The 96,734-nt window shown below is 34.2% G+C and carries 57 protein-coding genes and 2 pseudogenes (1 of these 59 only partly in view); 8 read left to right on the plus strand and 51 right to left on the minus strand.

Annotated elements, in window-relative coordinates; genetic code table 11:
* The 6 genes from Q0998_RS08230 to Q0998_RS08255 all read right to left on the minus strand — a co-directional run.
* Positions 1-1,088: the 5' portion of a sulfatase-like hydrolase/transferase gene (locus Q0998_RS08230; RefSeq protein WP_299668718.1), read on the minus strand. 301 nt of this gene lie to the left of the window's left edge; the window shows 1,088 of its 1,389 coding nt (coding positions 1-1,088); its start codon is at positions 1,086-1,088; the stop codon falls past the left edge of the window.
* A gap of 51 nt (positions 1,089-1,139) precedes the next feature.
* A complete protein-coding gene (locus tag Q0998_RS08235) occupies positions 1,140-2,537 on the minus strand; it encodes a sulfatase-like hydrolase/transferase (RefSeq protein WP_299668721.1) in 1,398 nt (465 codons plus the stop codon).
* A gap of 14 nt (positions 2,538-2,551) precedes the next feature.
* Positions 2,552-3,082, minus strand: a complete 531-nt coding sequence (locus Q0998_RS08240; RefSeq protein ID WP_299668723.1) for a hypothetical protein — start codon at positions 3,080-3,082, stop codon at positions 2,552-2,554.
* Between the two features lie 6 nt (positions 3,083-3,088).
* Positions 3,089-3,430: a hypothetical protein gene (locus Q0998_RS08245; protein WP_299668725.1), complete on the minus strand. Its 342-nt coding sequence runs from the start codon at positions 3,428-3,430 to the stop codon at positions 3,089-3,091.
* Between the two features lie 181 nt (positions 3,431-3,611).
* Entirely contained in the window at positions 3,612-4,805 is a 1,194-nt protein-coding gene (locus Q0998_RS08250) for a redoxin family protein (RefSeq protein ID WP_299668728.1), read from the minus strand.
* A gap of 40 nt (positions 4,806-4,845) precedes the next feature.
* Positions 4,846-5,787 carry a family 43 glycosylhydrolase gene (locus Q0998_RS08255; protein WP_299668731.1) on the minus strand — a complete coding sequence of 314 codons (942 nt, stop codon included), beginning with the start codon at positions 5,785-5,787 and terminating at the stop codon, positions 4,846-4,848.
* A gap of 843 nt (positions 5,788-6,630) precedes the next feature.
* Here Q0998_RS08255 and Q0998_RS08260 point away from each other — a divergent pair.
* Positions 6,631-10,803, plus strand: a complete 4,173-nt coding sequence (locus Q0998_RS08260) for a hybrid sensor histidine kinase/response regulator transcription factor (protein ID WP_299668734.1) — start codon at positions 6,631-6,633, stop codon at positions 10,801-10,803.
* Between the two features lie 90 nt (positions 10,804-10,893).
* Here Q0998_RS08260 and Q0998_RS08265 read toward each other — a convergent pair whose 3' ends face one another.
* Positions 10,894-13,290 (minus strand): glycoside hydrolase family 95-like protein, encoded by a 2,397-nt coding sequence (locus tag Q0998_RS08265; RefSeq protein ID WP_299668737.1) that lies wholly within the window; start codon positions 13,288-13,290, stop codon positions 10,894-10,896.
* Positions 13,291-13,945: 655 nt separating this feature from the next.
* Here Q0998_RS08265 and Q0998_RS08270 point away from each other — a divergent pair.
* Complete coding sequence (locus Q0998_RS08270; RefSeq protein ID WP_299668740.1) at positions 13,946-14,212, plus strand: hypothetical protein; 267 nt, start codon at positions 13,946-13,948, stop codon at positions 14,210-14,212.
* Positions 14,213-14,533: 321 nt separating this feature from the next.
* On the opposite strand, the gene Q0998_RS08275 is transcribed toward Q0998_RS08270, so the two are convergent.
* The 15 genes and pseudogenes from Q0998_RS08275 to Q0998_RS08345 form a co-directional block, all read right to left on the minus strand.
* Entirely contained in the window at positions 14,534-15,607 is a 1,074-nt protein-coding gene (locus Q0998_RS08275) for a glycoside hydrolase family protein (RefSeq protein WP_299668743.1), read from the minus strand.
* Positions 15,608-15,731: 124 nt separating this feature from the next.
* Positions 15,732-16,928: a hypothetical protein gene (locus Q0998_RS08280; protein WP_299668745.1), complete on the minus strand. Its 1,197-nt coding sequence runs from the start codon at positions 16,926-16,928 to the stop codon at positions 15,732-15,734.
* Between the two features lie 280 nt (positions 16,929-17,208).
* Positions 17,209-18,627, minus strand: coding sequence for an arylsulfatase (locus Q0998_RS08285; protein WP_299668773.1), 1,419 nt, complete (start codon positions 18,625-18,627; stop codon positions 17,209-17,211).
* 104 nt (positions 18,628-18,731) lie between these two features.
* Entirely contained in the window at positions 18,732-21,302 is a 2,571-nt protein-coding gene (locus Q0998_RS08290) for a PDZ domain-containing protein (protein WP_299668775.1), read from the minus strand.
* A gap of 11 nt (positions 21,303-21,313) precedes the next feature.
* The gene (locus tag Q0998_RS08295; protein WP_299668777.1) at positions 21,314-22,843 is read right to left on the minus strand and encodes an arylsulfatase; all 1,530 of its coding nucleotides are present in this window, start codon (positions 22,841-22,843) and stop codon (positions 21,314-21,316) included.
* A gap of 175 nt (positions 22,844-23,018) precedes the next feature.
* Positions 23,019-23,621: pseudogene (locus tag Q0998_RS08300) on the minus strand (prolyl oligopeptidase family serine peptidase); the annotation flags it as partial.
* 16 nt (positions 23,622-23,637) lie between these two features.
* Positions 23,638-24,111: a carboxylesterase family protein gene (locus Q0998_RS08305; RefSeq protein WP_299668781.1), complete on the minus strand. Its 474-nt coding sequence runs from the start codon at positions 24,109-24,111 to the stop codon at positions 23,638-23,640.
* Between the two features lie 62 nt (positions 24,112-24,173).
* Positions 24,174-25,619 carry a sulfatase-like hydrolase/transferase gene (locus Q0998_RS08310; protein WP_299668783.1) on the minus strand — a complete coding sequence of 482 codons (1,446 nt, stop codon included), beginning with the start codon at positions 25,617-25,619 and terminating at the stop codon, positions 24,174-24,176.
* A 7-nt stretch (positions 25,620-25,626) separates the two neighbouring features.
* On the minus strand, positions 25,627-27,984 hold the full coding sequence (locus Q0998_RS08315) for a right-handed parallel beta-helix repeat-containing protein (protein ID WP_299668786.1): 2,358 nt from the start codon (positions 27,982-27,984) through the stop codon (positions 25,627-25,629).
* A 491-nt stretch (positions 27,985-28,475) separates the two neighbouring features.
* Complete coding sequence (locus tag Q0998_RS08320) at positions 28,476-30,338, minus strand: alpha-L-fucosidase (RefSeq protein ID WP_299668789.1); 1,863 nt, start codon at positions 30,336-30,338, stop codon at positions 28,476-28,478.
* Between the two features lie 2 nt (positions 30,339-30,340).
* On the minus strand, positions 30,341-31,933 hold the full coding sequence (locus Q0998_RS08325; protein ID WP_299668792.1) for an arylsulfatase: 1,593 nt from the start codon (positions 31,931-31,933) through the stop codon (positions 30,341-30,343).
* 114 nt (positions 31,934-32,047) lie between these two features.
* Entirely contained in the window at positions 32,048-33,934 is a 1,887-nt protein-coding gene (locus Q0998_RS08330) for a sulfatase (protein ID WP_299668795.1), read from the minus strand.
* A gap of 109 nt (positions 33,935-34,043) precedes the next feature.
* On the minus strand, positions 34,044-35,924 hold the full coding sequence (locus Q0998_RS08335; RefSeq protein ID WP_299668797.1) for a sulfatase: 1,881 nt from the start codon (positions 35,922-35,924) through the stop codon (positions 34,044-34,046).
* A 20-nt stretch (positions 35,925-35,944) separates the two neighbouring features.
* Positions 35,945-36,178, minus strand: a complete 234-nt coding sequence (locus Q0998_RS08340; protein ID WP_299668800.1) for a putative glycoside hydrolase — start codon at positions 36,176-36,178, stop codon at positions 35,945-35,947.
* Positions 36,172-37,128 carry a putative glycoside hydrolase gene (locus Q0998_RS08345; protein WP_299668803.1) on the minus strand — a complete coding sequence of 319 codons (957 nt, stop codon included), beginning with the start codon at positions 37,126-37,128 and terminating at the stop codon, positions 36,172-36,174. The genes Q0998_RS08340 and Q0998_RS08345 overlap by 7 nt, the downstream gene beginning before the upstream one ends.
* Before the next feature lie 745 nt (positions 37,129-37,873).
* Here Q0998_RS08345 and Q0998_RS08350 point away from each other — a divergent pair.
* The 5 genes from Q0998_RS08350 (at position 37,874) to Q0998_RS08370 (ending at position 47,541) form a co-directional block, all read left to right on the plus strand.
* Positions 37,874-38,728, plus strand: coding sequence for a T9SS type A sorting domain-containing protein (locus Q0998_RS08350; protein WP_299668806.1), 855 nt, complete (start codon positions 37,874-37,876; stop codon positions 38,726-38,728).
* Positions 38,729-39,475: 747 nt separating this feature from the next.
* Positions 39,476-42,628: a TonB-dependent receptor gene (locus Q0998_RS08355; RefSeq protein ID WP_299668809.1), complete on the plus strand. Its 3,153-nt coding sequence runs from the start codon at positions 39,476-39,478 to the stop codon at positions 42,626-42,628.
* 30 nt (positions 42,629-42,658) lie between these two features.
* On the plus strand, positions 42,659-44,356 hold the full coding sequence (locus tag Q0998_RS08360) for a RagB/SusD family nutrient uptake outer membrane protein (protein ID WP_299668812.1): 1,698 nt from the start codon (positions 42,659-42,661) through the stop codon (positions 44,354-44,356).
* A gap of 198 nt (positions 44,357-44,554) precedes the next feature.
* On the plus strand, positions 44,555-46,348 hold the full coding sequence (locus tag Q0998_RS08365) for an alpha-L-fucosidase (RefSeq protein WP_299668815.1): 1,794 nt from the start codon (positions 44,555-44,557) through the stop codon (positions 46,346-46,348).
* A gap of 50 nt (positions 46,349-46,398) precedes the next feature.
* A complete protein-coding gene (locus Q0998_RS08370) occupies positions 46,399-47,541 on the plus strand; it encodes a putative glycoside hydrolase (RefSeq protein WP_299668817.1) in 1,143 nt (380 codons plus the stop codon).
* 145 nt (positions 47,542-47,686) lie between these two features.
* Here the strand turns inward: Q0998_RS08370 and Q0998_RS08375 are convergent, their stop codons facing one another.
* The 6 genes from Q0998_RS08375 to Q0998_RS08400 form a co-directional block, all read right to left on the minus strand.
* Complete coding sequence (locus Q0998_RS08375; RefSeq protein ID WP_299668820.1) at positions 47,687-48,649, minus strand: ThuA domain-containing protein; 963 nt, start codon at positions 48,647-48,649, stop codon at positions 47,687-47,689.
* A gap of 5 nt (positions 48,650-48,654) precedes the next feature.
* Positions 48,655-49,401, minus strand: coding sequence for a ThuA domain-containing protein (locus tag Q0998_RS08380; protein WP_299668823.1), 747 nt, complete (start codon positions 49,399-49,401; stop codon positions 48,655-48,657).
* A complete protein-coding gene (locus Q0998_RS08385) occupies positions 49,402-50,574 on the minus strand; it encodes a family 16 glycoside hydrolase (RefSeq protein WP_299668826.1) in 1,173 nt (390 codons plus the stop codon).
* A gap of 37 nt (positions 50,575-50,611) precedes the next feature.
* On the minus strand, positions 50,612-52,084 hold the full coding sequence (locus Q0998_RS08390; protein ID WP_299668829.1) for a sulfatase-like hydrolase/transferase: 1,473 nt from the start codon (positions 52,082-52,084) through the stop codon (positions 50,612-50,614).
* Between the two features lie 102 nt (positions 52,085-52,186).
* On the minus strand, positions 52,187-54,067 hold the full coding sequence (locus tag Q0998_RS08395) for an arylsulfatase (RefSeq protein ID WP_299668831.1): 1,881 nt from the start codon (positions 54,065-54,067) through the stop codon (positions 52,187-52,189).
* 61 nt (positions 54,068-54,128) lie between these two features.
* Complete coding sequence (locus Q0998_RS08400) at positions 54,129-55,676, minus strand: arylsulfatase (protein ID WP_299668833.1); 1,548 nt, start codon at positions 55,674-55,676, stop codon at positions 54,129-54,131.
* A 634-nt stretch (positions 55,677-56,310) separates the two neighbouring features.
* Here Q0998_RS08400 and Q0998_RS08405 point away from each other — a divergent pair.
* The gene (locus tag Q0998_RS08405; RefSeq protein ID WP_299668836.1) at positions 56,311-57,483 is read left to right on the plus strand and encodes an alpha-L-fucosidase; all 1,173 of its coding nucleotides are present in this window, start codon (positions 56,311-56,313) and stop codon (positions 57,481-57,483) included.
* A 355-nt stretch (positions 57,484-57,838) separates the two neighbouring features.
* On the opposite strand, the gene Q0998_RS08410 is transcribed toward Q0998_RS08405, so the two are convergent.
* The 23 genes and pseudogenes from Q0998_RS08410 to Q0998_RS08510 form a co-directional block, all read right to left on the minus strand.
* The gene (locus Q0998_RS08410) at positions 57,839-60,280 is read right to left on the minus strand and encodes a T9SS type A sorting domain-containing protein (RefSeq protein ID WP_299668839.1); all 2,442 of its coding nucleotides are present in this window, start codon (positions 60,278-60,280) and stop codon (positions 57,839-57,841) included.
* Positions 60,281-60,773: 493 nt separating this feature from the next.
* Positions 60,774-63,749 carry a carbohydrate-binding protein gene (locus Q0998_RS08415; protein WP_299668842.1) on the minus strand — a complete coding sequence of 992 codons (2,976 nt, stop codon included), beginning with the start codon at positions 63,747-63,749 and terminating at the stop codon, positions 60,774-60,776.
* Between the two features lie 525 nt (positions 63,750-64,274).
* Complete coding sequence (locus Q0998_RS08420; RefSeq protein WP_299668845.1) at positions 64,275-66,254, minus strand: Ig-like domain-containing protein; 1,980 nt, start codon at positions 66,252-66,254, stop codon at positions 64,275-64,277.
* A 39-nt stretch (positions 66,255-66,293) separates the two neighbouring features.
* A complete protein-coding gene (locus Q0998_RS08425) occupies positions 66,294-68,240 on the minus strand; it encodes a T9SS type A sorting domain-containing protein (RefSeq protein WP_299668848.1) in 1,947 nt (648 codons plus the stop codon).
* A gap of 216 nt (positions 68,241-68,456) precedes the next feature.
* The gene (locus Q0998_RS08430; protein WP_299668850.1) at positions 68,457-70,337 is read right to left on the minus strand and encodes a T9SS type A sorting domain-containing protein; all 1,881 of its coding nucleotides are present in this window, start codon (positions 70,335-70,337) and stop codon (positions 68,457-68,459) included.
* Positions 70,338-70,681: 344 nt separating this feature from the next.
* Positions 70,682-70,840 (minus strand): annotated as a pseudogene (locus tag Q0998_RS19385) (hypothetical protein); the annotation flags it as partial.
* Between the two features lie 394 nt (positions 70,841-71,234).
* Positions 71,235-72,422, minus strand: coding sequence for a putative glycoside hydrolase (locus Q0998_RS08435; RefSeq protein ID WP_299668853.1), 1,188 nt, complete (start codon positions 72,420-72,422; stop codon positions 71,235-71,237).
* Between the two features lie 67 nt (positions 72,423-72,489).
* On the minus strand, positions 72,490-72,975 hold the full coding sequence (locus Q0998_RS08440) for a hypothetical protein (protein ID WP_299668855.1): 486 nt from the start codon (positions 72,973-72,975) through the stop codon (positions 72,490-72,492).
* A 78-nt stretch (positions 72,976-73,053) separates the two neighbouring features.
* Positions 73,054-74,280: an arylsulfatase gene (locus tag Q0998_RS08445; protein WP_299668857.1), complete on the minus strand. Its 1,227-nt coding sequence runs from the start codon at positions 74,278-74,280 to the stop codon at positions 73,054-73,056.
* A 12-nt stretch (positions 74,281-74,292) separates the two neighbouring features.
* Entirely contained in the window at positions 74,293-75,348 is a 1,056-nt protein-coding gene (locus tag Q0998_RS08450; protein ID WP_299668859.1) for a glycoside hydrolase family protein, read from the minus strand.
* A gap of 394 nt (positions 75,349-75,742) precedes the next feature.
* Entirely contained in the window at positions 75,743-76,819 is a 1,077-nt protein-coding gene (locus tag Q0998_RS08455) for a sulfatase-like hydrolase/transferase (RefSeq protein ID WP_366943613.1), read from the minus strand.
* A gap of 75 nt (positions 76,820-76,894) precedes the next feature.
* Positions 76,895-77,371, minus strand: a complete 477-nt coding sequence (locus tag Q0998_RS19390) for a sulfatase-like hydrolase/transferase (protein ID WP_366943614.1) — start codon at positions 77,369-77,371, stop codon at positions 76,895-76,897.
* Between the two features lie 305 nt (positions 77,372-77,676).
* Entirely contained in the window at positions 77,677-78,633 is a 957-nt protein-coding gene (locus Q0998_RS08460) for a DUF4998 domain-containing protein (RefSeq protein WP_299668862.1), read from the minus strand.
* An 18-nt stretch (positions 78,634-78,651) separates the two neighbouring features.
* Positions 78,652-79,863, minus strand: coding sequence for a DUF5000 domain-containing lipoprotein (locus Q0998_RS08465; RefSeq protein WP_299668865.1), 1,212 nt, complete (start codon positions 79,861-79,863; stop codon positions 78,652-78,654).
* 24 nt (positions 79,864-79,887) lie between these two features.
* Positions 79,888-81,807 carry a RagB/SusD family nutrient uptake outer membrane protein gene (locus tag Q0998_RS08470; RefSeq protein ID WP_299668868.1) on the minus strand — a complete coding sequence of 640 codons (1,920 nt, stop codon included), beginning with the start codon at positions 81,805-81,807 and terminating at the stop codon, positions 79,888-79,890.
* A gap of 19 nt (positions 81,808-81,826) precedes the next feature.
* Positions 81,827-85,210: a TonB-dependent receptor gene (locus Q0998_RS08475; RefSeq protein ID WP_299668871.1), complete on the minus strand. Its 3,384-nt coding sequence runs from the start codon at positions 85,208-85,210 to the stop codon at positions 81,827-81,829.
* A 466-nt stretch (positions 85,211-85,676) separates the two neighbouring features.
* Positions 85,677-87,329 (minus strand): hypothetical protein, encoded by a 1,653-nt coding sequence (locus Q0998_RS08480; RefSeq protein WP_299668873.1) that lies wholly within the window; start codon positions 87,327-87,329, stop codon positions 85,677-85,679.
* A gap of 57 nt (positions 87,330-87,386) precedes the next feature.
* Entirely contained in the window at positions 87,387-88,916 is a 1,530-nt protein-coding gene (locus Q0998_RS08485; protein ID WP_366943615.1) for an arylsulfatase, read from the minus strand.
* A 42-nt stretch (positions 88,917-88,958) separates the two neighbouring features.
* On the minus strand, positions 88,959-90,590 hold the full coding sequence (locus Q0998_RS08490) for an alkaline phosphatase D family protein (protein WP_299668876.1): 1,632 nt from the start codon (positions 90,588-90,590) through the stop codon (positions 88,959-88,961).
* Between the two features lie 32 nt (positions 90,591-90,622).
* The gene (locus Q0998_RS08495) at positions 90,623-92,062 is read right to left on the minus strand and encodes a sialate O-acetylesterase (RefSeq protein ID WP_299668879.1); all 1,440 of its coding nucleotides are present in this window, start codon (positions 92,060-92,062) and stop codon (positions 90,623-90,625) included.
* A gap of 247 nt (positions 92,063-92,309) precedes the next feature.
* Positions 92,310-93,509 (minus strand): hypothetical protein, encoded by a 1,200-nt coding sequence (locus tag Q0998_RS08500; protein ID WP_299668882.1) that lies wholly within the window; start codon positions 93,507-93,509, stop codon positions 92,310-92,312.
* 53 nt (positions 93,510-93,562) lie between these two features.
* Positions 93,563-94,798: a S9 family peptidase gene (locus Q0998_RS08505; RefSeq protein WP_299668885.1), complete on the minus strand. Its 1,236-nt coding sequence runs from the start codon at positions 94,796-94,798 to the stop codon at positions 93,563-93,565.
* A 29-nt stretch (positions 94,799-94,827) separates the two neighbouring features.
* Positions 94,828-96,636 (minus strand): alpha-L-fucosidase, encoded by a 1,809-nt coding sequence (locus Q0998_RS08510; protein ID WP_299668888.1) that lies wholly within the window; start codon positions 96,634-96,636, stop codon positions 94,828-94,830.
* Between the last annotated feature and the right edge of the window lie 98 nt (positions 96,637-96,734).

Raw genomic sequence — 96,734 nt, forward strand, 5'->3', positions numbered from 1 at the left:
GCAACAAGTGCACTTTCTCCATCCGGTTTATAATCATTGGGTAATTCCAATCCTGCAATCTCCAAAAAAGTAGGTAATAAATCTACAGCGGTTACTACCGAAGTTGAATCACGTTTACCCTGGGGAGCTACCCCTGGCCACCGTACTATAAAAGGGACACGTACACCACCTGCATAAAGTGATCTTTTTTCTCCTTTTAAGCCTCCGGTCTCTCCTACCGAATAATACTCCCCATAGCCTCCTTTTAAAAACTGATCCTCATCTTCTCTCATATATTCAGGCCCATTATCAGAAGAAAATATAACGAGCGTATTATCATCAATATTTAACTCTTTTAGCAAATTTAAAATAGAACCAACACCTGCATCACCTTCAGCAACAATAGAGGCATAAACCTGTTTTCGCTCCTCTAAATCCTTAAATTTTTGCAAATATTCTTCACGAGGATAAAATGGTGTATGGGTTTCATGTATCCACACATTCATAAAAAAAGTAGTGTCCCGGTTTTTCTTGATAAAATCAAGTGCCCGTGGAATACTTTCTTCATAATTAATTTTTTCTTTTCCCGGCACGTTGAAGGATGCATACTCATCTATACCATATTTTGTAGGCAAAGGCGCATCACTGGCTCTATTATCTGCAAGATGCCATTTCCCAAAATGGCCTGTTTTATATCCCGCTTGTTTTAATAATTTAGGCAGCATGGGTGCATTTGGGTCTAGCCAATCGGGCATACCATTTTCAATTTGATGCTCTAGTCTTCCAAAATGTCTGTGAATAGCATATCTGGCCGGGTAATGCCCAGTCATAACTGCCACCCTACTAGGGGAACATACAGGGTTGTTTACGGTAAAGTTTTGAAAGTCGATACCTTCGCTTGCCATTTTATCAAGATTTGGGGTTTCTACAAAAGTACTTCCATGTATTCCTAAGTCGCCATATCCCCAATCATCGGCAAAAATGAAGATAATATTAGGTTGTTTTTCAATATTGGCGTTTTTCGTGTTATCTGTACTGCTCTTACATGACAGTAATGTGAGCATCAATACTAAATTAATATATAAATTCTTCATTAAGATGTATTTCATTTTTTATGACTTTTAACTATGGAAACACAATTTTTATAATCACACATAAATCTATTTTTCTTGTTTAATTGATTCTCTTTCCTTAGAAAAACAAACAGGTGGTGATGTTGGTAATGTCGCTTGAAAAATGTGTATTTTTTCCATCATGGCAACAACTCGCTCTGAATTTTCAGCAGATACATCGTGTTGTTCTGCCCAATCCGTGCTTATATTGTATAACTCGGTTCTGTTCAATTTCTCATTGGTTAAAAGTTTCCAATTTTCCTCTTGCATACCAGCACTTGGCCAAAAATCGGTTCGTTTAGAAGAAAATCTCCAATCCCAATATATTGGCTTTTTACGATTAAATTCCTTTCCTTTTATCAATGACGCTATACTTTCGCCATCTGGTTCATAGTCTTTTGGTAAAGTTGCTTCTGCTAATTCTAAAAAAGTGGGCAGCAAATCTACTGTTGCCAATGCTGTAGTTTTATCTACACTACCAGCTTTAACAACACCAGGCCATCTTACTATAAAGGGAATTCTTATACCTCCTGCAAACAAAGAGCGCTTTTGCCCTTTTAAGCCAGCTGTTTCTCCCACAGAATAATAGGTTCCGAGACCTGGACCAGTAGAGGCGTCATCTATAGTTTTACCTTTACCTGTAATTTCAGGACCATTATCTGAAGAGAAAATGACTAGGGTATTTTTGTCAATACCCAATTCTTTGAGCACTGCAAACAATTCACCAATACGGTCATCGTATTCCGCTATTACAGCCGCATAAACTTGTTGTTGTTCGTTTAAATGTGAAAACCGTTCCATGTATTTATCCTTAGGATAATGAGGTGTGTGTGTTGCATGAATCCAGACATTTACAAAAAAAGGGTTATCCTTATTTCGTTTTACAAAATCGATTGTTTTATACAAGGTAGAGTCCGCGTCCATCTGATGGCGTTCACCGGGTAAATTAAATGCCCCATAGTCATCATAACCGTAAGCTAAAGGTGAAGGGCCATCTTTTACATGGTCATTAGACAAATGCCATTTACCATAATGAGCCGTGGTATAGCCAGCATTTTTTAACATCCTGGGTAACATTGGGGCTTTTGGGTCTAACCAATCGGGCATATTCCGTTTGATGTGGGATGCTACGGAAGCAAAATGCCCGTGAACTGAATGTCTTGCTGGAAATTGACCAGTCATTACACCTACTCTACTAGGCGAACAGACAGGATTAACAACAGAAACATTTTGAAAATCTATACCTTCTGATGCCATTTTATCAAGATTTGGTGTCTTGCAAAAAGTGCTGCCATGAATTCCCAAATCTCCAAAACCCCAATCATCGGCAAAAATGAAGATGATATTGGGGCGCTCGGAACTTTCAACATTCTGTTCCTTTTCCTGACTGTTTTTACAAGTTACCGTAAAGGCCAAGATTAATAAACCGATGAACAAATTCTTCATTATACGTTATTTTATTATTTATTTACACTTTTTTTATATTGATTGAAGCGTTCCCGAATCGTCTCAACTGTAGGGCATGTAATTGGTTTGACTCCTATTACATCACTTATTACACTAGCAACCTCTATCCCTTGCAAACGCGAGCCTTCAGCTTTAAAATGCACGTTTCCAGGACGTACAGCAAATTTTTCCAAAACTGGAATCGAAAACTTATATAAGTCGTTTATTATAATGTCTTTGTGGTCATTTATCACTTTTAAAGCTATGGTATTATATTGTTTTGCGTCACCAGCGTTCCTCCCTGGTTCACCTTCTGGCACTGGTGTTGTAGTGGCAAATATTAACTTTGCCTTTGGATAATTTGTTTTTAAATAGTTAATTATAGAGCGAAGGTTGTTTTCATAAGTTTCCAAAGAAGATACCTGTTTACCATTTTGTTTATCAAGCTTTCCATCAACTACATATTTAAGGTCATGAAGTCCAACATTAAAATGGATAACATCCCACTCAAAATCCCAGCCTTGGGATAGATAAGGTTGAAACATAGCATGTCACATGGTTTCCATTTTTTGGATAAACTCATTGCTTGAAGTACCATTTTCGTGTAAGCGAAATACGCAAGCTTTATCTTCTAAAAAAGCCCTTACATATTCAGTATATGCAATAGATATAGAGTCTCCATAAATAAATACCTTTGGTAAGGAGTCTGTAGGTTCAATATATCTAAACTGGTATCTTTCTGTTGCAAATTTGCATAAATTATACCAAGCTTTCTTGCATTTATCGCATCCTTCATTTATGATTTGACCAATTGACTCCCAAGGAAAAAACAACAAACAAGCGATGCCTGCTAGGGTTTTTATTGTATCTCTTCTTGATAAACTACTGCTCATATCGAAAATTTTAATAGCGGCTTAAAAAAGTGATGGATTTTTCAACTAACAACATATAATTTGCGCTGATATGCTGAAGCTCCAGACAACTACTCTTTTTTGAAAGTGCTACTTTCTGGTAATATGGATATCATCTTTTATAAATTCAGATGGTACTTTTTGATATTGTCCTAAAAAATGATTATCTATATCTTCGAATCAAATCATGGTCTACAATGGCCCTTCTCAACTCAAGCATCTCAACTTCTCCCTGATGCGCATAGACTTTTTTGCCACCTGGCTCCACCAACAAGGTGTATGGAAGTGCTCCGCTCCATTTAGGGTCTACCAATTCTATAAGTTCGTATAAATCATCTTGTGAATATATATAGTTCTCAACTGCTGCTTGTTCTTCTTTTAAGAACTTAAAAACCTTATCTTTTATATCCATTTTATCAACAGAAAGTGAGACAAATTGAAAATCCTTCTTACCGTACATTCTTTGTAATGTCACCAAATCTGGAAATTCTCTAACACAAGGCCCACACCATGTAGCCCAAACATTAATTAACTTTAATTTTTCAGTGTTATTTGCCAATAGTTCTTTGACGCCTTCATTATCAATGTCATTTAAAATGACTTCACGACTGGCCCATTCCTCATCTATGGCCTTGGAATTTTCTGCTTTCCAGGACCATTTGGTAGAACAACCGATCGACTTGGTAACGGGGTTGCTGACCTCTTTTCCCGCCAGCAGTTCCTCAACAGCTCGTATCAAATCTTCAGATTTGCCCACACCCTGCCTTTGATCGGCATCGATCCGCCCTTGGTAGCGAAGCTTTCTTTCCTTGTCCAAAATAAAGATGTGAGGGGTGGCCATGGCACCGTATGCCAGGGATGCCTCCTGCAGGTCACCGTCGTACAGATAGGGAAAATTGAACCCTCTGTGCCCGGCCCTTATTTTCATGTCCTCATAGGAATCACCGACATCGGACCATGAATGTTCTGCATACATTAGGCCCAACGGGCTTGCAGAATTAATGGCAACTACGGCCACGCCTTTGTCCTTATATTCTTTTGTAAACTCTATCATTCTTGTCTCATAGGCCTGGGACGTAGGACAGTGGTTGCACGTGAAAATAAGCACGACGACTTCTGCATCTTCAAAATCTTTCAAGCTTACAAATTCCCCTTTCAGATTTGGTAAGCTGAAATCTGGAGCATCTGAACCTATGGCGAGGGTCTCAACGTCCCGTTTTTCGATCCTTACCGGATTGGCCACAAATCCTTCTTCACTTGTGTCCTGGGCAATTGTTTGTTTTTTATCGGCATCCTTACATGATGAAAACATGATCAGCAATGCTGAAAAAAGAAGCACAATTTTTTTAGTGGTCATTTTATTATTGTTTTTATTAGTTAGAATATCAGTTAAAATTTTATTTATCAGTTATGCTTAAAGGTTTTGCCTTGTAGTCAGGATCCAGCGTATAAACAATGGGCTGAATGGTGCCATCAGGGTTAAAGGTCATTTTTTCAAAACAGGTGGATTGACGAAAAAAAGAACCGTTGTTTACATCACCACGATGATAGAAAAAATACCATTGCCCTTTAAATTCTATCACAGAGGCATGGTTAGGTGAATCTGGGGAATTTTCCGCTAGCACCCCTTTAAATGTTGCATATTGTGGCAAGGGATTATCTGCCATCCAATATTCGGTATTTGGACCTACACTCGCATGAAAATAATAGATGCCATTTCGTTTAAAAACATGGGTGCCTTCTTTTACTACTTTTTCGCTCAATCTAACCCAATCTCCATCAAGTTCAGTCATATTGTCCTTAAGCTTTGCTCCCATGATATACGTTCCTGGCTCTCCTATATCTACTTTATGGTCATTACCATAAATATAGGCCTGTCCATCGTCATCAACAATCACGGTCGGATCGAATATGCTAGTTATCTTGTTAGTAACCGCTGCTTCCCAAGGGCCTTCGGGATTGCGGCTTTTGGCAACGCCAATGTGGGTCTTGTCATAAGGAAAATAGAAATAATACCAACCATCTTTATATGCCACATCGGCAGCATTCATTTGTCCGTCTGCCCAAGCGTATTCTCGTGGTTTTAATACTACTCCATGATTCACCCAATTGATCATATCTTCCGTTTCCAACACCACATAATCTTTCATAGTTCCATAATTGGTGGCGTCTGGCTGGTTACGGGAACAGTACACATAAACCTTATCGTTGTATACCTCAGCTGCGGGGAATGCGGTATAAGCAAAGTCAGAGTTAGTATCCCAAAGGATGGGATTTTGAGCACACAATAATTTGCTTAAAGTCAGCAAAAAAATAGGTAAAAAAATCCGTTTTTTCATCTTTTTATAATTTTATGTTATACCATAGATCTGAAAAGTTTAAAAATAATTGTTTTTTTAATTGACGAATACACATCCATAACAAAAACTACGTAGTTCGTTCTTATGATAAACACAAATTTAAATTAAGAAGCTTACATCACTGCTCTCTTATCAATCTTTTTATTGCTCTAATCGTGGAAAAAGAGGGTAGCTGATACTTTTAAAATCCCTAAACCATCCAAAAAATAAATTCTTTTTCAACACATAGTCACTTACAACAAATATTCAAATTTAAAATCTAATTTTTTATTTTCACAAGAACAAGAGTTGATTTGTAGCATTGACAAATCATTAGAGGTAATATGTATCTATGTCAATCTACTATATATAATTTAAAAATCTACATAAATGAACAAGATTAGAGTTTATTAAACCAAGTGTTATAATCTCATAAATTACAAATCATAATTAAGATATTTTGTTTAGTTTTCTAAACAAAATAGGTATTACAATGTTTAAATTAGATATAAACATACAAATTTTAAACATTTATAACTTTCCTTTAAAATTGTAAATTTACACTCGATGAAAATTAGATAACTTAACCAAATGAACGGCACAAAGGTTTTTCAAATAAAAACAAATAAGTACCAATAAAGTTATAGAACCACTCCTTTTACAAAAGAAAATAAACCAAAAATTACCCTTAGCATATTTAAAATATAAAACCTATATTGAATAACTAAATGTTTTTATCCTGTTTTTGGTTCAGAATACAATCGTTTCAACGTTTTTGTTACACTGATTTATTTACCTTCGTTGGCAACTATTGCCAATAAAGCTATTCTATAAAGAAAAAATATGATGAATAAACCAATACATTTTATTTTATTGACATTTTTGATATGTCTTATTTTACCCTGTACTTTTGTATTAGAAGCACAAAACTTTGAACGCTTTTCAAATAAAGAAGGCTTTAACCAAAATACAATAAATGCTATTTCTCAAGATCGCTATGGATTTTTATGGTTTGGCACACCCAATGGTTTGATAAAATATGACGGTTATGAGTTTGAAACCTACACTACACAAACGAAAACAAATGGAACCATTTCCAGCAATCATATCACAAGTCTATTCAATGATGTGGATGGTGTATTGTGGATTGGCACCAATGCTGGAATGAACATTTATGTACCTTGGCTTGAAAAATTTTATACCATACCACTTGCTTCAAAATTAGATGTTAGCCATATCTGTTCCGGACCAAATGGCGCTATTTGGTTTTCAGGCGAAAATAAGTTATATGTTTGTACTATTACAGATGTTGTTAAAGGTATTTTTCAAGTTTCAGATAATTTATTAGATTCTTACAGAGATATATCAAGTATCAATCAATTTAGTTTTTCCAATATTAACTCGTTAATTTTAGCCACTTCAAAAAGTCTAAATGAAGTCTATTTTAATAAAGACTCTATTGGTATCCATTCAAAAATTGAAAGGATTGTGAGTTTTGAAAATTTTGAAGGAAGCAATGTTACTTCTGTAAAAACTATAAAAAACAATCTCTGGATAGGAACCTACGATGGCTTATTTAAAACTAGTTTTGAGAACAGCCAGATACATGTTCATCGTAAGTACAATATCATTAAAAATGATTCACAATTATCTTTAAAAATAAATACGATTTTCGAAGACAATAATGGTGCTATTTGGATTGGCACTAGAGAGTCTGGTCTTTTAAAATATATAGAAAGTGAAGACAAATTTAAAAATTACACCTACAACCCTAAAGATGACCTAGGTTTAAGCAGCAATCATATTAATGCTATATTTCAAGATAATTATGATGTTTTATGGATTGGCACAGCCCAAGGAGGTCTTAATAAATTAGATATTACCCAAAAGCAATTTATTAATTATTCAAAAAACCCTTACGACAAACAGTCAATAACCGATAATTTAATTACTTCCATTTTAGAGGATAGTACTGGTAAACTATGGGTTGCTACCTACAATAAGGATTTATTTAGAAGCACTCATAAAATAAATAACAAAACGGCTCTTGATATTAAGTTTGAAAACCTATCCAAACAACTTGACTTATTAGGTTCCAAAAACATTATAAAATATCTTTACGAAGACAAAAAAGGATACATCTGGATTGGCACGGAATTAAACATGATGGTGTACAATCCAACAACACAAGGTTTTAAAAATGTTATTTTACAAGAGAACGGAAAAACTATTTCAACAGAAGTAAACCGCTGTATTCTACAAATAGATGACAATACATTGATTTTTGTGGGTGATGCAATAACAGTTATAGAGAATCCGTGGTCTATTATACGAAATACTGCTAATCCTAAAATAGAGGTAAAAACAAATTTTGATATTGATTCTAGACTTGTTTATCAAACGATACTAAAAGATTCAAAACAAAAATTATGGTTTGGCACCAGTAATGGTTTGTATTATGGAAATTTTGATGGTAAAAAAATCAATATAGAAAATTATATTTCAGACGAAGGAAATAACAAATTAAAACTAAGCTATTCAAATGTTTTTTCTTTGCACGAAGACCACCAAGGACATATTTGGGTAGGAACCTTTGGGGGCGGCTTAAACAAAATAATCTTAGACAATAATGGATTGCCCAAAAAAATAGAATATTTTAGAAAAAACGATCTTCTTCCAGATGATGCGATATACGGTATTCTACAGAAAAACGACCCCAACTTATGGATCAGTACCGATATGGGGTTATTAAAATTTAATACCAACACTAATAATGTAGACGTTTTTGATGTTAGAGATGGTTTGGCGCAAAACAATTTTAGACAAGCCGCTTATTTCAAAGGTAAATCAGGGTATTTTTATTTTGGAGGATTGAATGGACTCACCCTTTTTAAACCTGAAAATATTCAATTGAATACAACACCTCCAAAAATTATAATTACATCACTACTTATAAATAATAAAGTGATAAAAATTGGAGAAAAGTTAAATAGGAAGGTCATTCTTGAAAAATCCATTTCAGAAACACAAAGCATTGCTGTTAGCCAAAACGAGCAAACGCTAGCCTTTCAATTGGTAGTTGAGCATACTTCTACCCCCTCTAAAAACAAGCTGGCCTATAAATTAGAAGGCTTTAATGACACTTGGATTGAAGAACAAACAGGCAAAAAAACCGTAACTTATACCAACCTTTCTGCTGCAGACTACGTTTTTAAAATAAAGGCTGCCAACGCTGATGGTGTATGGAGCCCTGAAATAAAAAGTTTAAACGTTACTATTTTGCCTCCTTGGTACCAAACCTGGTGGAGCTATTTACTCTTTTTTATATTGGCCGTTTTAATTTGTTTAGGAATTATTATATATTTTGTTCAGCATGAAAAACTCAAACAGCGATTAAAGTATGAACAACTTGATAAAGAGCGCCTAGACACCATAAACCAAGGGAAATTTAGATACTTTACCAATATATCACATGAATTCCGTACACCTTTAACACTAATTTCAGGGCCTTTAGAGCATATTATATCTGTTAATAAAGACCCTGGCAACACAAAATATTTAGCCATAATTGAAAAAAATACAAAACGCCTTTTGAGCTTAATAGACCAATTAATAACCTTTAGAAAAGCAGAACAAGGTCATATTGATTTAAATTTTAACCAAAACACCTTGGGTGGCTTTATTTATCCAACCACAGAGGCTTTTGAAAATTATGCTACAGAAAAAAACATAAATTTCTTTTACAAGGTGAACTCACCTAATGAACCCATTGTTATTGATACTGAAAAAGTAGAGCGTATTCTTTTCAATTTGCTGTCCAACGCCTTTAAAAATACACCAGCAAATGGCAGTATAAGCATAGAATCAGATATTGTATATGTTTCTGGAACTAAAATGATACAAATAGATGTTATTGACAACGGTAAAGGTATTCCTGCCAAAGATTTAGATCATATTTTCGAACGTTTTTATCAATTAGGAAATAAAGAGGAACATATAAGTGGTGGTGGTGTAGGGCTGGCATTTTGTAAATCACTTATCAATTTACTAGAAGGCGACATTTCAGTAAAAAGTGAGCCTTTTGTCGAAACGAGATTTTCTGTTTTAATTCCTACAGGCAATATTGAAGATTATAATGATATAGAAGTCAATACCAATACAAAATCGTTCATTAAAAACTGGGTACCACTTTCTACTGAATATAAAAATGAAACTTTAAATAATGTTGCTATTGACCAACTAAAAGAACATCATTTATTAATAGTAGAAGACGAAGAAGATGTTCAAAATTTTTTAGTAAGCACATTGTCTGAAATTTACAACATTACCATAGCCAATAATGGGTTTGATGGCTTAGAAAAAATAAAAACCAAAGAGCCTACTTTGATAATTAGTGATGTTATGATGCCTGAAATGGATGGATTTGCTTTTTGTAAAGAAATTAAATCGAACCCCGAAACTTGTCACCTTCCTGTGCTCCTGTTAACAGCACTAGGTACCAATGAAGATACTATAAAAGGCTTAGAATTTGGTGCAGATGAGTATGTAAGCAAACCATTCTCTATAGAAGTATTAAAACTACGTATAAAAAAACTTATTGATAACAATATTAAGATAAAGCAACACTTCATAAAAAACAGTTCACTGCCTAAAATGGGCATTGAATTGTCTACAAGAGATCAAGATTTTCTCAACAAGACCATTGAAATTATGGAAGCGAATATCTCTAATTCTAATTTTGGGGTAGAAGAGTTTTCTTCAGAAATGAATTTAAGTACTTCACATTTTTATAGGCGGTTAAAACAACTTACAGGGCAAATTCCCAATGCTTATTTACGCAATTTTAGACTGCAGCGTGCTGCTAAATTATTGAATAAAAATGATGGTTTGAATATTTCTGAAGTCATGTATCAAATTGGTATTGAATCTAACTCCTATTTTTCTACATCCTTTAAAAAGTTACATGGAGTTTCTCCTTCGGAGTTTTTAAAAAGAGATTTTACTAATCAATCTTAATTTACGCACCTTTCCAATTCTTGCAAAAAATAAGTAAATATTTGATTGAATATAGAATTACTGCTATAAAAAAAATATGTTTATACATAACTAATTATTTTGAAAAGACGAATAATATTGATGCCCTGGTAATCTTTCGGTTCTAGAGCCATAACCAAATAAATTTATTTCTTCTTCGCTTTTGGGTAACTCTTCAATAGTAAGATTTACTTTGCTTATTTCTTTTGAAGTGATGATTACAGATTCATTTGCTTTCAAATCAATAGTATAAAAATCGCTTTTATCCTTTTTCATTGAAATAGGCTTTCCGTTGATATAAAACTTAGGATTTTCAATATCTGTCTGTACTTTACACGTATTTCCTTTTAAACTCTTTACAGATACAAATTCTGTTACCCCATTTACTTTTTTAGCACTGACTAAAAATGCACCTTGAGTTCTTAAATCATGAAATGCAACATCTTTCCATTTTTTTGGACTTGCAGGAAATACTCTGATTTTATCTCCCCAACTTTGAAGTAGCATATCATGTAAGCTTGTTGCAAACGATAAAGGGCTTTCAATAACCGGTTGACTTTTTACTTCTGCATACATTGTTGTTGAAGAAATATTTTTATGCTTAATTAAAAAATCAAGATAATAATATGCTTTTTCAGAATCTCCTAAACAGGCGTACATAGAAGAAGCTCCCGTTGCTGTATAACCTGTAACTTTCATTGCTTTTGTGCCTATATCACTGTTAAAAGTGACATCCAGCCAATGATCAAGTGAGGTGCGTAATAATTTTTTATCTGCTGCTTCCTCTGGAGTAATTACCATTAAAGGATAAAAAGCCAATAAGTGCGAATAATGACGGTGTGGTATCGAAAAAGGAATATCCTTACCTATTCTAAGTCCGTTTTTATCTATTTGAAATTCTACTAAATTATCTAATACATATTGCCACTCCTTTAGTAATGGATCATTTAAATCGTGTTGGTTATTTATATCAATTAACGTTTGGCAACTCCAACGAATTAAGGCTAAAGTGAAATTAATATCTTGTCCACGACCTGGTTTATATTCTGGAGACCAACTGTATTTTATATGAATTTTTCCGTCTTTAGAATCAACAGGATTATCCTTTATGTAATTCAAATAACTATTTACTGTCTTTTTTAATATAGGAAATAATTTGTCGCGCATACGATCATCATCGCCAGCAAATTTACAATGCAACCAATAATCATTTAACATCCACGCTAGCATATCAGGTACTTTTGCACCATTATGAGCTATCATATCTTGTGGTAATAATGCTGCAACGGCGGCACTATTTTTCCAGTGTGCTGGAACGTTTCCCTCTAAATTTTGTGTGTACTTATCAATATTATTTGGTAAAGATTCGCCAATAGACATCCTGTTTGCTGTTAGGTGTGTCCAATAGATTAACTGCACATTCAAATCGCCCCAAACCATAGGCCAAAAGGTTCTATTATACCATGGTCCCATTAAGTCTAAAATGGGTCCATTGCCTCTAGATGCAGATGCTAATTTGTACATTTGTATCCAATAGAACGATTCTTTTTCAGCATCGTTAATAGTCAAAAAACTCAATGGATAATAATTATGCCACCATTTTTGATGGGAAGAAACAAAACTATTTTCTTCTATTAGCTTTTCTGCAGTTTCCAAATTTTTAGTTACAATTTCTAAAGAATTATGTTCAGGATAACTATGATGAACGCTAGTAATTAACTGCTGTTTCCCTAAAGGATTACCTGTAACTTTCCATCCTGTTGTAGTTTCTCCTCTATTATCAAACAAGGGTTGATAACAAAAATCATAACCGTTTTTTGAACTAAATATGGGTTTGGGAGGCATTACTAAATGTGTTGCACGCATTTTATCCCAAGTTTCTCCTTTTGGTCCTCCTCCTTTTTTAAGCACCTCGTATACTGGAGGTATTGGTGCTTCAGGATGCCATGTGATTTCTATTTTTTCGTTATTACTTGCGTCAGTTTCAAAATAGATAACATCTTTTTCACTGTGTGTAAAACCTTTAATTTTATAAGTCCCTTTTGATGTGGTAACTGTTCCTGTTAATTCAGCATTCCATAAACTTAGATGCATATCAACTCCAGTTACTTTTCCTTCAGAAATCAAATTAAAATGACCCAATGGTAATCTACTGCGTTTTATCCATAGCATTTCTTCAGCTTTTGTTTTGGCTTCCCTGTGGTCATAATAATCGTGTCTCCCAACGTAAACGGACATCACATTATCACCTTCTTTTTTTGTTTGATAAAAGAGAAAACCAACATTTCCATTGCCAGTATATGGAGCCGTTTGCCACTTATCTGGAACTATATCCCAGAACATATCGTGCTTAGATAGAAAAGATTCGTAATCAACTTTAAAATCGATTTCTTTATTTTGTGAAAAAGATTGAATCGAAAAAAGCATAGCACTAAAACAAACTAATAATTTAAATTTTAAACCAAACATTGAAAATATTTTTTTTTAAAATAAAGTTACAAAATCGAACTACTTTTTTAAATTTTTAAAGCACAGTATAAAAATAGCTCTAGCAATTTAATTCTAATTGCTCTAATTCATCAAAACGTTGTTGTAAACTGTCTATTTAAAATTTTAACTTCTGGTAACTGTATAATACAAAATTCTATGCAATCTTTTATCATCAAAATAGGTTAATATATTTAATCATTTCCTCTCTTATAACCTGAGTTCGATTAATAAATTATTGATTATCAATTGTTCACCCCCCTCCTGCAAGGTTTTGAAAATCTTGTAGGTCTATTTTGTTCAAACTCATACCTACAAGGTTAAACTAAAACCTTGCAGGATATAAAAAACAAATACCCTTCATTAAAAATCAACACATTACATTTTAAATATTAATCGAACTGAGGTTTATAAACAAAAAGAGGCATAATGAGCAAGTAATAGATTGATAACAGAAAAAGGCAAATCCAAAATTTTAATATTTTGGTATAAAGAAGTAAGCTTTTTTTAAAAAATTCCTTTTTACTAAATATTTAAAATAAAAGTACAGTTAGGGTTGATCGAAAACAAAAAAATAAAGATGAAAAAATTATTACTTATCAGATCTCTTGCGTTGACTTTGTTTAGCAACAAATCTATGGCGCAAGAATTTCTACAGCGTTCTTGGGGAGTTCGTCTAATTGTTAGTGGTGGTTCTAAATTAAATAGTGGTGCTGCGAATAACGACTGGGTCACAGGTGCACAGGAAATTGTAGATGATCTTCCTACAGTTGGTCATGTAATAACTAATTTTACACATCCAGCCCATGGTTACCATTTTACGTTACGAACTACTGCTAATGTGGATATTACTAACGAGATTCATCCTGATTTTGTTCCATCTCTTGAATTTCAGTCGAAATGACATTAGTTTTAAACATTAAAAATAGTAACTAATTAATCAATAGTTTTTAAGTGAACTCACGTTAATGAAAAACCTCGACCCAAGGGTACGAGGTATCAAGTAGAAATTTCTTTTTTATTTCGACGCAGAGCATCGGGGAATAAAACCCATAGATCCCGCTAAAAAAAAGCGGGATTAGTTCAGCTAGCAATTTTTAATTCATTGCTTCGCAACTTTTAAAAATTGAGTTTCACTAATTTAAAACTTTTACACATTTATTTATTAAATGAAGGCTTTTAAAGTGATTCAAAAACAAAACTAACTTGTTTTTTAGTTAGTGGTTTATTTTTTGATTGTCCTAACCGTATTGAAAATTTCAGACTTAGAATTTATACATGCAAAAAATACATGTGTTGGCTTTCCATTTTCTATGAGTATTTGTGGGCGTTCTAATTTTTTCATTTTTTCTTTGGTTCCATCTGACAAATTAAGGGTTTTCCCATAAGCTGCCGGATTATCAGGAGTTTCCCATTCTATTCCATCTTTCGAAGTTGCCATAAATCCTGCTCCTTTTTCACCAGTTATTAATTTGTTCATGCATTTAGCAAGCATAAAATATTTTGTACCATCATGCCAAATATAAGGGTCTTCAACATCTGTTTCAATTGGTTTTATTCTAATCTTATTGTCGGCTCCCATGCGCGTATATTCTCCCAGATAATGATTGGCCGTTAAAACTCCAAATCTCATTTTTCGGTTTTTATTGCGTTCAGGGTACGTCACCGGGGCACTTTTATAAACCATTAAAACACTGCCATCTTCATGGATAACCGGTGCTGGATTACTGATTATTGCACCATCCCACATACCTTTTCTAGGCTGTATAATAGGTTTATCCATTCGTTTCCATGGACCAGTAGGTGCATCAGCAACAGCTATACCCACTCGCTTGTTGTTCCATGCTTTTTCGTAAAAATCTCGAGATGGTATCGTATCAATGGGTTGATTAAAGGTATAAGTTGACCCTGTATAATAAAGGATATACTTTCCATCATGAAACTGGATATTTGGATTGTGTGTAATCATACCATCCCAATATTCCTTTCCTCTAGAAGGCAAAACAACTTGTTTAAATTTATAAGGGCCTTGTGGAGTATCGGAAACAGCCAATACAATTTCGGAATTGGTTATCCATGCACGCATGGTAAGTTTTTTTGGCCACCTGCTTGCAAACATATAATACTTCCCATCTTCAGCTTTTACAACAGAACCTCCCCATATGATCCAATCATCCATTTTAAAAGCACCTTGTACAGGAGAATCTTCCCAATTTTGATGAAAAACATTGTCATTACTGGCTTTATCAGCACAACTGAATAACATAAGCAATACAAATAGCAATGCAAATTGCTTCATAGTTGTCTTCTTTTTAAAATTCTGATTAACGTAAAATTAATCACTATTTTTCAATAATTTATAGTTTATTCGGATTGATCTCTTTTTACTTAATTTCCACAACCCATTTTATATTTGCAAAAGGTTAATGTTTCGTTTTTACTTTTTCAGCTAATTTTGCCCCTTCAGGTCTTTTATAGGGAATATAATCAGGCATTGGTTTTATTTGTAATCTCTTATCAATTTCTTTCATAATAGCCATTTCATCTTCTGTAATAAAACCATTTGTATTTGTATTACCCCATGTAATAGCGCAATTTGCATCGGTTAGAGTACGCACAAAACGATAGGCTTGTTCTGTATCAAACATCAAATCAGCCCTTGGGCTCGTCCATTTCATACGCATTGGCATCCATGCATGTTTTATATTATGTTTCTCTTTATCATAATTAGCCATAGCGTTTATTATTTCAGGAAATGTATATTCTTCGTATGCCCATGAACTAGGTGGTGCTCCCCAAGCTAAAGGTGTAGGGTGACCAGAAGTAAAGTCGGTATAAGAATCATTGGTGTTAAAAGATCTTATTTTATATTTCTTCTTATTTTTATCATTTATTCCATCTGATGCTACAAATAACTCATCTCCATTTGCATCTTTAAAATAATTATTCCAACGCGCAGTTTCACTATTCACTACGCCGTTTGCAGCTATCATAACAGTTGGATCTACAGATCTAATCATGTCAACAAAATCTGTTACATCTCCAGCAATTCCACCTATATGATCCAACCAATATCCATCTACCAATCCTTTAAATCTTTCTATATAACCTTTGCACAGTGTTCTATATGCCAAACCTTCATCCCCGTCAAATTTTGCTTTGTAATATTTATCCCAAGCGGCTTTATATTCTGCATTATTTTTTGTGCCTGATCTTGCAGATGGACCATCTGTAGCAATATAAAGAACAACTTTTTTCCCTCCTTTTTTTAGAACATCTATGACATCTAAAATAATTTTTTCATTCTCAAGAGAAGGTACAAACTCAGGGTGAATTTCCTTCGCAACATCTACATAAGGATTGTCTCTTAAAGTAAACCAATACCCATGAGCACGATGGTTAAAATTTGTAAATACATGCCCTACAGTTGGGAGATTATCTACAATTTCTTGTGCTCCTTTTACCCATTCTCTACTGCTAGTTTTATCTAACTCTACGCCGCCTTCAACAATGAGTCTTACACCCCATGAACCCATTAGCCAATTTGAATCAGAAGTAGTTTGAGCAGTTATATTTATAATTGCCAAAGCAAAAATCATTGTAATTAATTGTTTTTTCATTTTCATGTTTTTTAAAATTATCTCCTTCATCGGAAAATAGTTTGTTAATAGATTATAAGAAATATTTTTTATTGACTTTATTTAAATAAATTCGGTTTTTAAATACATATCAAAATTAACTTTTGTAAGAATTAACGACTTCCTCTAATCCCTCAAATTGTTGCTCTAAATATTCAAACTACCAAGCCATTGATAAAAAATAAGAATTTATTCTATTTATAAATGTGATTAAAAATGTTGATTTAAGAAAAAAATATGATGTGATTGATAAAGTGGAATTTTAATTAGTTCCACTTTTCCATAAAATAATTTTATCTACATCATTTTTAGAAAACTTTCCTTTTGTGCTTCTACCTGTTCTAATATCTAATTCTAATTGTTCTAGAAGTTCTTTTACAATTTCAGGATGCTTTTTATATAAATTTGTAGTCTCTGCAAAATCGTTTTCAATATCATATAATTGAACGGCAGGCATATCTTTTGCTTCTAACTCTTTTGGTGACGTCCATCCTCCTGAACCTCTTGCTAACAATAGTTTCCATTTTCCTTTTCTGTATGCAAAATGTCCACTAATGGAATGATGTATCACTCCTGCCCTACTAGAAATTATTGATTCACCAAATAGTGCGGGTAAAAAACTAACACTATCTTCTCCACTCATATTTGGTATGTCTTGTCCAGTAATATCTGAAAATGTCGCAAAAATATCTGTTAAGCATATCAATTGATTGCTTGTTGAACCAAAAGCTACTTTATTTGGCCACTTAACAATGAACGGCACACGATGTCCACCGTCCCATAAATCTGCTTTTGAACCACGCATTCCAGCACTTACAATATGACCTTGTTCTGCTAACTTAGGAATATTTGCAGCTTTAGAACATCCATTATCACTACTAAAAATAATCAACGTATTTTCGGACAATCCATTCGCTTCTAATGCGGATTTTATAGCGCCAACGGTGGCATCTGTTTGCATTACAAAATCTGCATAATCACCTAAACCACTCTTTCCTTGCCATTCTTTTGTTGGAAGAATTGGAGTGTGTGGTGAACCTAAAGGAACATATAGAAAAAATGGTTTTCCATCCTTTCTCTTTGATTGGTTATTGATATAAGCAACAGATTGCTCTGTTAACCTTGGCAGCATATTAATTTCATCTTCGTGTAAAATTACCTCATCATTTTCAATAACAGCTTTCATATCTCTGGCATGATGAAAGCCGTGAAAATAATCAAACCCACGATGAATAGGCCCATCTGGAATTTTAGCACCAACAGGAGGTAACTGTTTTGTTGATTTCTTCGATAATGTTTTTTTTGTAATAGGGTCTAAATATTGAAAATTAAGATGCCATTTTCCAATAATGGCTGTATTGTAACCTTGATCTTTTAGAAAATTTGCAATAGTTAGACGGTCTTCTGCAACTAAATTGGGTGCAAAACCTTGTACAACGCCTCGTTGCAATTTTGTACGCCAACTGTAACGCCCTGTCATGATACCATAGCGTGTTGGTGTACAAACTGATGAACCTGAGTGTGCATCTGTAAATACCATACCATCGCGAACTAACATATCAATACTTGGCGTTTTAATCTTACTTGTTTTTGGTGACAAACTTTGTACATCACCATAACCTAAATCATCACAAAGTATAAATACAATGTTTGGTTTCTGAGGTTTCACTTGAGCTGTCATAAGATAGCTCGTTAACCCAAATACTATTATTAATAATGTTACTGTTTTAACTGAAGTTTTAATTACCATTTAAATAGATGTATTTTAAACCATTAACTATAAACTTATTGTTTATTAAAGGAAAATTCTAAAGCTTTCTGGTTTCTCCAGACTTTTACTGTATTATTTTCATTTTTTAACCTTTTCATACTACTGATTAAAAATTGAACATTCTTAATCTTTTTAGAGTTTAATTCGATTACAACATCATCAGCCTTAAAACCTAAAGCTGCCATTTGACTATCTTTAGGAACTGAAACCAATAGCGCACCAGTTTTTTCAAACATACCAGTAGCTGAAACATCAGCATCTGTTTCTAAGTTTCTAATTTGACTTCCTAATATTTTCTTAAATCTACTCTCAACAAATTTGTTTGGAGCAATTATTTCAGGAAGATTTATAACAGGCTTCTTTGACAACTTCTTTAATTTATTAGAAGTAACACCAAAACCTGTAACTGGAAAATTTTCAAATCCAATTTTCAATGCATCAGAGGTTTGCTTTACATTAAAATTACCCTTTTCAGGTGCTACAAATAAAGCATTGCCATAAAGACTTTCAGCATCATCTCGTGTTTGCTTTTGTGCACCATAAGCAGGTACTGTTTTTTCATACTCAGGATTATGTATAAAATTAAAATTTCGGCTACCACCCCATAACATTGGGTTTGTAGAACGATAAACAGTTTTACCCCATAAAATATTTCGTTCAAAAATATCATGAGTCGGTTTTGGGTAAGGTACATTACAAGTATATCCTTTTCCAAGAACAACATTATTTGTCACTTCACGATGATACCCTTCTCTTGTTTTTAAACCACCCGAAAGGCAAATATTATTATATATTTTATAGTTAGTTGATCCGTCATCTAAATCAATATCCCAACCGTGATCACACTGCATCCTATTATTTCTAAGGATATTTGTTTGATGAGCATCCCAAAGGGGTAAATTAGGATATTTTTCAATGTAATAACTAATTAAAGGTTTTCCATTCTCATCTTCTAAATCTGGCCCTGATGGACCAGATGAATGCCAATAACGATCACGTCCCCATGAATTAAATGCTCCATGATCGTGTGTTTCCAATACCGTTTCAAAACAGTCATTCCACTCAATAATATGACCTCCCCATGTACCATCACATATATTAATTGCCGCTCGTGGAGTATGACTAATGGTATTGTGTCTCAGTGTAATTCGCGATGACATAGAAATATTAATACCAGAAGCTTGTTTTTCAAAACGTCCACAACGCATCATAAGATTGTCTTCTACAAGACAGTCTTCTGGATAATCATTTGTTTTTGGTCCAATTGTAGTATCAATTTCATCCAAAGGACTAGCAGGTTGTCTATAGGAGAATGCAGGGTTGCGAACTGCTGCAAAAGAACCAACAAAATTTACATCTGTGGCACCATTATCTAAAAATAAATTTCCTTTAATATTTATATTGCGGTTATAACTATCAACAAATATTGCATTACCTCCTAACTGTTCAAATTGGCAATTATTAATTACAATGTTTTCTGCTCCACGTATATGAATAGCTCCTCCACGATATACACACCAATCACTTCGAAGCAATGGCTCAATAGTCTCAATAAAGGTACGATCTGTTCCAGTAAATCGTATACCACTAATCTGAATGTTCTTAACAGGTGTTGTGGTTTCATAATTTTTAACTTTTGTTTCTTTAAGTCGATTTCCACTATTAAGAATACTCATTTCTGCAATTGGTTGCTTGTAACCTCCATAGATTTCAATAAGATGCTTAATTTTTAGCACGGCTTCAATCTTAACTTTTTTTAGATTGATTTCAGAATTAGGCATGTAATACAACCAGCCTTCTTTTGTGTCATGAAACCACTCGCCGGGAGTATCCAGTTCTTCAAATACATTTTCTATCATTCGATATCCTTTATGGGGCAAGGTTGATCGATTATTCTGCCATCCTCCTTCATAAATCAACGCCCCATTCGCATCTTTTCCAGATACAACATAATGTTGACTACCCCATAGGCTACTATGCATACCATGCATAATAGATCCAGCTGGGTTTTGCCATTTAGTGGCTTTTTCTGCGTCCCAAGCATTTGGTGTACAACTATTAAATGGAGGTGTTCCAGCGCTCTTTCCACGAACAGAACCATCAGCATCAACAGGTATAAACCCAGATCCAAAATTCGGAAAACGAGCCATGTACTTCCGTTTATCACCAACAAACAACTGATCGATTGCGCCTAGATTCCCAACATTTGTACGATAAATTCCGTTGTTCCACAATTCCCATTCAGAAGTTATAAGTTGTGCCCCGGTTATGGTCACTTCTTCATTATTGCCTGCACAATAGATAACGGGGAATTGGTCGCTTCCATCATCATCAGTAGTAATTCTTATAGGAGTATTTAACCTGTAAGTTCCAGTATGCATAATTATTCTACAAGATTCTTTACCTAATAAACCACTAGACCTTAATGCTTTTTGTGCCGCTTCAATAGTAGCCAAAGGTTCATAAATTGTTCCTGTATTTGAATCATTACCATTTATAGCAACATGGATTTCAAGTGCATTAACAGGAATAATCGATATGATAAATAATGAAATAATAAAATTCCTAATAAGACCTTTTTTCATTTGATTCCTAATTATTTTTCGCTTTTCCATAATACAATTTCATTTACATCATTTTTAGACTCTTGTCCTTTTGAAGTACGACCAGCATATACCTCAGACTCTAATTCTGTCAAAAGTTCTTTTACAATTTCAGGATGTTCTTGATATAAGTTAATTTTTTCTGCTGGATCGTTTTTGATATCATACAACTGTACTTTAGGCATATTAACTGATTCTTTTTCTGTTGGCGATGTCCAACCTCCTGAACCTTTGGCTAATAAAAGTTTCCATTTTCCTTGACGATATGCAAAATGCCCAGAAATTGAATGATGGATGATACCTTTGCGACTAGAAACTAAAGGTTTTCCTTTTAAGGCAGGAAGAAAACTAAAACTGTCTTCAGCAAACCCGCTAGGAATTTTTTCACCAGTGATATCTGACATCGTTGAGAATAAATCTGTTAGGCAAATTACCTCATTACTTACAGAGCCTGAACTGACTTCTTTAGGCCAACGCACTATAAAAGGTACTCGATGACCACCATCCCATAAATCTGCTTTTGAACCTCGATATTGTTTACTCACCTGATGTCCCTTTTTTGCTAATTCAGTAATTCCAGCAGCTTTTGAGCAACCATTATCGCTAGTAACTATAATAATAGTATTTTCTCCAAAACCCATTTCGTCAATGGCAGAAACAATTTGTCCAATCACATCGTCTGTTTGCATTACAAAATCGCCATATTTTCCTAATTCGCTTTTACCTTGCCATTCTTTTGAAGGTAATATAGGCGTATGAGGAGAAGTGAAAGCTACATAAGCGAAGAAAGGCTTTTTGTCATCTTGTTTCTTAATATACTCAATTGTTTTGCGTCCTATTTCAGGTAATACATCTATAGCATTAAAATCAGGATTTTTAGGAGACATAACGACTCTACCTCTAATTTTTCTGTATGGTACTATTTCACATTCGCCAACAAATTTATTGTCCTCTATATAGATATAAGGTGGCATATCAAGAGAAGCAGAAATCCCATAAAAAGTATCAAAACCTCTATCTATAGGGCCATTTCTAATAATGCCATTCCAATCTACGTTGGGTTCTTTTGGGTTTCTCCCTTTAGGAATTGTGCCATTAAAAAGTAAATCCATTCCAAGATGCCACTTCCCAATACAAGCTGTATTGTAACCTCTGTCTTGTAAAAAACTAGCAACGGTTAAACGGTTTTCTTCAATTAAAGGAGGGCTATATCCAAATAAAACTCCTTTTTGTAAATTTGTTCGCCAATTATATCGCCCTGTAATAATGCTATATCTACTTGGTGTACATACCGAAGAACTCGTATGAGCATCTGTAAAAATCATACCTTGTGATGCTAATCTATCCATTTGAGGCGTTTCAATTTTACCATCAGGGTTTAAATATTTAACGTCGCCGTAACCAAGATCGTCAGTAAGAATATAGACAACATTGGGTTTCGTATTATCCTTTTGAGAATATGAATAAAAATTAGCCAATGCTAAAAAAATAATAAATAGAGATACTTTTAATGTTGTTTTCATAAAAATTAAGGTTGAAATAGGAATATGTAAATTTATTTTATTGTTTATATTTAATTGTGGGTCTCGTTTTAAAATACGCCCCGTGTTTTTTTATAGTTTCTGTATTAAAAAAATGAAGAATTTGTAAAAATACAGTTGATATCTACAATTAAATAACTGACTCATTTTTAAGTATTTATTTTAAGTTAGACACAAAATAGTCTACTGTTTTTTGAATAATCCATTCGCGAGTTGGTTCAATATCTTTTCCTACTTTTCTCCAGTTGTGCCCTGCATTTTTGATGATTACTGTAGTTACAGGAGCACCAATTTTTTTAGCTTTTTCTTCCATATAATACGCATGCTTAACTGGTATTGTGGTATCACTATCGCCTTGTATCATTAATAAAGGCGGACTGTCTTTTTTTAAATAATTAACAGGACTCATTTCTCTATACAATGTCAGTTTATCTTTAGGTTTTGTATTAGATTTTAATATTCTTGGTCCGAATCTATCTCTAAAATCTGCTCTATCATTATGGTTGAATAGACTTGTTTTTTCAAAATCGCAAGGTCCATACCAAGATACTCCTCCAGCCATTTTATAGGTATATTTTACTAGTGATGTGTCTCCTTTTAAACTTTCAGGAGCACTTAATACCAACATTTGAGAAATTTGACCACCAGCAGAATCTCCAAAAGAGAAAAATTGATTTGTGTCTAAACCTAAATCTTTATTATGCTTAGACAAATAACGCATAGCATCTTTACTATCTATAACACAATCTCGCATTGATGTAGTTCCATTTTTTTTTTCAAAGTCTGTAACTTACCGAAACCACACAAAACCCTTTTTCTAAAAGATCCATATGTACCGTTTTAAAAGAAGCATTTGAAGCACCGTGTCTACTCCCTGCTGCCCAACCACCTCCATGCGTATAAATAACAACTGGTAATTTTTGTCCTTCTTTTCTGTTTTTCGGATAATAAATATCTAAATAAAGATTTTCTTCTTTAGTTTCTTTATATAATACATTTAGTTTTCGTACTCCTCCATTGTCCAAATAAGGGATTTTAATTTTACTAAACTCTTCTGGAAAAACTTCATTATTATTGTTAGTATCTAAATATTTGTAACGATTCCAAGTTCTCTCATTTTCATTTTTAGAAAATTTGTTATCCTTATTTTTATCTAATTTTCCCCAAGTATTAGTAATGTATATTGCATTATAAACCCCTTTTGATTGGTCGTTTGTTTGAGATATCCCTTTAAAAAAAGGAAATGTCATAAATAATATGCTAATAGAACATTCTGCTGTAATTCTTTATAGCTCATCTTAATTCTTTTTTATTAATGTGCTTTTTGTTTTTTAACCTCATAGTCTGCCTCTGCAATTGAGGACATTGGGTCGTTTTGTTTATCCATCATCTTTTCTAAAGCAAGGCGTAATTCCTCTAATTTTTCAGAGTACATAGGATGGGATGCTAAATTGTCCATTTCCAAAGGGTCTTTAGCAAGGTTGAACAGTTTGTTCTTTTTAAGCTTTGGATAAGCGATCAATTTCCAATCTCCCACTATAATCATTCTTTGAATCCCCATATAAGCGCCATAAATAGCATCATAGCTCTTTTTATTTGAATCTTTCATTAAAGGTAAAACACTTTTAAATACAACATGATCTGGCCTCTTTTGTTTTGCTAATTCTAAGGAAGTTACCATAGCGTCTTGCAAGTAAATGGGCGAATGTATTTTAGCTCCTGGTTTTACTCCAGGCCCATTAACTATAAAAGGCACACGTAAAGAATGCTCATACATATTTTGCTTACCAACCAATCCGTGATGCCCAACAGCTAAACCATGGTCTGAGGTAAAAATAATATAGGTATTATCTGCTTTTCCAGATTTCTCCAAAGCGTCTAAAATACGACCTATCTGTTCATCCATATAAGTAATACTGGCATAGTATTCTTGTCTATGTACTTTTATGGCATACTCGGTACGTGGATATGGCGCAAGATTTTCATCACGGATTTTAGGGACACCATCTTCACCCATATCTGGATATAAATCTTGATAATTTTCGGGTAATGCTATTTTATCTAAAGGATATTTATCAATATATGCTTTTGGTGCTTGCCTCGGGTCATGTGGGGCGTTAAAGGCTAAGTACATAAAAAAGGGGTTGTCATCATTTTTTGCTTTTTCAATAAACGCAACTCCATCATCTGCTAAAACAGCACTCCAGTGTTTTCCACCTTGCCAAAAACCACCATTTGTTTTATCCCAAGCGTACCAAGCGGTATCTGGGTTCTCTCCTAGTACAGGTCTATGATATGCTTCCTTAACTGTTTTAGGCATACCTGGTCTTACATGATTGGTAACGTCAAAAACTGAATTTGCGGGAACAGGCACATGCCATTTACCACTCATATACGTTGTATAACCCGCTTGAGACATCATTTCTGGCCATGACAATTGTTCTTTATTACGAACATTTTTTACGGCATTTTGTGCTTGCCATAAGCTTGTTCCTGTAATAAGCATGGCCCTACTAGCAGCACAAACTGCGCCATTCCATGCACCCATATTATAGGCATGCGTAAAGGTTGTTCCTGATTTGGTCAATTTATCCAAATTAGGGGTTTCAACTATGGTTTGCCCATTAGCGCCAATAGTTTCAAAACATTGGTCATCTGAAAATATAAATAGGATATTGGGTTTTTTAGATTGGCATGTTATACTGAAACTATATAACAAAAAACAAATGCTTAAAATATTTTTCACTTTTAAAATCATAATTTTATTATTCTTTAAATTCAATTTCTATTTCTTTTTGATTTCTTACTACAACAAACGTTTTATTTTCTCTGAAATTATATTTTTTATACGTATCCAAAAAATCAGATATGTTTTTAACTTTTTCTTGCTCGACACTAATAATTACATCATTTTCTTTTATTGAAGATTTTGACAACTTACTGTTTTTATCAATTTTTGAAATGATGACACCATCCATACTGTGCGTTCCAAAAGAAGACTGTTCTTCAATAGTCTCCATATTTTTAAGCGTTGCTCCCAACCATTTTTTAGTTTTTGATTCCTCTATTTCTGAAGATTCAATTTGCAAACTTGGAATATCAGGTTGTTTCGCAATAGCTTTCAACTCTGGTTTTTGAACACCAAAACTATCCATCGGGAAATTTTTAAAACCAATTTTTAAGGCTGGTGAATTTTCTTTAACTGTAAAATCGCCACTTGTTGGGTTGACAAACAAAGGATTGCCATATACACTATTTGCATCTGTACCATTATTTTGTGCTTTTTTTAGGGCTGTTTCTGTTGGAAATCCATTATAATCTACTTCTTTTCCCCAAGCTTTAAGACGTATATCGGCATACTTTTTCATGACAATATTATTGGTAAAAACATCTTCACTATTTGAAAACCAAACGTGCGGATGGAACGTATTGTTTACCATAATGTTATTTTTAACAGTACGATAATAGCCCTCTCGTAATTTTATCCCTCTGTTTAAACAGAGATTATTATAAATTTCATAATTGGTAGAGCCATCATCTAAATCGATATCCCATCCGTGGTCACAACGGAATCGATTGTTTCTAATAATAGTGGTATGTATAGCATCCCACAATGGCATTTTAGGATTTTGCTTTACCAAACTATCCATCACATTGTATTTTGGATGCCAAAAACGGTCTCGTCCCCAAGAATTAAAAGACCCGTGGTCGCTAGTTTCTAAAACGGTATTAAACACATCGTTATATTCAATAATATGACCACCCCAAGTACCTTCGCTAACATTAATACCTGCACGGGGCACATCATAAATACTATTGCTTTTTACATGAATTTTCATTGCCATAGAAATCTGTACTCCAGCAACTTGTTTTTCAATACGCCCAATTTTATATATTAAATTGTTTTCCACTTTACAATTAGCAGGATATAATTCGTTTTTGGGGTCTGGAATGGTATCCATATCTTTCATAGGAACAAACTCCTTATATTGAAATGATGGCGAACGTACTGCTGATGAATCACCAACAAAAGAGATGGCAGATGCGCCACAATTGTATATATGATTACCCACAATTTCTATGTTTCTATTATATCCATTTACAAAAATAACGTTACCACCAAGATTTGTGAACTCGCAATCATTAATGGAAACATTTTCTGTGCCATCAAGCAATAAAGCACCTCCTCTATAAATGGTCCAGTCGCTACGTAAAAGTTGATGATATGGTTCCATAAAAGTACGTGAGGCATGTTGGAAATTAATACCCGAGATACTCACATTTTTTACAGGGTTTTCTAAACTTCCTTTAATTTCTATAAGATGTTTTAAAACACTTACTTCAATTTTGGCATCTGTTAAATCTCTATCTCCTTTCCAAACGTATAATTTATGGTTTACTTTATCTAAATACCATTCTTTTTCAGTATCCAATTCTTCAAATATATTTTCTACCATTCTATATTCTTCATGCATGGGTGATGGCCGGTTATTTTGATGCCCGCCTTTTAATGCTAATGTTCCATCTTCTTTTACAGCAGTAATTTCATAATGAAAACCTCCCCAACGTCCTCGATGCATGGCATGTACAAAACCACCTTTTGGATTTTTCCAATTAGAGATGCGTTCTTTATCTATAGCATCTGCGGCGTAACCTTGCCAATAGCCTCCGTTCTCATCATAATTTGGGTATCTTGCTAAAATTTGCTTTTCGCCATTTATGAAGAGTTGATTGAAATATAATGAAGTATCAATATCTGTAACCCAAATATCTTCGTTAAAAGACTCCCATTCCGTATCAATAATTTTGGAACCTTTAGTAGTTACTTTATCGACACCTTCACCAACAATAGCCATGTTATTTAATTCTGGCGTAATGACCAAAGTTGAGGATAAGTGATAATCACCTTCTAGAAGATGCACTGTTATGAGGTCACTTTCATTTCTATGAATTGATTTTGCCTTTTCTAAAGCTTTTTTTAATGTTTTAAAAGGCTTCTCCTTTGTCCCATTATACGTATTATCGCCTGATGGACTTACATAAATATCTATTGCTTTGTTTTGACAACTATGAAAAATGACAATGGATATTAACAAAAAACTTATATATAACGCTTTTTTCATTTAAAATAATTTATTTCGTTAACCCGTTATGCATTTTAGTTTTTTTTTAAAACTAAATTGTCAGTCGAGTGATTTTCAACAGAAAATCGTATCGAGAACAAGTTTTAAAATGGAAAACTGGATTTTCGATACTAATTTTATTCATAAAAAGGAGCAAAATTCACTACCATTGACGCGTTTATTTAATTTACTGATTATTAAACACTTAACAGTTCTTGACTCCGCTCGAACAGACATATTTTATAGACTAATTCATGACATTCCAATCGCTTGATAAATTTTTTTTCTCGGGTCTCGAACAGACATTCTTATATGCATTTGTCTCTAGTCATTATAAGCGTTTGATAAATTTTTATCTCAAGCCTCGAATTGACAAATTTCCCTTAAAATGCACAACTCGTTTCGTTACTTTAAAACTATCTGTAAAAATGCCATTTATTCTAAAAAATAATGATGTCTATTTCAAACATTAAATGTATAAATCAAATAGTTTATAAACTTGCTTCAACCACAAAGCCATATTTACTACTTTCGATTCCTGTTAGGCTAACTTCAAGACCGGATTCTGTTTGTTTCCATTCAACATCTTTTTCACTTCCAAGAATTCTAACGTTTTTAATCACCCCAACATTTTTATTTAAAGAATGAATTAAAATTTTACCTGAAGCAGGAACGAGCGAAATCGCATAAACTTTATTACCCTTAGTGGTGAACCAAAAATCTTTGGATGTAAACGTTTTTTTAAAACCTTTAGCCGCTCTGTGCCCTGTGCCATCTAAAAGTGTTTCTTCTTGTCCTTCATTTGGAATTTTCCAACGTGACACACCATATATAGCCTCTTGATTTACTTTTATCCATGCTCCCATTTCACGCAGCCCTTTTGCACTTGCTTCTGGAACATTTCCTAATCCATCTGGACCAATATTTAACAAATAATTACCTCCTTTAGACATAATATCTACAAAATAATATAAAAGTTCTTGGGTGCTTTTCCAATCATCATCATAAGATTTATAACCCCATGAATTATTGGTAGTTCCACAAGTCTCCCAATACTTATCTAAAGTTTCATCTGCAGAAGGAATCTTATTGTCTCCTGCATCTAAATAATCACCAAAATCCCAACCCACTCTTTTATTGACCAAAACATTTGGATTGGTATCATAGACCAATTTATAAAACCGAAATGATTGTTCTTCAGTAATAAACCCCTCCCCATCAAACCAAATCAATCGAAGCTTAGGTAATAAATTGATAAGCTCTTTAATCTGTGGATATGCCTTCATTTCTAAATACTCTGCATGTGTGTTTGGGCTAGGATCCCATAAATTTTTACCTGATGGATGCGTGAAAATCCCTAAAGAATCATTTATTTTCTTGACGTTTGCGTAATTGCCATCAGTTCCATCATTCCAATCATTACCATGAGAATAATAAACACCAAAATCCAATCCTTCACTTAAACAAGCTTCGTATAATTCTTTAATAGCATCGGCCTTGTATGGCGTTGCATCCACCATATCGTAATCTGAACTTTTAGAATCGAACAAAGCAAAGCCATCGTGGTGTTTAGAGGTAATCACTACGTATTTCATACCTGCATCTTTGGCAAGTTTCGCTATGTTTTGTGCAAATGATTTATCAGGATTAAAGGTTTTTGCTAACTCCTTGTACTCTTCTCTTGGAATTCGAAATGCATGCATCAACCATTCTGCTACTTTAGGTCCAGGATAAGCTGAATCGTTAATTTTAGTGCCTTTCCAAATACCTCCAGCTTGTGAATACAAGCCCCAATGGATAAACATCCCAAACTTAGCTTCTTTAAACCATGCTAAAGCGGCTTGTTTTTCTGGAGATTGATGCATCGCCAACCATTCCTCATGGTGTTTCCCAGAACCAATAGGATTTCTAAAATTGGGAATAATTCTTATTTGTTTGAAATCAGCATCAGTTATAATAGTAAGCTTCTCTTTTCCTATTTCATTAAAGTCAATTGTTTGCTTAAACTCCGAAACAATTTCGTTTTTATACGTTTTATAGCTTTTGTTGAAAGGTTCTTTTATACTGTGTTCACCTATATTTACGTTTACTTCTTCTGAATTTTCAGAAAATTCATTTTCAAAAAGCACTTGTACATTATAAACAATTGGATGCTCTATATCAACACTCCAAGAATACGAATTACCATCCTTTATAGCATCTGTTTTATCTAGTAAGATCCAATTACTGGTTTGGTCGAATGCTTCATCGTTTGACTTAGCATCAGCTTTATTATTACTTTTACAGGATAGTATACTCGTAAAAATTACTAATGCTATAGCGTATGCTATTCCTTTTCGTTTACTTAAATACATAATTAATTCGTTTTGATTCTAGTTTGATATTCTTGCTTTGAAATCCATGTTAAATCGTCCCAATATCCAGTATCATTAGGTTGATTTTTACCTGGAGTTGTTCGACCATTAATAATGATATTGTTTATTTGATTGGTTAATCTATCTATTTTATCTGGATGGTTGTTTGCAATATTATTTGTTTCTTTTGGGTCTTGGGACAAATCATACAATTCTGCAGCTTTTGTAGCTGATGGAAGTATCAATTTCCAATCATTTTCTGTTATAGAATACCGTTGCTCTTTGCCTCCATCTCCACGATTAATTAATGGCAAACGCTGATAATCATGATTTGGATTTAACAATACTGACGCAAAACTTTGACTATCTTCTCCAGAGGAATCAGATAACTCAACATCAACTAATTCAGAAATTGTAGCTAACAAATCAATTTGTCCAACAGGTTTATTCCACTGGCGACCTGATTTTTTAATACCTGATGGCCAACGCAGTAAAAAAGGTACGCGATGACCACCTTCATACACAGAGCGCTTTCCTTCTTTAAAACCACCTCTGCTATCGTGATTAAATTCTTTTATACGTCCAGACCATGATTTTTCAGGACCATTATCACTTGTAAATACAATTAACGTGTTTTCATCTAAACCCGATTTTTCAAGATAATTGAGTATTCGTCCAATATGATAATCGGTTTCAATGACAAATTCTCCGTAAGCACCAGCCTCACCTTGTCCGTGAAATTCAGGAAGTGGTGCAACAGGATAATGTGGCGATGTATAAGGTAAATACAAGAAAAAAGGTTTGTTTTCTTGTGCATCAGACTCTTTTGTTTTCATCCAAGCGATAGCTTTATCTGTAAATCGTGTTAAACATTGATTGTCGATAAAGTCTGGAGCTATTTCAAAACCTACTCTACCTAGCTTACTTTTTGTCTCTTCTGCTGTATTATCATAAGGTGGCATAATACGATAATCAACGTGCCGTTCGTTTTTCTTTTTATTGGAATAGAGTGTTGGCGGTACTTTAGCATAACGACCTTCAAACCAAGCCAAAATACCAAAATTAAGTGATGCTGGTATGCCATAAAAATAATCAAATCCTTTATCTAAAGGCATGTCTTTTATTGGTTGCGACCAATCACGATTCGCTTTAGTGTTGGGAAAATCCATTCCCAAATGCCATTTACCAACCATGGCTGTATTGTAGCCTTGGTTTTTTAAAAATGAGGCTATCGTTACTCTATCATCTTCAATTAAACAAGTTGCTTCAGCGCGAAACACGCCTTTCTTAAGTTTGGTTCGCCAAGGATATCTACCTGTTAATAATGAGTAACGTGATGGTGTACAAACAGAAGAAGCGCTATGTCCGTTTGTAAAAGTTATCCCTTCGGATGCCAAACGATCCATATTGGGTGTTTTAAATTTAGCATCAGTATTTAAGGCACTTACATCGCCATGGCCTTGATCATCCGTATATATGATAATGATATTTGGTCGATTGTTTTTAAGTGTATTTGAATTCCTTTGGGAATATCCAATTACAGCAAAAAACATGGTAAAAAGAAAAACAGAACCGATATTTTTTTTTCTATTCATAATTATTTTATTTATTCTCTTTAGTTTCAATACAAACCATATGCTTTAATCCTCGATGAAACATTTTCTCTTTAGAATTAGTAAAACTTATTATCCATAAAAAACAGTATTAATTTATAGTGCATTAGTTTCATTGAGCTTACTTTTTATCATAAACTGATTTTCATCAATTAAAATAATAACATAATCTAGGGCATTTTTAGGTACTTTAAAAGAATAGGTGTAGCCATCATTACTTGTATCTATTGGCACTTTTAAATAAGTAGGTCTTGTTTTAGTTTTTTTCCCATTTGATTTCCTTTTAATTTCATCTTGAACCTTTATGAGCGCATACCCATTATTAATTTTGGATTTTCCTTGTTCTATTTGAATTGTAGCCCTGTTAGTTTTAGAGTTAAAGTCATCATGAATTATTTTAGGAACGTAAATTGCGTTTTCCTTCCCGATATAATTACCCTTTTCTAAAGGGTTTTTATATGGATATTCCGCATTATAATCTTTTAGATATTTTTCTAATCGTTCTGATAACGCTTTTGTAACTTTAACAGATTCTTTAGATATATCAAACTTTTCTTCTAAATCGGCTCTTTTGCCTTCTTTATATAAACGATATAATTCATAACTTCCATCAATATGGTTTTTATACAATTTATAATCACCGCTTCTTATAGCAGATTGCATTTGATTGTCTTTATTATGAGGAAAATGCCACCATAAATCTTCTCTTGGTTTTCCTTCTTTATTCAGGATAGTGCTTTCATTATTTAATAGAATCCCCGATATATTCAACCCATCAAACTCTGAAGATTGAGTAGTTGATATTTTAGTTTGTGTAAGATTTAAAATAGTAGGAAAAAAGTCTAATTGGTTTATAAGACCTTCATAGGTTCTGTCTTTCGGAATTTGGGGTCCAGAAATAACCATAGGCACTCGAATTCCTCCTTCTTGAGCATACTTTTTACCTTTATCTAAAGGAAAATTATCGGTAACTATTTCTTTTCCAACGTTCTCACAACCTCCATTATCAGAAGAAAATATAATATACGTAGTTTCAATTAATTTTTTACCAGAATTTCTAGGGTCGTCTGTCTTTTTTAAATAATCTACTATGCGACCTAAACTCCAATCTAAAGTAGTTACCATAGAGCCATAGTATGGATTGGTTTGCCCTGGCGTGGTCACTGGGATATCTTTTGTTGGGAAAGGAACACCTAATTTATCAGAGTAATATTGTAAAAGTTCTCGGTTTTTGGTATGAATTGGTGCGTGTACCAACCAATGTGCTAGATAAAGAAAGAAAGGTTCTGCTTTACTTTGGTTTAAAAAGGCGAGTGCTTTTTCTGTAACATCATCTTTTGGATACGAAATACCTTGTGGCGATTTTTTAGTAAAGGGAAAATATTTTTCATCACTTAAACGGTACGGGTCATTTTTATCATGTGTTGCAAAATAATTTACACGGTTATTTGGTTTTTTAGGACCTTGATGCGCTCCTCTGGATTCAAAAGCAAAATCAAAACCTTGATTGATTGATTTTTGAGATTCAAGCTCCCCTGCATGCCATTTACCAACATGTCCTGTTCTGTAACCGTTTGTTTTTAAAGCTTCTGCTATGGTAAAATGTTCAGAACTAAGTCCCAATGGATAAAAAGGAGAAATAAACTTGGAATATCTTGGTTCAGGTATTTTACCTCCAGCTACATGGGTGATTCCTGTTTTAGCTGGATGTAATCCTGTAAGCATAGCGCATCTTGATGGTGCACAAGTAGGTGCAGGAGAATAGGCATTGGTAAAGTTTATGCCTTCTTTAGCTAGTTGCACAATATTAGGTGTTTCCCAAGGTGTAGGGTAACCCAAATTATTTAATTGTACATCCTGCCAACCCAAATCGTCCACATAAAAAATAATGATATTCGGTTGTAATTGAGTTTTACTTTTTTGAGCTTGAAGTTGAGCAGAAAAAATAACTCCAACCAAAAATATTCTTAAAATTTGTCTCATTCTTATTTTTAGTTACTTGTACTTTTATAAATAAATGAAGCTGTTTAAAAAATCAGTACATACATAATGTCTATAAAAACATTCAAATCTATTTTACAGAGATTAATTCTTAATTGGTTTTATAAAATTTACTCTGTACCATATGTCTATTTTCATCAACAAGAACCACACCATACTCTAATGCATCTTTAGGCACTATAACGGTATGTTCTAAATTGTTTTTACTTGAATTAACAGGTACTTTTATATACGTTGTTCTAGTCCTTCTTTTCTTTCCATTTTTACTTGCTTTTACAGGATCTCCAATTTTTATAAGCGCATAGCTTTCAATAATATTTGATTTACCCGCTTCTAGATTAACAGAAAATTTTCTAGTTTTAGCGTCAAAAGCATCGTTTACAATTACCGGGATAGAAGCTACAGCATCATTTTCTGATGCTAAAGGATTTTTATAAGGAAATTTTGCATCATAATCTTTTAAGTATTTTTCTAGCCTTGTTGAGAGGTCTTTAACCACTTCAGGGTTTTCTACTGCAATATTGTATTGTTCTTCTAAATCAGCTCTTTCACCATCTTTATACAAACGATACAATTCATAATCGCCTTTGGTTAAATTTTTATACAATTTGTAATCTTTAGTCCTGATTGCAGATTGCATTCTATTATGTGGAAAATGCCACCACAACTCTTCTCTTGGCTCTCCTTCTTTATTTAATACTGTGTTTTCGTTATTTAATAAAACTTCTGTTATATCCAGTCCATCAAAATCTGCCTCGTATTTTTTTGCAATTTTACTTTTTGTAAGATCTAAGATTGTAGGAAAGAAATCTAACTGATTTATTAAAACATCATTTGTTTTGCCTTTCAATACGTTTGGTCCAGAAATAAGCATTGGTACTCTAATACCACCTTCTTGAGCAAATATTTTACCTTTATCTAAAGGCGCATTGTCTGACATTATTTCTTTTTTACGCTTTTCTGCCCCACCATTATCAGAAGAGAAAAAGATGTACGTAGTTTCATATAGTTTTTTTCCTGGATTTCTAGGATCATCTGTTTTCTTTAACAAATCTACCACACGTCCTAAACTCCAATCCAACGTAGTAACCATAGCTCCAAAGTAAGGGTTGTTTTGACCTTCTTTAGTCATATCAACATCTTCTTTGGGAAAATCAACTCCTAATTTATCACAGTAATATTCTAACAATTTACGGTTTTTAGTATGAATTGGATAATGAACCATCCAATGTGCTAAATACAAAAAGAAAGGCTTGTTTTTACTTTTGTCTATAAATTCAAGTGCTTTTTCTGTAACTGCGTCTTTTGGATAAGAAATTCCATTAGGAGCATCTTTTGTGAAAGGAAAATACTTTTCATCGCTTAAACGATATGGATCATTTTTATCAGAAGTTGCAAAGAAATTTACACGGTTATTTGGCGCTTTAGGGCCTTGGTGCGCTCCTCTAGACTCAAAAGTAAAATCAAAACCTTGGTTTGATGATTTTTGAATTTCAAGTTCGCCTGCATGCCATTTCCCTACGTGTCCAGTTGTGTATCCATTCTCTTTTAAAGCTTCTGCGATGGTATAATGTTCTGGCATTAATCCTGAAGGAAAAAACGGGGTTATATAATTTGACCCTTTTGAATTTTTTGGAACTCTACCTCCTGACACATTTGTTACACCTACTTTAGTTGGATGTAAGCCTGTTAAAAGAGCGCACCTAGAAGGTGCACAAGTTGGCGCTGGAGAATATGCATTTGTAAAATTGACTGCGTCTTTTGCCAATTTTGAAATATTTGGAGTATCCCAAGCACACGGATTGTCTAAATCGTTTAATTCTACATCCTGCCAACCTAAATCGTCTGCATAAAAAATGATAACATTAGGTTTTATAATGGTTTCTTTTTTTTGTCCATAAGTATTTATAGAAAAAACCATTGATATGATAACTATTGTTATTTTATTAAAAAGAGAGTAATTGTTTTTCATTTTTGCTTTATGTATTTATATTATTTCCAAGTTAATTTTGCTTTCTTATTCTCAATATCTAACCATACATCCAGATGCTCAAAAGATCTAGTATAAATATATTCATCACGCACTGCATAGCCTTTAGGTTTTCCTAACTTTTTCTTGTATTGTGGAAATGTTTTTAACCAAACAGCAGACGTTTTAACATTATAACCATCATGAGGATAGACATAACTGTATTTTTCGGCACAAACTAAAAAAATGCCTAACAAATAATTAATCGTTTGGTTAAATCATCATTTTCGTTTAAACTTTTTCGGGCATCATCTATACCTGCATTAGCATTTTTTAGTGCCTCACCAATTCCCAATGACATAGCAATCACGTTGCCTTCCCTTGCTGATTTTTGAACGGCTTCAATACCTTTAGCCAAATAATCTGCATAGCTCATTCCAAAATTTTCGTGTTCAAAACCTTCAATATATGAGCCATCAAAATATTTTAAATACGTTCTTCCTTCATCTTGAAATTCAGGACGAACACGTATTATATTGGCAATTAGCAAATTATCTTTTCCTAATCTTGTTTTTAATTGGTCCATCATCATATGGTAACCAGTCATAAGCTTCTGTTGCTTTTCTTTACCTACTCTGCTAATAAAAAATCCAGGAACCAGTGCCTTGATATTAGCATCTAAAAAAAGTCCATCAACGTAAGGGTTACTGGCCACCTTACTAACATGGTTTACCCAATAATCATGAACATAGCCCTCTGATATATCAAAAAAATCGGTTCTGCCATTGGGCATTAATGCTTTTTCTCCTATATCATTAGTGAGAAGCGCATTAGAATGTTCACTTAAAAACAATTCATCCTCTTTGTAGGTTCCCCAATTAATGACTACATTTTTGTAATACAATATTTTTGACTTGGGATTAATGGCTTTTACTGCTTTTGCAGCTTCAATAGTTCCTTTTTCTGTTGAACCGAATGCACTACTACCAGTCGTTTTTTCGAAAGTAATCAGCGTATATTTTGCTAGAAATTGAATTTCATCTTTTGTGAAGGTCGTATTTTTACGAAGATGCATGTATAAAGGCATTTTATCCCAAGAAAACGCTGGTCGTTTTTTTGTTTCAGATAAACCATCTTCATTTTGAGCTTCACATAAAGCTACAGATACTATTAAAATTAATAATATGGCACAATGCCTAAAATTCATAATTCTATTTATTTTTTGTTAAGAAAAAGGCTTTATTTTCTATGTGGAATGATTCTGTCAAATAATTATTCAACAGGTTTCAGTTTTTCTTAACTAAAAGGCGCCAAAGTTGAAAACAAAGAATTAATTGCAAACTATATTTTAACAAATATAACTTCAAACACTAACAGTTACTTTCTCTAATCAATCAAAAACATGCTCTAATTGAGCAAAGTGACAATATGAATAATCCATTAAAAGTGAACCACTTATTTCAGATTAAATCTGAGCAAGATAAAACGAGCGTTAAATTCGATTCATTTGTGATTTAAAATTAGTGATTTTTCTTTATTTTTCTAATGCCATCAATTTAATATTAATTCAATTAGCAGAGTTTATAATTCTATATAAAATGTCATCGGCAATATTTTTCTATCCAATGATTTTATGCCAGATAACTAAAAACTTAAATTTTCAAACGTATTAAGTAATCTTCATACCAATCATCTTATTGCTCAAATACTGATTTTCATATATAAAAATATTTCAATCAATTATAATAATAGTCTGTTTGCTTTTAAAAAAAATTAAATTGTAAAGAAATTACTATACTTATTTACTCCTATCTATACCTCTCACAAGTATATAGAAAATACAAATGGAGAAAAAGAGCAAAATATTGGTTGAAAGAAGCAACAAAGAAAAATAAAACCTTGCTATTTTCGGCAATGAAATTATAATTAATTAATCTAAAATTTAAATTATTATGAAAAAACAATTACTTTCATTAATCGCTTTTGTTTCTATCTCCTTAGCAGTATCTGCCCAAATAGGAGTAGTAACCGTAAACCCTGATCTTTATGAGCAAAGATACAGCTTTGGTACAAATGACGCTACACCTACGGATACAGATCCAGAACCTGGTGTTACATATATTAATATATTAAGAGATGTCGATTACACGAAAACTGCTATTGCTCAACCCAACTTTAATGGTACTTATGAGCAGTTTAATAATGCGACCACAGAAGGTCAAAGTTATCTTGAATTAACTTTACAATCTACAGCAGATATAAATGCAGAAATGTTTTTTGAAGTAAGACAAAGAGAAGGATCTTCACCCAAAGTTACAATTACTGTGGATGGTGTTGCAACTGTATTTGATAATCTTGACGCAAACTCACAATATTACGATGCTACATCTACAACTACATTCAAACCATGGTTATTACCTATAGCTACAACTTTTACCAATGGAACATCAAAACCTATCAAAATTGATGTTTTTTCTTATGGAAATCCTGCATCAACAGCTGCTAATACATTTCAAATAAGAGTCCAAAATATTAGAGTTAGAAATACTGATGTTACATTATCGACTAAAGACTTTATTGCTAAAAATGGTATACAGTTATATCCGAACCCAGCAACAGATCGTTTTGAATTGAACTCAAAAATAAATGTAAATAATGTAAAGATATTTAGTATTACTGGTCAATTGGTTAAAACGCTAGAGTCAGTAACCAATAAATATGACATTAGTGATTTAAAATCAGGATTATATTTAGCAACTATACATACAGATTCAGGTTCTGGAACTATAAAAGTAATAAAACAATAAACCATACATTTTAAGTTTTTAAGCAAAAGGGTGATCATTTTATGTATCACCTTTTACTTTTTTACAAATACACTATTAGGATGTTTACTAAGTTTAAAAACACAACATAGGTGTTAAATATTTTAGGTCTTGGGTTTCCCTTTTTAAAATATTTCAATTTAAGATTTAGTTTCAGTTCTAGTAAGTATACGTCTTCTACAAAATTATTCAGTTTTTAAAATGAAAAACCTCGACCCAAGGGTACGAGGTATCAAGTAGAAATTTATTTTTTATTTCGACCCAGAACGTCGGGCAACCTGCCTGCCTGGCAGGTAAAACCCATAGATCCCGCAAAAAAAAGCGGGATTAGCCTGCCTGCCGGCATAGGCAGGTTCAACTAGCAATTTTTAATTCATTGCTTCGCTTCCGAAGCTTCGGAATAAAAATTGAGTTCCACTAATTTAACGATTATTTTCTTATCGAATGATGCTGTTAAATAGTTATTCAACAGGGTTTAGTATTCCTAAACCAAAAAGTATCATTAAAGAATTCATTATATCATCTATTTTAACAAATAAAAATTCAAACTGCAATACCCAGTTTCTCTTATTCATCAAAATGATGCTCTAATTGAGCAAAGCCTTAATAAAAATGAAAATAAGCAAAGATTTGGTTGAATAAAGAAAGGTGTTTTTTGATACAAACTATATTTTAGCCAATATTAATTAACGATTTAAAACTAAAATCAAACTTAAAAATAAATCAAGTATGAAAAAAATTCTAACTATTTTTCTCGTTACGCTATCTGTTCATCTTTTTTCGCAAGAAAAAATCATTTCTGGAACTGTAGTAGACGAAACAGGACAACCTTTGTTAGGTGTTTCTGTATTGATTAAAGGTGCATCAAAAGGAACTACAACAGATTTTGATGGAGTCTATAATATAAATGCTAAAACTGGAGATGTTTTGGTGTTTGCTTATTTGGGTACAGAGTCCAAAGAAGTTAAAGTAGGAAATAATAATAAAATTAATGTAACACTTGTTAATGACGATACAACTTTAGATGAAATTGTAGTTATTGGTTATGGTTCCGTTAAAAAGAGTGATTTAACAGGATCTGTATCAACAATTAAATCGGAAGCTATTGAAAATGTAGCTGCGGTAAATTTTGAAGAAGCTTTAGCGGGTAGAGCTGCTGGTGTGGTTGTTACTGCTAGTTCTGGAGAACCAGGAAGTCCTGTGAGTATTCAAATAAGGGGAATTAGTTCTTTAAATGATACTCAACCACTATACATTATAGATGGTGTACAAATGGAAAATACATTTGAAACAGGGTTAGCTGGTAATGAAACCAATTTAATTGCTGCTTCTCTGAGTCCTCTAGCAATGTTAAATCAATCAGATATTGAATCTATAGAAATTTTAAAAGACGCTTCTGCTACTTCAATTTATGGTTCGCGTGGTGCTAGTGGTGTCGTGTTAATAACTACAAAACAAGGTAAAGTAGGTAAAGGTGTAGTTAATGTTACACAAGATTTTGGAATATCTACCGTGCAACGCTTTTTAGATTTATTAGATGGTAATCAATGGCAGATTATGAATAATGAAAGAGTTCTAAATGCTGGTACCCCTCTTAACGCCGAAGAAAATTTTTTACAAGAACAAGCTTTAGCTGGTAACCTAGAAACCAATAATTGGCAAAAACTTATTGCCACAGCAGGAACACAATCTAATACAAATCTTAGTATTAGTGGTGGCACTAAAGATGTAAAGTACTATCTTTCTGGAGGACTTTTAAAAACCAGTGGTCCAGTTTTAGGCAGTGACTTTAATCGTGTTAGTACCAGAGCTAGAATTAATGCTAATGTATCTAAAAAAATAAGTGTAGCAGCTAATGTTAGTTTTTCTCGTCAACAAACAACTAGAGTAGCTAGTGGTTCTGGAGGGGCATTTAACAGAGCTATTCGTGCTAACCCAATAAGCGGTATTAATCTAGACCAAGGTGAGGGCGATTTAGGAGACGATGAAACTTTTGCTAATCCAATACAAGATATTACAAGAACTATAAACAACACATTACAATCACAATTTGTTGGACAAGTTGATTTAAGATATAATTTCACAGAGTCTCTTTTTTTTAAAACATCGTATTCCTTTCAAGAAAGAAATACATCACAACGATACTACCAATCTGTTTTATTGAATAGTGATGGAGTTGCTAGAACGCAAGATACTCGTAGAACTAGAGAAACAATTGAAAACACCCTAAACTTTAATAAAAAATTTGGGAAAAGTAATATAAATGCCGTTTTAGGGCAAGAAATACAAGAAACTGTAAATGAAGGTATTCGAGTTAGAAACAGTGGATTCCCTAATGATTTACTTACTTATTATGAGCCAGGTATTGCAGAATTTAACGATCCCGATGTAGTTACCTATAGTAAAGACATATTAAGTGCATTTTTGGGTAGAGTAAACTATGCTTTAAACAATAAATATTTATTTACGCTTACTGGTCGTTTCGATGGGTCTTCTAGATTTGCTGCTAACAATAAATGGTCATTTTTTAATTCAGCAGCATTTGCTTATAAACTTGGAGAAGAAGAGTTTATTAAAAATATTGATGCAATTTCACAGATGAAATTTCGAGTGACTTATGGTAGTTCTGGTAACCAAACTATTGGTACATATCAATCTCTTGATCAATATGAAGCAAGTATTACGCCTTTTGGCGAATCTACTACTCCAATTTACTACCAAAATCAATTACCAAATGCAAATTTGTTTTGGGAAACTACCAAACAAATAGATGCAGGGCTAGATTTAGGTTTGTTTAAAAATAGATTTTCACTTACTTTAGATTACTACAATAAAATTACTGATGATCTTTTATTTGTAGGCCAACGTATACCTGCGCAATCTGGTTTTACAGAATATACTCAAAATAATGGAGCTTTAGATACTAAAGGTTTTGAGGTTTCTGTTGATGCTAAAATTATAAGAGGTAAAAAGTTCAAATGGAATTTAAATGCCAATGCTTCCACAGCTCGAACTATAATTACAGATTTAAAAGCCGATTTTACATTTAGTGGTTGGGATCCTGGATTTATTTCGGGTGGTACACAACGTTTAATTATAGGTGAAGAAGTAGGGGCTTTTTATGGTTACAAAACAGCTGGTATAGCACAATTTGACGATCTTGCAAGTTTTCAAGGACTCACTAATCAAGAGCGTATAGACCTTTATAACACCAATCGTGGTGTGGGGCATGACTTTGTGGATGGTTATTCTGGTGGGCTTCCTTTTATAGATGCAGGTAATGGTGCTGGTGTACAAGCGCATCCTGGAGATCAGCTATATGAAGATTTAAATGGAGATGGTGTAATTACTGACGAAGATCGACAAATTATTGGTCGAGCACAACCTGATGTATCATTAGGACTTACTAACACATTTTCTTTCGGGAATTTTGACGTTAGTGTGTATGTAGACTCTCAGATAGGTAAAGATGTGCATAATCACTCAAGTATTGCCTTATTGAATTTTGTTGGCCTTAATAATTCAAGTGCTGTCGCATATAATAGATGGACTCCAGAAAATCCAAGTGATGTATATCCTCGAATAAGTACAACTGCCAATCTTGGTGGTACGCGTTACAGCGACAGGTATCTTGAAGATGGGTCTTTTGTTCGACTACAAAATGTTACGCTTAGTTATAGATTCAACAAAAAGCTTACTGATAAATTAAAAATAAGCTCGCTAAGATTATACGCATCAGGCTCTAACTTAGCCATATGGACAAAATATACTGGATATACTCCAGATGTAAATGCCAGAAGAGGAAATACTAGTTTAGGTCACGATATGAGTAATAGCCCCCCAAGAAGGCTTATACGAATGGGATTAAATATGAAATTTTAAGAATTAATATAGTTTTAAAAAGTATAAATTATGAAAGCAAAATTTAAAATAAGTTTGTTGCTCTTTACCTTTATAATGAGTATATCGTGTGAAGACTATCTTGAAGAAGAACCACCAATATTTGTCTCAGCTAGTAATTTTTGGCAAACGGCTAGTGATGCAAGAACAGGTGTAGATGGTGTTTACGAGAAAGTAAATGCCATGTATGAGCGATGGATGGGAACTGTAGATGCATACACAGATGATATAGTATCTAGAACTGCTGGGAATTCTTTTACAAACCCTATTGGTCTTCACCAAGTAAGCCCATCTGATAGACTTTTCGAGCAAGTTAATTCTGTAGAATTATATACTGGTCCGTGGACAGGTATTACAAGAGCTAATACTGTATTACAATTTGTTCCTAATATAGATATGGACGAAACCGAAAAAAATATAATTCTAGGTGAAGCCAGAGCATTAAGAGCATTCTATTACTATAAATTGGTAAAACTATGGGGTGATGCACCCATCATTACTGAGGCAATTACTACTCAAGAAGATTTTAATAAGCAAAGAGCAAGTGTTGATATTATTTATGACGAAATTATAATACCAGACCTTTTGTTTGCAGAAGAAAATTGTAGAGATGGCTTACATACCGATGGTCATATTACTAAATGGACTGCAAAAGTTATTTTAGCAGAAGTTTATATGATGCGTGCAGGTTGGAGAAGAACCTCCCAAGGTGAATTTGTTCAAGGAGACCCTATAAACTGGGCGTTAGCAAGAGATAAGGCTAAAGATATTATAGACAACTCTCCACATTCACTAAATACAGAAGAACTAGTTGAAGGTACAAGTGTAATTCCTGCATTTGGAAGAGCATGGGATTATAGATCTCCATTTACTGCAGAATCTATGTTCGAGATATCTTATATAAAAGTTGCAGGCTTAGGAAGTTGGTATAGTCGTGAATCTAACTCAGCAAGAAATGGTGTTGGTTATTGGGGAACTCAAGCGAATAGACCTTTATTAGAGTCTGATAGTATTGACCTAACCGTTGCACAAATGGCTTTTACTCCTCCTGGTCCTAGACTGAATCTTTCAGGTGCTTATTTAGTTACCCCCGATCTTTGGGATGCTTTTGAAGAGGGTGACCTAAGACGTGATTTTAGTTTAATGACAAGATATGAGGATGTTATTAGTGAATTTGCACCAAGAACAATACTATGCCGACCAACATTTAGAAAATTAATCGATATTGAATATTATCTTGGAGGAGCTGAAACGAATTTCCAATTTACTACTGCGAATCTTATATTGTACAGATACGCAGATGCTTTATTAATTTATGCAGAAGCACAAAACGAAGCTGATGGGGGACCAAACGCAGAAGCTTATGCAGCACTTAATGAAATTAGAACTAGGGCTGGTTTATTACCTTTAGATGGTTTATCTCAAGACGATTTTAGAAAAGCTGTTTGGCAAGAAAGACGCGTAGAATTAAATGCAGAATTTAAACGTAAATTCGACCTTATGAGAACGAATAGGTTAGTTCAAGAAACAACTGACATTAATCTTAATTGGGATGTAGAACAAGGTTCTTTAACACCCTGGGTAAATGCTTTTGCACAATATCTTAATAATAGAACTCCATACCCAGATCATGAATGGTTGTGGCCAATACCACAAACAGAAATGGAATTAAATGCTGAAAACGATTGGTATCAAAATGAAGGTTACTAGTAATACAACTGCTGTTGCTAAATAACACTGAAATAAAAAATAAAAAAGTGTTTTAGGAACAATATACTCATTGTAACTTTTACCTTTTAGAGTTTATAAAATAAAGGAAAGGCTTATAGACATATAATTTCTATGAGCCTTTATAATATTTGAAAATAGAAACTAAGTTAAAATTTATTAAATACTAAAACAATATATATGACTAATTCACATAAACGTCTTACCCTTATAATGTTGTCACTTGCTTTAACGGTTAGTGTTTTGGCACAAGACAAAAAAGAATCCATGGATAAGATGTGGGGAAGCAATGACGTTTCAATAGATGCTTTAAAAAAAGGAAAAGGTAAACTTTTTGACGAAGGCAATTTTGGAATGTTTATTCACTGGGGGCTCTATTCAAAACTAGCGGGTCAATGGAAAGATAAAACCTATTATGGTATTGGTGAATGGATTATGAACCCAAGAGTAGCTGGTATTCCTCCTAAAGAGTATAAGCAAGTTGCCAAAGAATTTAATCCGGTAAATTTTGATGCTAAAAAAATAGCAAAATTAGCAAAAGATGCGGGTATGAAATACATAATTATCACCAGTAAGCATCACGATGGTTTTGCTATGTTTGACTCTGAAGCCAGTGATTTTAACATTGTGGATGCTACACCTTTTGCAAGAGATCCCATGCATGAATTGTCAGACGCATGTCATGAATTAGGGTTGGGCTTTGGTTTCTATTATTCGCATAATCAAGACTGGACAGCTCCTGGCGGGAACGGTGGCCCTAAAGTTGACGCTAAAGGAAAAGATGCTTCATTTAAAGAATATTTTTATACCAAGTGCAAACCTCAGGTTCGAGAAATCTGTACCAACTATGGGCAAATTGATTTTGTTTGGTTTGATACTCCTGGCAATATGAAAAAAGAGTATGTTGTTGAGTTGGTTGAGTTGGTTAATGAATTACAACCCAATGCCATGATGTGTAGTAGAGTTGGCCATGGTTTAGGAGATTATTCCAGTAATGGCGATATGGAAGTACCAACAAAAAATATTGAAGGGTTATGGGAAACTTGTGATACCAATAACGATTCTTGGTCTTATGCATGGTACGATAATAATTTTAAAAACCCTAAAGAAATATTAAACAGGCTTGTTTCAACAGTTGCCAGAGGTGGTTCTTATTTATTTAACGTAGGTCCAACAGGCAAAGGTGAAATCCCTGAAATAGGAGCTCAATTTTTGGAAGAAGCTGGAGAATGGATACAACAATATCCGCAGGTGGTATATGGAGCGGGTTCTTCCCCATGGGGATATGCGTTACCATGGGGTGACGTAACAACCAAAGGAAATTCTTTATTTCTCTCTGTATTTGATTGGCCTTCTGATGGCAAATTGTATTTACCTGGCTTAGAAAGTGAGATAGAAACTGCTACTATCCTAAATAAGGATTTAAACAATGCTATAACTTTTACCAAAGAATCAGACTGGGTAGTATTTAACCTTCCTTACAAAAAACCTGAACAGCCTGCAACAGTGATTGAACTAAAAATGAAAAATAAAGCGAAAGAAACCATCGTTAAAAAAGGACTTGGTGTCTACCCGAACATTAACATTACACTTTTAGCAGAATTGGGAGATGTTACGAATGCCAAACACAAAAAAATACGCTGGATGGAAAAATTTGGCGAATGGAAACACGCGCTTCAAGTTAGTAACTGGGAAGAAAACGGTACCCTAAGTTGGGATGTAAATGTTCAAGAAGCTGGGTATTATTATGTAGATCTTTGTTATAAAGGAGATGGCAGGTTGGTATGGAAAATATCAACAGATGAAGACGTAAACGTTCAAAATCAACAAGCAGCTACTGAAAAATACGTGAATTATAATATGGGAATACTTGAATTTAAAAAACCTGGGAAACATACCATCTCTGTATCATTGGTTGATGGTAATAAAAAAACCTCAAGTTTAAAATCAATGCTATTAAAACCTGTTATGTAATTGAACTATAAAATTCCTCGAAGCACTACTTCGGGGATTATTTATTCATCATGAAAAAAATTTATTCCAAAATTTTTATTACTATTTTAATTTTAGTTATCTGCCATCAATCAATTGCACAAACAGACAAAAAATACCCAAAATTTAGTTGGACTAAGGTTCCTATAGCATTTCATTTTGGAAAAAAAGGAGCATTGACCAATGATGAAGCAAAATTTATTGCCTCCCATTCAAACTTTATTGTTTTAGAAAAAGGACATGGTCTTCCAACATATAAAAACACCGAAACTGGTATTAAGCACGATGCAAAAAAACTTAAAAAGTTAAGTCCCAATATAAAAGTTATTTTCTATTGGAATGCTTTTTTAGATTATCCAATGTACAAAGCTCATAATGTTTACAATAACCATCCAGAATGGTGGTTAAGAAAGAAAGATGGTGAACTGGATTTTAAAAATAAGCATATTAAACGGTACGATCTTTCTAATTCAGAACTTCGTAAATGGTGGGTAGAAACAGCAAAAAAAGAAATTGTAAATGGTGCTACAGATGGCGTTTTTATGGACGCTTTTATTCAGGTAGCCAGTAAAGCCAATACCGAGCTTTGGGGTCAAGAAAAATATAATGCTATTCAACAAGGCTTAAAAGATTTAATTAAAGAAACAAGAAAGGCATTGGGAGATGATAAATTAATAGTTTATAATGGAATTCGCTCCACACCGAACACTAATACCGGAAATAATTTCCCTGAACATACAGATGCCGTAATGATTGAGCATTTTGGCATCATCAAAAGCAACTCCAAGGAAAGTATGCTCAAAGACATACAGGAAATGGAAAAAGCTGGAAAAATGGGCAAAATAGTAGTATTTAAGGGCTGGCCAGGATATACGTGGATAGACAAAGACTTTATGGCGAAACCTTTAAAAGAAAAGCAAAAAATTTCTAAAAAGAACATCACCTTTCCTCTAGCTTCTTTTTTAGCCGGAGCTCAAGAAAATTCATATTTTATATACAATTGGGGGTATCGTTTTATACATGGTGCTATAGATTGGTATCCTGAATTTGATAAGCCTTTAGGGAAACCCTTGCATGAGATGAAAATTAGCGGTTGGGAATTGACACGAGATTTTGAACATGCGGCTATCTGGGTAAACTTAGAAACAAAAAAAGCTAAAATACATTGGAAATAAATAACAGCATTGCAATAGTATTATTAGTAAGTTTGATTTGATTTTATTGTTGCATATAAATCAGTTAAAAAAAAGCTGTATTACAAAAACGAGTAAATAGTATCTCTCGGAAAGTGATAAAGTTTATTATACAATAAAAGATGTCCTAATCTTCAATAGGTAATCTCAAAACTGTACTTTTACTATTAGGGAAATCAGCTTCCACATAATTATCAACTTCATTTCCACTTAACCATTGTAAAGCTCTCACCATTGTTTGTTGAAATGCAGCACAACGCATACTTGGTGGCCATTCTTGGTTTTTCCAAAGATGCCCGTAAACTGAACTATACACTTTACCTTTACCAAATTTCACCGTCCATTCTGTAGGGAAATTCAATCCTGTTTTTTCATCTTTGCCATATGATAACACCTCTAGATTTTTGGTGGTTCCTCTGGTGTAACGGTATACTTCCACATCGGCCGCTCTCCATTGTTTTGGAATTCCTTCATGAATGGGATGGTTGCCTATTTGGGTTATTAGCGCATTTCTACGCGGTCCGTGCCCTGTATTTTCACCTTCTCCTTTTGAAATAATACCCAACTCTTCTGTATTAGTAATAGTTACTGCTACCCCAAACTCTTTATCTCTCCATCCCAAAGCAATCATTTTATTGTAAGCATCCCAATTTTTAAAAGCATTGGTTGCACCGTGATAGATGTAAACTCCGCCACCTTTATTCACATACTTTTCAAAAGATTGTTTTACGTGATTTGGCCACTGCAGACGATCTTCTTTATATACATTATTACAGGTCTGTATAAGAACTGAATATCCATTAAAATCAGGATTCCAATGTTCCCATTCCGTTTTATTTTCTTTTTGATTTGGACATGTACTCACCGAAACAGTAAATTTTCCTGTGGATTCCAGTATTTTTTGTAGGTATTTGGTGTTTGTAACCCAGTTATGATTGCTAAAACCATCAATAATTAATACAGATATTTTTTCTGAGATAGTTGTATCAAGATGAGTTGACTCTTTTACTACTTGAGACGTTATAATTATGATATGGCAAAACAACATCACAACAGTAATTATAAAACTCTTAAAAGAACAACTATTCATAGGTTTTATTGTTTAGTATCTTCTACCAACCAAATTAAAGCATTTAATACTAATTGCTGGAAATAACGATTGGTTGCTGCCTCTACACCATGACCTAATGAAGTATAAAACACTTTCCCTTTTCCATAGTTTCTCGTCCAAGCTATGGGTGTTTTTTGACCTTTATCTTCGGCTTCAATGAGTACTGTAGAGCCTTCGGCTTCTTTACTATAAAAATACATTTCATCATAAATTTCAAAGTCTCCAATATTTTTAGTTATTGGGTGATCTTGTTTTTTTATTACTACTGGAAATGTATGAATTGTAGGATGTGTTTTAAAAACCGCTCCAATAATCTCAGTATACATTGGCAAATGTTCCTTGTCTTTCTTTAACGCAGCTGTAGCGGAATGAAGCCCTAAAAGTGGTTTGCCTTGCTCAACTGCTTTCTTAAACCCTTCCATCTGTTTATCAGAAAAATGGGTTGGCATACCATTCATTATGATAACATCATAGGCGTCCAATGGTCTAGTAAATACATCAAAATCTTCTGAATATGTAATATGATATTCATGTCTTATTTCTAAAAATCTTCTAAGTACTGATGCTACTCTCAAATGGTCATGCCAATTACCACCAGCCATATATAGGATATGAACTTTCCCCTCGGGGTTTCTAACTTTATAATCATAATATCGATTTTGAGCCTGAAAACACATAGTCATCATAAATATGATTCCAAAAACGATACTGTTTCTTTTAAAATGTCTCATTTAGTTTAACTTTTTTAGTTGAATATCTTTAAACCTTATTTTTAATTCGTTTTTAGCATGCACTTGCAATGCAATTTTACCAGACATCCCTACATGTTGTTCTTGGTGAATAGCATCATCCAATATCCCAGCTCCATCAAAATCAGTAACTAAAACACCATTTAAAAAAGATTGTATGATAGTGCCTCTGCAAATAATATGAAGTTCGTTCCAAGAAGGATTATCATCTGCATAATAAAAAGATGAATTATTATTTGCCGCTTCTGGTTTTAGTGCTGGACTAGGCATACTGGGATATATCCACCTATTATAACCATCGGTTTCATCATAAAGTAAGGCCGTACGAAATGGTGCTGGTGGGTGAATATCAAATTGGGGGCCATCTATATCGCCTCCTTCATAAAACCTGCTTCGCACTTGCAATCCACTATTTCCAGGACTATCCCTATAGGCTTGAAATTTAAGTTTCAGTTCAAAATCATTCAATTCTTCCTCATAAAATAACCATACAGCACCATGGTTTTTGTCGCCCATAGTATTGCATAAAATACTTTCATTATCTACAGTCCAATAGTTTTTTTCCAAATCTGAAGGATTTCCATAAACTTTCCAACCATCTAAAGTTTCACCATCAAATATTGAGATAAAATCAGATTGTTTTAATTCTTTAACTTCAACATAATCTATCATGACACCAATACCTTCAGCCCCATAATAAGAGTTTTCAAAAGAAATTGTAAGTTCTGTACTTGTAGCCTTAATAACATACCTATACTGCTGCCATATATTATGTATGGGCTCTAATTTTGCAATTAACTCATTTTCATTCACAGTAAAAGTAAAATTACTTTCGCGTTCTGGTACTTTTGGCCTTGCCTGTGTATAAAATGATACTTGATAATATGCACCTTTTTTAACTGGTACTGATTGAAATAGTTTATAGCCTTTATTGTTTGCTAATTCCGCATAATAGTCTCCTTGAACGGGTTGTATATTTAATATCGTTTTACGATGCCTTTCTATGGAATCTCCCTTTGATTGCCAATAGGTATTGCCATCTTCAAAACTACTATTTTTTATAATGTTTTGAGAATAAACACTTGTACTTACTATACAAATAAGTAAAAGCAAATGTTTTTGTCCTATTATTTCAAAAGTTTTTTTACGCATCATGTTTATTTATAAACGATACAAAATTTAAAAGCCACCATTAACTCTGATTCCAAAGGCGGTATGGGTCGTCGTGCTGTTGCATTTGTTCTAATAATAAAGCCTCCATCTCTGCAAGTTTATCTGCATATTTTGGATTATCTGCCAAATTAGTTTCCATTTCCCCTGATTTCTGATGTTCAGAAAGATATTCATTGGGGTTTTCGGCAAGATTAAACAATTGTGTTTCTCTTATTTTACCATCCATAACATCATACTTTATCAGTTTCCAATCTCCTTTTTTTACACTACGCATTCCTGGTTTTGTTCCTCCAGAATAAACACCGTACACAACATCTCTCACTATCTCTTTTTTACCATCTAATAGGGGTTTTAAACTAGTTCCCTCAACAGTTTCAGGTGTTGGAATTCCTGCCAAATCACAAAGTGTAGGTAATATGTCTAATAGATAAGAATTCCCTTTTATTCGCTTTCCTCCTTTTATTCCTGGGCCTTTAATGATGAAGGGTACACGCCACGTATGCTCGTATAAGTTTTGTTTTCCCATTAATCCGTGTCTTCCTATAGCCATCCCATGGTCTGAAGTGTATATAATGTATGTGTTATCCAATTCTCCCATCTCTTCAAGCTTTTGAAGCACTTTACCTATTTGAATGTCTATGTTTTCGGAACAGGCATATTCCCGTCCTAACTCATTACGAACGGTTTGCTCATCTCTATTTTTCCATACACCACTTACTCTTTCCTCATCCCTTAATTCTGGATGGCCATGAAAAAATGGATGTTCAGAAAGATAATTGTCCTGTAATGGTGGTTGTTGGGAATTTACTGGAGGAAGGCTAGATTTGTTCCTATGGTTTGTAGCTCCGTATTTAGCGAGAAGCTCAGGTGTACCATTACGTACATCGTGAGGATGGGAAAAGCCGAAGTAAATTAAAAATGGGTCTTTCTCTTGAGCACTTTTACGTTTATCTAAATAACTCAACACTTTTTTTGAATGCCAGGCACTACCTGTTTCTTCTGTACCTCCTCGTTTTGTGGCATCATATACCTCTGTAAACTGCTCATTTGCGGCATCATACGAATTGCCCCTTTTACAGGTTCGCATAGTTTTATAGCCCGCTCTATTAAAAACAGCTCCCATCGTGTGCTTTTCTAGACTATCTGGAGCGTTGGGATTTTTAAAGGCATTTCCGAAAGAAGGCAAATGCCAGAGTGTGCGTCCGCTCATAATCATATGGCGAGATGGTGTACAAACAGCACCTGCCCAGGATCCCATATGGTAGGCGTTTTCTAAAACCAAACCATCTTGGGCCAACTTACTAATATTTGGTGTTTCTAAAATGGATTCTGGATCATATACCTGTAAATCAAATGGTGACTGATCATCGACTAAAACAAATAAAAAATTTGGACGCTTTTCTTCTTTAGTTGATTTTACTACACTTTTGCAATTCCCAAGAACTAGAAAAAAAACAAATACAACTACATACAATTTAAAATTCTTACTCATAATTCATATTTTTTATTAAAACTATTTTGAACTTATTTTTTGACGTACCCTTTTCAAATACTACATAGTAACTTTAAGACGTTCGATATTTTTTATTTACTTTTAATTCATTTTTTCAACATCAATATAGAAAGCATTACAAGATGTCCCGTCTTCCATATCAAAATAGGCTAAAAGTTCTGTTTCGCCATGAGGAACTTCCATTTCAAGCACTGCTGCTTCAGCATTGTTATCCACATCAATTTCAACATTGTTATCAGCTATTTTTAAATGGGCTTTCGCAAACTTCATAGATTTCCCATTGACAATTGGAGCTTTATAAAGAGTTTCTGGTTTTCCATCTTTCAATGCTGCACTAAGTGCCAAACCACTTTCAGAAGGCCATCTTCTTAAATGAAATCGATACTTACCCGCTTTCACAAAATTTACTGTAAATGGGGCGGGTTCCATAGGTTTTCCTTTGCGAATCATTTGTTGGTTCCACGGTGGATAATAATCTACGGTACGGGCATCATGGCAAGTAATTACATCTATATCATTTACTCCTAAATCTATCACAGAAAATTTGGTTTCTTTAATAACATCTTCCCACCAAGTTTCGTAAAAGGCATTCATTTCTGCTACCTTTTCTGGAAATTTATCAGCTAAATTAGTGGTTTGTCCTGGATCCTCTGTGATATTGTAAAGTTCTTTTCCTTTTATTAAACGCCAGTTGTCATCCATAACACAACTGTTTTTTCCTTTTTCGGGCCAGGGAATACGTTGTGTATCCGTTACCAAATACCTATCAGGTGCTTCAGATTCACCTAAAAGATAATCACTAATATCCGTACCATCCATAGTTTTTTCTGGTACAAATTTTTGCTGAGTTAGTGAAACAAATGTTGGCAAAATATCTACATGAGCAGTTAAATCATTCAAACTCTTACCTCCTGTGAGCCCGCCATCTGGCCATCTGATGATAAAAGGCACTCTATGTCCACCATCATACTCACTTCCTTTTGTACCTCGCATACCGGCGTTGTAACCAAATACTTGATTGGTTTTATCATTGACTTTATATCCTCTTGCGGTACCATTATCTGTAGTAAAAACTACAATGGTGTTTTCGGCTATTCCTAAAGTTTCTAATTTTTTCAACAACTTAGAGAAATTGTCATCAATATTGGTAATCATACCATAAAAACGCTTTTGAGTTTCCTCGATACGAGTTTCGTCTTTATATAAATCATAGTATTCCTTTGGAAGGTTATAAGGCCCGTGGGGGGCATTTAAACTTAAATAACAAAAGAAAGGTGCGTCTTTTTTATCTTCTATAAAACTTAAGGCTTCATCAAACCAAACGTCCGTACAATAGCCTTCTTTTTTTTCTGGGGTTCCGTTTCTAAAATAAGAATCGTCAAAATAATCATTATTCCAATAATCTGGAGTTTGCCCAACACCGCCACCACCATGATAAAAAGCTTCGTCAAAACCTCGTTCATGCGGATGAAATGGGCTGTTATCTCCTAAATGCCATTTACCAAACATACCTGTTTTATAGCTATTATCTTGTAGCACATTCGCAATGGTGGTTTCTTCTCTATTTAGCATAGATGCTCCCATAATGGTATGCCAAACGCCATTTCTATTACAATTTCTTCCTGTTAATAAACCTGCTCTTGTTGGGGCACAGGTAGTTCCTACGTGGTAATTGGTAAGGTTTACTGACTCTGTAGAAAATTTATCTATAGCAGGTGTTTTAATAATGGTATTCCCTGTATGCCCCAAATCACCATAACCTTGGTCGTCTGTAATAACGAAGACAATATTGGGCCTTTTTTCTGTGCTTTTTACTTTTTCCTGTTTTTCTTTACATGAAAAAAGAATAAGCGGTATTATTAAAAACAGGCTATGACATATTGATTTATTGATGTTTTCAAAAATCAATTTACTTTTAAACTTGTTCAAGTTAGAAGGTTTTAAATATTGGTTTGGTATCATAATTAGTATTTATTTTTTGTTTGATGTTTCTTTCTTCTTTAATGATGTTTATATGAAGAACTTATTCTTTATCATTCATCCAACTTAACTGAGGCCAAGTTTCAGGATCGTCATTTTTTTGATTGACCCCAGGAGTACTTCTACCATTTAATACAATTTGTGAAAGTTCTTTTCTATATTGTTCTAACAGTTCAGGTTTCTCATCTTGTAAATTATGCTCTTCTCCAATATCACCACTTAAATTATATAATTGAAATTTAGGTAAACTATCAATGGCTGCTTTATCTCTTGGTCTTGGAAAACTCCACCCACCAGAACCTGGACAAAAAATGGCTTTATAGTCTCCCTTTCGGTACGCAAATGAACCATTTATAGAATGATGCACAATACTTTCTCTATTTGGCAAGCTAGATTCAATACCGAGTGCTGATAAAAAACTGTAGCTATCTTCAGCTACATTATCCCCAATTTTTGTATCCAATGCATCTACAACTGTTGCAAAAAAATCTGTTGTACACACCAACTGGCTAGATTTTGCTGATTGCACTTTTGCTGGCCATCGGACTATAAATGGCACTCTATGACCACCTTCAAAAATATCTGCTTTATGCCCACGAAACACATAACTAGGGTCATGCTCTTTTGTTGTTAATTGTTCAAAATCTGCTCGAGGAGAACAGCCATTATCGCTTGTAAAGACTAAAATGGTGTTGTCTGCAATGCCTTGTGCTTCTAATGATTTCATTACTTCGCCTACCACCCAATCTACCATAATCACAAAATCACCATACGGGTTATCTAATCCACTTTTACCTTTAAATTCGTCTGTTGGCAAAATAGGAGTATGAGGCGCTGGTAAGGGCATGTATAGAAAGAATCGCTGGTCGCTTTTAGCATGCTTATTTATAAAGTTAACCGTTTTAGCAGTAATTTCTGGTAACACTTGTTCGTGTACAAAATCATCAGATGTAAGTCCTTTTCGCCACATAGCTTGATCATCAGCATTTTTAGTAAAATTGGTTGGTACCCTTGTAGGTTGGTCATTTTCTACCCACACATAAGGTGCCATATCTAACGAGCCATTAAATCCATACCAATAATCGAACCCATTAGCAGTAGGTCCATTTTTTATTTTCTTAGAAAAATCAACAGCGTCTTTCCCTTTTTCGATATTTGCCCAATCCCAACCTAAATGCCATTTACCAATCGCTGCTGTGTGGTATTCTTTAGATTTTAATAAACCTGCAATAGTTGTTCTATCATCAGGAATTAAAGCTTTACTATACCCATGTAACACCCCTCTTTTTAATTCTGAACGCCAATTATAACGACCTGTTAAAATACCATATCTTGTGGGAGTACATACTGCACTACTAGTATGAGCATCTGTAAACATCACGCCTTCCGAAGCTAGTTTATCAATATTAACTGTCTGGATTTTAGAATTTTCATTGTAACTAGAAATATCTCCATATCCTAAATCATCTGCCAGAATAAAAATGATGTTGGGTTGTTTTTTATCTTTTTTTGACTTCTCTTGTACGCATGATGATACAATAAATGTAATTAGCATCAGAATCGATACAATGGAGGTTTTAATTCTATACATACATTAATTTTTAATTTGTTAAGGTGAAAAAATATAAATATAATTGAGAGTGTTAAAAACTTAAGTCCTAAAGGAACCGAGATGTATTTCTGGAGTTCTATAAAACACTGATTGTAATTCTTTTGAAAAATATTTATAGAATTTAAAAAATTTAGATCCATAAAACATACCGTGCCCACAAAACAGTTTTATTTTTAAAATTCGATTGGATTTATTTTTGTGTACACATTTTAGTTTGTTGAGGTAAATATTCTCCTTTTAAAATAAAATCTTATTCTCTATTCAGTCAAGTTTTTGCTTGAATCAAACATTCTTGAAATTTAATAATTTTTCGAGATAACACAAAAACAAAAAAATGTAATTTAGTACAAATTTTAAAAATTGCCGCAACCTATTCGATGGAGTGGTATTGCGTGCAAACGACAAGCAAGATAAAATTTAATAAATTTTTAGTACTCAATTAAAAAATTAAAATATTTTGAAATATTCTTTAAGTATAAAATTAGTTTTAATCCTGATAATCATATTACCTATGAGTATTTATGCACAGGAAACAAAGCCATTAAATCTCAATAAACCTGAAAGAGAGGCATGGTTTACAGACTTAGGATTTGGAATGTTCATTCACTAGAGTATGGATGTTCAATTGGGAATGGTGATTAGCCATAGTATGGTTGGTGCCTCTGAAGATTATCTTGACAGGTATGTAAATGAACTTCCTAAAACTTTTAACCCGGTAAACTTCGATGCAAAACAATGGGTTAATGCTGCCAAACTTGCAGGGATGAAATATGTTGTATTTACCACCAAACATCATAATGGCTATTGTATGTATGACACTAAAACAACCAATTTTGGCATAATGAATAGTCCCTATGGCAAAGACATTACAAAAATGATTGTTAATGCTTGTCGTGAAGCAGGTTTAGCAGTGGGGCTATACTTCTCGCCAGATGACTTTTATTTCCTGTATAAACAAGGCACACTTATATCAAGGGATCGAAAGGAAGCGCTTGCTAGTGGCAACCCAGATTTAAATACCTATGCGAAAAAGCAAATGAAAGAACTCATGACCCAGTACGGAAAAATTGATATTGTGTTTTTGGATGGTAGAGATCAATTTGCACAAACAGCGTTAGCAAAAGTATGCTGGGAGATTAATCCAGAGGTGGTGGTTACCAGAGGAGCGATTGAAACTCCTGAACAAAACACCCCTGAGGAACCAATTCCTTCACCTTGGGAAGCCTGTTATACATTTGGAAATCAATGGCAATATAGACCCACAAATGAAACATATAAAACACCTAAAAATGCTATTCTTGAACTTATTGATATAAAAGCAAAAGGGGGGAACTTTTTATTAAACTTTGGCCCTGATGCTTTAGGTAATTTTCCACCCGAACAAAGGGGTGCTTTGAATGAAATTTCCCTATGGATGTTTATTAATAAAGAAGCATTTCATCAAACCATACCTCACCATACCGTTAAAGAAAATAATATGTGGTTTTTAACATCCAAAGATCAAAGAACTGCATATATATTTATCAATAAGAATCAGTGGAAATTTGGTGCGCGCCATAAGTTTACAATTAAAGCATTCAAATCAACAGATCAAAGCGAAATTTCTGTTTTAGGTCACAATGGAATAGTTAAAGAATATGATAAGAACGCCAATCCTGTTCCTACAATTAAACAAATAAATGATGGGATGGAGATATCGGTTACACGATCTCAAAGAATTTATAACGACCGTAAATGGAATAACCCTTTTGTTGTAAAAATAACTGAAATAGCTATTAATGAATAAATACTATGATACAAGATTGGGTTAGAACAAATAGTGCCAATATCAAATAACAAATGACCTCGACCCAAGGGTACGAGGTATTAAGTTGAAAGTTCTGTTTTATCTCCACGCACAGCACATCGGAAAATAAAACCGATAAATTCCGATAAAAATTAGGATTAGTCTGCCTGCTTACATAGTTAAGTCCAACTAGAAATTTTTAATTTATTATTTATCTGAGTTCGATTGATAAGTTACTGATTATCAGTTGTTAGCTATCGATCTACAAAGTTTTAAAACCTTGCAGGATATAAAAAATAAATGCTTTCTATTAAAAATCAACACATTGCGTTTTTAGATATTAATCGAACTCAGATTACTTCTTAATTATTTTTCTTGTATAAGTTTCATAATCATCTAAGACTTTTATAATGTATAAACCTGAAGATAAATTACTAAGATAAACAGTATTCCTTCCGTTTTTAATTGTACCAGAATGGATGGTTTTACCTAAATAATCGATAATTTGTATTTCGGCAGCTTCTGCTTTAAAGCCTTTCAAATCAATGTTAATGTTATCAGACGTTGGATTTGGATATACCAAAAGTCTATCTGTTTTTGTATTATCCTCAATTCCAAGTATGGCATCTCCAAATACTTGTACTTCAGCAAGGTTGAGTGTTAAGGTTAAGTTAGATTCAATTCTTATAATCTTGCCAACTGCCCCATCAGGATTTACTGCTACAGAAGGACTCGGTTCAGTAGTAATTCTTTCTGAATATGTTGTAGTACGATTAGCATCAAGAACAAATACTGTAAAATCACCCAATCTATCCGTACAACAACCATTTGTTCTGTTAAATACATTGATATCATTAATGTTGTATTCAGCACCAAGATCTACTTCCCACCAAGCACCAGGACCTTCAGCAGCGGTTACAGAACCGCTACCAAAATTTCCATTTGTGTCATTATCAATAGCACGAGAAGCAACACCACCACTTAATGTTGGTGATGATTGTGTTGCTGTACCGTTTAAAGCAAGATTATTGGTTCCAGTTCCGGTTCCGCTTTCCTCAGTAACTGTTAATACTCTTACAACATCTGTAGCAGCTAAAAAGTTAGCGTTTCCAGGTTGTGATGCCGTTATATTAGTAACACCGGCACCTTGTATTTGAATTGTTCCGTCTACAACAGTTGCTACAGCTGGATTAGAACTAGTAAGTGTAACTTCTAAACCAGAAGTTGCGTCCACAAAGGGAGAAAAATCAGGATCATTCACATCTTTTTCAGATAACTCTGCAAATGAAATAGACTGAGGTATAGGGTCAGTAGTTGGGTCACCAGCATCAACAACCGACAAAAAACGAGTCACAAAAGATGCATGACGATAATTGTCATCACCGTTTTGTCTTGCTGTAATACGTGTCATTCCTTTACCTACAAGCTTAATTTTATTATCAACAATAACAGCAACTTTAGGATCTGCACTAAGATAAATAACATCTAAACCAGAGGTTGCAGTAGCGCCTGGATCTATATCTGCGCTTCCTAATGTTACAGGGAGCATAGCAGGAAAACTTATAGATTGAGGAGTTTTAACTTCTTCCCCAACTAAAAAAGCACATTCAGGTCTCACATAAGGTGAAAACGTGATGTCATTTTCTTCAAACTTTTGGTTAACATAGGTCAGGATAGCATGTTCGTCGTCCTTTATGGTTCCATCTGTAGTGGTACATGAAAAGGTTATAGCTCCTCCAGCCATAGTAATCTTTTTTGCCATTCTGTAGGCAGTTTCATTATTCTGTCTCAATTGAGCACTAGCAACAGACCACTGTTGCCTCATAGGCATAAACATATGCTTTAAAACAGCTTTCGTAGTTCCATTAGGAGTAACATTACCATTATTAACATCAGTATAATTATGATAGTTAGTCTCTTGAATATTTGGAATCGTAAATTCGTCATGCGACCATGAATCACCTCTAGAACCTTGCCCTAATGGAAAAACATGCCCACCTGTATAGTCAGCTTCAATAACTTGTGTTTCATATTTGATAACACCATAAGGATCTGGATCATCATCATCACAACCATCTAATAATACGACCATTTTACTACCATTTGGATTAAAGAACTCCGATTTTAAAGTATTTGGCGTTAAAACCATATTTGGATCAAGTTCACGCATCATGTTTATAAGCAACATATTTCTCTCATTTATAGCACAAGCATCTAACCAATAACCATCTACTCCCATTTCTTTAAAACGTTTCATATACCCTTGCATTAGGTTTGTTCTGGCAGCATACTCATCTCCACCAAAGTAATCAGTATAATAAGCAACCCAAGCAGCTGCGGCCTCTGTAGAAGTATCTACTTCTGTAAATTCTTTACAGTTAAGATATAAGAGTACTTTTTTACCAGCATCTTTGAATATTTTTATTACATCAATAATAACCTGTTCATTTTCTAAACTTGGTACAAAATCTTCATGTATCACATAATTAGGATCACCAGTTACTTCAGCAACGTTTGGATTATTTCGTAAAGTAAAACGATTTGTTCTAGCATTCTGTGTCATATTAGTAAGTGCATGCCCCATAGTAGTGTATGCATCTACCATTTCTTGTGCTCCAGCTCTGTAATCATAGCCTGAGTTAACATATTGATCCAATTGAGAACCTCCTCTAACATAAAGGCGAACACCCCAAGAGCCTTCCATCCATTGTGTTTTTGTGTTAGGATCATCAACCTGTGCATACCCTGTGATTGAGAGCAGCATTAGTGTTAGGAAAAAAATCGTTTTCTTAATCATAATTTTTAAATTTAAATAAGTTATACTATAGTTTAATTATTTTCTTAGTTTATATGTGTTTTTATTGATCAATTACTTTAATAATATAGTCCTGAAACAAGGTTACTTACATCAATAACTGTACTTGCTCCTTTTAATATCAGTTGGGAAAAATATTAATTAAGTTGATGATGCAATTTACTTTCTTATAAAAAAAAATAAATGCTTATATTAACCAATTATTTGCTGAAATAAACCTTTTATTACACTTTAGCGAAAAAACAGGAACAAAAACCTGTTGTAAAAGTTTTGGGTTTTGAAATATTTAATTGGCGTAAATTTGACATTACACGTTCTTATTCTTTAAGAGCTGTTACCACAAGGTTTGTTTAGTTTAGTTTAGTTTGTATTAGGTTAAAATTCTTTATATAGAAGAGTCTTTTTTTTTTAAAAAATACCGGTGATTTCGATCACCGGCATTTTTCAATTATGCAATTGTTTTTTAATTATTCAATTATTTTTTAATTATTTTCTTAGTTTGTACGTGTTGTTGCTCATCAATTACTTTAAGCATATATATTCCTGAAGCAAGATTACTCAAATCAACAACTGTATTCCCCTCTTTAATATCATAGGAAAGCACACTTTGTCCTGCAAAATTGATGACATCTAACTTAGCCGTTTTTGAACCGCTAATTTTAACATTAAGGATGTCTTTTACTGGATTTGGGAAGGTATAAAAGATACCATCAGCATCTGACGTTTCTAAGTCAAGCGTCACTTTTTCTGAACTTGTTTTTGATGAACTCGTACCATCAAACTCAAACCAATTAACATTGAATAAATAACCACTACCGCCGTTAAATACCAGATAAACATCATGTGTTCCGCTTACACTATTAATCGTTGAACCAGAGGTTGTATACGTTCCCCAACCGCCTGTGTTAGATATAGAAACTGTACCTATTAAAGTACCTGTAGGGCTTCCTAAACGTACTTCTATACTTCCTCCACTAGTGTTACTAGACGCTCTTACATCAATACTGTTTGCACAGGTTAAATCTATATTACTGTACATAGCCCAGTCGCCATTCTCAATAAATCCTATATTAATACCTTCATCAGCAATTCCTGACATGCTATTAAAGTTTTCTGCTTGAATTCTTGAAAATGTGGCACAAGAACTCGTCGCTTCTGTAATTGTAAAAGATACCCATGAACCTGTACTTGATGTTCCTGTCATTTTAACAGCTCCTGTGTTGTCAATCTGAAGCCTATTGTAGTTTACCGTTCCATCAGGAATGGTGAGAAAGTATGTTCCATTAGAAAGACCTTCTGAAAAACTGTAATATGTATTGGTACCATTTGCTGTGGTTTGGTTCATGTCCGCATCGGCGGTACCATCAGTTCTTAGTCGTGGCTTTGTTCCTCCTGCTGCAAGGTCAGTGTGCCAATAGCCATTACCATTGTCCACAAATTTCCATTCTACATCAGCTCCTGTTGTGGAAATAGAAGTTGTATAAGCATCTTCACTTTCTCCATTTGCAGCAAGCCGTAGATTCCATTGTGGGCAATCGATATAATACGTCTTGTTAGGATCGGGAACAAATGCGTTGTTCACCGCTAATTCACCAAACACTTGTACTTCGGCCAAGTTTAATGTAAGCCCATTGTTTGATTGTACTCTAACAACCTGCCCAACAGCTCCTCCAGCATCTATGGTTACAGAAGGGTTAGGTGCACTGGTAATCGTTTCTGAATACGTCGTAGTACCAGTGCCATTTATAACAGATACTGTAAAATCAGATAATCTGCTTAAACAACAGTTATTGGTTCTATTAAATACATTAATGTTATCAATGCTATAACTATCTCCTAAGTCTACCTCCCACCATGCATTAGGACCTTCAGAAGCAGTAACGGAACCACTACCAAAGTTTCCATTTGTGTCATTATCAATAGCACGAGATGCTACACCTCCACTTAGTGTTGTGGATTGTGTTGCGGTACCGTTTAATGCAAGATTCGTGCCGCCACCAGTACCTCCAGTTACCGTCAACATTTGATGCTTAAATGGCGCATGACGATAATTATCGTTACCGTTCTGCCTTGCTGTAATACGAGTAATTCCAGCTCCAACAATACGAATTTGATTGTTAACAATAGTTGCAACAGCTGGATTAGAACTAATGTAGCTAACTGCTAAGCCAGAGCTTGCCGTAGCACCAGGATTAAAATCAGCACCACCTACTTGCTTATTAGAAAACGCAGAAAAAGTTATATTTTGAGCTGTTTTAACCTCTTCTCCTGCTAAAAAGGCACATGCAGGTCTTACATATGGAGTGAAATCAATTTCATTCTCTTCCATTTTTTGATTAACATAGGTCAAGACAGCGTCTTCGTCGGCAATTATCGTTCCATCAGTTGTAGTACCTGAAAACGTAATTGCTCCGCCGGCCATAGTAATTTTCTTTGTCATTCTATAAGCTACTTCATTAGTCATTCTCAATGTAGCACTAGCCACAGACCATTGCTGCCTCATAGGCATAAACATATGCTTCAAAATATTTTTGCCTTCAAAAAGCTGATAGTTGCTCTCTTGAATATCTGGAATAGTGAATTCTTCATGCGCCCATGAATCACCTCTACCACCTTGCCCTAAAGGAAAGATATGTCCGCCGGTGAAATCACCTTCAACATCATTCATTGCATATTTTATGACACCATAAGGATCGGGATCGTCATCATCGCAGCCATCTAATAATACGGTCATATTACTACCATCTGGATTTTTGAAAACCGACTTGTCTGTATTTATTGAAAAAATCATATTTGGGTCAAGCGCACGCATCATCGCTACAAGTTGGATGTTTCTTACGTTCATAGCAGCAGCATCTAGCCAATATCCATCTACGCCCATTTCTTTAAAACGTTTCATGTAGCCTTCCATTAGATTGGTTCTGGCCGCATATTCATCGCCACCAAAGTATTGATTTACGTAAGCATACCATTCATCGTAAGCATCCGATGAAGTATCTACAGCTGTAAATTCCTTACAATTAAGATATAGGAGTACTTTTTTACCAGCATCCTTAAACACTTTGATTACATCAATGATGACTTGTTCGTTGTTGTCATCTTTGTTTGGAACGAATTCTTCACTTATAACAAAGTCAGGATTTCCCGTTACCGCATGAACATTCGGATTATACCTTAATGTAAATTTATTTGTTCTAGCATTTTGTGTCATGTTAGTAAGTACATGCCCCATAGTAGGATACTTGGCTACCATTTCCTGAGCTCCTGCTACATAATCATAACCATTAGCTATATATTGATCTAGTTGCGGGCCACCCCTAACATATAGACGGGCGCCCCAGGAGCCTTCCAGCCATTGTACTTTTGTGTTAGGATCAGTTACCTGTGCATACCCAGTGATTGAGAGTAGCATCAATGTTAGGAAAAAAATAGTTTTAATTTTTTTAATCATAATTTAGTGGTTTTAATAAAAGTTAATATTTAGTTTAATTATTTTAATAGTTTAAACGTATTTTTCATTTACTACATGCAAGAATATATATTCCTAAAGCAATACTACTTACATGAATAACTACATTTTACTCATTTCACTCTTTAATATCAGCTAGTAAAATGTTATTCTAATCGGCGTATCAATTTACTATTTTGTAAGAAAAATTAGTTTCTGATATTAACCAATTCTTTGTTTAAAACAACCTTTTTATTACACTTCGTCGAATATTCATAGAAATAAATGGGTTATTGTAAAAGTTTTAGGTTTTGGAATATTTATTGAAGAAATTTGACACTGGATATTCTTATTCTTTAATAACCATTGCCACAAGGTTTTTATGTAATTTGTTTTGTATTAGTATAAAATTTTTATAGGGATGAGTATTATAAAAAAATACTGATGATTTCGATCACCAGTATTTTTCAATTATGCAATTGTTTTTTTAAAACTTACCACCGATTAAAGTCGGCGACATATTTATTTCTAGTTCTTAATTATTTTTCTTGAGACTGTTTTATATTCATTAGAAATTCTTATAAGGTAAAAACCTGAAGATAATCCACTAACATCAATGGAAGTTGTTCCATTTTTAACAACACCAGAAAGTAATATTTGACCCGTATAATTAACAATGGAATAGGAAGCTTCTTCTGAGTTTCTAAAATCAATATTAATGCTATCTGACGTTGGATTTGGATATACCAGGAGTTTATCTGCTTTTGAGTTATCTTCAATTCCAAGTATAACGTCTCCAAATACTTGTACTTCAGCTAAATTTAAATTAGTGTCGGTAAGGTTCGATTCAATTCTTATAACCTGACCAACAGCAGCACTAGCGTTTATGGTTACATCAGGATTAGGTGTTGTAGTAATTGTTTGTGAATATGTTTGATTACCATTACTATCATAAACAAACAACGTAAAATCACTCAACCTTTGAATACAACAATTATCTATTCTGTTAAATATATTAATGATGTTAATATTGTATTCATCACCAAGATCTACCTCCCACCAAGCTTTAGATTCTAAAGTACCTTCAGCAACGGTTACAGAACCACGATTATAAACACCATCTGTATTATTATCAATAGCAAGTTCTGGTCCGCGATTATTTAATGTTGTAGATTGCGTTGCCGTACCGTTTAATGCTAGGTTTTCACCTAATTCAGGGACTACGTTAACTATACTATTATCAGTGAATCCTCCATCATCAGTAGTTGCTGTAATAGTTACTATTCCTTCAGCTATTGGTGTAACCAATCCGCTAGCACTTACAGTAGCAATTAAATTATTATCCGAAGTCCAATTAACAGCCTTATTGAGTGCATGATAGGGAGTAACATTAGCTGTTAATTGTATTGTGTTATTTAGAGATAAATCTACTTCATCTGGTGTTACAGATACATTTGAAACATTGTTTGTATTGTTTAGGTAAGCCGCAACTGTAGCATCAATATCTAGTAATTGATTGAATTGAGGACTTGCAAATCCATTACCTTCTCGTGCAACCGCCCATGAGTACATACCGCCTCCTGCCATGGCTCGTGTTGTCCATTCAATAGCTTGAGCAGTTGGAAAATCAGCAGCACCATCTCTCCATTTTCGTTGAAAAGGCATTAAAATAGATCCAAGAGCCGTTCCTTCACTAGGGTCAGGGTTTCCATTTAAATCAATCCATGGTCCAGCTTCAATGTTTTCAACCATACCTACATTACTCAAGGTCCAAGTAGGTTGAGTGTTTACAGCCACAGGATGCCCTGCTGTGTAATCACAAAATTTAGTTCCTTGCCTAATGGGCATTCCTGTTTTAACGTGAAATGCAATCATAGCATCTGGATTACCTGTTCTAATAGCGCTTACAAATAATTCGTGTTCATCAGTTGTCATAACACTAGCACGATCTACCCACCAACCATCAATTTTATTACCAAACTTCACAGCATAGTATTCAAGTATTTTTGCAACTCCTTCGTAATGTGTAAATCCTTCAGATGAAAGATAGGTATTCCATGTATTCATTTGAGCAGCTGTTAGATATTGGGAATCCATACCTGTTCTACTGAAATACACCATAACTTTTAACCCACGTTGTTTTAAAGCATCAAGTACTTCACCAAAAAAATCACGTTTTGGAAACAAATCACTTCCCATAATAGCTTCCATTTCAGGATATGGAGACGAATACCAACTCGCTTGATGTCCTCTGTGTATATTGATGTTTACATGGGTTATCGTTGTTAATTGATTTATTTGTTGCATAAATAAATCTACATCAAAATTCTCTGCATTTATGCCAGACCCATCTGGAAAAGCAATATCGTAAGCAGTAGGAAGAAGGATACGAACACCCCAGGTTCCTCTAAAGTCTACTGAACGACTATGCTTTCCTTCTAGTTGTGCTTTAGCTGTTATAGAAAAAGCGATAAGCATTAATAACAGAATAATTTTTTGTTTTTTCATAGTTTTATCGTTTCATTTAAAAGTGCTAATTGGTTAAATCTATTTTTTAATTATCCTTCTTGTGTAGGTTTTATAGTCACCAGAAACTTTTACAATGTATAAACCTGAAGAGAAATTTCTAAGGTCGATAGTATTTCTTCCGTTTCGAATAACATCAGAATGGATGGTTTTACCTAAGTTATCGACAATTTCTATTTCAGCAGCCTCTGCTTTAAAGCCTTTCAAATCAATAGTAATGCTATCAGACACTGGATTTGGATATACCAAGAGTTTATCTGTTTTTATACTATCTTCAATTCCAAGAGTACCCGTAACTTTTACATGGGTTTGCTTGTATTGTCTGTATTCAGCATTTGGAATTGAAACTGTTTTTGTACCAATAAAACTTGTTTTATATAAGTCTGAGGTTATATTGGATATTGTAGTACCATCTGGGAATGTGTAGTCATCACCCGAGTTTATTGTTATAGTTTCAAATTCATTAACGGTAGCTCTACTATCACTAAATCCTAGTAGTTTAATGTCGGCTGTTACACCATTCCAAGGGTAAAGCTCTTTTGGGTTAGCTGCACGAACAGCAGAATATAGATCTGATGTTACTTGAGATACTCCAGATGAATTGGTAACTACGAAAATAGGGAAACTATTTTCGTATGGCTGCAACTTTAAATCAAGACCTTGCGAAACACCAGTTGTATTAGCAGCTGTAATGGTATTTCCAGATTCCTCAAAGTAATAACTTGTGTCATCTGAAGCAGTTTTTGGCATATTGCGTAATTCATGTCTCGTATGATTTTTATAAGTAGATCCAGCGGATTGTATGGCATCTACATCATTACCCAATGCAATAAAATATCTATAGTTTACCAAATCTCCTTGATAAATATCCGTATCAAGTCGGATAGTAGTAAAGTTATTCTGCGCTTTAGCAGTATTAACAAAACCAAACTTATTTATACCAGCACCATTATCAAATATAAATCCGTATCCAGCTCCAGGATTAATTTGGTTATCTCCTGCAGTAAAAGCTACCCAACCATCTGTAGTTGTATTATTAATAGTGGTTCCCCAACCTTGACCACTTTTCTCAGCATATGTACCATTTGAACTCGACATGTATATACGGTTATGCGTATTATCATTATTACAAGTATAAGGTGCATTAATTCTGTCTAATACAGGAGTTCTAAAAGCTTCATCAAAAGTATCCGCATAGTATCCGCTAGTGGTATGATCACCAAAGTTATACAATGCCTGGTCTACTTGAAGAATTCCATTCCCGACATTACGATATTTCGTCCAAATCAATATCTCAGTGTAAAATTTACTATCTCTCGTGGCTTTTGGGTGTCCAATTTGCAACCAAGCTACCGTACTGTATTCTTCAAGCGCGCTATTGTAATAATCTGCTAGCTGAAAACCATAAAAAGGTTTATAACCAGTTTCAGCAATATTGCCATAAGCCCCACCTTGATGATAGATAATTTTATCTTTTATTGGAGCTTGGGCATTTCCTTGATGCTCAACGTTATTACCCACCATATGCCAAACAGCTTCTGTCCATTGGTTATAATAAGTACCATCTATTTGTATATTAGTTGGCGCTCCTCTTTGTTTTGGTATACATTCTCCATTACTATTTCTATAAGAGTAGAGACCTCCACCTGTTGAAACACTAGCTTGATAAGATAGATTAGGGTTGGCATCGGTATACGATAGCCGCGCCATAAATAGGTCGCTTTCTAAATTAGTATTGTTCCATGGACGATTTGCTTCAGTACCATAAGAAGTACTATACGCTTTAGTAAAACTAAATCCAGAGGAACTTAATTTCGCTGGTTGGGTATATTGGGAGTCGTATGCAGCGAATTTAGAAAAAATATCACTGAGCTCCTGTTGATTTTGACTCTGAGCATGTAATAAGGAGGATATTCCACAAATTAAAAGTGATGTAAAAAGTAGTTTTAATTTTCTAAAATTTTTCATGATTTATTTAGTTTCAGTTTATTTAAAAACTATATTTAATTATATAAGTTAACCCGTTGTGCATTTTGATAAATTCTGTCAATTCGAGTGAATTTCACGATTGAATTAAGTGAAATTTGTATCGAGAATAAGAATTTTCGTTTCTAAACTAGTTCTCGACACGATTTTTTTATCAAAAAATACCCACCAATAATTTCGATTATCGGCATTTTTCAATTATTTTTTAATCATTTTTCTTGTATACGTTTCATTTTCATCAGAAACCTTTATGATGTATAGACCTGAAGACAAATTGCTAAGGTTTATAGTATTGGTTCCGTATTGTATATCATCCTGTATTATGATTTTACCTCGGCTATCGATTATTTTCATTTTAGCTGCTTGCGAACCTTTAAAATCAATGGTAATACTATTGGAAACTGGGTTTGGGTGAACTACGAGTCTATCTGCTTTTTTTTTATCTTCAACTCCAAGTATAGCGTCTCCAAATACTTGTACTTCAGCCAAATTTAAATTAGTATCAGCAAGGTTAGATTCAATTCTTATAACCTGACCAATAGCTCCATTAACGTTTATGTTTACATCAGGATTAGGTGCTGTAGTAATCGTTTCGGTATATATTTCAGTACCATTATTATCAGTAACAGTTAATGTGAAATTTGACAATCTGTCTACACAGCAAACATCGGTTCTATTAAAAATATTGATGTCACTAATATTGTATTCACCACCAAGATCTACCTGCCACCAAGCTTGAGACTCTAAAGTACTTTCAGCAACGGTTACAGAACCACGATTATAAACTCCATCTGTATTATTATCAATAGCAAGTTCTGGTCCGCGATCATTTAGTGTTGTAGATTGTGTTGCTGTACCATTTAAAGCAAGGTTTTCAGATGGGGTTATTACAACAGCATCAGGATTAAAAATGTACTCTGAGCTCTTAATCAACCCACGAGAATCAGATACCTCAAAAATAATAATTGTAGCAGTTTCTGGTATACTCGCAGAAATGTTATTACCAGAAATGTTGGCATCGATCGATATCCAGTTCTTTTCATTCAGTTCTACATTATCGCCATCGTTGGTATAATGCATCGTAGCACTACTTATTCCCACAGAAGAAGTAGCAGTAACATAGCCCGTACCAAAAGTAATATATGGCTTACCAACTTCTGGAAGCGGATCACCACCATTAACTACGCTCTCAGCAAATGCGTAGGGCTCTTCCAATTCTGTCCAATTTGTATTTCCATGTCCCCAATTTTTTAATAATATCAAACCTGTAGAACCTTGCACAGCTCGTGAAGATAGCTGATTCTGTGACATATCAAAATGACCATCTCTCATTCTATTAAGGAATAAAGTAGGAAATGTAACATTATTGAAATATAAGCTTCCGTCGTAGTTATCCATAACAAAAGCTGCTTTTGCTCCTGTACCAATAGCATTTCCTTGAGAACCATCAGAACCCCGTAAATATCCACATCCATAAATTGGAAATGCCCAAGCCAGTCGGTCATCTAAGCCCATTATAGTACCTGTTATTGTTCCACCCCAACTTGCTCCCATAATGCCAATCTTATTTGCATTAACTTCAGAAAAAGAAGCTATAAGAGAGTGCGCTTTAACAACTTGAGCAACGGCGTGGTAATACCATTGGTCCTCGATAGGCAAAGTCCAGTCATTAAAAACGCCATTACGTCCTGGACCTGGATTAGGAGTAGCAGTTCCATTTGGAAAATCCCCAAATGTATCCATGGATATTGCGGCATAACCACGATCATTCCAGTATTTTACAGCTTCTGGGAAAGCATCTCCTAAGCCTCCAGAAACAAATATGGCAGCAGGCCAACCTCCTGCTGGTGGAGTACCCGTAGGCGCTGAGTAATAAGCGAATACTTCTACAGGATTATTTAAATAATCAATGGATTCGTAGAGAATACCTGTCATTCCAGCTACAGCATCCACATTGGTAGTTGTCCAATTAGGTGTTTGCTTAAGTTCGGTAACATTCCATGGACCAATGGTTTGGGAATACATATTTAGACCAAACAAAATTGCACATATAAAAATAAAGTGTTTTTGTAAATTCATAATTCAAAGTTTTATATTTAATGGTCTTTAAATGGTCTTTAAATGGTGAAGCAATTTACTTTTTTGTAAAAAAAAATGGATGCTTATATTGACCATTTATTTGCTGAAATAAACCTTCTATTGCACTTTATCGAAAAAAATAGAAATAAAAGAACCTGTTGTAAAAATTTTAGATTTTGGAATATTTATTAACGTAAACTTGACATTATACGTTCTTATTCTTTTAAGAGCTTTTGCCACAAGGTTCATGCAATTTGTTTTGTATTAGGAAAATACCCTTTACATATACATGAGAACTTTTTTTAAAAAAATACCGCCGATTTCAATTAACGGTATCTTTATTTTTATTCCTTAACTATCTTTTTTGAAACTGTTTCATACTCGTTAGAAGTTGTTCCATTTTTCACAACTCCAGAAAGTAATATTTTACCCATATAATTAACAATGGAATATGAAGCCTCTTGTGAAATTCTAAAATCAATAACAAATTTATTATTTGTTGGATTTGGATAAACAGCTAATTTCTTGTATTTATTTAAGAGTTAATAATTTTAGATTACTAATCTCATGGACCATAGGTTTAGATTCCAGCCATAAGGTTCTTGAATCTACTTTACCAGATAGCAAGCGTGTTATCTGGTTATGACTTACTTTATTGTCCTTCATAAATGAGAGGCTTGTCACGGTACTATAGTTCGTTTATTAATCCAAAAGGTTATTAACATTCATAAACGAAATTTAATACTTTTGTGTGTAACATCAGTTAGGTAAAATAAAGTGCTATTTATAATGCAGTGTTTCTTAAATCAATTCAAATGTTGTTCATTTCTCTTTTTTTTGACAGAAATTTAAAATAAACTCTCTAATAAGGTAAACACATTTTATAAGTTAAAAAAATTATTTTTTCCAAGATATTTGAGCTTTACCTGTTTCAATATTTACCCAAACACTTGCATGTTCAAACTCTCGGGTAAACCCCCATCCCTCTGGCGTAGTTCGAGAATATACTCCTTTGGGATCGCCTAATGGGCGTTGTAAATCTGGGTAATCAATTAATGAACCTGAAGACAATGTCCAGCCCCAACCATATTGAAAATAAGAATAAGGCTGTGCTCCAATCAAATAGCAGGCAAGATAATATTCCAATTTTTCTTTTGAAAGTTTTGCAAGTCTTTCATTTCTCTTTGCGCCTTTATAATAATCCTTTTTCTCTTCTGAGACGCCATCATGCTCCACTCCAACACGAAATACCGATATTTTTCCCGCTTTGGCAGTTCGAAGCATATTTTCCCAATCTTCAAGCAGTTTTTCTTTGCTTAATAAATCACTTTTATAATGTTCGAACATATTAGCATCCACTACCGGAAAAACATACTGCGCTATTTTATCATGCGCATTGTTTCCCAATACTATTTTATCCGAGCCTAATTTTTCTTTTAAAGCTTCCATCATATCTCCCATAGCTTTCTGAACCTCTTCACTTTTATCTTTACGCAACCAAGCAAATCCATGCATCTGGTCAATAAAAGCACCATCGGCACCAGAAAATTCAACACCTTTTGCTACCGTGTTTACCCACCAATCGCGAAACCCTGGATTCAAAACATCGAAATAAAACGTATTTCTGCGATGTGCCAGTTCTTTGGTTTTGGGGTCAATTATTAGGAATTTTTTTAGCTCTGGATGCTGGTCAATATTTTCACCAGTAAAGTCTTTATTATAAGAGGTAAATGGCCATGCGTAAGCGGAGTTAAAATAGAAGAGTACTTTCATGTCTGGCTTCACTTTCTTAAAAGCCGCAACATCATGTTTTGCTCCTAATTCCGCAGAACCCAGTTGTTTAAGGGCATGTGATTTTTCGATACAAATAAAATTTGTTCTTTCGGAAATGTGTTCAACTTCCTCTGGAAACAGTACTCTGGTTGATTCGCCAAACATATAATACATGGGCGTGGTATCCCAACTGAATTTAGGGTAAAAATCCTTACTTTCAAAACTACTACCGTCACTTATTACATAGGTATTTTGTGCTATTACAGTTGAGGAAAACACTGTTACTATAAATATATATATTAAAACTAACACTGACTTATTCTTGCTCCTGTACATTTTGATAGTTGGTATTTAATTAATAATTCTTTTAAAAAAAGCGTTAAATTTTTTCGATATAAACATAGTAAGCTGGATGAACAACATCATTTTCATCAATTAATTGCGCTTCCATATCATACTTACCTGCTGGAATACGACTTGTAAAGCTTACTTCGTCTTGTCCTTCTTTGATTTTATCTGATTTTACCAAACCGGCAACATAAATATAGGCCTCTTGAAAATCTGATTTTACACTTGCCGGCATGATTCTATCCAATTCGGGAATTTTTGTTTGTTCAGGAAAGGTAGCATTAATGGCTAAACCGCTTTCACGGGGAAATCTTCTTAGACTAATTTTGTAATCCCCATCTTCCACAAATTCTATTTTCCATCTTCCAGTTGCCGCAGATCCACTGGTTGCTCCATATTGATGCCAAACATGTCCAAATTTGCCCGTAAGCATATCATGAGCGGAAATTCTAGAAGGGTTTTCATGAGGTGAACCCACTTTTATATAACTGTATTTTTCATCTACACCTTCATCCATAAATGATTGCCACCACTTTTCATATCCTAAAGCTAAACGCTCTGCTACCTCTGGATGCTTTTGAACAACGTTAGTTGACTAGATTTTATCATTTTTCATGTTATAAAGTTCATCGCCATTTACCAATCTCCAGTCATCATCCATTACGGTATACGTTCTGTATTTAATAAGATTTTGCATCCGTTGGGTATCCATATACAAAACTCTATTTGGGAGTTTTTCTACTGTATTATATAATAATGGTTTTAAACTAGTACCATCCAACGGCTTTACGGGATTAAAATCTAAACCTAATACATCAACAAATGTTGGAAGCAAATCATAATGCGCCACTAACTTATCAATATCCTTACCTCCTGTAAGTTTTCCATCTGGCCAACGAATAAATAAAGGTACCCGATGTCCGCCTTCATAAACACTTCCTTTAGAACCTTTCATTCCTGCGTCAAATATTTTATTTCCTCCAGCTGTCCCATTATCAGTCGTGAAAATAAGAATGGTATTATCGGTTAAGTTTAAAGCATCTAGTTTTTTCTGTAAATGTCTAAAATTGTCGTCGATATTAGTAATCATACCATAAAACCTTTTGTATCTATCTGGTAATTCGGATTCGCTTATATCTTTATAAATATCGAAGTAATCTTTTGGAACATTATATGGCGCGTGCGGTGCATTGGTAGATATATAGCAAAAAAAAGGATTGTCTTTATTATCCCCTATAAAATTTAAAGCTTCTGAGAAAAATACATCTGTACAATATCCATTGTATTTTTCTGTTTTTCCATTATGCCAATACGTATCATCAAAATAATCATTTCCCCAATAATCGGGTCCTTGGGTAATTCCTCCGCCACCGTGACGGACTACTTCATGGAATCCTCTATCTTCTGGACGAAAAGGATAATTATCTCCTAAATGCCACTTACCAAACATACCGTTGGTATATCCGTTTTGAGCAAAAATTTGAGGCAAAATAACTTCATCTTCAAATAAAAGGGAACGCCCCATAATAGTATGATAAGCATTTACCCGATTAGAATGCCTCCCTGTCATTAATGCAGCCCTACTTGGTGCACAGGTAGTAGAAACATGGTAATTTGTAAATCGAACAGATTCCTCATAAAAAGCATCGATATGGGGTGTTTTTATATACCGATTCCCCATACAGCTTAAATCATTAAACCCTTGGTCGTCTGTTATCACAACAATAATATTAGGTTTCTTTTGAGCTGATAAAATTGTTGGTAAGGCAAATAAAATAAGTAGTAAGACTATAGTGCTGTTTTTGAAAATTTTTAAATTCATTTGTAATGTTATTTAATTTGGAATCCATCCATCAATTTTAACAAAAAATCCAGCTGAAGGGTCTTCATCATGACATGCAAGAAAAAGATATTCTGGTTCTCCGTTTTTCCATAAAATATGTGGGCGTTCAGTACGTGCCAATTTATCTCCAAAGTATTGTTCATTTGTTTTATAACCAATCTCTGGTCTGCCCCAATGTATGCCATCCTCCGATTTATAAATTAACCCTGGGCGATTGCCTCCTGCTTTTATTTCCTTCGCAGGAATAGGGTTTCCTTCTAGCATATTTCTTACTCCCTTTCTATCTTCCACAATCATATAATACATGTCTTTATAATAAAACGCATAGCAATCTTCAATATCTAAATCTTTATCGGCATAACTAATAAGAGGGTTTTCTGGGTGATTCTCATAAGGCCCTTCAATATTATCACTTATCGCTAAAGAAATTTCACGATGCCTTGTTGTACCAAAAGCGTCAGACATGGATTTATAGTAAATCCTGAATTTCCCATCTTTGTCTTTTAAAAAAGTAGGATTTGAAGCATGAATAATATTTGCACCATCTCTTTGTGTTCCTGAAGCTTTAATTATAGGATTATATGGGCTTTCCGTCCAAGGACCATCCAAAGATTTAGAGGTTGCAATACCTATTTCTTGATTGAACCCTGGCGTATCTCTAGACTTTAATAAATAGACCAAAACATAGATATCTTCTACTTGGGATATTTGTGGATTATGATAGGTATGTGTATTGCTGGCAAAAGTAGTATCTACAAAAGTATAAGGACCTTTTGGGGATTTAGCTGTATAATGTACTATTTTACTATCTTTTATCCAGCTCCCATTATTAGGAATGGCAGACATAAATACATGTAATTTCCCTGAGTCATCATAAATTGGAGCCATACACCAATACCACCAACCCTCTGGTGCATCAAGAATATAATCTCCTGCAATATGGGATTTAACAAAAGATGACTCCTTTATGGATAGGTCTTTTTTACAAGAAAAGGAAATAAAGATTATTACAATTGATACTAAGATTTGAATTTTATATTTCATCATATTTTATTGAAATATAAATATCATGATAAACTACTATAATCAACTTTCTCTATTTACCCTTTGTGTTGCTCTAATAATGTATTAGTATAAAAAAGTTTCGACTGCAAAAATTAATTCTGGCAGTACTAACTATTTTCTTCCTTCGTTAACATATCAACTAAAGCTTATAGCTTACATCCAACGTAGATTTGTTGTCCACGACAGGTGAAAAAATATAATTATTTTCATCAATTAATGTAAAAACATAGTGCGTTGCCCCTAGAGGTAGCTTCACAACAGCCTTTCCTTGAGCTATTTTTGCAGGAATTTGATACCAATACCCACTTTTTTTTCCCTTCTTTTTCGTGTAGGTTAAATACACTTTCTGAACCTTTGTTTTTCCTTGTAATTCGGTTTAAAAAGTAACGGTAGCTTCTCTGGTTCTTTTATTATAAAACTGACTAATGATTGAGGGTACCCTATTTTTCCCAGCAATCTCTTTTGTACTTCTTGAATTAAAATACCCTGGTTTTGCTTTCGTTTCTTTTAAGAACGTTTCTAATTTTTCTACCATGTTATGAAACGTATTTCTAAATTCAGGTTTTTGGCTTAAATCATTGTTTTCTTCCCAATCCAAACGATTTCCATTGGCATCATCTAATCGATAAAGGCTATAATCACTAGTCAAATAGTTTTTATACAATTTAAAATCTCCCGCTCTCATAGCACTTCTAATTTCATCGGGACGTCCATGAGGAAAATGCCAGTACAGTATATCCCGCTTTTTACCCGATGTATCTTTCACCTCATTTTCCTGACCCAGTAAATAAGGAAAAATATTAACTCCTCCGAATCTAGCATTTTGTGCTGCGTTACCGGGTGCGCCAGTCATCGCCAAAATTGTGGGATAAAAATCTAACCCTGAAACAATTTCTCGAGAAACATTCGGCGTAATTTCTGGTCCTTTTATAAAAGTAGGCACACGAACACCACCTTCTCTTGTTGATATTTTTCCTTTATCTAAAGGAGCATTATCTGTGGTTTCTTCTCTGGCCCATTCCATTCCTCCATTATCCGAAGACACAAAAAGATAAGTGGTTTCAGATATTTTTTTTCCAGGATATCGCGGATCATCTGTAGCTTCCATAAAGTCGAGAATTTTACCTAAACTCCAATCTAAAGTGCCTACCATAGATGCATAATATGGATTATTTTGTCCTGGTGTTTTCCATTGACCTGGATCTGTCGGGAAAGGTAATCCCATTTTTTTACAGTTATAGGCTAAAAATAAACTATCCCTTGTTTGAATAGGTGCATGTACCAACCAATGTGCCAAATACAGAAAGAACGGTTGTTTACTTTTACTACTTTTCTCAAGAAATTTTAAGGCATCGCCTGTAACTGGATCGTATGGCCGACCTGTTTTTTTATCAATTCGATACATATCATCTTCTTTGTATGTCGCAAAGTCAGACAAGCGATCGGGTTTCATCCTTCTTGTTAATCCACGGGTCTCCGATACATACTCAAAACCTACCTCTGCGGATGATGTTTTTGTAGCTGCATTTCATATATGCCATTTACCTACATGTGCTGTGGTATAGCCATGATCAACCAAAGCATTGGCCAAGGTATATTCTGAAGGGTTCATATGACCTGGTTGATAAGGAGACACCATAATGTTCGCTGATTTAGAAACAGTTTCAGGCTTGCCACCATTAATACTTGTTTTGCCTGATAATGCTGGATGAACGCCTGTGATAAGTGCCACACGACTGGGAGAACAAACTGGTGCTGGAGAATACGCTTGTGTAAAATTAATAGCTTGTTTTGCTAACCGTTTAAAATTTGGAGTTTCCCACGGACAAGGTGCATCTACATCATTCACTTCTGTATCTTGCCAACCCAAATCATCAGCATAAAAAATAATGATGTTTGGTTTGTCAACTTTTATGACCTGACTATAAGAAGAAAATATTGTGAACAGCAATCCAAATATGAAATACGTATTTTTAAAACTACTAAAATAATGGACTCTTTTCATTTTTAGAGGATCAGGATATATCATTTTATCTAAATTATTTTCTTTATTTAATGCTCCAAGGTTTAATTTAAGATAGGATTAAAGGTTCACTCTATAAACTTTCAATCCTATCTGTGTCTTTATATACTTACTCTATGGGTTGATTAAATAGCTTAATCTCCAACTTATAAACAAGATGCTGTATTTGCGAATCTTTTAATAAAACCTTCTTGCTGCTAATTGCCATTTTACATGCATCCCCTTTTTAAACTTACAATTACGGCCTCCCAACCTAATAAAATATTCAGCTTAATTCTTCTCAAAATTTAATCAGGATCTACAGTAAAAGTCCTCACCACTTCGTTAGCTCCTAAATCTTTAATTCCTATAGTAACATTTTGTATATCTGATGTTAAACCAGTAGTATCAAAATTTCCGGTTGTATCTGATGAAGTAAATACATTTGTATTTGCAACTCCATTCACAAAGTAAGTTAATTCTATCGTTAAATCTTTGTTTGCTACATTTTCCCAAAAAATATTGATTCCACCACTAATCGGTGTAATCACTACAGAATCTAATGCATCTACAATATTTTGTTGTAGAATGAACTCCTCCCAATCAGAATCAAATTCGTCTATACTATTTTCTTCTGGCACATAAAACGTACGGTATTGAATCGTTTTTGTAAAATCAACATTATTTAACACAACACGCTCATCTTCGGGCATTGTTGTTACAACTAACTCTTCACCCGTAGTTTCATTAAAATATTTAAATTCAGTATTACGCTCAGATGCACTGCTAATACTTAATTCAACTGCTAAAGAATCTGCATTTGTTCTTGTAGAATTGAATGATTTCGCCAGTAAACTAGAACGGTAAGCATCGCCGTATACGTTAACAAATGCATCTACTTCTACAGAAGATGCACCTTGAGCATCTTTAGTAAAGATAGCAAATTGATACGATCTTTCCTCTAAATTAGGAATTATATATTCTAATGAATCTATATTGTTATCTGATTTTTCATATGGAAAACTCAATATATTCTCTCCACTATTCCATGAGACTAGAACTTCAGTAACAGTAATCGCATTAAATAAGGATGCTGTAATTTTTGCTCTATTTCTACCACTAATAGCTTTAACCGAATCTACTTTATTACTGTACTCAATTTCTCCATTTTCGAGATATTGCTTGAAATTAGCATCCGTTTCAGTACACGATACAAAAACAGCACTAATAATCGCTAATAATATATATAAATTTTTACTAAACATAATCTTCATTTTTAATTTTTATTGTATTTCACCCCAGAATGAAAGTTCGGAAAATATAATATACCCACTCGACTCAAAATTTTCCAAAAATTCTATTCTAATATATCTAACAGGTGGTGAAGGACTTAAAGAGAATTCACTTCCATTTATAGCAGCTTCTTCATCTTCGTTACTCAAACCTTGGTTACCACTTCCTCCATACGTATTTCCAGAAGGACTAGTTGCAACACATTCTCTTAGTTTTATCCAATTACTCATATCGCCATCTGGACTTGGAACTTCATTAGTACCATATATGGTATACACTTTTGGCGCTCCTACTGAGAAATATCTAGTTCTTCGCATGTGCAATTTAAATCGACTTAAATTTGCACTAACACCCAAATCCATAGTAAAAAAGGTTCTCTCATTAACAATAGTAGCTCTGGCAAAATCATTGTTTGAATTAGTTATGTCATTAAACAATTCAGCAACAACCCCTCCAAATGTGGTCCAAATTTCATCACCTTCAATTAACTGATATTGAGAAAAAAGACTTTTATCTAAAGTAGATTCAAATAATGGTGTTAGTAATTTATCTGGCGTATTTGGAAAAATAGTATCTGATTTGTTTTTATATTGATCCCTAAATATAAATGCAAATTTTGTTGGTACAGAAGGATATCCTCTAAGGTTAGCTACCCCATCAGCTACACTGTTATAGAGCGTTTGTGCTATTTCTAAATTTCCAAAATCATCTTCCGCTAATAAATCAATCACCAAAGTCGATTGTTCTGTATTTTGCCAATTAAATCTAGCTCCTCCAAAATCTACATTAACTGTTGCTGAATTTTGTATATCTAATATCGGTGCTCTAAGCGGAGTCCCTACAGCCGTAACAATGTCAGATTCATTACCACTTTTATCTACAGCTATAAAACTAACCACCTTTTCTTCTTCGTTTCCATAACCACGTGCTTCGAAAGTGTTACTAAATTTAGAAGCTCTTAATTCTGTTTTACCAAGAGCTTCTGTTTCATAACTTGCTTTCACATACAATAAATCTGTATCAGAAGGAGCATCAAATTTAATATCAAATCCTCCTGGAACTGCTACTAATTCAACGTTGGTAACTACTCCTGGTTTTTGATTATCAAAAACTAATGGTCCGTGATCACCCTCTTCTTCGCAACCCAAAAGCACAAAAGAAGAAATGCATACTAGAATAAATAAATTTTTAAAATGTTTCATTTTTTTAATTTTTTTTTAATAAAATTACCATCCAATATTTTGAATTAATAAAGGATTGTTTAGCAACTCAGACTCTCTAATTGGCCAGAAATAGTCTTTTTCTGAAAAAGTTGGAGTTACAAGTGTTTGTATTGTATAATAGTCATCTATCTCTTCTCCGAGATAATTCCATCCTCTAATAGGGTTATTATCTAATTTGTCTCTTAATAATTTCCATCGTCTTAAATCCCAATATCTTCTTCCTTCTAAAGACAATTCAATAAATCTTTCTTGTTGAATAATCTCTCTCATGCCCTCTTTAGTTAATGGTTTATTAGGGTTGTTAGAAAAAGAACTCCAACTTGCTACAACACCATCCAATTCTGCACGCTCACGTACTAAATCGATATATTGGTAAACTTCTCCATCTGGACTTGCTTTTACCTCATTTAATGCCTCAGCATAGTATAAATATAAGTCTGCTAGTCTTATAATTGGAAAAGCATACCTAGTGTATGTAGGAGCAGTTGCTTGTGGAGTTGCTATTGTAGTATTTATATTTAATAGTTTTTTTGCAAGATACCCGGTAACCATAGCATTCCCAGGAAAGGGAGATACATTTGCTTCTGACTGTCTTATACGTAATACCCATGGATTTTCATCGTCTTGAAATCTACCATTTCCAAACCATGTACCTCTATCAAATCCCAAATCTGAATAAAAACGAGGTTCTCTGTCAAAATTTAATACCGCTGTTTGTTCCCCTACTTTTAAATAATATTTATTATCAGATTCTTCAATAGTTTTTATTCTAAACCTATTTTCATAATCGTAAGTTAAATCTTCATCAATAGGGACTCCGTTTTTGGTATAGTACGTTTCTGCAATACGTATTGTTGGGCTATGATTGCTCCCAACAGGAGATCTGTCATATACTTCTAATACAGGAAAACAATTTCTTTGTAAATTGTTACTACTGTTACCAGTATACCCCCAAATAATCTCGTTATTCCATGATCTAGTAACTCTCTCTCTTAAAGCGCTATTCAATTTAGTTTCTTCTGATAAAGATAAGATGAAAGGACTTAAAAAATCTTCTTTTTGATGCAATGCAACTCCAGCCGCAGCACAAATATCAATAGCTTCCTTACAAGCTGTAGCTGCTAATTGCCATTTTCCTGGATCATAAGTAGTTGGAAATAATGATTGCCCATCTGGTCCTTTTAATTCAGAAAAAACTGTATTGCCGTTAAATAGAGGGCTTGCATAATTCATTAAAACTCGTGCTTTAATAGCTGCTGCGATAGGTTTTGTAATTCGTCCTAATTGATCTCCAGGACTATCAAGTATTGAAGGTAAAAATGGGATAGCCTCGTCTATTAACTCTACTACATATAAAAAACTATCATCAATAGATTGTCTTCCAATTTTTTCATAATTATTATAGTCATCAGTTACAGAAAGTAGCTCTTTGTTTAATACAATTGGTCCGTACATTCTTAATAAGTAAAAATGATAATACGCTTTTAAAAATTTTACTTCTGCAATCCAAATGTCTCTTTCAAATTCATCGATATCGCGTACTTTTCCAATATTTTCTAGAAAAACGTTACAATGCGTTATTGCTTCATAAAGATCTGTGCCTCCATTAAAACCATTCCAAAAATCATATCTTGGTGCAAAAGTCCCTAAAAAACCATTGGTTACTAAAACGCCATTGGACTGATCATCATTAGCCGGTCGCTGTATTTCATCACCAACATTAAGACCAAGTGTATTCTCAGTACTACTTGCATCTGGCAAATATGAATAGCAGGTAGTTAAATAACGATTTGCATTAACCCTACCAGAAAAAGCATTATCAATGGTTGCTATATTATCCGGAACTACATCCAAAAACTCTCCTTCGCAAGAAATAAATAGACTCGCAAATAAAAACAGTATTATATATATATAATTTTTCATTTCTATGTGTTTTTAATTTTTAAAGTGAAATTTGTGCCCCAATATTAAACACTTTTTGATTTGGATATGATAATCCATTACCTCCCATTTCAACATCCCATAATTTAAATGTACTCCAAAGTGCTAAATTTTGACCTGTTGCATAAAACCTAATCTTTTGCATGCCTATTTTAGAAACTAATTTTTCTGGTAATGTGTAACCAACCTCCACATTTTTAAGTCTTAAATATGCTCCGTCTTGCAAAAACCAAGTACTTGTTTGCGTATTGTTTGCAATTAATTCATCTGAAAGTCTCGGCCATCTTGCATAGGGATCTCTATTATTCTCTGACCAATAATCGTCTGCCCAGACTTTTAACAATTGTTTCCCTCCAACAAAAGGTGCTGTTGCCACTGGGTTAATAAAAAACGATCTATTTGCTAAACCTTGAAAGAAACAAGATACATCGAAACCTTTATACCCAGTAGAAATACCAAATCCGTATACTATTTCTGGTGATGTTTGATTCCCTATAGGTACAGCATCTAAACCACTTATAATTCCATCTCCATTAATATCTCTATATTTTATGTCTCCTGGACCATAATCACCAAACTGTTGAGCAGGCGAGTTATTTACTTCTGCCTGGTCAACAAATAAACGTTCAGCAATAAGCCCATATTGTTGATTTATAGGTTGACCTACTCTTGAAAGCCATGGTGTAGCTGTATAGTCTGGCTCTGAATATTTTGTAATTTCGCTGGTAGCAAATGTATAATTAGCTCTACCTTGAATCCACATGCCATTAGAAAAGTTCTGACTGTAAGACAACATCCCATCTATACCATAACTTCTTGCTTCACCTACATTATCTAGCACTTCAGCTTCAAAACCAAGACTACTTGGTAAAATTGTTTCTAACAGAATATTAGATCTGCGTTCTTCAAATACATCTACTTCAATATCTATTTTATTAAATAATTTCATTTCTACACCTATATTCATTTTCTCAGATGTTTCCCATGTAATTAAAGGATTGGAATATCTATTAGTCGAAACTCCGTTAGTTGACACATTGAAATCTTGTCCAAAAGTATATCCTTGGGTTCCATCAGATAAATTTACTTCAGATAAATAAAAGAATCTATCGTTTGGATCTCCAATGGCATCATTACCAACAAAACCATAAGAAGCTCTAAATTTCAATCTTGTAAAAATATCTTTTATTTTACCATCCATAAAAGATTCATTGGAAACCACCCACCCTAAACCAAAAGCTGGAAACAAACCATAACGTTCATTAGCTGCGAAACGCTCAGAACCATTATAGCCAAAATTTAATTCCGCTAAATATCTATCATCATAAGCATAGGTAAATCTTCCTGACAAACCCATGTTACGAAAAGGTAATGACGTTTGTAAATTAGTACCGTCAATAGAATTTAACCTATTATTTAAGGTATATACAGCTAAGGCAGTTACATCATGTTTATCTTTAATTGTTTTATTGTAAGTTAGTCTAGATTCAAAATATGTAGTAGCTATTGACGATGAAGATGTCCCTTGAAGAGTTAAAGTATTATCTTGTAAATCTGGATTTAATTGCTGAAGAAAGATACTTTCAGTACCATCCGCTGCTATATTGAGAACTGGATTATAATAATACGGATTAGATCCTCTATTTATTGAATAATTAGAAGCTCTAGTAATGTTTAATATTGTTTTAAACGACAAGCCTTCAGTAATCATTTTAAGATCTTGCGATAATTCTAACTGAGCAATAATTTTTGATTCTAGATTTTCTCTATAACCACTTACAACGTCTGCATAAGGATTACCAGAAACTGCACCTGGAAAATTAGGATCTGCATTTCCGAACAAAATATGATCTGTAAATTCGTTTGCTTCATCTTTTTCGTAAAAAGGTCTAAATAACACAGGGTTAGTGGCTATTACTGAATTATAAACTGCTGCTCCACCATCTATTGGACCAGTATAATCAACATAATTTGCATTAAATCCTAACTTTAATTCCGTAGTTTCTGTTAGATCTAAGTTTATATTTGATCGAAACATATACCTTTTTAAATCAATATTACTATTGTAATTATTTACCTCTGGCACTTGTAATATCCCTGTATCTTGACTTGCACCTAATGCTACATAATACCTTGCCTTTTTTCCACCACCACTTAAATTTATATTCATCCTTTTGTTAATAGCATAATCTTTAAACAACTCCTCCATCCAATCTGTAACTGGATATAATAAAGGGTTTGTACCAGCAATAGTATTGTCAATTTTTCTTGGTGAATACAGTTCAACGCCAAAAGGATTTCTTGTGGTAAGTGCCTCATTATGCATATTCATATAAGTAACAGCGTCAGCAAATTCCACATTATCTGTTGGTTGAGATGTAGAATATTCAATCCTAGCATTTACTTTAAGTGGTCCTTCCTTTCCTTCTTTTGTAGTAATAAAAACAACACCATTAGCACCTCTGGCACCATATAATGCAGTTGCTGTTGCATCTTTCATTATAGAGAACGCTGCAATATCGTCAGGATGTATACGTGCTAAATCTTCTACTGTTAATTCTACACCATCAATTAATATTAATGGTCCTTGATTGAAACCAAAGGTAGTTATACCTCTAATAAAAAACGCTACATTGTCTGCGCCAGGTTCTCCTCCTGCTTGAAACCCAGTTAAACCAGCAACTTGCCCTAACAAACCTGTAGTTAAGTTGCTTGATGGTACTCTTATATCTTCTGGCTTTACTGTAGTAATGGAAGCAACCATACTATTTTTCTTTTGCTTTCCAAAACTTACGATTACTACCTCATCTAAAGACGCAGCATCTTCTAGCATCACTATATCTATCACTTTTTCATCACCTACTGTTTTATTAATAGTCTCCATACCTAAATACGAGAATATTAATATATCTCCTTTTTTTGTTGCTATATTATATTTTCCATCAAAATCTGTTTGAGTACCTGTTGTTGAGCCTTTAATTAAAATATTTACACCTGGCAAAGGAGTTCCATCTATAGATGTCACTGTTCCAGAAATTATCTTTATTTCTTGAATATCAGGAATTTTCAAATTAGAATTCTTATCTTTTTTGGTAAGAAATATTTGTTTATTTATTACTTTAAAAAAAGTATTAGATTTTGAGAATATATCTTCTAATACAGCTTTTACCTCTTTCTTATCAGCATCAATGCTTATTTTTCTTTTTAAGTTTATATTTTCTATTTTGTAAACAAATTTAAAATCTGTTTTACTTTCAATTTCTTTAATAATCTGTTCCAAAGGAACATCTATTAACTTCAAAGAAACTTTTGTTCTTTCAGAGTAAGAGCTACTTGCTTGCAATGGAAGTATTATAGCAAACATAACTAGTATGTTAAAACTCATTTTAAAAAATTTAATTTTTTTACCGATAGGTTTTTTCATATTTTTGAATGTTAGTTGGATTAATTTCGTTAATAGTCAATTAACGACTCTATTAATTGGGAAATGTGTCCGCATTTCCCGATTTTAAATTTTAATAAAGTCAATGTGGTTTCTTTCTTAAATGTTTTGATTGGATTTTTCTACATGAGCAAATTAGTTTTTAATAATTATTGGTTTAGCTAAAAGATTATAGAAATTTCTTTTAAAAAATCACTATATCCTAAATATGTAAGCAACTTTTTAAAATGTTTGATAAATAACAGTTCACAATTTCTGATATTAATAAATATTTAACATTCTCTTTTCTATTACACTTTTGCTCAAATCAACCAAATCTTGTTTAGACAAAAGTTCTTAGAGGTTTTTGGGTGTTATTAGCATTAACTATTTTCAATACTAGAAGATAAAGTGCTACTATATATTATATTTATTCCCTTCTGAGCTCATTTACTTTAGTATGCGCATGATTTTTAATATGTCTCTTGTAATCTTGAGTATATAAAGTTGCAACAGAATTATTCTTTTCTGGAAGTTTATGATACGCTTCCCATGCTTTGTCATACACTTGAATCCACTTTTGAACACTTTTGGTATCTCCTTTAGATTCTGCATCTGACATGTATACCAAAGCACGGTATATTTTATATAGTAACAACCCATACTCTGCAGAACCTATGGCATAACTACGTGTATTTGCATCATTCCATTGAATTGATTTGGCTAATTTTACAATTTTTTCCCATTTCGCTATAGCCTCATCCTTTTGTTTTAGATTTCGCTTTTGACTAATAGGATCTTCTGCAGGAACTGGCCATCCAATACCTTGATCTCTAGTCCACCAAGGATTCATATCTCCATGCGTTGTATTTCTGCCTCTTACTACTGCTTCTGCGGAAAGCAAACATAATTTCCTAAAGGCAATAATATCGTCACCTTTTAATTTTAAACGCTCTTTTGCATATCTATTAAAAATGTGTTCTTCGGTTTGCTTGGTATCGTTAGCCCATTGCGCCATTACCCAAGCATTTAAGTCACACCACATTTCGTTTTTTATATACGGACCTTCCCATCCACCGCCACGAGACCACGTCCAAACGCCTGCATACAAATTTGGTTTTTCAGTAACAAATTCATCTAAACTATTAATTTTTTCTTCTGGCATATTGGCATGTTCTTCAAAACCGTTAATAACGCCATTGGCAACATAATTGGGATATGCACCTTTACCCTCATATTCTCTTGCGCATTGCACTTCAATAATTTGCCGATGACGACCTTGTCCTATAATTTTACTAAACGGATTTGCTCTATGGAAATCACCTTCACAATGTTTAATACTAATGACTAAGTTTTTATGAGGTTCCACGGAGTCGCTTATTTTCAAATATTTCTCCATATTTCTATCAAAAGCGATCCACGTACGAAAAATTAATTTTTTGTTATTTTTAATACAAATCTCTTCTTTCAAGATTTTCATTAGTGGGATAATTGTTTTTTCAGCATTGGTCTTATTTTCTATATGTCCCTGATGATAAGGTGCATCATGTAAATAAGTTTCTCCTATACGAACTACCAAACCGTCAAGGTCAGGAAACTGACGAAACATTTCGTTGATTTGAGCTCGAATTAATTTTTCTGTAAGTGGATTATTTGGATCTCCAAAAGTTTTTTCGATATCATATTTTTTTATCAATCTTTTCGGAAACAAAATAAGATCAGACATGGCGTAAATATCGATGTTTTGTGCTTTACTGTCTGCATGCATCTTTTTAATCTGCGCTGCCTTATTGTCTACCCATTTACGTTCCTCTGAACCTTTAGGCAAAATATCTGGATCCACAGACTCCCAGTTAATAGCTAATGCTGGAGACTCAAAAAGAAAATAAACCTTGCCATTATATCCCATTTGTTTTATTACAGATGGATCGTTATAAGCCGATTCATAAGGTTTATCTCCTGGGTTATGATGAACCATATCTAAAATTAAAGGACTAGTATTGTCGTTCTGCGCTGATAATTCTGAGCAGTAAGCACTTATAAATACCAGTAAACTAAGTGTTAGCTTATTATAAAAATTCAATTTATTTATAATTTTTTAATATCAATTATTTTTTAAGAGATTATTTTTATGAATCATCTACCTTATAATCGTTCGTTCTTCTTCAATATACTTTTCAAGAAGTTTTTTTAACGCTTCTGCCTTTTCTGGATACTCTGTTATAAGGTTTTTTGTTTGTTGCTCATCTTTTTCTAGATTAAACAACTCAAAATCTTCGTTATGAGGCACTACACCAATTTGCTCTTTAAACCAATCTGGTTCTTCATTCTCTCTTCCTTCCTTACTATTTATAAACACCCAATCGCCTTGTCTGATGGCTAGTTTTCCTCTTGAACTATGATGTATTGCAACTTCACGCTTATTAGTTACCTCATAACCCTCAATAATTTCATCAAGAAAACTATAACTATCTTCTGCACCGTTATTATCCAACTTAATATCTAAGTAATCGGCTATGGTAGATAAAATATCTGTTTGAGAAATTAAACGATTTGATTGTGTTCCTGTTTTCGTGATTTTATTTGGATATGAAACGATAAAAGGCGTAGTGTGACCACCTTGCCAAAGGTCTCGTTTTACACCTCTAAAATCTTTCGTGGCATAATGACCATACTCTTTTATATAACCAAAAGTTTGAGATTCAGGTCCATTATCTGAAGCGAAAATGATTAGTGTTTCATCCAATATATTGTTCTTTTCAAGCGCTGCAATGATTTCTCCAACAGCCCAATCTAATTCTTTTACAAAATCGCCATAAAGTCCAACACCAGAAGTTCTTTGAAATTGCTTAGCAGGCACATGCGGGTAATGAGGTATATGAGGCGCATAATACAAGAAAAAAGGCGCGTCTTTTTTAAGATTATACTCTGAACTCTTAGTGCTTTTTGCGGCAGCATTTATGTAATCAACACTTCTTGCGATGTAATGCATTTGTGCTTCTTCCATATCGAATTGATCAAATTGAGGATCGCCATTTTTACTCATACCATTCTCAAAATACCATCGACCGCCATCAGAATGTTCTTTTGTTCCAGGTACGTCATGGCAAGGGTATTTTCTCTTATAATATTTCTGCCCGTACCAGAGATGAACTTCTTCATGTTTAAACCCTACGGGCTTACCACTATAAATAGGTTTGTTATAGTCAATACCATTGGCAGAAATATCAATACCATCCCTTGTTAGTTTGGCAGCTGCTTTCCAATCAGAACCGAGTCCCCATTTACCAATAACTGCTGTATTATACCCATAATCCCTTAACATACTAGCAATAGTTAAACGCCCTTGGTTTATCCATGGTTGTTCACCAGGTTTAGGATTGCCTCGTTTACGGCTGGTGCGCCAAGAATATCTGCCAGTTAAAATACCATATCTGCTAGGACTACAAATCCCACTTGGTGCATGTGCATCTGTAAACATAATCCCATTTTTAGCCAGTTTATCAATATTTGGCGTTGAGATTTTACTCTGTTTATTATAGCAGCTAACATCACCATACCCCAAATCATCCGCGTAAATGATTATAATATTGGGAATACTTTTTTTGATCTGTTTTTTCGTCGTACAACTAAGTAGCATAAGCAGACAAAGAGGCAATACCAATTTCATATATTTATAATTAATTTGTTAAAAATTGTGTAACAGGACTATTTAATGTTTCAGTTCGCTAAGTTTAATCGTGTACTCTTCCACTTTTTCGTTATCAATGCTCCATATTTCATAGCGCAGCGTTGAGTCGGGTAATTTGGTATTGAAAATCAGCTTACCAAACGAACATTTTTCGTTGTAGCACAAAATTCTTTCGGGGTCGTCGATACATACATGCGTGTGTGTATTTACAAGTTTCGAGCTTTCCAGCTCGTACAAAGGATAGCCATTTTCGCGTTCAATTTTCCATAAGTCGCTGCGGTGACGGTCGGCAGAAAGAAGCACAACGCCCTCTATTTTATTTTCGGCAAGGAAATCAAAAATCTCCTTGCGCTCTTTTTTGTAACCACGCCAAGTATCAAATCTCCCTGCCATACCACTTTTTGCACCATAGGCCCAGGGAACGCTCGAAACAATTACTTTAAATGTTCCTTTTGATGCCAGCAGCTTCTCTTTTAACCAATTTAACTGAACTGGACCCAACATTTGGGGATCCTTGATATTTCCATCAGCACTTGAGGGTTCGCGGTAGTAGCGGCAATCCAACATAAAGAAATCAACATCTGCCATTTGGAAATCATACCATACGCCAGGATTTTCATCGCCACCACCGTAATAAGGATTTGCAAACTGATTTCGGAATACTTCATAAACCGGACGTTTCCATTCAGGAGTATCGATTTCCTTTCCGCCAAATTCGTCATTATCCCCAAAATCGTGATCATCCCAAATTGAAAGGATTGGTGTTCTTGATGAAAAGTCACGAAACTCTGGCTTGCTTTGCCTACGATTATAACAATACCTTTGAATGTCTGGGTACTCCGGATAGTCGATGTAAACATTATCGCCCATCAATAGCATCGCATTTAGATTATGCGAATCTAAAGTATTCCACATATAGGAATGCCAGGGAATGTAAGCACCACCACCACCAAAAGCTATGGCAAACTCATTGGCCTGCCCTTCAACTGGTTGTGTTTTAAATTTATAAATTTTGTTTTGAATTTTACCTTCAATTTTAACCTTATAAAAATATGTGGTATTCGCTATAAGTCCTTCAATATCAAGCTTAGCAGAAAACTCTGTAGATTTTTCGGTTTGTACTTCTTTTGATAAAATCTCCTTTTCAAAAGTTTCATTTTCACTTAAAACAATCTGACCTTTTAATGCCTGAAATGTTCGTAACCAAATTTTTGCAGTCCTAGATGTAGTATGGCCAACCATTGGTCCGTGTACGATTAGTTTTCCCTTTTTTTTGATAAAATTGCTGAACGCTGGAAACTTATTTAAAGAAACAAGCATTTCGAGAGGTGCTTGGTATCGGTCGATACTTAGTCCCAAATCCAATGATTTTTTAACTTGGACCATAGTCGAATCTGCATTTCCTATTTTTGCAAAAGCAAGTGCTTTTACAAAGCAAGCTTCTGCGTCAATATCTTGTTTATTGGCATGGTCAATGGCTACTTTTGGATTTCCTTCGTCTATCTTAATCAAATATTTTGTTATGCCAGATTTACGTGTGTACCAATCCGCATCATTTTGTGTGTATTGCAATTCGAGTTTGCTTTCCTGCTTTTTTGTTTGACAATTAATAAACAAGAATCCTATTAACGTTAAAAAGAAAATATTCTTCATAAAAAATATATTTAAATAATTTTAGTAAAACTTTACTCTCCATAAAAAACCTTGTCCCAGTCATCTGTCCTAAAAGGGAGCGCAGGTAAACCTTGTTTGTTATAAATTGTAGCATTCGCATTGTTTGCCCAGTTATAACGTGCTGCTACTGGATGCTCCACCTTTGACGAGCTTAATTGAATTTTATTCCCATCCTGCTTAACCTTAGCTGGATAGAAAATTTTATTTTCACCAGCAATATGTAACCCCCAAATTCCGCCAATTGCAGCGGATAATAAATACAATTCGGAACCCGGTGTTTCAATTTGAAGAACCATACTTTTGCCTTCGTTTTTATATGAACTTAAAAAAGGGACAGCGTAAACAACATCTGGTTTATTGTACGTTTTATGTAAGGCAATTAAAGATAAGCGGCGACCAACTTCCTTTTTATGCGGCGGATGAATATCATAAAATGCACCTATGTCTTGTGTAGCCGCAACCCCAGTATTTGGAAGCTTTAATGCTTCACACTGAGCCTCTACAATTTTTGGCATCCCAAATGGCATCCCATATTTATCATCGTAATCGTAGGGAGGAATTTGCACAAAATAAAATGGAAAATCGCCAATACCCCATTGCTTTCGCCAACTTGTTATCATACTAGGGAATACTGTTCTATAATCTTCCCAATATGGAACGTTTGCTTCGCCTTGATACCAAATGGCGCCTTTTATGATGTAGTTGGTTAGCGGTGAAATCATACCATTATACAATACCGATAACTTTCTGTATTTATTCTTAAGCCGGTCAACACTTTCTGGTATATAGGGAAATTCCGATATAAGTCCACTTTTAAAATCATTTAATGCGCTGTCGTAGTCATCTTTATCTTTTTGAAAGGATGTTTCAAAATTTTTATACTTTTCACGTAATCCTTCATGGATTCCTGATTTTGGTATCCATGCCTCTGCGGGTGTTCCTCCTCTGGATGATTGAATTAAACCAAACGGGACAGACAAATTTTCGTGAAGTATCTGTGCATAAAAATACCCTACTGCCGAAAATTTAAACACGGTTTCTGGGTTGCATATCACCCATTTCCCCTGGCAATTGTTAAGTGGAATTCCTGAAGCAACTGTAGCAACTTTAAACATGCGTATGTTCGGGTAATTTGCTTTTTTAGCTTCTTCCCAAAAATTGATAATTGGTTTTTGCCCGTTACGAAGGCCTAATTCCCTTTCCATGTTCGACTGTCCCGAACAAACCCAAACCTCACCAAACACAATATTTTCGATAGTTTGTTGTGTAGATCCTGTTACTTTTATGCTACCTGTTTTTCCAGCTTTTGGTGTTGTAATATGTATCAGCCAATTGCCCTCTTTATCGGTAATGGTTTGCGACTGTTTCCCCCACGATGGATTAACGGCTACTTTTTGTCCAGGTGTGTCCCAACCCCATATTTTTACTTCGGCAGACTGTTGCAAACACATATTGTCGGATAAAATGTCCGGTAACTTTGTTTGTGCGCTTAACCCGATTGTAGCTAAAAGAAATAGTTTAGTAGCTAGAAGTTTCATTTATCTCCTTATTCTATTTTGATTATTTGTCATGTTAAATTTGTAATTCTTAATTAATGAAATAGAATCATAATTTAATAGCTATTTTTTTATAAAAGTCATTAAATACCAGTGTTTTAGGTATAAATGATCTTTACGATTATTCGTTTACGGGCAACAGTTAATCTTTAGCTTTTGTTTCTCCAACTAATTTTGCTCCTGCAGGTCTTTTATATGGAATATAATCAGGCATCGGCTTCATTCTTAATCTCCTGTCAATTTCCTTCATAATATCCATTTCGTCTTTTGTCATAGCCCCATTTGTTTGAGTATTTCCCCAGGTAATGGCACAACCCCCATCAGTTAAAGTCCGAACAAAACGATAGGCCTGTTCTACATCAAACACCAAATTAGCCCTTGGACTTGTCCATTTCATGCGCATTGGCATCCAAGCGTGTTTTATAGTATGTTTGGTTGGATCATAACTAGCCATTGCGTCTACTATTTCAGGAAATGTAAACTCTTCATATGCCCATGAATTAGGTGGAGCTCCCCAAGCCAGAGGAGTTGGGTGACCGGAAGTAAAATCAACATAAGAACTATTTAAATTAAACGATCTTATTTTATATTTTCTACCATCTGGGTCATTTGTCCCGTCTGAATCCACTTCCAAATCATCTCCATTTTTATCTTTAAAATACTTTGATTTATTTGAGCTCTCATTTTCCACTATGCCGTTAGAAGCTATCATAACAGATGGGTCTACCTCTCGAATCATATCAATAAAATCTGTTAATTCTCCAGCAATTCCCCCTACATGATCTAACCAATAGCCATCTGCCAAACCTTTAAACCTTTCGATAAATCCTTTGCATAAAGTTCGGTAGGCCAACCCTTCATCACCATCAAACTTTGCGTTGTAATAGTTTTCCCAAGCTGCCTTATATTCCGCATTATTTCTTGTACCCGACCTTGCCGAAGGACCGTCCGTAGCGATGTAGAGAATTACTTTTTTTCCTCCCTTATGTAATATATCAATGACATCCAAAATGATTTTTTCGTTTTCAGGAGAGGGCACAAATTCAGGATGGATTTCCTTGGCGATATCTACATAAGGATTATCCCTTAAGGTAAACCAATAGCCATGGGCACGATGCGTGAAATTTGTAAATACATGACCAACTGTTGGGAGATTGTCCACAATATTCTGTGCCCCTTTTACCCAATCGCTATATGAACTGGCTTTATCTAATTCTACACCACCTTCAACGATAAGGCGAACTCCCCAAGAACCCATAAGCGAGTTTTTTTCGGAACTGGTTTGAGCACTGATATTTATAATTGCCAAAGCAAAAATCATTGTAATCAGATGTGGTTTCATATTTTTAAAATTTTTAGTGAATAAAATGTATACTCGTTTCATTGGTTTATAGTTTATTTATCATTTATTTCGACTAAACTTGAAGAAATTATATGACCACGCGAATCCTTTAGATTCACATAATACGTCATTGCTGTTTCGGGCAGTTGAGCCTCCACTTTATTATTGGAAGCACTCACTTTGGCCTGGATACTTAGCCAAGGGCCAGGTCTTGAATGCTTTGATTCTGGATTAAGCTTCCGGTATGTTAGCTTTTCATTCAAATAATAGACTGTTGCTTCCTTGATTGGAAACTTTGATTCGTAAACTAACCTTACATTTCGTTGTGAGGGTTGCTTGATAATACGTCCTAATCCAGTATCTTTTCCTTTTAATATTTGGTCTGCAAAAGCATAAATTTCTGGGACTTCTTTTGGGTTCCAACCTGCACCATGACCGTGTTTCATTCCCTGATGGATGGTAAGGAAGGCACGATCGCTGGTAGTTTTAAAAGAACGTGATGTGATATTGATGGAAAAGTGCCCATCGCTATCGCCATTGACCCAAAGTGTTGGCACCGAACCTGTAGAAAACTGGTGTGATGGATCCCAAAATTTCTTTTTCTCAATAAAGTCAAGAGTGCTATTCCCATGTTCTCCAAAATGCCCTTTTGATTCGTAAAGATATCCTGCACCATAAACAGGTATTGCACATTTTAATCTTGTGTCTAGTCCAGACATCAGACTACTTAAAATTCCACCCCATGAAATGCCTGTAATCCCGATGCGATCGGGATCCACTTCCTCCAACGATTCTAGAAGCGAATGCCCTATCATGATATCAGAAACGGCATGATACATCCACTGTTCGTTTAATGGTAAATCAACATCATCAAATCGACCAACACGGGAAGGTCCACTATATTCATGAGGCAATTTTCCTTTCCCATTTTCATCGGGCATGTGTCCTTCCAGGCTCATTGAAATGGCAGCATATCCCCGATCGTTCCATAGTTTTACCCACTCGTGGAAAGCTTTGCCTCCCCCTCCGTGGACCAATATCATGGCGGGCAGGGGTTTATCACTTTTGGGAATACCCAAATAAGCAAAAGCCCTAGTGGGTTTTCCTTTATACGGTAGGGTTTCGTAAAACAAGGCTTTTATATCCCCTTGATTTTTGGTGGGTTCCCAATAGATTTGAGGTGTTTGGTACACCCTACTGTCAAGTAATTCAATCAGTGGTTTTTCCACTGACTGTGCATTTAAAATAGCACTAAAAAGCACAAAACCTATACGGGTTAAGATGCTCATCTGTTTGTCTATATTCGTTAGTTTTACCATTATTCTACAGGAACCAATTCTATTCCTTTAAATTTGTACCTACTGCTCATTCCTATGGTTTCTTTGGGGTATGCTGCTATTTTATAGATTCCTTTTTTGCTGAAATTGATGTTTCCAGCTTGTTTCTTTTTTAGCATCCTGCCTTTTTCTCCTTTTGCGTTAAGCTCCAACGTATCGTTTGCCACAATTAGGTTATAGGTAAACCCATTGTTTCCAGTATCTTCACTCACAACGTTAAAATCACCGGGTTTTGTAACATTTACTGTCCATATTAACCCTTGTTTTGTACTCTCTCCCCAACGATAGGTCACTTTTTCTTCATAGTCATAGCTTATCCGTCTAATGGCAAATTCAGATTTTGCAACAGGCAAATTAATGGTACCGTTTTGTTTTTGTTGAAGGGTTTCATCAATCACCTTAGCTTCATCGTCCTCAATCTCCAATACCACCACAGTTACCCTTGGCTGCCACAATTCTTCTGGAACAGTGATATTTAATACAGCACCATCTTGATTAAACACTAGTGATTGCTTTGATGGATCGGCCAAACAATAAGCGTTGTTTACTTTAGATAAAAGACCGGTAAGTTCAAGCTGATTGTCATCCATATCCTTGATATAAAGATATACCTTTCCTGGTTTGCTGGTAATGGCATAGGGAGGAAACTTTAGCGGACTGGGATCTGCACCATAAATGGTCTCTCCATTTACTTTCAGCCAGTCACCAATTGCCGCGATACTGTTTACCTGCGATTGCGGTATCGTCCCATCGGGTCGTGGGGCAACATTTAGCAAGTAAACCCCTCCATTTCCCACAATACGGCAGAGGCTATAAATAAAATCGCTGTATGCTGCCGAACGGTCGTTTTCGCCTCCATAGGAAGTATACCCCCAGCCCCGTTCAGTAATCGATTCGTGCGTTTGCCATGGAACTTTCAAGTCGGAAAGCCAGGTCGCTTTGCTTACACTTGGTGTTTTTCCATTATCGATTGAAACCTCAAAATGACCATAACCTTGCCCTAATCTTGAATTCACCAATGCTCCAGGTTGGTTCTTTTTCACCATATCCATCATCAACTGGCACTTTTCATCATCCATTTGAAGCGGTGTATCGAACCAAATCATAAAAATATCACCATAGTTGCTAGTGAGTTCTTCTACTTGCATCACCGCTTTTTCGTTGAAATACGTGTTAAATTCATCCTGAGGTTTAAACCTGCTGCCAAAATCCCAGCTATTTCCAGCACCCCCTTTTTCATGCCAATCCTGACTTTGGGAATAATAGAATCCCAATTTCATATCTCGTGCTGCACATTCTTCTGATAATTCCTTGAGAACATCTCGTTTAAAACCTGCGAAATCGACCAGATTATACGGATGTTTAGAATCATACATAGCAAAACCATCGTGATGCTTAGCTGTAATTACTATAAATTTCATGCCTGCATTTTCGGCAATATCAACCCAATCGGAAGCATTAAATTTCATCGGTTTGAATTTACCTGCAGCCTCTCTTTCATAGTCCTTTACGGATATCTTTGCGCGGTTCATAATCCATTCTGCGGCAACTTCTTCTCCGTCCCAAATTCCTTCAAGCTGCGCATAAGGCCCCCAATGCACAAACATTCCAAATTTGTCTTCATATAACTTTTTCATATTCGCCCTTATTTCAGGCGTATAGGCCGAAACATCTGTTTTACCAAAATCAACTTTTCCCGAAGTTTCAGTAATATAATCTATAGCATTGTTTTCTATTTTTTTGTTTTTACAGCTCATTTGCACCAAAAACAAAATAATAAGTACAGACATTAATGACTTTTGAAATTTAATTTTATTGAGTTATACGTTTAGCTTCTGTTTTATTAATTTTTGATATACTGGCTTTTCTTCAACCATCCTACAAATCG

The sequence above is a fragment of the uncultured Polaribacter sp. genome (assembly GCF_947501385.1).
Taxonomy (GTDB): domain Bacteria; phylum Bacteroidota; class Bacteroidia; order Flavobacteriales; family Flavobacteriaceae; genus Polaribacter.

Coding starts and splice junctions, on each gene's coding strand:
- Q0998_RS08235 (WP_299668721.1), bottom strand. CDS start 2,537: ATGAAGAATTTGTTCATCGGTTTATTAATCTTGGCCTTTACGGTAACT.
- Q0998_RS08240 (WP_299668723.1), bottom strand. CDS start 3,082: ATGTTTCAACCTTATCTATCCCAAGGCTGGGATTTTGAGTGGGATGTT.
- Q0998_RS08245 (WP_299668725.1), bottom strand. CDS start 3,430: ATGAGCAGTAGTTTATCAAGAAGAGATACAATAAAAACCCTAGCAGGC.
- Q0998_RS08250 (WP_299668728.1), bottom strand. CDS start 4,805: ATGACCACTAAAAAAATTGTGCTTCTTTTTTCAGCATTGCTGATCATG.
- Q0998_RS08255 (WP_299668731.1), bottom strand. CDS start 5,787: ATGAAAAAACGGATTTTTTTACCTATTTTTTTGCTGACTTTAAGCAAA.
- Q0998_RS08260 (WP_299668734.1), top strand. CDS start 6,631: ATGATGAATAAACCAATACATTTTATTTTATTGACATTTTTGATATGT.
- Q0998_RS08265 (WP_299668737.1), bottom strand. CDS start 13,290: ATGTTTGGTTTAAAATTTAAATTATTAGTTTGTTTTAGTGCTATGCTT.
- Q0998_RS08270 (WP_299668740.1), top strand. CDS start 13,946: ATGGCGCAAGAATTTCTACAGCGTTCTTGGGGAGTTCGTCTAATTGTT.
- Q0998_RS08275 (WP_299668743.1), bottom strand. CDS start 15,607: ATGAAGCAATTTGCATTGCTATTTGTATTGCTTATGTTATTCAGTTGT.
- Q0998_RS08280 (WP_299668745.1), bottom strand. CDS start 16,928: ATGAAAAAACAATTAATTACAATGATTTTTGCTTTGGCAATTATAAAT.
- Q0998_RS08285 (WP_299668773.1), bottom strand. CDS start 18,627: ATGACAGCTCAAGTGAAACCTCAGAAACCAAACATTGTATTTATACTT.
- Q0998_RS08290 (WP_299668775.1), bottom strand. CDS start 21,302: ATGAAAAAAGGTCTTATTAGGAATTTTATTATTTCATTATTTATCATA.
- Q0998_RS08295 (WP_299668777.1), bottom strand. CDS start 22,843: ATGAAAACAACATTAAAAGTATCTCTATTTATTATTTTTTTAGCATTG.
- Q0998_RS08305 (WP_299668781.1), bottom strand. CDS start 24,111: ATGACATTTCCTTTTTTTAAAGGGATATCTCAAACAAACGACCAATCA.
- Q0998_RS08310 (WP_299668783.1), bottom strand. CDS start 25,619: ATGATTTTAAAAGTGAAAAATATTTTAAGCATTTGTTTTTTGTTATAT.
- Q0998_RS08315 (WP_299668786.1), bottom strand. CDS start 27,984: ATGAAAAAAGCGTTATATATAAGTTTTTTGTTAATATCCATTGTCATT.
- Q0998_RS08320 (WP_299668789.1), bottom strand. CDS start 30,338: ATGTATTTAAGTAAACGAAAAGGAATAGCATACGCTATAGCATTAGTA.
- Q0998_RS08325 (WP_299668792.1), bottom strand. CDS start 31,933: ATGAATAGAAAAAAAAATATCGGTTCTGTTTTTCTTTTTACCATGTTT.
- Q0998_RS08330 (WP_299668795.1), bottom strand. CDS start 33,934: ATGAGACAAATTTTAAGAATATTTTTGGTTGGAGTTATTTTTTCTGCT.
- Q0998_RS08335 (WP_299668797.1), bottom strand. CDS start 35,924: ATGAAAAACAATTACTCTCTTTTTAATAAAATAACAATAGTTATCATA.
- Q0998_RS08345 (WP_299668803.1), bottom strand. CDS start 37,128: ATGAATTTTAGGCATTGTGCCATATTATTAATTTTAATAGTATCTGTA.
- Q0998_RS08350 (WP_299668806.1), top strand. CDS start 37,874: ATGAAAAAACAATTACTTTCATTAATCGCTTTTGTTTCTATCTCCTTA.
- Q0998_RS08355 (WP_299668809.1), top strand. CDS start 39,476: ATGAAAAAAATTCTAACTATTTTTCTCGTTACGCTATCTGTTCATCTT.
- Q0998_RS08360 (WP_299668812.1), top strand. CDS start 42,659: ATGAAAGCAAAATTTAAAATAAGTTTGTTGCTCTTTACCTTTATAATG.
- Q0998_RS08365 (WP_299668815.1), top strand. CDS start 44,555: ATGACTAATTCACATAAACGTCTTACCCTTATAATGTTGTCACTTGCT.
- Q0998_RS08370 (WP_299668817.1), top strand. CDS start 46,399: ATGAAAAAAATTTATTCCAAAATTTTTATTACTATTTTAATTTTAGTT.
- Q0998_RS08375 (WP_299668820.1), bottom strand. CDS start 48,649: ATGAATAGTTGTTCTTTTAAGAGTTTTATAATTACTGTTGTGATGTTG.
- Q0998_RS08380 (WP_299668823.1), bottom strand. CDS start 49,401: ATGAGACATTTTAAAAGAAACAGTATCGTTTTTGGAATCATATTTATG.
- Q0998_RS08385 (WP_299668826.1), bottom strand. CDS start 50,574: ATGATGCGTAAAAAAACTTTTGAAATAATAGGACAAAAACATTTGCTT.
- Q0998_RS08390 (WP_299668829.1), bottom strand. CDS start 52,084: ATGAGTAAGAATTTTAAATTGTATGTAGTTGTATTTGTTTTTTTTCTA.
- Q0998_RS08395 (WP_299668831.1), bottom strand. CDS start 54,067: ATGATACCAAACCAATATTTAAAACCTTCTAACTTGAACAAGTTTAAA.
- Q0998_RS08400 (WP_299668833.1), bottom strand. CDS start 55,676: ATGTATAGAATTAAAACCTCCATTGTATCGATTCTGATGCTAATTACA.
- Q0998_RS08405 (WP_299668836.1), top strand. CDS start 56,311: ATGGATGTTCAATTGGGAATGGTGATTAGCCATAGTATGGTTGGTGCC.
- Q0998_RS08410 (WP_299668839.1), bottom strand. CDS start 60,280: ATGATTAAGAAAACGATTTTTTTCCTAACACTAATGCTGCTCTCAATC.
- Q0998_RS08415 (WP_299668842.1), bottom strand. CDS start 63,749: ATGATTAAAAAAATTAAAACTATTTTTTTCCTAACATTGATGCTACTC.
- Q0998_RS08420 (WP_299668845.1), bottom strand. CDS start 66,254: ATGAAAAAACAAAAAATTATTCTGTTATTAATGCTTATCGCTTTTTCT.
- Q0998_RS08425 (WP_299668848.1), bottom strand. CDS start 68,240: ATGAAAAATTTTAGAAAATTAAAACTACTTTTTACATCACTTTTAATT.
- Q0998_RS08430 (WP_299668850.1), bottom strand. CDS start 70,337: ATGAATTTACAAAAACACTTTATTTTTATATGTGCAATTTTGTTTGGT.
- Q0998_RS08440 (WP_299668855.1), bottom strand. CDS start 72,975: ATGGATGAAGGTGTAGATGAAAAATACAGTTATATAAAAGTGGGTTCA.
- Q0998_RS08445 (WP_299668857.1), bottom strand. CDS start 74,280: ATGAATTTAAAAATTTTCAAAAACAGCACTATAGTCTTACTACTTATT.
- Q0998_RS08450 (WP_299668859.1), bottom strand. CDS start 75,348: ATGATGAAATATAAAATTCAAATCTTAGTATCAATTGTAATAATCTTT.
- Q0998_RS08455 (WP_366943613.1), bottom strand. CDS start 76,819: ATGAAACCCGATCGCTTGTCTGACTTTGCGACATACAAAGAAGATGAT.
- Q0998_RS19390 (WP_366943614.1), bottom strand. CDS start 77,371: ATGAAAAGAGTCCATTATTTTAGTAGTTTTAAAAATACGTATTTCATA.
- Q0998_RS08460 (WP_299668862.1), bottom strand. CDS start 78,633: ATGTTTAGTAAAAATTTATATATATTATTAGCGATTATTAGTGCTGTT.
- Q0998_RS08465 (WP_299668865.1), bottom strand. CDS start 79,863: ATGAAACATTTTAAAAATTTATTTATTCTAGTATGCATTTCTTCTTTT.
- Q0998_RS08470 (WP_299668868.1), bottom strand. CDS start 81,807: ATGAAAAATTATATATATATAATACTGTTTTTATTTGCGAGTCTATTT.
- Q0998_RS08475 (WP_299668871.1), bottom strand. CDS start 85,210: ATGAGTTTTAACATACTAGTTATGTTTGCTATAATACTTCCATTGCAA.
- Q0998_RS08485 (WP_366943615.1), bottom strand. CDS start 88,916: ATGAAATTGGTATTGCCTCTTTGTCTGCTTATGCTACTTAGTTGTACG.
- Q0998_RS08490 (WP_299668876.1), bottom strand. CDS start 90,590: ATGAAGAATATTTTCTTTTTAACGTTAATAGGATTCTTGTTTATTAAT.
- Q0998_RS08495 (WP_299668879.1), bottom strand. CDS start 92,062: ATGTGTTTGCAACAGTCTGCCGAAGTAAAAATATGGGGTTGGGACACA.
- Q0998_RS08500 (WP_299668882.1), bottom strand. CDS start 93,509: ATGAAACCACATCTGATTACAATGATTTTTGCTTTGGCAATTATAAAT.
- Q0998_RS08505 (WP_299668885.1), bottom strand. CDS start 94,798: ATGAGCATCTTAACCCGTATAGGTTTTGTGCTTTTTAGTGCTATTTTA.
- Q0998_RS08510 (WP_299668888.1), bottom strand. CDS start 96,636: ATGTCTGTACTTATTATTTTGTTTTTGGTGCAAATGAGCTGTAAAAAC.